This is a genomic window from Paenibacillus sp. FSL P2-0121, assembly GCF_037975345.1.
Taxonomy (GTDB): domain Bacteria; phylum Bacillota; class Bacilli; order Paenibacillales; family Paenibacillaceae; genus Paenibacillus_AQ; species Paenibacillus_AQ odorifer.
Map to the genome: position 1 here is coordinate 1,672,476 of NZ_CP150245.1, position 115,343 is coordinate 1,787,818.

A 115,343-nucleotide genomic window follows, 5' to 3' on the forward strand; every position below is an offset into this window, starting at 1 on the left:
CCTCCGTCTATGATGCATTGAACCAGCGCACACGCTATACGTACGATGGGAATGGTCAGCTAGCGAAAGTTACGGTGCAAGCTAAAGGTGGAACAGAGCAAATACTGAATACCAAGTACTATAACGAAGTTGGGTTATTGACGAGCAAGCTAGACGGGGCTTCTCAAAGTGAAAGCTTATCCTATAATGCATTAGGGCAATTAACTAGCAAAACCGATCGTAATGGCAGTCTGTTTGGATACAGCTATGACGAAATTGGCGCGCTCAAGTCAAGCACAGTCAGCGGGATGATCAATAACGTATCGCAGACACAGAAAACCGAAGTGATCTATAACGACGGTTCGCCCTCTAATCAGACCACTAAAAACTATCTGAACGGAACGATTCAGGCGATGCAGCGAAATACTGTAAACAGTTTGAATCAAGTGCGAAGCACGAACACGGTTGCGTATTCCGCTGGAGCGGTTGCACATTCCGCGTACATCTTTAATCAGCGGGATGCACTAGGCCGAATTACGCAATTGAATGATTATTACTTAAACTTTTACGTGAATTATCAATTCAATAAGTTGAGACTGGACAAAGTACAGACAAATGGCAGCGCTACGGTGAACAGTGCAGCCACGGCCAATGTACAATATAGCTACACCGGGGATAACCTGGTGAAGTCGATTAGTTATCCGACGCTGACAGACGGAAGCACACTTATGATAGTATACACTTATAACAAAGCCCTGAATTGGGTGGAGAGCGTAACGAACCAAAGGGGAGGCCGTGTGCTCTCCAAATATGTGTATGGGTATGACAACAACGGAAATATTACCTCGGTTACGGAAACGAAAAACAACAATGTGACACAAGATACACAAACGACAACCTATGGGTACGATGCATTGAATCGCTTAATTTCAACGGTACATCCGGGAGGAAGCAGAGACGCATACACCTATGATGTACGTGGGAATCGCTTGACGATGGAACAAAGTGTGAGTAGTCCAGCAGATTTTCAAGATACAAGTTACAACTACAATTTGTGGAACACGCTGACCTCTATAACCAAGAATGGAAGCACAACGAGCTTCCAGTATTATGCTGACGGCCTACGCTATCTAAAGAGTACCGGTAGCAGCCATACCCAGGTGAACTATGATAATAACGCTCAGGTTCTGACTGAAGAAAAGCTGAGTGGCAATAACATTGTTGAGCAATCCACGTTTGTACGCGGGGACCGGGTACTTGTGAAAAAGGACAAGAAAGCAAATAAAGACTACTATTACCTATACAATGGTCATGGTGATGTGGTACAGATAGTGGATACTAGCGGAAAAACAGTAAATGAGTATAGCTATGATGAATGGGGAAACATCACTAGCCAGACAGAAGGAATCTTTAACTCCTTTAAATACGCAGGTGAAGTGTATGATGCTGAAACGGGATTATACTATCTTCGGGCACGGTATTACGATCCGAGTATGGGGCGTTTTTTAAATGAGGATACGTATGAAGGGCAGATTGATAATCCGCTGAGTTTGAATTTGTATACGTATGTAGAGAATAATCCATTAACTCATGTCGATCCAACAGGACACTATACTGAGAGTCAAGTAGATTTGATGCTTACAACAGCTCGAATTGCTGGGAGTAAATCACAACTCTATTGGGATATTCGTAGCGATCTTGGTTCATTAAAACCTATTCAATATTTAGGGGAAAAGGGCAGAAACCAATGGCTACATCTCTTTAATATGGCTACATCAGCTGAAAGTAGCAAGGAACAGGTTACATCGGCAAAGAATCAATTAATGGGAGATTATGGAAGAGTCCAAGCTATGGACGATGCTATGCTTGGCGCTGTTTTAAGTGTATTTACCGGTGGAAGTAAAGATAAAGCTCTAAAAACTCAAATCGAAGGTAAAACCTTAAGATTAATAAATAAACAAACAGATATGTTAGCGGAATATTTGGGTTTTACAAAGACGAAAATAGAAATTAAGAATCAACCAGTGTATAAAAATGGCAAACTATATATTGTCCAAGATCTTGATTCGCATAACGGAGGTGTATGGAAAATGGCTACAAAACCAGAATATTTAGCTAGTAAAAAGACTCGTTTGGGTACTTATGATGCATTATTAACTAAGATTGGAGATTAAAATGTACAATTTCTTTTGGAGGATTACAAAATATGACCCAACCAATCGTATTAATGGGGTGTACGAAAAGAATGAATGGACTTCAATAAGTGAAGTGGGAAAAGTATTTTCAGCTGAAAAATTTCTGTTAGGACATTATTTAGAAACGGAATCATTATATATAACAGCTATAAATTTAATAATGAATGAGAATAAGTTAAATACAATTCAAGTAATGGATCTGGAGAAATATAATTTTGATGAGGAGAAAGTTGAATTCAATTCCATCTACACTGACGAGATGAAAAGTGTCTATAACAATGTGAGAAATGGCGACTATATCTCTGTGTATGAGTTGGAATTACTTTCTCAATTAATTCTAAGAGAAAAGATTTGGTGTAAATTTCAAAGTAGTGAGATGTTTGTTCACTTTGGTTTTGATTATTACATGTATATCGGGAGTATTAAGGAATGTAATGATTCTTTAATAAAGATCAGGAGTTCAGGTTTATTTGTTGAGAATTTTGAATCACCTTATTTGGAAGAATAGTTGTGCTTTAGCCACATACGAGTGTAATAACTCTATGTGGCTTATTTTTTTATTTAGTATTTGACATTCCGAGTATGTCAATGTATTATTAATTCAGCAAGGCATACTAAGTATGGCGGTGGATTAAATGATAGGATTACAATTTGTAGCGGACACGTTTCACATGGAGTACAAAACGGTAGCAGAAGCAATAGGTGTTTCTAAGCAAACGTTTCAAGACTGGATTAAAGAAAGACGGAAGATTCCACAACCACGTCTTGAACAACTGTCCAAGTTGTTTGGTATCGAGGATCAAACGTTGTAAGGCAGCTTTATACATCGTCTACGTATGCTAATCGAAAGAACTTGGCAAAAAAAATAGCAATCCCCAATGGGAACTGCCTAAATAGACTTGCAATAAATAGCTAATACACACATCCTCAGCGATGGACACGTTATTTTGCCGATAACGATAAAAAGTCCAACATGCTGGATGAAATAAAAATAACATAGCCTCAATTGTACGTGAAAATAAAGAGATTTCAACCCCTACCATCCAAAAAATGTTTTCCATCCCGATAGGGAAAGACTGGGGGGGAGTTTACATCAAAAACCATGATTCTTGTTGAGGAATGGGGTGTAGCACATCCAGCGACCGACTCGACTAATATTTTTACACCTTATGCTTCCGTATCTTCAACAATCAATTCATGTATGGAGATTTCTAGCGCATCACATATCGCTTCCAGCGTTCGGATATACACTCTGTCCACTGAATCGGAACAGAGATGATTAATTGTTGCATAGCGTATGTTCATTTGTGTAGAGAGTTGGCGTTGAGAGATTCCTTTCTCAGCAAGTATTTCTTTTAAGCGAATCTTTAATTTCATAGATAAATAATCCTCCACCGTAAAAACGTACTATTAACGTACTATATCATATTGTGTCCAATCTAGCATTGCTATATACGCTTAAAGGTACTATAATTGCTATATACTCTTAAGAGTATATATGTGTAGTGTTACAGCAATTTTAATTCGTGTAACGCTAGGGTAACGGGGAGGTAAACCTATGAATGTCATAGGTTATATACGAGTTAGTACGCAAGGACAAGCAAGGGATGGTTATAGTCTCTCCTACCAGCAAGACGAGATTCAGTCGTATTGTGAGCAGCATGGATAGCATCTGATTCACGTCTTTGCAGACGAGGGAATCAGTGGGGCGAAAGTGGACGAGGACGCCTTAGAGGTCGAACGTGAAGGCTTCCAAGATATGCTGACTTATGTATCAAATCAAAAAGTGGATTACGTTGTTGTACTGAACACAAGCAGGTTATGGAGAAGTGATATTGTCAAAGTCCTTGTGCATCGAGAACTAAGAAAACGTAGTATGGACATTCAAAGCATTGAACAACCGACATATAGCATATTTAAGAAAGACCCGTCTGACTTTCTAATCAACGGATTAATGGAGTTGTTGGATGCTTACCAACGGTTAGAAATTGCCATGAAGCTGGGTCGAGGACGGAATAAAAAAGCATCAGAAGGTAAGTTTGCAGGTGGAGGTATCCCTTTTGGTTACAAGGGAAAACGAGGATCAAAGCAAATCGTCATTGACGAGCCGAAAGCATATATTGTACAGCAATTATTCAACTTTAAAGATCAATACCCAGCATGGTCATTGTCGGCTTTAGCTGAGAAGTTAAATGAAGAAGGATTCACCACGGAACAAGGAATGAGGTTTACCAAAGTACAGGAAAAACGAATCCTAGACCATAAGGCATTCTATCAGGGAACATATCGTTACGGACAGATTGAAGCAGATGGGTTGCATCAAGCGATTCTTTAGTCAAGGATGCAAGGAAGGTAAATAAGATATTGCTAACGTATCTTTGCGGCATAGATCGCACGAACTGAGGATGCAAACTTATTACACCATTGTTGTTCTATCCACTCGTTTGAGTGGTTACTAATGGGGCTGGATACATACGAAAGCAAGCGTCTACAGTAGCACTGATTCTTGAGTGAAATGAATCAAACTCATTAGTAATTATTCAAATCGAATATAAGGAGCGGAGAAGAATGATTGACCAGCAGAATCTTATCTATGTAGGAGTTGACCTGCATAAGCAGCATCATACAGCCGTCATTATTGACTGCTGGAGTAAGAAGCTAGGAGAACTAAAATTCGATAACAAGCCGTCTGCCTTTCCTTTACTGCTCAAGGAGTTGAAGAAGTACACCAAGAAGGGCTTGTCTGTTGTCTATGGACTGGAGGATGTCGGAGGGTATGGCAGAGGACTTGCCGTCTATCTAAAGGACAATCGTTGCTGGGTGAAGGTAGTAAACGCAAAGCTCGCTAACGCCAGAAGAAAGAGCCATGTCACCGTTCAGAAGTCGGATAGCTGGGATGCGGAATGCGTTGCTAAGGTACTCAGAGACGAGTTGGAGCGACTTCCAGATGCGAAGCCTGTCGACCTGTTCTGGGCGATTAGCCAGCTTGTGACGCAGCGGAAATGGTTGGCTAAGAGTTTGACGGAAATGGTAAAAAAGATGCACCAGCAGATTAGCTATTCCTATCCCAGTTACAAAAAGTTTTTCTCCGAAGTGGAGGGGAAGACGGCGCTTGCTTTCTGGGAGACCTACCCTTCACCGTATACTTTGAAGGACGTGTCAGAGGAAACCCTTGCTGCCTTCTTGCGAAAGCACAGCAACAATGGATTATCTCATAAGAAGGCAAATCAGATTCTTACTCTGGTCGAAGCAGACGGAGAAACGTATCGGAATTTTCAGGATTCAAGAGATTCAGTTGTGGTGAGTCAGGTGGAATCCGCTCGGTTTTTTCAAGAACAATTGGTCAGTATCGAGGGCAAGATTGAGCATTTGATGCAGCAGCTTGGCTTTCAGCTTGAATCCATGACAGGGATCAATGTGGTGACAGCAGCGCAGCTTGTGGCAGAGATTGGCGACATTCACCGATTTTCTTCCTCCGACAAACTTGCCCGATTCGCTGGCATTGCACCAGTCATCGTAGGTTCAGGTAATAAGTTTCGAAATTGTAAGAGTAAGCAAGGCAATCGGGTATTGCATGAGATTATTAAGAGCCTTGCGATTCGTCAGATTGGTGTCACCCGTACCAAGAGAGAACCAAAGAATGCCTATTTTCATGCTTATTATGAGCGAAAAATAGCAGAGGGGAAGACGAAACAGCAAGCAATTGTATGCTTAATGAGGAAGCTGGTAAATATCATCTACGTCATGATGAAGAAAAAGTCAGCCTACGTGATGCCGAATACACCTGTACGACAAGCAGGATGATAGAATGGTGGTGATTGGGAGTGCTTTCTCAGTTGCCACCTTCTTTATTCAAAGCTCCGCTTTATAAACTAGGATACGTATGAAGGGCAGATTGATAATCCGTTGAGTTTGAATTTGTATACGTATGTAGAGAACAACCCATTAATGTATACTGATCCAAGTGGATATGCGCCAATCGTGGGGGATAGTCCATATGATACAGCCCCTACAAATACTGTTAAGGGTTATATAGTATATGTTACAGAAAATCAGTTAACCCAACTTGGATTCCAAAATGTAACTAATGATATGTTGAAAGACCTAAATATTACATTGGGCATGTTTGATATAACAACTAGCGATAGGATTAGTCATTTTCTAGCACAGGTAATGCAGGAATCTGAATTGGGTAGGTGGACTACTGAATTAGGTGGTAAAAAATATTTTTCAAAATATGAGCCTGGAACTAAATTAGGTAAACAACTTGGCAACAAGGATAAGGGTGATGGATATAAATTTAGAGGTGCAGGATATATACAAATGACTGGTAGGTATAACTATCAGCGTTTTGCTGACGCAATGGGTGACCAGAAAATTATGGAGTTAGGTGCTGAATATGTTGCTGAAAATTATGCATGGCGTGCAGCTGGATTCTGGTGGGATGATAACAATATGAATGAATTGGTTGATTCAGGTGCTTCAGTTGAAAAAGTAACAAGGCGAGTTAATGGGGGGACAAATCATCTTGCTAATAGACAGAAATACTACGCACTTACTAAGAAAGTTATACGTTAAAGAAAGACTTACTACTTGGAATGGAGATGAAGAGATGTGAAGCAACGGTTAATAATTATAATACCAATTTTATTAATATTAATTTCTTGTAGTGCGAAAGCTGAGCTAAACTCTGATAAAGCAAAAAATAGTAGTGAATCAAGTATAGGAGAAAGTTACGAAGTTGAAAGTAACAAGTATTCTAAAAACAAGATTAACATAACGTATCCAAAATTGGTTAATTTAGCTAATGATACAAATGAAGTGAAAATAAATGAATTGATTCAAGAAGAAGCAATAAGAATAGTTAAATCGTATTCATTAGAGAAGGATAGTCTTGAAATCGGATATCGAATTACATTTAAGAGTAATGAGTTACTGAGCATTCAATACTCTGGATCAGCATTTGCTGAAGGAGCAGCCTATCCGTTAAATGTCTTTTATACCTCAAATATTGATTTGGAAAAGGGGGTTAAGGTTAAATTAACTGATTTATTAGAGATAAACGAAGCATTCGTTGAAGCATTTAAACAGGGTAACTATAAAAGTTATGATAAAGATTTAAATTTGCAAGAGGAAGGAGTTATAGAAGATATCTGGAGTGGATATGATGCTCAAGATTTACTTAATTATTTTAAACAATCAGATGAAGTAAGTCAGATAAATGAATCAGGCACATTCAGCTATATCACCCAAGATTCAATTGGAGTAAGTATTTCAGTTCCACATGCGTTAGGCGACCATCTAGAAATGGAGATAAGTTTTGCAGAATTAAGTGAAAATATAAAGAAAGAAAATAAGTTGCTAGATAGCATAGTAGTAAATAAGTAATATATTAGTTGACCACATGGATGGAGAATCCGTGTGGTTTTTTATGTTGACATTCTGAGTATGGCGAAGTATAATCATCACAGCAAGACATACTAAGTATGGCGGTGAATAAGATGATAGGATTACAATTTATAGCTGACACGTTTCACATGGAGTACAAATCTGTAGCAGAAGCCATCGGGGTTTCCAAGCAAACATTTCAGGACTGGATCAAAGAAAGACGGAAGATACCTGAACCACGTCTGGAGCAATTGTCTGAGTTATTTGGGATTGAGGATCAAACCTTGTTCCAGAAGGAGTTGCTTCCATCCGAAAAGTCGGAAATTCTGATGGTTTACTTAACTAAAACAGATGAACATGAGGAAATTGAGATAACAGGTGTTGATGACGAAGGATATGAATATACAACAACAGAGCATTACTCGCATAATAGGCAGCTCGTTGACTATATCTATGAAGAGCAGAAAAAAGAACGATTGATTGAACAGTTGGAAGTACTGGTCAATGACGAAGAAAATGAGAATTTTAAACGGCTTGAAGATGTAGTTACAGTATTTCAAGAACAGAATCGCAATAAAAAGACAGCATTGGAATTGGTCTTATATTATCTCGTTCATCGGGATAACGAATGGGGAGTCCACCCAGATTACGCAAAATACGAACAGAAACAGTTCTTTGAGAAACTTGACAAGCTGTTTGAAGAAATAGGAATAAAACCTTAATGAGGTGGTGAGCACGATGAACAAGATAAATACGAGTTGAACAATAGCCCGACTCCAGCCGTGGATTCTCGTTCTTATAACATCTCCAATCTTATCCAATATTTTAGACTACTAGAAATGAAAGAAGGTTTCATATGTTTGACACTATCATACTGAAAGCAAGACCTATTCCTATTGATCCAGATATATTGAATCAATACAACGGACATTCAACTACATTCTTTAGCAAAGAAACAGGTGCATTAAACACAAGCTATACATTAAAAGATGAAAAGTTGCCATATATGAAGTATATCGAGAATAGCCAAACACTCACAATACAAGTATCCATGCCAAAGTTTCTATACGGAGACAACGTTACGATGCTCACAGAAGCAGACATTCCCTTGTTCTTTGAACAGTTGCAAGAGAGGCTGTTCCAACTCTTTAATGTGCATATCCCACACTCTGAATGGATAATAAGCCGATGTGATGTCTGTTGTAATTTTCAGGTAGGTAAGAAGGTCAGTGAGTATGTGAGGATGCTAAGTAGGCAGCAGCTTGCTTACAAGAATACAATAGCGTACAACCAAGACCAGACCGTTGAATACCGGAACAAGAGCAGCAGAATTATGCTTTATGATAAGCACAAGCAGACTCGGAAGGAAGAAGAATCAAACGAGATTATTGAACGTTCTAAAGGTATACTGCGACTAGAAGTCCGACCTAGTGACAATGATCTGAGAAGATTCTCGCCAACGAGGAAGGCAGTAGAATTACTCCAAAAACCATTCTTTGACTATACGATGAAGAGGACACTTGCACAGATTGAGTATCCAGAGGAAGTCAGCGATATGGATTTGTCTTGGCTAATGGAGAACAGAGAGAACATCTCCAAGATTGAAACTGTTCTTGGTTTCCAGCTATTGCAAAGCAAATTTGATGAATCCGTATTAAGGCAGCTTTATACATCATCTACGTATGCCAATCGCAAAAACTTGGCAAAAAAAATAGCAATCCCCAAAGGGAACTGCCTAGATCGTCTTGCTATAAATAGCTAGAAGACACATCCTCACCGATGGACACGTTATTTTGCCGATAACGATAAAAAGTCCAACATGCTGGATGAAATAAAAATAACATAGTCTCTATTGTACTTGAAAATAAAGAGATTACAACCCCTACCTTCCGGGAAATGTTCACCATTACGATAGGAAAACACCCGGGAGTGGTTTACATCAAAAAGCATGATTCTTGTTGAGGAATAGGGTGTAGCACATCCAGCGCCCGACCCGACTTGCATTTAGACACCTTAAGCTTCCGAATCTTCAACAATCAGTTCATGGATGGAGATGTCTAGGGCATCACATATCGCTTCCAGCGTTCGGATATAGACTCTGTCTACTGAATCGGAACAGAGATGATTGATGGTTGCGTAGCGAATGTTCATTTGCATGGAGAGTTGACGTTGAGAAATTCCTTTCTCAGCAAGTATTTCTTTTAAGCGAATCTTTAATTTCATAGGGACGGTTTGCATCCGTTTTGGTTGGACGGCAAAGGATGGACGTTCGTTAAAGACTTGAAAGTTGGTGACTTGCTTGTTTCAAGTGACAGTACTAAACTGGCAATAGACAAGATTGAAAAAGAGCCACGAGAAGCAACGGTTTACAACTTTGAGGTTAAAGACTTTAATTCATACTTTGTTTCTAATCTTGGGGTATGGGTTCATAACTGTGCATTGCAAAATGTATACAAATCAATTAAAGATTCACCTCTATATCCACAAGGATTCTCAGGTGCTAAAAACGGAACTGTAAAAAATAAAGTGAACAATGGAGAATTGCTAGAGGAATTACGAGCAATAGAATCTGGGACAGGGAACAAGATTTACAAGGATGGTGTGGATGCAAACGGTAAAAAAATCTCTATCCATTACTTCCAAAGTCAATCTGGACAGGTGTTCAATGTTAAGACGAAAAATGGATGGAGTAACTCATCTAGTCAAATGCCTTGATAAAGGAGTGATATATTGAATTTACAAATTAACTTGGAGCAATCAGAAGAAATTCAAAAGTTTTTATGTATATTAAATCTCGGAATGCTTGATTCGTTGCTTGAAGGGGCTTTAACATTTGAAGATGCATATGCCTATCTATACCGTCCGTATGTAGCACAACTTCTAGAGCAAAATGAAGCGAACAAGGCAATAATCGAGTTGTTTGAAGAATGTTGCATGTTAGAAGATATACGAGATATAGCCCCTGAAAAGATAAATGATGCAATTAAATTGAAAAAGAAAGAAACATTAGATTTACTCAAAACCATCTCTAGTACAGAGAAATCAATGTACTGGCTCAATAGTTTTGATGAATGATACTGAGACCTTGAGGGCGGCAATCCTCAAGGTCTTTCTTTTACCCCTACCCATTAACTAATGAATCGGGAGACACGTTCAGAACGAACTTAACTCTAATCATCCCCGTACTAAAATTCCATCAAAATTATGTACGCACAGCCACATGCTCGAATGTTATAACCTACTTGTAGTAACGCTCTCCTTCTCAGTTGTCCTGAAATCCACAGTTACCTCCATGTTTTATGCCGAAAACCTTATCTTCGTTTTCTTGCGGTTTTCTCAGATAAAATGCCTTCCGCAACTATTGTCAGACATACATCGACTACGAATAGTAAGAAGAATTTTAAAATAGTTCGCAACAATCTGACAATATACTCCGATGGTTATAGCAGAAAGATAGTCTGGTGACGACCAGTTGACATAGAGAGTAGGTCATATGATAAGGCTAGCCACCCACTCCCTCATTTCTATAATACAAGCGGCAAATCCGTCAAAAGTTTTGTCAGTGGGGGGACACATGAATAACGCACAACTTTCTATTGACAAAGTTTCTATTGAATATCACGTAGTGACAGTGAACTTCTACAATCAACTCGCACTGTCTTTTCGGGACTGGTTTGATATTAAGCCTTACCTTCGTCATAAAGGGTATGTCTACCATTGGAATTTAGGATTGGACGGTGCATACCTGTACTTGCGGTATCAACCATGGTGGCAGAAGAAATCAAGGAAGTACACACTTCAAATTGAAACTCATCCTGAATATCTGGTGAAGTTTCGCACGTTGCTTGATGCACTATACGGACATTCTCAGGAGGTTTATTTCAACCGGTGCGAATTGGCTTATGATTTCCCATACCCGATGTTACGATGCATGGGGAAGGCAGAATCGTGCAACAGATGCCAATAACAATATATATGTAACGGATCATAACCTTAAGCAGCGCAAGACAGAAAGTTACATGATTGCTGCTGACACTCAAGAACGATTGAATTATCTGGAAACTATCTATGATCCATGGGGCCAGCCAGTTACCATGAAAACCTATAAAGACTGGCCGAGTCATGCTCGGAAATCCCAAGCTTGCTTAAGTGGTTAATCGTGCTTTTGAATCTTATAACAACCTTAAGTTGTCGGGTTCAATGCCCCTTGATACTCATCCATTAAATTGTCGATAATCTGCTGTACGGACAAAATCTCTTTAATCTCATGAACTCTGGACCCAGCAAAAACCAATCCGTTCTTAACATCTCCTCTAAGGGAAGTGAGCAGGGATTCCATTGTACAGAAGCGATGTGAACAAACCTTTAGACAATTATAGCATTTGACTATCTTTAATTTGGCATCATCACTGATCCGGTCCGTAAATTCATTCCGAATCGCTCTACCTTCTAGACCCACAGTAGACTTGATTAGGACAGTATCTCCTTGCTGAGCATCTACATACTTTTGCTTGAAGGCTAAGGGAGCATCACACTCAAGGCTAGCCACAAAACGGGTACCCATTTGAACACCAGATGCGCCGATCCGAAGGGCTTTTGCGATATCATCCCCTGTTAGAATTCCACCCGCAGCAATAACAGGAATCGAAACGGCCTCTAAGACTTCAGGAAGGATATCAAACATGGATCTGTCTGTACCTAAATGGCCTCCAGCTTCGAACCCTTCTACAACGACTGCGGAGGCACCAAGTCTTTCGGAAATTCGGGCTAATTTGGCGGATGAAACAATAGTTACGACAGGAGTACCATATTCTTTACCCCAAGCATAAATATCTCTAGAGATTCCGGCTCCGGAAATAATAAAGTCAACCTTTTCCTCCAAAGCAATCTTCATTTTTTCGGCAAAGTCCTTCACTGCGAATAGTACATTCACACCGATGTAGCCATTCCCTTTAGAGAGTTCTCTTGTTTTGCGAATATGCATTCTCAGCTCATCAGGAGTAATCCCTGTACCAGAGATGGTGCCCATCCCGCCTGCATTGGCTACAGCAGCGGCTAGTCCACTTAAGGATATGCCTACACCCATTCCACCTTGAATAACAGGAACTCTCGATTTAATATGTCCGAATTGGATTGTTGGAAGTTTCAATTACACACCTCTTTTGCAAGTTGTTGACATTATTAATACTCCTCTAGAGTAATAAGATATATCGTAACACAGCTAATTCTTTCCCGGATGTGACTGTAAACATGCTCAAACTATGTTAAATATCATGTCTTTCAACTGTTAAGTTGTTGATATCAAGTGAAAATTTAAGAAAACGAAGTGACTATTAAAAAAAGGACAATGAATAACAAAAAAAGAGCCATCCATCCGGTAAAACCTTCATACTTCTATCAACGCTTTTCTATCAAGAAAGTGGATTTTGACATCGTATCGTGTCCACAACCTCAAGAAATTCGATAACACTGGGGATGACATGGAGGATCTGATCTCCATCGGCACCATCGGCCTGATAAAAGCTATTGAGAGCTATCGTCCAAACAAAGGAACCAAACTAGCCACATTTGCTGCTCGTTGTATTGAAAACGAAATCCTGTTGCACCTGCGTTCGCTCAAGAAAACACGTAAAGACGTATCTCTGCACGATCCGATTGGGACGGACAAAGAAGGTATGAAATTACACTTATCGATATCCTTGGCTCTGAAGCTGTATCATGAGTTTTATAAGGCGAAGCGGTGAGGATAGTAGATAATAACTTAAGATTCACTATAGAGTGTTTTAAAAGCGACTTGCAAAAAGGGAGTTGCTTTTTTATGTGCGCCCAGCATTGGCGATCTATAGGGTTGAAGTTCCGCATACATCGTACAAAAATGGCAGACCTTGCGGCAAGCGATAGAAGAAAGAACCTATGAACCGAGCCCTTCCCCTACATAGAATTAGAAGGAATAACGGAATCGTGCAAAAAGTAACTTTCTTTGCTAAATAAAAATATCCATCATTCTTATATAATAAAGGTGACAAGGTATCATAACAAGGAGCTTGGATCAACATAAAATAACCTCCGCGAGTGAGAAGGATAGGATGGATGCATCATGAAAAGGTACGGGGCGGTCGTGATAGGCTGCGGTTATATGGGCTCTCTCCACTTGGACGCGATATCACGACAGGTGCGGGTCCGGTTGATCGGCGTGGCGGATTGGAACCGGGACAGGGCCTCCTTAGTGGCAAGCCAATACGGAGCTGAGTGTTGGAGCACGGATTACCGGGTCTTGATAGAGCGTGATGATGTGGATCTGGTCATTATCGCCACGTACCCGTCCTCCCATCTGGGGATCGCAAAAGATTGTCTCGCTGCAGGGAAACATATCCTATGCGAGAAGCCGATGGCGGGCAATGCACGGGAAACACAGGAATTCATGAAGCTGGCCCGTGGAGCTAAAACCAAGGTGCTGATCGGTCACATCCTTCGCCATAACACTACGTACCAGGCGGTTATGAAGATGATCCGGGAGGGCGCCATCGGCTTCCCTTTGGTCATCCGGCTATCCCAATTGAAGCCCTCCAAAAATTGGGCTTCCCACTTATCCCTGCTCCGGGACGTCTCGCCGATCGTGGATTGCGGCGTCCATTATATCGATGTGATGCGTTGGGCTACAGGGGCGGACGTAGTAAGCGTCAATGGGATCGGGCAGCGTCTCTACGAAGAAGTCCCGCCGTATACTTACAATTACGGACTCATGACCCTCCGTCTGTCGGACGGCTCCATCGGCTACTTTGAGACAGGGTGGGGCAAGGGGCTTCCGACTGATAACCGGAAGGAATTTATCGGACCGGCAGGCCGGATTCGCATCATATACAAGAACGAACGACCGCGAGAGGATCAGCATCTGGGGAATCTGATCGAGGTCGAAGACTACCAGAAAGGAGCGGTCCGGCAGATCAATATGGACTTCTCCGTAAAGCCTACGGGTGCCCAGCTGGACTATTTCCTGTCCATGCTGGAGAACAACTTGCCCCCTATACCGGCAATGGAGGAAGCTTGCCGGGCGATGGAGATCGCTCTCTTAGCCGACCGGGCGATACATGAAGGAATTACGTTACCTTGCGCGAAATAAGGGTTGACCAACATGGTGATGGTAACAGGGGATGAACCGGTGCATGGTGTACACCTGCTGAGGAATAAATTGACCCATGCAAAGTACGGCAGCCGACATCAGTCAGTCGAACTGAGGGATGTATACGGTGCCGTCGGGTACCACCCGCTGGATCATCAACGGATTGCAGGGCTAGTAAGCTCCGGAGCCATATTCCGGGAGGTTCCATTCGGCGAGGTGAAGGTAGATTTCGACGCATTGCAGGAGAACGGATACGGGGGGATCTGACCATCGATCGGGAAGTGGGGGATGCGCCCGAGGGGATATAGAGTGTGCAGTTCCATCATCCGCCAATACAGGTAACGGCAGACGGCCGTGCGAAATTTCGGGGATCGAGACTGCGTATTGGAAAACCGGTAAGTCGCGGGTCTAAATAATCAAGTTAATTAATAGGGTTGTTTTGCTGTGTTAGCCTAGTGGGATTTCCAACCGAAGGGAATGAACCATGGAAAGAAAATTAGAAACCTTAGTGATTTCCCGCCTGATAAATCAGACGGATGTTTCAGTTACAGAAGATTTCCAGATCATTAAACAGTATCAATGGCTTAAAGGATATAACCCGGTCGTTACAGCAAGATTAAATTACAGTCAGGAGGATCTGAAGCTTCAGTTTAAGGTTTACGAACAGAATCCAATACGAACATATAGAAACATGAATGATCCTGTGTATAAGGATAGCTGCATCGAGTTCTTTTTTCAGCCTTCTCCGGATTCGGACCAGCGCTATATGAATTTCGAATTTAATGCGAATGGCGCAATTCTCTTGCAGATAGGGGCGGATCGGTATGATCGCTTCCCAATCACTATCAATCCAGCACTTTTCCAAGTCCTATCCACCACGGATCAGATTAATGATAAAGGGGAAGCGTATTGGGAATTAAGCTTTTCGATCTCATGGGCATGGGTACAATCTTATTTTTCGGATTTTCGGGCAGTGCCGGGAAAAAGGATAAGAGGAAACTTTTACAAGTGCGGCGATGAAACGGTTTATCCGCACTTTGGAACATGGAGCAAAGTTCATTCGAACAAACCAGAATTTCATAGAAGCTGTGATTTTGGGATTCTGTACTTAGAGTAACTGCGAAATGCAGGTTAATGAATAACTTCCGAAGCCGCATATACGGGGTTGGAGGTTTTTTTGTCGTAGTAGACACATCGAACAAATGTCATATTGGCAGCGCAAGGATACTATTATTTTAAAAAATCACCTGTTTTTTAAACTTTTAGAAGGGAGTGTCGTTATACTGTTCGACAATCTACTCGTGCGCACGGTAGTTGGCCAAGTACGAATGGAGGCAGGTAATGATGCATGTAGTTATCCAGCAATTGTGCAAAAAATATGGCAGTAAACAAGTACTGAACGGAATTAACCTGACATTGGGTACGGGTATGTTCGGCTTACTCGGTCCCAATGGGGCGGGAAAATCAACATTGATGCAAATATTGGCAACAGTAATACCGAAAACATCAGGGGATGTACAAATTGGACATTGCAAGCTTGGGCGGGATGAACGTGAAATTCGTGGCTTGCTTGGCTACCTGCCACAAGAGTTTGGCGTATATCGCAAGTTGACAGGCGCAGAATATCTCGATTATGTCGCGTCCATGAAGGGCATTACAAATGGAAAAGTCCGGAGGAAAGCAGTAGCCGAAATGTTGCGCCGAGTCAATCTGGAGGAGAAGCGCCATGTGCGTATAGGCAAATATTCTGGCGGGATGCGGCAGCGCATCGGTATTGCCCAGGCGCTGCTAGGTGATCCGCAGTTCATTATTGTGGACGAGCCTACGGCAGGGCTTGATCCCGAAGAACGCATGCGATTTCGTGATATGCTGACTGAGCTGGGTAAAGATCGTACTGTGCTACTGTCTACACATGTCGTCGCCGATATTGATAATAACTGTAAGAGTATGGCGATTATGAGCGGAGGGCGCATCGTATTTCACGGTACGCAAGAACAATTGCTCCAGCGTGTGCAGGGACAAGTGTGGACGGTCCAAGTGGGTGATGAGAAGCTTGCAGAGCTCAAAGAAACTGCAGCCATCGTGACTGCAAAGCGTTCAGGAGCCGGCTATGAGGCGCGTGTTCTTGCCAGTTCTGTCCCATTACCTGGAGCAGTCCAGGCAAAGGCAGGACTTGAGGACGGATATATCGGGGTCATGAGAGCGGGGAATAGCCAATGAGCCTGATTCGCTATTACAAAACAGAGTGCAAGCTACTGCTGCGTGGCCCAGGCTTGTATCTAATGCTGGCAACTGTGGTCGGCATCCTGTATTTGATGTTTCAGAACGCCGATGCCAAATTGGATCGTGCAGTATACGTGATGGATATTTCTGAGGTGTATTGCCTTGTAGCCCTCATTATTTTGCCTTTGCTGGCAACAGCGATAGCACGGCGGGATGAAGAATGGAAGACAGCAACCATGATGGCTACCTTTCCGTATCGAACATGGGAAATGGAGGCTGCACGCTTGCTCTGTGCTGTAACCCTTCCGTTAGCAGCTGCGCTCGTGCCGATGGGGGCTTATGTATGGTTGGTCGTAAATGATGGCATCTCATGGGGAATGCGTGAATGGTATACCTCTGCTGTATTGGCTTCCTTTGCCATCCCGATGTTATTTGCAACTGTAATTGCCTACTTAGTAGGTATCCTTATCCGCAAGCGATACAGTTACTTGATCAGCTTCGTCCTGTTGCTTAGCTTGGCAATTATTTTACCGGAATTTTTTAAGACCGATCGCCCTTCTTTTTCATTACCCCCTCATACGCAGATTTGGTTCGATTATTCACTAGTTAAATATATTGGTAAGTCTTACTCACGTATGTGGGGATTTATATATGATCCGGCATTTTGGCTGCATCGCGGCATCGTTGCAGCTTTAGCAGCAGGAATGGTCATGACTGTTCTACTTGTAGTATGTAGACGCAGGCGGGAACGGGTCAAGGCATGGCTTGTCTATCCCACGATGCTGATTCTAGGTGCAGCATTGTTATGGGCAGGTAGTGCGATGTACGGATACCTGCAGGAACGGGCAGATATTGCGGATGCCAATGAACGTTTCTATCGCGAACGTCTTACTTCAGCCAATGATATCACGCAACAGCGTGAATTGGAGCAACTGCTCGTTGCTGGAATTGCAGCGGGTAAATATTCGGAGGCGGATATTGAGGAAATGTCTCGGATCACCCTTAACACAAACGGGAATACCAGCAATCCGCTCTCGGTATCGCATATTAAAGATCTGCTTGTCGGAATGAAGTTCCAGGATCTACACATTAACAGCTACAAGCTGAAGTTGGAATTACTGCCGCGGCATGGGTTAGAAATACAGGCGACGATGCAAGCAAGCAATGGACAAGCGGCAACACTAGAGCGATTCCCAATCATGCTGCGACATATCTTTGATGTACAGGAACTGAAGGTGAACGGTGCTGCTGCTGCCTATGAGTGGGAAGAGGCTACAGATGTACTTTGGATCAAGCCTGCAACGGATGTTATGCCAGGGGAGCATATGGAGATCGAGATGACATATAGAGGTACCCTAAATGATTGGCGGCATTATTATTCCGTCGCTCCTAGCAGGGATAGATGGGAGCAGATCGCTGTTGTCGACGATAACAGGATTTTCCTGCCAGCTTTCTATGGCTGGTACCCTGTTATCGGCAATAGCCGGCTATCGGAATTGCTTACCGATCACTACGAATGGGGGCGTCACGCTACAGATATTCTGGACACACAACTGCCGCGCCCTATGGCGGGCTTTGAAGTTGCTATCACAGGGCCAAGTGGCTTGAAACTGTTCTCCAACGCCTCTGTCATTACTAGTAAGATGGCTGGAGAGAAGGGAGCGACCATCACGCGCCTGGAGCTGGATGAAGCAAGCGGACTTACATTATTTGGGGGCGATCTGCAACTTGCAGAAGCGACGGCAGACGGCAAGACGTTGCGTCTGTTGGCATCTGGTCAATTGCCTGCCCGTTCTGTCGAAGAAGCAGCACAGTTCGCAGCCAGGCATTACGCCCAAGCGGCGCGTACTTTGAAAAAGTTGGATGGAGAAGCTGCAACGAGTTTTCCCCAGACGGTTACTATGGCACTTGCCGATTATCCGTATTATAGTTTGAATATGGTGAGTATGAGCACCCTTGGCATGGTAGATGCATCAGTTGGAGGTCCGGAAGCTCGCGATGTCCACTTTTTGTCTAAGGTGTCTGTGTCAAGTTATTTTGGGGCGGAAATTGATCGAGGGAAAAATGGGAATATCCAACTGAGAACGGGGCAGTACTGGCTTGATTACAGTGCCAAACGTAGAGAGATTAGAAATGCGAGAATGTTAAATTTAAACGCCCAATATACACTGAATAACTTTTTTCAGGCTTATAACGAGCTCAAGCTGGTCGGAGGGAAACTGCCAGATCGACTGTTCGAACCTGTTAGCAGCTATTTTTTGAACGGTACACCGAATCAGGTTTATGACCTTATGAATACCATATACAGCCAGTACGGTATTGAAAGTGTCTACGATGTCATCAAGCTTGTCTATGACAGTATTGGCACAGAGCAGCTAATCGAGGACAGTGATGAACAAATGGAAGCGCTTCTGCGAGGCTATTTGCAAAGGAAAATGGAGGGAGGACAATGAAGGTTGCCCTCATTCTTTTGTCCCGTGCAAAATATGCTTGGCGCATCCTATGGGGCGGCTACTTGCTAGCTATAGCTATTATTGCGGCGCTGATAGCAGCTGGTTGCCTCATGCTGCCAATGATGATGCCCTCTCCTGGTTTTTATCATGTCAAAGTGGCTTTTATATTTGTGCTGCCTTTACTTGCGATTGCCTTGAGTGCTGCCTTGTTCGCCGATGATTTCAGTGAGGGTACTTTTGCCCATCATTTCAGCTATCCATATTCACAATTACTCGTGTTCGCCGAGCGAGGAGCGGTCGCTGCGCTATTGCTAGTTATCTATGAAGCAGCGTTGCTCTGGGCAATTGACCGCTGGGCGATCGTTTTAAGTACGGCACAACTAGCTTACATAATTAAACATAGCCTCAGTGTGAATATGTTCCTTGGCGGTCTGGCGGCATTGGGCACTCTGCTAGGGCGCAATATGGCTGTCGGGCTAGGAGTGGGGGCAACGGTGTGGCTGCTGGAGTATTTTATGTCCAGTATGCCGCTCAATCGGTACTATTTATTTCAAGCCGTCTGGCCGGTGAGCCGGTTCACAGATAAATCGCATAACGCTATCGCATTATTTGCAGCAGCTGGAATACTGCTTTTCTGCTGTATGCTTCTATTGGGGAAAGGCAGAGGTTGGCTCGTGTGCAGGCAATAGTGCTGAGCGAGAAAGGAGAGAGTCAAGTGAACAGCAGGGCTGTTGTTACGGATGAGCAACTGCTCGAGCAATACAAGCAAGGGAATACAGCCGTGCTGGAGTTGTTCGTCTATCGGTATCATCAGACCATCTATGCGTATTTATACCGACTGACCAGCAAGCGTCAGCTCGCAGAAGATTTGGTGCAAGAGTGTTTTGTCAGAGTATTCACGGCTTTGCAAGCTGGTCGGTTGCCTGAACGGTTTCGACCATGGATTTATCGAATTGCGACGAACCTGTGCCGTGATGTATGGAAGTCCGGAGCTTATCGTTATGAAGTAGCGGCTAAGGATACCGGAGTGTATGATGCGGCAGATGGCGGTAAGGATACGGTAGCGTCTTTTTTAGACAAGCAATATGAGCGTGAAGCAGTCATTGCTGCCCTTGGCGCTTTGCCTGAGGAGGAGCGGCAAATTGTTATTTTGCGTTTTTATGAGGAGCTCAAGCTGGATGAAATAGCCGAGTTGCTGGAACTGCCGCTTGGAACGGTCAAGTCCAAGCTGTATCGGGCGTTCAGGCGACTGGCCCATACATTGCAGAAAGGGGAGGATCAGGATGAGTTACATATCCGGAGCCGGTAGCGCCGATAAGGCTAGTCGCGACAGTCAACTGCACAGGGAATTGCAAGAGCAGCGGCAACTAGAGGAAAAGGGTGAAGCAGCAGCGGATCGATGGGAGCATGACCAGATCGGAGCCGTATTCAGCCAACTGGATCGCTATACCGTCGATGGTCCCAGCGGCCAGCAGACGGAATCTCTGCTGGCGCTTGCCGCCACATATGCCACACAGCCTGAGTGGGCGGTTGCTGTACCCTCTTCCAAGCGAGTGGCAAGACATGACAGGCCTGGGCGGCAAGCAACTGTCGCTATATCTTTACCAGTAAGGCTTATGCAACGCATGGCAGCTCAGGTAAGGACGATGCATTGGCTGTTTTGGCTTACATCAGCGCTTATGATTGGCATAGGAGCAGTCGTTGAGGGGCTGGTAGCAAGTGAATGGTTCAGTAGCTCTGCCAAGCCGGATGTATTTTTATTTACGATTCTGTTGCTTCCTGTAGCCAGTGTGGCCTATTCACTCCGATCCATGCATAAGCCAATGAGTGAGCTTGAGGCGACCTTTCCTGTTACACCCGTACAGCTTATGGTAGCCAGAATAGGAACCATACTGCTATATGACCTCCTTCTAGCGCTGTTGTTTTATGGAATACTCGTTATGACGGGTACCAGCGGTGAATTCGGATCTAACACTACTTTACTGATCACAGATCTATTACTGCCGATCTGCCTGAGCGCTTTTGCAGCGCTGGCTGCAATGCTTCGTTTCGGGACATGGCCTGGTACCGCGGTTGTGCTCGCAGTGGGCGTCATCCAGTTTTCCACTGGCGAGAGGCTTGGCGTATTTCAATTGTTCAGCGAATACGGGTCCGAACACTGGCTTGCAAGCAAGCTTGTTGCTGTTAGTCTGGCAATAGCGCTGGGTGTTATAACAAGTATTTTGCTGCGCCATCGGCATTATTACAAGCAATATGGATAGGAGGGAAGAGTGGTGCGAGGAGCTGAGCTAAAACTTACCGCGGTTGAACTTCTTGCAGATAATGGTCACCTGCTGCTAGGGGATGTGAATCTGGCTTTGCCGCCAGGCTGGTATGGTCTGGAGGGCGCCAATGGCAGTGGAAAAACAGCATTGCTCAAAGCGATAGCTGGTCTATACCAGCCTGTACGCGGCCTGATTACCTATCAGCTTCATGGCGTGACGTTGTCAGGCAATGCTTTCAAGCCTTATCTGGGCTACAAGCCACAGCAGGCAGCGTACTATGACAATATGAATGTCGAGGCATACTTGCGTTATGTGGGTGAGATGAAGCTGATGCCACGGGCAACCATTGAGGAACGATCTCGTGAGCTAAGTGAACGGCTCGGGCTTACTGCCGAGTGGAAAACGCCCATTCAGCGGTTGTCAGGCGGCAACAAGCAACGGCTTATGATTGCTCAGGCGATGCTTGCTGATCCATGGTTTCTGCTGCTGGATGAGCCTCTCTATGGCATGGATATCGAGATTCGTTTCCTGCTGCTAGACACGTTGTACGAAATGACACCTGGCACAGTCGCAATCTTTTCAGGCGCTTTGGAGGGCCTACAGGGAGGTTGGTTGGATGCTGTGATCAAACTTGAAAATGGTACAGCGGCGCTGCACTGATGCAGCGCCGTTTTCTATATTAAATCATCCTGCTGCGGCTGCGAAACTTGCCTGGCGGATAGCCAGACATTTGTTTGAACCATTTGCTGAAGGGGTGGATAGAGTCGGCCTCTAGATGGCTGGCAATGGAGACTCTTCTACTCTTATCATTGGCAAAGAACGGGGAGTTTTGAACACAAATAAAATAATGAGAAGTGACAGATTGCTTGGGTAGTGTTGGGATAATATCAATAATTGGCGAACCAGCCGATGGAATAAATGGCGTGATTTTCTCTTTGAATGGAGATTTTTTGGTACCTTATTGTCAGTACAATCATACAGAGAAAAAAAGGAGGAGAACCCAGAATCATGCACACCAAGAATAAGGGGAAGTACAATGATTTTTCGAGATATTTACGGATAGCCAATTGTTGCGGAAGAAGACGAAACACTTCCCTTGGCTCATCCTGATTTGATGTTGTTTTTGCTTAACACCACAAATGTAATTGATAGTGTTGATTATAGACTGTTCAAAATAAAGGAAACAGCTATCGTTCAATTTTTTGTAACGGACGCATTTAAACAACTAGTGGAACTCCATGACCTTAAGGGCTTAGATTTCTCAGAGGTATACGATTCAGCTTTTACTGCAGAAAAAGAAGAAGAGCAAGAACGTAATTACCAAGCTGCCCTTGATTTCATAGAGCGCAATAAAGGAATTGAAGTTTCATATGATGAGGCTCGTTTCCTTATGGAGCAGGAAAAAGTTGTTGCCAGCGGAAAGTGGAGAATGCAACTAGATGAGAATGGGGAGCTATGGCTTGCGAATTTGACACCTGATTTGATTTATTGCTGGGGCCAGCCAATTTATATTCCTCCTGTGTTAATGCTTTTTCAATGGCATGAAGTAGAGAAGTCTGAAATTAACTTATAGAACCCGGTGGAATGAAATATACTCTTATGAAGCTTTATCATCATTTTTAAAAGGCTAAGCGCTGAGCTTAAAGTCATAAGTTAGATCCGTTAACACTAAAGTTTTACAAAGGCGACTTATCTGCGGACGGGTTGCTTTTGTTTTTTTCAGTTCCCATCAAAACAATATAGTCCTGACCGATCTGCTTATCCAAATCATTGAATACTATCAATAAAGATAACCGTCAAACAATAGAATATATGATATAATGACGTGGTTGTTGTAAGGTGCAATTTTAATATGAAAAATAGGATGGGCAATATGAAGGGTTATCTTTATAACGTGGATAAAAAACGATTGATTATTATGGTTATCGGCAATGTATTTCTGGGCATGGGAATTAGTATTTTTAAGCTGTCCGGCATGGGGAATGATCCCTTTAGCGGCATGGTAATGGCACTTGCAGAGTGCGTGGGTATAACATATGCAAATTTTCTGATCTTGCTGAACCTGGTATTGTTTGTAATCGAATTCATCACCGGACGAAGGTATATTGGAGCCGGGACTTTTGTAAACGCAATCTTTTTGGGGTATATCGCTACGTTCTTTCATAGTACTTGGCTATCTCTGTTAGGCGAACCTCAGCTGTTATGGCAGCGGGTGGTCGTCGTAGCGATTGGCGTGGTGGTATGCAGTTTTGGGGTATCCCTGTATCAGACATCGGCTGTGGGAGTCGCTCCTTACGACAGCCTGTCCCTGATTATGAGGGATAACGTCCCGAAAATATCTTATTTTTGGCACCGGATGTTTACGGATGCTCTTTGTGCTTTGATTTGCTTCCTGGCAGGAGGCGTTATAGGCTTAGGTACTCTAGTGTCCGCACTTGGTTTGGGACCCATTATTCATTTTTTTGATGTGAATTTTACGGAGAAGCTGCTGGCAAAAAAGCGTCCAAATTAAGAAAGGCGGGGCAGACCAATCTGCCCCGCCTTTACTGTAATTTGAAGGTCCATTTTTAATGAGTAAATGCACTCTTAATGTTATTTTTTTTATGAACATCTTCCGTGCCGCTATCCAAGGCGGTCTTGTAGTAGAAGCATTTATGGTCTATGACTTCCATCGTTTTTCTCAATTCTTCCATCTGTGCTTCTACAGAAGCTTTCCGCTCCAGGAACATATCATATCTCTGCTGCAAGGTGGAGTCCCCCTCAGAGCACCACTCAATGAAATGTTTTATTTCCTTAATTGGCATCCCGGATGACTTCAGGCATTCAATTACTTTTAAAGCATCCATATCCGTTTCTTTGAAAACGCGTTTCCCGCTGGGGGTTCTTTCTATAAAAGGCAAAAGTCCCTCCTTGTCATAGTAACGCAGGGTATGTGATGTCATATTAAAATATTCTGCAACTTCACTTATGGAGTATGTTTTCATCATCTATCTCCAGTCTTAATTATATTTTATGCTTGACTTAGAGTTAACTTTAAGTAATAACATAGGTTTTGTAAAGTCGACGTTACAGCTTTTTATATTAACTAGAAGAGAGGTTTCACTATGATAAAAGTAAATGCACGTGCTACATTCAGTCAGGAAGGCCCGTTCAAGCTAACTACAATTGAACGCCGGAATCTGCAGCCGCACGATGTTCTTATTGAGATTAAATACGCTGGCATTTGCCACTCGGATATTCATACAGCCCGCGGGGAGTGGGGACCGGTTAAGTATCCACTTGTTCCAGGGCATGAGATCGCCGGTATTGTCAGCCAGGTCGGTTCCAAAGTTACAAAGTACACAGTCGGCGATCGTGTAGGGGTAGGTTGTATGGTTGACTCCTGTGGAGAGTGCAGTAATTGCCAAAAAGGTGAGGAGCAGTATTGCCTGAGTGGAAATACGGGCACTTATGGAGCTATCGACCGGCACGGTCACTATACACAGGGCGGGTATTCCACGCACATCGTTGTAACAGAAGACTTCGTGGTCCGGATTCCTGACACTATTCCGCTTGACGCGGCTGCACCGCTTTTATGCGCAGGAATCACCACCTATTCACCGCTGCGCCATTGGGGAGCCGCTCCCGGCAAAAAAGTAGCTGTAGTGGGTCTTGGCGGGCTTGGGCACATGGCTGTGAAGATTGCTCATGCCATGGGAGCTGAGGTTACTGTGTTATCACAGTCACTGAAGAAGAAGGAAGACGGATTGCAATTAGGAGCGGATCATTATTATGCGACCAGCGATTCGGAGACATTTAAGCAGCTTGCCGGTTCATTCGATCTTATTGTGAATACAGTAAGCGCACAAATTAATATTGATGCCTATCTTTCACTTCTGGCATTGGATGGTACATTAGTCAATGTCGGTGCGCCCGCTGATCCATTGGCAGTTAACGTATTCTCGCTGATCGGCCACCGCCGTTCGTTTGCCGGATCGATGATTGGCGGAATCCGTGAAACGCAGGAAATGCTTAATTTCTGCGCTGAACATAATATTGCTTCTGAAATCGAGGTCATTTCTGCTGACCGGATTGATGAAGCTTGGGAGCGTGTGCTTGCTTCAGATGTCCGTTACCGGTTTGTCATCGACATCAGCACGATGGGGAACGAATAAGAGACGCCTTCATTCTTGACCTCGGTTCGTGGCCACAACCTCAAGAAATTCGATAACATAGCGGGAATTTGCTAAGGAGCTGGAAATCTCACGCAGTTATGTTTCGAGAAGAGAAAAAAGGCGTTGTTGCATACAGCAGCATATGTGTATAAATGCTAAATAGGCAGAGCAGTGCTTCTACCATTGGGGTAGGAGGACGGCTCTGCTTATTGTCGTTACTGCAATTGAATATTTTGGTTCAGCTGATTCTGCCGTTTTTATGAAAAAGCTGATTCTTTAAAGGTTGGAATTTTTAAAAATCAGGTTGAAAAATGCTATTTTCCCTAATAGAAAATCATGACACAATAACAATAAAGCGCTTACTTCATTAAAACATCCCAAGTTCATGAAGACTCTATACCACTTTTTGAAAATATTCACGATATTAAAAGTCGTATCTGCTGGCCGAAATTTCGGATTCCAAGCAAAGGTTGAAATTATTAAAAAAGTTGGTACTAAACGTTTAACTCAATAACTTAAGGGGTCAAACGGTTAGACATATCTATGTAATTATGAAGGGGGAGAGGGAAATGAAAGTAGGTAAAGCATTCGGGGCAGGTATTCTTTCAACTGCAATAGCGTTAAGTGTCATTGGCTGCGCGAAAGACGAGACAAACACAGTAACCAAGGCATCTGATGCACCCAAAGCATCTGAGAACGCAACCTCCAAGCCTGAGGAGAAGGTCAAAATTATCTATTCGATGTGGGGAAGTGCGGAAGAGGGAAATGTAACCCAGGGAGTGGCGGATAAGTTTAATGCTTCTCAAGACAGAATTGAAGTAGAAGTACAAGCAATTCCTTGGGAAAACTACATGACTAAGCTGAATACAATGGCTACGGCAGAGCAATTGCCTGACACAGGGATGCTCAGAGAAGATGGGGTCGTTCAGTGGTCTACCCAAGGCATGCTGAATGATGTAAATACAATGTACGAAGGAAGCGACAGCAAACCACTCGATAGCTTAGCCTACAAATATCAAGGGAAAACCGTAGCCTACGCGGCTGCCAATGAAATCTTACTCCTCTATTACAACAAAGATATGTTTGACAAAGCCAATGTACCCTATCCCCCAGCCGCTTTAGACCAAGCGTGGACATGGGACGAATTTGTAACAACAGCAAAGAAGCTGACCCTTGATAAAAATGGTAAACATCCTGATGAGAGTGGCTTTAATGAGCAGAGTATCGTACAGTTTGGCGCATCCGTTGAAAACTTACCATGGCAGCTTGAGACCTGGGCGCTTGGTAATGGTGGAGGGTTCTATTCGGGTGATGGGACTGAGGTGAGAATTGGAGAAGACGCCAGTATAGAGGGAATTCAGAAGGTTGCAGATCTTTACTTGAAGGATCATGTTGCTCCGTTGTCTGTCGGACAGACTGATGATGGCATTCAACGAACCATCATCGCGGGAACTGTTGCCATGGCTACTAACGGTGCGTGGAACGTGGGAACTAGTCTGAATACGGCCAAGAATGAAGGCTTGAACTATGGCGTTGCAGTATTGCCTTACATGAAGGAAAAGGTTACCCTCAACACGGGTGGCGCCAATGTCGTCTTCTCCCAGACTAAGCATCCAAAAGAAGCGATGGAATGGCTGAAATGGTACAACTCAGAAGAAAATAACTGGGGCCTCATTAGCTCGGGGATCTGGATGCCGACGCTGGAGAAGTGGTACACGGATGAGACCCTTACCCGTAAATGGGTCGAAAATCCTAACTTCCCTGTTTATGACGAATATAAATCTGCAGTAGTCGATTATGCGCAATCACCTGCTGTGAAGCCTGCAGCGTGGTTCTATACGAATCATACGACGGAGTTTAACACCTTGCTCGGGTCGGTTCTAGGGGATGTATGGACTGGAAAGACGACCGCTAAGGATGCTATTTCTAAAAATCTCGATGCGTTGAAAGCAGCCCATTCAGGCAATTAGTAAAGTTCGTAAAAGACTGGCCGCTGCCAAGCTCACACACGCGGCGGCCATATTATGATCTTCAGGTGGGGAGATAGAGATGGAAATGATTAATAAATCTCCGAAACGTCGTTCACGTATTCATGCAGGTGAGGCACGAGCCGCGTATATATTATTGATCCCTGCCTTCCTTGGGCTGATCTTTCTAACGTATCTACCTCTTATTGGGGTGCTCGGGATCAGCTTAACGAATTGGACGGGACTTTCAGACCCCAAATTTGTTGGCTTCGAGAATTATATTAATCTATTTACCACTGATCCTTATATTAAAGATTCTATTATCGCTACGGTCTACTTTGCCGTCTTATCGGTAGTTGGAGGCATGATTTATTCACTTTTTATTGCGATGCTACTGAATCGTAAAATTCCGGCTAGAGGGTTTTTCCGGGCTGTGTTCTATGTACCGTACGTTTTGCCGGCAGCCGCAATATATGTAGGATGGTCCTGGTTATACGAAGCTAATTTTGGATTTTTTAACTTTATTCTCTCTGAGATGGGTTTGAACAAAGTTTCTTTTATCGCGGATTCCAGCTATGTCATTCCATCCCTATCCTTGATTTCGGTTTGGCTGTCAGGTAACTTAATTGTTATTTTCTTAGCTGGGCTGCAAAATGTTCCGGTCGTCTACCATGAAGCGGCTGAAATGGATGGTGCGAATGGATGGAAACGATTCTTGCATATCACTTTACCGTGCATGTCGCCCATTATCTTTTACAATTTGCTAATGAGCTTGATTGCCAATCTCCAAATTGTTACGCCGGCTCTTTCATTAACGAATGGGGGCCCGGGTAATTCTTCACGCTTTTTAACTTATCTGATGTATGATCAAGCTTTTGTAAATTATAAATTGGGGTATGCTTGTGCGACAACAGCCGTTATTTTTGTTATTCTTGCAGGCTTTACTGGTGTATTATTCAAAACCTCCAACCTATGGATCTTTAATGAAGGGGGCGATGACAAATGAGTGTAGCCTCATACGGAAGATTAAAGAGCAAAAAACGTAATAATCAATGGATGAACCTGATCTCGTTTGTCGTTGTTATTTTTTTTACTATACTCGTGCTCTTTCCAATCTGGTGGATATTTCGCACGTCGCTCATGTCGAATGCCGAGATATACCAATATCCGCCTTCACTGCTGCCAGGAAATTGGTTGTTTTCAAACTATGCAGAAACGCTAGAGATCTTTAAGTTTTGGAAATATTTATGGAACACTATGATTATTATTGTACCCGCCTGTCTGGCAGGAACCTTTACAGCGACTTTATGCGGTTATGCCTTTGCAAGACTGCGTTTTCGGGGCAAAAAATTGATTTGGGCTCTTTGTGTCGGTTCGATGCTTCTACCTGCCATGGTTACACTTATTCCGCTATATATTGGGTGGACGAGAGGCTTAGGAATTCATGACAGCTATCTGCCGTTGATTTTGCCTTATTTCTGTGGTGGCGGGGCTTTTAATATCTTTTTGATCAGGCAGTTTATCATGTCTATACCGAGAGAGCTTGATCAAGCAGCAACGATCGATGGCGCTGGATATTACCGCATTTTGTTCAGCATTATTATGCCGGCCATTAAATCTGCGATGATCGTCGTCGCATTATTTATCTTTATCGGTTTATGGAATGATCTACTTCAACAGATGATTTACATAAACTCAAGCGATAAGTATACGATAGCCTTGGGACTAACCGCCTTTAGAGGCCAACTAAAGCAGGACTGGTCGCTGACGATGGCGGCTACGTGTATGTCCTTTGCGCCGGGTGTCATTTTTTATCTGATTGGTCAAAAATATTTCGTAGAAGGAATCACGTTGACAGGACTGAAAAATTAGCTTCAATGGCTAAAGATAGCGCACTGTAATCTGCTCTGAAGTATTAATGGGGGCACCTTTCTGCTAAGGCTTAAGTTCCGAGCCCGGCGGTATAAGGTGCCCTTTATTTGTGCTGTAAAAGCTTCTACAGATTATGAATAAAGTTATATAGGTTTGCTGGGACGAGTCCTCTCTTTGAATTGGAACGTCCATACAAATTCCTCGAAGATTAGTTTTATTTATGTACTTCGTATTTTAAGTTCAGAAAATGAAATGTCAATTGCAGTTTGAGACGAATATCACCGTTGCTTAAGTCTAATTGGAAAAGCTCCCGGATCCTGTTGATACGATAGAACAAAGTGTTTCTATGGATAAAAAGTGCTTTTGCCGCAAGAGCTGGAGTGTCCACATACTGAAGATAGGCTTCAAGGGTAGGCAGCAAACTTGTTTTGTGGGTATGGTCATAAGCAATAAGCTTCTGAATAACCGGATGACAGAAATCAGCAAGATCATGATGTTCAGATATGATTTTTCCAATATGCTCACAGAGATAGTCCTCATACACATAGATTGACTTGTTAAAGTCAAGTTGGAGTCCTAAGTCGATGGCAGCCAGACATTGTTTGTAATATTTTCGCAAAAAATTTAATTGACTGAAGGAATCACTCATTGAAGCAGTCAGACTATTTACTTGCAGAAACTCCAGAATCCGTTCTTCTTTAGTAATTATTTCGTGGGATGAATCGGTGAGAGAGATTAGAAATACAATGCGCCCTTGAAAAACGATCCAACGGTTGTTTGGCAGGAATTGACTTAGATGCTGCGCGACCAGTTGAACTTTTCCCTCAAAAAAACCGTTGTTTTGGTCAATTAAGGTCAACACACGCAAGTTAGAGGACAGCGGCCACTCCATATGAGCCAAGCGCATTGCAATGACATTAGCATCATAGAGATCACCAGTAAGGAGTTCGGTAAGCAGAAAGCTATGAACCATTCCTTGATTGGATTTATAGAAATCACTCTTCTGCAATTCTACCGAAACCAGTTCGCAAAGAAATTTTACTAGTTCAAAATCAATATCAGTAAATTCACGATCAAGCTCCATAACACTAACCTGTGCAAATTCTATACCGTGGACGTACACAAAAGCTGTAATCCAACCGTTCTTGGTCTCGGGATCACGAGAGTAATAAGGAAAAAGAGCCATCCGGGTCCGCTCGTATAAATTGGATTTCTTCATGCTTTGAATATTTCGGTCAAGGACATAACCTAAGTGTCTCTGTTGTTCAATATCAGGTCGGCTGGGAATAGGTGCTTGACACATAGCAAGTAATTTATAGCCAGCATCAACAATGATAACCGGATTACCAAAGATGCGGGTGGCTTCATTCGTCATGTGCTGCAATCCTTTGTTGGAGTTAAGTGCAGAGATAAGCGTGTGCATATGCTCAATAAGCCGATTCTCATGAGCAAGGATAGTAGAGATTTTCTCTGAAAGATCCAGCAAATCCAGTTCATTTGGCAGAAGGGTAAGGCAAGTATAAGAATCAACAGATGCGTCACAATCCTGAATACAGAAAAGTGGGGTGTCTGTTGGAAAGTCCCTTGGTATATCTGAAAGCTTGCCTAAATAGGCAGTGTCAGTCTTGAATACGGAGTAGGGTCGCAGGATAGCAAATTCGTTAATCTCTTTGGTTTGTAATGCCTCTTCCGGCCAGGCAAGACAACAGTCGCTAAGTTTTCTGATGATCTTTTGAAGATTCACGAGAACAGCCTCCAATAGCACTAGGAACCTTTGTGCAATTTTACAAAACTTTGTTGAAATAACCGATCACGATTAAGTTGCAGTACATGGGAGATAACGCTCTCATTATATATACTGAAATTATCACATGCAGCAATAAATGACACTTTAGCTTGAAAATGTGTGATGAGCTGTATTCAACAAGGAGGGATTGTATTGGAATTACGTGAAGAAATTTATGCGAAGCTGGTGGAAAGAGCTTCGCCTTTATTCGGGAAGAAGCCGGAGGATTTGTCGGAAAGTCTTTCATTTACGAGTGATTTACAGGCAAAATCTGTGCATTTTTCGCAGATCACTACTTTCTTGGAGGACGCTTTTAATGTTGAAATTCCATATATGAAATTTCGCCGGAAACAAACCATCGCTGAGGCTGTTGATTATGTGCTGGAAATTTGCGAGAACGGATAAGGAGAAGGACAATGAACAAATTTTTTACAAAGAAAGAAATGTTTCAGGGCGAAGAGCTTGAGAGTATTTACCGTGTGGCCCGTCGGCCTGTTAATAAAGAGCAGGATATTGATCTTTCTGCAAGTGAAAATCCAATGGATGCAATGGGACAAGGTTTCTGTCCTCCCTTCAACCAACGAACATACATTGCGGGTGAAGGCGTGATCTGTCAGCAAGACGTACCCGTTAAAATGCGTGACGGGGTGACTATCTACTGTGATATATATATGCCGGAAAACCGAATAGACAAGATTCCTGCACTAGTTTCCTGGAGTTTTTTCGGGAAAAGGCCAGGAGAAGGAATGAGTGAGTGGCAGATTATGGGCGTTCCTCCGCAGACCGTATCCAAACTCGCAAAGTTCGAGTCTCCGGACCCTATGTATTGGTGCCGAATGGGTTACGCCGTTGCCAACGTTGATACTCGCGGTGCAGGTCATTCCGAAGGTGATGTAAGCATGTTCAGTCGTCAGGATTGTGAGGATGGCTATGATTTTATCGAATGGCTGGGTGTTCAATACTGGTGTAACGGTCGAGTGGGTATGGGAGGAAACTCTGGTGTAGCCATGACCCAGTATCGTGTAGCAGCTTATCAACCTCCCCATCTCGCCTGTATAGCCCCGTGGGAAGGCACGACTGATGTGTACCGGGAAGCAATTTATGAAGGGGGCATCCCAGCACTTAGCTTCAATGAATTCATCGCAGCTTCGGTTACGGGGAATGGCGGTGTCGATGATCAAGTGGCTATGGCACGGAAATATCCTTTAATGAACGGTTACTGGCGTGACAAAATTCCTGATTTCAGCAAGATTACGATTCCGTGTTACTGTACCGCCGGCTGGAGTCATTTTCATCTGCGTGGTTCAATTCAGGGCTATCGTAAAATTAAGACGAAGCAGAAATGGCTGCGCGTACATCGCGATTTTGAATGGGCAGATGCTTATGATCCTTACAATCTTGAGGACCTGAAGCGCTTCTATGACCGCTACCTGAAAGACATTCATAATGGCTGGGAATTAACCCCCCGTGTCCGGCTTGATGTTATGGATGCTTTCGATTGTGATTACCAGGTACAGCGCAAGGAAAAAGGATTTCCTCTGGAGCGAACTCAATATACACGTTACTACCTGGATGCGGCCAGCATGAGCATGCAAGAAGGTCCTGTTTCTGCCGCATCCGAAGCAACTTACGACTCGGACAGTGGAGAAGCAATCTTTGATATGGAAATTAAAGAGGATACTGAGCTGACCGGTTATATGTTTTTACGGCTTTATGTTGAAGCAGCCGGGCATGACGACATGGATCTTTTCATTAATATTCAGAAGGCTGATGGAGAGGGCAATTGGATTCCCTGGCATGTACTGGATGAGCCGCATCCCGGAGCATGGGGTAAGATTCGTGTTTCGCACAGAGAGCTTGATTCAAAGCTTAGTACCCACTATCAGCCTGTGCTTTCTCACGAACGTGAGCTGAAGCTCACTGGGGGAGAGGTAGTTCCGGTGGATATCGAAATTGTACCTTCCAGCCGGATCTGGCATAAAGGTGAGAAACTGCGGGTGCAGGTGGCAGGCCGCTATATCCGGGAGGGTTGGTTCGAGCCTCTAGCGTGGGACACAGACAATAAGGGCAGACACATCATTCGCACTGGCGGGGAATATCAATCCTTCCTTCAGGTACCGGTAATTCCGCCACGTTATCAATCTGGTGAATATATCTACCGTTAGATATGGAGGAAAGTCCGATGATCGGTGTGGGGACAGATATCGTGAATTTTTCTCATCTGCGAGCCATTACGCTGGTGCAGGAAGATCCATTTATACAAAAAACATATACTCCGAATGAGATCGCGCAAGCTATAAGCCGTCCGGAGCCTTTTTATTACTATGTAACGCGGTTTGCCGGCAAGGAAGCGGTGTTCAAGTCTCTAGCTATCAGTGGCGAGGGAGTTAGTCTCAAAGAGATTGAAATCCTTAATGATGCCGAAGGGCGGCCTAATGTGATACTGCATGGGGAAATCGCCAAACGGGCGCTGCAAAGCTCATGTGCGCAAGTGAAAATTTCCCTTTCTTATGATACAGACTACGCGGTGGCCTTTGCCATAGCTGCAGATGGAAGGAGTATATAAATGAGCCTGCTGGAAACGCTCGAGCAAAAAGCACGTCTTCATCCCAAAAGGGTGGTTTTCCCGGAATGTGATAATGAAATGATTTTGAAAGCCGCCGCGGAGGTGGTCGCACGCAAGATAGGCCAACCTGTGCTAATTGGCAATTCAGAGAGTATCAGTGCGCGTGCGGTGGAACTTGGAATTTCGACTGAGGCATTCAGTTTCTTCAATAATTCGAATGAGCAGCAGTTAGAAGAACTCGCTGACGAATATACAGCACGTTTTGATGAGTTGAGCAGAAAAGCGGTCCTGCGCAAGGCAAAAGATCCAGTAAACTGTGCGATGCTGCTGGTTAAGACCGGCAGGGCTGATTGTGCAGCTGCTGGACGCGAGTATACTACGGCTGAGGTTATAGTGGCGGCTCAAAGCATTATCGGGATGCAGGAAAGCTTTAGCAGCATTTCAAGTCTTGGTATTGTGAATGTGCCGGGCTTTGAGGGTCCTGAAGGTCAGCTGCTTGCTATAGCTGATTGTGCGGTGAATGCCGCTCCCGATGCTGACGAACTTGCTGACATCGCCATATCCTCTGGATATACTGTCAAAACGCTGCTCGGCTGGGAGCCTCGTATTGCTATGCTTTCCTTTTCTACATGTGGCAGCACGGAGCATGAGAGTATTGATGTTATCCGCAAGGCAATCGATATTGTACATGGCAGAGTGCCGGACTTGAAGATCGATGGTGAATTTCAACTTGATGCAGCTATATCCCCAGGGGTGGCTGCAAACAAAGTGAAGCGTGAAAGTGATGTCGCTGGCAAGGCAAATGTGCTTATATTTCCAAATCTGCATGCCGGGAATATAGGTGTCAAGCTGATACAGCTTTTTGGTAAAGCCGATGCATATGGGCCTGTACTTCAAGGCTTTGCACAGCCGATCTGCGATTTTTCCCGCAGTGCTCCGCTTTCCGAAATGATGGGCAATATTATTATGCTAATTGTACGCGCACAGCATGGAAAGGAACTGTGAAGACATGGAAAGGATATATAAAATTTTTACGCTCAGCCCAGGCTCTACTTCAACAAAATTGGCGGTTTTTGAGAACAACACACAAGTATTCAAAGCGAATGTTGCCCATGACCCGGCAGTTCTAAAGACCTTTGCAACTATTGGCGACCAACTTCCTTACCGGCGCGAGACGATTCTATCGGAGTTATATAAGGCTAAAATCAGCCTTACTGCTATGGATGCTTACGCTGCGTACAGTGGAGGTTTGGAAAGCATGGTTGGTGGCATTTATCCGATTAATGAAGCCATTCTTAAGCATTCCCGGGAGGGAAGAACGGTCAAGCATCCGGCAATTCTCGGCGCACAGCTTATTCAAGCATTCTCGGATGAATTTGGCGGAGCACCTGCATATTTGGTCAACCCGCCTGATGTTGACGAATATGAGGAGCTGGCCCGTTTTACAGGGATAAGGGGCATTTATCGAGAGAGTAGAGTACATGTGCTCAATCAGAAAGAAGTCGCCATGCGGTATGCCAAAGAACTACGCAGACCGTATGAGGAATGCAACTTTATTGTGGCGCATGTGGGCGGGGGACTATCTGTTACTGCCCATAAGAAGGGAAGAATGGTAGACGGCAATGATGTACTAAATGGAGAAGGTCCTATGGCGCCGAATCGTTCTGGCTCAGTCCCTGCCGTCCCCATTATTGATATGTGCTTCTCCGGTGAATACACCCATCAGGAAATGATCCAGAAGATCAGCAAGACAGGAGGACTAGTCAGTCATCTCGGTACAGATAACACCATGGAGATCAAAAAAATAATTGCTAGCGGAAATACTTATGCGAAGCTTGTTTATGATGCTATGGCTTATCAGTTATGCAAAGCTGTCGGTGCTTGCGCAGCAGTTCTTCAAGGCCAAGTGGACGGGATCATTCTCACAGGCGGCGTCAGCAATGACCTCTATTTTACAGGTTTTGTGGAGCTATACTGTGGCTGGATCGCACCTGTTAAGGTGTACGGGGGTGATTTTGAAATGGAGGCACTTGCGGCAGGCACTGTGCGTGCTCTGAACGGTGAAGAAGAAACCAAAGTGTATACGGGTTATCCCGTATGGGAAGGTTTCAACAGAACAGAAACAGGAAAATCAAATGGATGATTTCTTGCAAAGCTTCATTAAAATCATACCCTCCATTCGTGCATCTGAAAGAATGGTCCTGTTGTCACAGCATATTCATGGAGAGCGGCTGGAAATACCTTGCGGTGAAAGCCACAGTGTTGAAGTTTGGTTGCATCGTGCCCAGCGGCAAAACTCGCCAGTACTTTTTGAGCTGCATGGCGGGGGGCTAGTGCTTGGCGATGCTGCCAAGGATGATAACCTGTGCGAGGAAGTCAGAACTCTTATTGGCTGTCACGTAGTAGGGATAAATTACCGCAAAGCTCCTGAGAATCCTTACCCTGCAGCGCTAGATGACGTCTGTGGAGTAATGAAGTGGTTTGCCGAAAATGCTGAAAGCTTCAGTATGGACCCTTCACGGTTTGCAGTTATGGGATTCAGTGGAGGGGCGACTCTTGCTACAGCCGCATCAATGAAGGCAAGGGAACAGGATCGCTACTCTATTTGCTGCCAGATTTTGCATTACCCCTATCTTGATGCCGTAACTGATCCGGCAGCGAAGGAGCGCTGTTTGTCCGATATGGCCCCAGAGTTGATGAAAGCGTTTACTTTTCTATATTCAAGTGAGGAGCAACGGAAGGAACCCTATGTATCACCGCTCCATGCGCCTGAACGGTTCATTACTAATATGCCGCCGGTCATTATAGTACTTGCCGAGTGTGATGCGTTGTGCTATGAAGGCGAACAATATGCAATTCGTTTGTCCAGGGCAGGCGTTCCAGTCTTTATACGGCAGATGCAAGCTGCGCACCATGGCTATATAGAAGATGCTTTTAATAGTGCCTGTTATAACGAACTTCCCATAGATACAAAAGAAACCCATGCAATCAACTTCCGTGAGCTGGCAAATGAGGCGGTGGAATGGAGTGCGCAATGGTTAAGGATGTATTTAAATTAATGTTTCTAGGAAAGGAACTTTATATGAGACGGATCGAGACAGAAATAGTTGTAATTGCCGCAGGACCTTCCGGATTGGCAGCCGCTGCGCAAGCTGCTGAGAACGGAGCGAGGGTAGTAGTGCTGGAGAAAAACAGTACGGTAGGTGGCGCAGCAAATATGGGGATGGGACCTCTGGGGATAGGTACGCGGCAGCAAAAATCCATGATGGTAGATATCAGTGTAGAACGGGCCTTCAAAATGTTTATGGAATATACGCATTGGCGCGTAGATGCCACTCTTGTGAAAAGGTATTTTGAAAATTCCGCCAATACCATTACCTGGCTAGAAGAGATGGGCGTCCAGTTTGCTGGCGCATACAAATATTTTCCGAAATCTGAGCAGACCTGGCATATCGTAGCAGTGAACGGTGGCATTGGCCGCAATGGCGGTGCCATCATGAATAAAGCAATCATGGAATACGCACGTGAGCATGGGGTTGAGTTTTATCTTGAATCCCCTGCTCAGCGTATTCTTACAGATGGACAGGGCAAGGTCTGCGCAGTTATTGGCAGAGGGCCTGATGGTGAAGAAACTGAGTTCCGATGCAAGGCTGTTGTTGTAGCTACGGGAGGTGCAGGTGATAATCCAGAGATGATTAAGGAGCGCACCGGCTATAGCTACAAGGAGGATATGTTCAATTTTGCAATACCCGGACTCAAGGGTGACGGAATTCGTATGGCCTGCGAGGCAGGGGCTGCGACAACCGATATGACTGTTGAAATGATCTACATTCTGCCACATTCGGATACCGGTCCGGATAGTGTGCCTGCCGTACTGATGCAACCTAACCTGATGGTGAATCAACTCGGCAAACGTTTTATTAATGAGGAAGAAATGCAGAACAATACCTTCACCGGCAACGCCATCGCTATTCAAAAAGGGCGTGTAGGTTATTCCATTATTGATTCCACTATTCTAAAGGGGTATAAGCGCAATGGTCTTGATGTCATAAACTTTGTGCATGACCCGGATGATGTCAGTGATTTTGATGAGGTCGTAGAGGATTACATCCTTCAGGGCAATCCGGACATTATCAAAGCAGACAGCATTGAGGAGCTAGCTGAAAAACTTGGGATCGTTCCAGAGGCTTTGCTCGATACAGTTGATGAATACAACGATATGTGTGATAGAAGTGATGAGCTCTTCTTCAAAAACAAGACTTATATGAAGCCTGTTGTGAAGGCACCCTTCTATGCCGGATGCTTTCGTCCCAGCGCGTATGGCACACTTGGCGGTATAAAAATAAACGATAGAGCAGAAGTGCTGGATAAGGAATGGTTGCCTGTACCCGGTCTGTACGCTGCCGGTACAGATACCTGTACCATTTACGGGGACAGCTATATGTTTCTTTTACCCGGAAACACGATGGGTTATTGCTTGAATACGGGACGTTTTGCTGGTGAAAGTGCCGCTGAATATGTGAGAGCAGAGGAATAAACGATGAAGGACGAACAAGTGACACTGGTGATTGACGGAAAGACCGTATCTGTGCGTACAGGTGGAACGATTCTAGAAGCTGCACTATCAAACGGTATCTATATCCCGAACCTCTGTTACCATGAGAATCTTCGTCACACTGCCTCCTGCCGACTCTGCATGGTGCGTCAGGAAGGGAAAAAGGGTGTCGTGGCTGCCTGTGCTGTAAAGGCGGAAGAAGGAATGGTCATTGACAGTAAGGATGCTCTCGCTGAAAACGTACGAAAGCTTTCTGTTGATTTAATGTTCAAAACACATCCAAGTGAGTGTACAGGCTGTCCAAAATTCGGACACTGCCAGTTCCAATCCATTTCCCAATTTGTCGGAGATACGGGGCGCCGCCTCCGGGCCAACCCGATCCGTATTGCTGAGGATGTCAGGAACCCGATTATTCTTCATGAAATGACCCGCTGTATTCTATGTGGAAGATGTGTGCGTGCATGTGAAGAGATGCGGGGTGTGGGAGCTATCCGCTTTGAGAAGGTTCAGGGCCGGTTGCAGGTTGTAGTAGATGGTAATTCCCTGCAGGATGCAGATTGCCGCTTTTGCAGTGCTTGTGTAGAGGTATGCCCCACAGGAGCTATTCGTGAACACGAGGCCATTACGCAGAAGATGACTGGAAAGTCCCGTACAGATGCCCTGGTTCCATGCCGGGCGGCTTGTCCTGCCCATATTGATATACCCAAATATCTGCGGTTCATACGGGAAAAAAATTATCCGGCTGCGGCTGCCGTCATGCGCGAAAAAGTACCGTTTCCCCACGCGCTCGGGTACATATGCACCCATCGCTGCGAATTGGAGTGTAAACGTAATTTTCTCAATGAACCGGTGGCCATACGTGACCTGAAACGCCATGCCTGCGAGCATGATGACGGTAGTTGGAAAACTCGTTCTTTCCAAAAATCGGCCACTGGCAAAAAGGTCGCTATTATTGGTGCAGGTCCTGCTGGTCTGACGGCTGCCATGTACCTTGCAAAGCTAGGTCATGAGATAACTATTTATGAAGAACGCCAAAAGGCTGGCGGTATGATGCAATACGGGATTCCACAGTATCGTCTTCCCCGGGAGATCGTTGACCGAGAAATCGGCATGATCCTGGAGTTGGGTGTGAAATTACAGACCGGTGTTCGGATTGAATTTCCGGCCTCCCTGATCTCAGAAGGATTTGATGCTGTTTTGGTAGCCGTAGGGGCTCATAAGGGAGCGCGTCTGCCACTGAAGGGCGCCGGGCTGGAAGGCGTATATACGAATATTGAATTTCTGCGCCAGACGGCAGAGGGGGAGGCTCCGACTGTCGGTAAGAACGTAATTATTCTGGGTGGGGGAAACGTTGCCTTGGACTGTGCAGGAATCGCAAAACGGTTTGGCGCGGAAACCGTTCATCTGGCTTGCCTTGAAAGCCGAAATAAGATGACCGCATCTCCTGAAGAGCTTCGCTGGGCTGAAGAAGAGGGAGTGCTGGTGCATAACAGCCGAACGTTTCTCGCCATTAACGGCAGCGGCGACGGTAAAGTGAACGGGCTGCGGATGGCAGAAGTGAAAGGCTTCCAGTTTGATGAGAATGGCAGGAGTGTCATTGATCTTATACCTGGCAGCGAAACGATACTCCCGGTTGATACAGTGATTTTTGCAGTAGGTCAAGGACCTGATTTGGTAGAGGGCTGTGGGTTAGCCCTTGGTCGTGGCAGCCGCATTGTTGTCGAAGCGAATAGCTGTGCTTCAAGCATTCCCGGTATTTTCGCAGCCGGAGACTGTGTAACAGGCACAGATTCAGTTATTCGTGCCATAGCAGGGGCGCGCCTGGCTGCTTCAGAGATGGACCGGTTTCTCGGCGGGGACGGCAATATTGAGGAAAATCTTTCACCGGAGCAGGCGGTTTGCCCGAGAATTGGTGCAATTAAAGGCATGAGTGATAGAAAGCGAAAGAAAACACAGATTGTTGCGCCAGAGGAGCGTTGCCAATGCTTTGATCCGATGGATCTGGGTTATTCTGAGGCGCAAGTACCGGATGAGGCGCAACGTTGTCTGCAGTGTGATCTGCGACTAGAAATAGCTGCGCAAAAATTTTGGAATGATTATTCGAGTGTTGCCAGAGGTGAATAAAGATGCCACATGAAGTCAGCCGAACTCCCCATTTTCTGTCGCCTTTCCCGAATGCTGAAGAGCCTGCTATTCAGGAGCTTTTGGAGAATAGGCTAGCAATTTCAGCTTCGGACGCGGCAGTAAGAATTAGAGCACTTGCATTGACGGATAAACAAGGAGTGCTTCTCGATGAACGTTTATCCGCAATCAATCCAGATGACGGGAGACCCGTATTAATCTGCTCTCTCGCACAGGAGTTAGATGGATTCACGGACTTTATTCTTGCGCATGTCGCGAGTCGAATAGCAGCAGGGCTGGCAATGGCTGCGAAGATTTGCATGGATTGTGAGATTCTGATCTATGCCGAGACAGAGGCGCAAGCTGAGATGTTGGCGGCACCGCTGCGTGAGATAGCTCCGGCCTCGCTTATATCAGTGAAGTACGGACCGGCTTCTCCTGTCCTGCGGGAAGAAACAGCATTATACAATGCCATAGACAATGGTGTAATACGTTGTGACTTATGGGTGAAAAGCTTCAGTGCCGAAGGCTGGCAAGGGAGACCTACCTTCCTGCTGGATGTGGAGACTGCGTACTGGATTTACGAAGGTGTAAGCAGTTCCCGCCGTCAGGAGAAATTAATAATGATTACAACAGATGAGAGAACCAGGGTTGTGGCAGTTGCACTTGGCACCCCTGTGTCTGCTCTGTTAGAGGAGCTTGAACTTGCGCCAGCCAAGCCCCTGCTGCTGGGTGGCATGCTCGGGCACTTCGCATCGGCTCCGGCCTTAACTTCGGAATTCATAAGCTATGATTCTGTTTATGACAGTATCCGAATCTTTACCGACAAGCACTGTATGGCAACTATCGCCAAAGGGTTACTTAGCGCTGCAGCGGAGACATCCTGTGGAAAATGTGTGATTTGCCGTGAGGGGAGCTGGCAACTCAAAGCAGTCTTCACTGATGTTACCGAAGGGCGAGCAAAAAAAGAGGATCTTGATTTAGTAACAGATATTGGCGAATTAATCGGAGCAGGATCTTTTTGCGCATTTGGAAGAAATATGGTGGGGCCGGCGTTATCTGCTGTTGCCTGCTCCCGTCTTGATCTTGAAGCCCATATTGTACGCAAGACCTGTCCGGCTTCGGTGTGTACCCATTTTCTTGCCTATGTCATTGATCCGAAATTATGCAGCGGCTGCGGGGAATGTCTTGATGTCTGCCCGGAAAATGCAATCCAAGGGAAATCAGGCTATATCCATATGATCGATCCGGCGATTTGTGAAAAATGCGGAAGGTGTACGGAAGTCTGTGAAGAGAATGCGATTGTCACTGCATCTGGTCGCATCCGTGTCCCCAAACAGCTGACCAGGGTGGGCAGATTCAAGTAAGTAACAGAAAAATGGAAAGAGCATGCCATATCGGCTGCGGGTGCAGGAAAATGAGTAAGACATATTCTTTGTATTTTAAGCTTGTGTTGAATCTTCCCTCTGCGGCGGCGATGTCGCTTGCAGCTTCCCTGATGAATGAGGGGATTAATGGACGAACATGGGTGTTCACCCTGGTTGGTTTCTCGCTGGCTTGTCTTATTAACGATTTTATTCCCTTGATGAGGATTAGCGACTGGTTTACGGGGCTTTTTGCTCTAAAGAAGGATTTACTGGCGGGTCAATGTGTCGGCTGTCTGCTAATAAACTTCATTCCTGTAACTGTAATCAGCGGAGTGATGGCTCTGCTTGGCACATCAAACCTGTCAGGCTTTCTCACCTCATTTACTGGGAATTATCCGGTGCTTTATTTGGTTTCCTATCTAATGACCATGATCATGACACCTCTAGCCAAAGCTGCCGGGAATAAAGCATGCGCAAGAGTAACAGTCAGATAGAGGAAGGACACGATTACTTGGAAGAAGGGAATCGCCGTACATGAAAATATTAGAGAGAATACAGGGAATATCAGGCGGAATGATGCTGCTTCCTATGGGAATCGCTGCAATAATGCATACTTTTTATCCGAGAACCTTGATGGTTGGCAATCCGTCCACTGCTGTATTTTCGAATGCGGGAACGATGACGATCGTGGGAATTCTGCTAGTATTCTGTGGTATTCAGTTCAAACCTCAACAGCTTGTGACAACTCTGCGGCGGGGCGGCATACTAGTTGCGGTAAAACTTGTTCTTAGTGTTGTTTTTGGGATCGTTGTTATGAAGCTTTTCGGTTTGGCGGGTTTTGGAGGAATCTCTACCCTGGCACTTGTGGCTTGCATCACTAGTTGCAATCCCGGCATGTACCTCGCGCTGATGGAGAATTATGGTGATGACACTGACATTTCTGCGTTTGCTCTGCTGAACCTTATCGGGCTACCGTTCATACCCGTCTGTATTCTTGGTTTCTCTTCCGGAAATGGGATTGACGCTCGAAGCATCATGGCTACTTTAATTCCGTTTGTAGTCGGATTTCTTCTGGGTATGTTTGATCCTGCTGTTCGTAATTTTTCCAAATCAGGGACCTCACTTATGGTGCCTTTTCTGGGGTTTTGCCTTGGGGCGAATATCGATCTCAAGAGCGCACTCAGCTCATGTGGGCTGGGGCTGATTTTGTTCTTGATCTTTACCTTGATTAATAACATCCCCATGTTGTTAGTTGACCGATTCTGTCTGAAACAAGACGGGCATGCTTCTGCGGCGATTTGTTGTGTAGCCGGGTTATCCATAACGGTACCTCAACTTATGGCAGAGGTCGATCAGGCATATCTGCCTTATGTTGAGAGTGCCCGCGCACAAATTGCATTCGCAGTTGTTGCCAGTGCAATTGTCACTCCAGTTCTTGTGAAAAAGCTGAAACGATCTCGTGGATCAGTTTCTGAAAATATGCTTAACAAATTCGAATTGTAGGAGGCTACTAATGAAAATTTTAGGGATCAGTTGCGGAAGAAGAATGAGCAATTCAGAAATCCTTGTTAAAGAAGCTTTAATGGGTGCTGAGGAGCTTGGTGCCGAAGTAGAACTTGTGCGTCTTAATGATTTACATATTAAACCTTGCACCGGTTGTAATGCTTGTGTAGTGAGTCTGCTTGAAAAGTGTGGCTCAGGAGACTGTGTGATAAAGAATGATGACTATGGATTTATTGATGAAAAATTAATGGAATGCGACGGATTAATCTTGAGCTCAGCCATTTATGAAAAGAGTCCTAACGGATTATTGAAGATTCTGAATGACCGGATGGGGCCTTCTCATGACATTGCTTTCCGGATGATTGCCAAGAAGCAACGCGAGGAAAGAGGGATTACTACCGGCAAAGGCCCGGATGAAAGAAGCTTTAAAACAAGAGTAGCTTCTCTTATTGCTGTAGGAGGAAGTGAGTGGGACACACTCGCATTGCCGATGCTCCACCTTTTTACGTTGCCGATGCAAATTAATGTAATAGATAAAATGCTGGTCAATTGGGTTGGCTTACCTGGAGCAGTTGTGTTCAGGGAGGAAGAACTTAAGAGAGCAAGACAATCCGGTCGTCATGTGGCTGAAACACTCATGAATCCAGATACGGAAGCGAAGTATATTGGCGAACCTGGTTTATGTCCAATCTGTCATTCCAAACTCATAGAAATCAGAAATCATGATGATAATTACCCAGCAATATGTGGAATTTGCGGGGTCAGGGGGACTCTGGAGGTGGAAGACGGTAAAGTAAGATTTGATATCGCCGAGGAAGATAGAGCACATTCCCATGTTCTAATCTCCGGAAAGCTTGGCCACGCAGATGAATTATATCAAGTTTCTTTAAAACGTAATCCAAAGGCTGACGAATTGCCTGAACGGTTGAAGAAGTACAAAAATTATTTAGCTTATTCCAGACCTGAACGGGATTAATGCTCGCAAGAGTATTACTAGTCTTCTAGTGAAAGGAGTTCATTTATGATTGAATTACCACGAATTAACGATCTCGGATTTTTTGAAATTCGACTGGAGTCTATTGGAGGCTTGGGAGCTAACCTGGCGGGTAAAATGCTCGCAGAAGCGGGAGTCGTCGGAGCGGGGCTGAACGGCGTAAGCTTCTCGTCTTATGGATCAGAGAAAAAGGGCTCTGCTGTAAAGGCCCACATCCGCTTCTGTGATTTAAACACGCATATCCGTGATACTTCGCCGGTAGAGCGTCCCCATGTGGTTGGGGTGTTCCACGAAGCGCTTGTCAAGACCGTTAATGTCACCAGCGGGATTAATGAAGACAGCACTGTTCTTGTGAACTCGGCCAAGACGCCGGAAGAACTCAAAGAGCTGCTGAAGATGAAAGCCGGAACCATTGCTGTGATCGACGCGACAAGCATCGCACTGAAAGAGAAAAACCGTGTAAACATGGCGATGCTGGGTGCCCTGTTCCGGCTCTGCCCATTCCTGGTTGCTGAAACGATGAAGGGCGTTATTGAGAAATCGCTCGGCAAAAAATATCCGCAGGCTGTACAATCGGCTATTACGACTTTTGAGCGCGGCTACAATGAAGTGAAGTTTATGCACTTCGAGCTGGAGGCAGGGGACAGCATGCCTGAATATGTGCGTTCCGACATTTCGCCGTTTGGCTATGAAACTCAGCCTATAGGCGGTACGATCATCAATCCGGGAAGTAGCTTCCTCAAGAACCTGAGCATTTCCCGTTCCGGAATGATTCCGGCTTATGAAAATGAGTCCTGCATTAACTGTGCACAGTGTGACACCGTCTGCCCTGACCAGTGTTTTGTGTGGGAAGAACGGCTTGACCGCAAGGGGCGCTCACAGATGTTCCTGCGGGGCATCGATTATCAATATTGCAAGGGTTGCCTGAAATGCGTAGGCGCCTGCCCGACCTCGGCACTCTCAAGCATGCGCGAGAAGGAAGGCTATGCCGACAGCCATACAGTGCATCATCCATTCGATCTCATCACGCAAGCGTAAATCTGGTTAGAAAGGCGGAATGAACAATGGCTATTGATTATGAAAAAGAAATAGGTTCTGCCAAAGTAGAACAGAAATTCCTATATGAATCAGGCAATGAGATGGCGGCCTATGCTGCGCATCAGATCAACTATCATGTCATGGGGTATTTCCCGATCTCGCCATCGACAGAGGTTGCCCAATTCCTCGATACGATGAAAGCCAGCGGCCAGCATGACATTATGCTCGTGCCCTCAGATGGTGAGCACAGCTCGGCAGGTATCTGTTATGGCGCTTCTACAGCCGGCGGACGCGTATTTAACGCCACCAGTGCGCAAGGCTACATGTACATGCTTGAGCAGCTGCCTGTACAAGCCGGTACGCGGATGCCCATGGTTATGAACCTGATTTGCCGCTCCATCTCCGGACCGCTGAACATTCACGGGGACCACTCCGATTTGTATTTTGCACTCAATACCGGCTGGCCGATTCTGATGTGCCGTGACCCGCAGTCGGTCTACGACATGAATCTGATGGCACTGAAGCTGGCTGAGCATGTCAAAGTCCGCCTGCCGGTTATGGTAGCTTCGGACGGATATTTCACTTCTCACCAGAAGCGCCGCGTACAGGCTTTTGCGCACCGCGCAGATGTGCATAAATTCGTAGGCGAACAGCCGCCAGCCGGCTCAACCGATACCCTTGACCGCAACAATCCGGTTACTGTTGGTCCTTACATGAATGAACCGGATTATATCAATAATCGCTATCAGCAGTCTGTGGCCATGTACAATGCCGGTGAAGTGTTCGAAGAGATCGCTCAGGAATTTGCTGATCTGACCGGACGCCATTATGAGGTGATTGAGCAGTACCGGATGGGGGATGCCGATGTGGCTGTCTTCCTGATGAATTCCGCGTCCGAGATCATTAAGGATGTTGTGGATCAGTTGCGACTGCAGGGAGTCAAAGCCGGAGCGATTTCACCGAACATGATCCGTCCGTTCCCGCAGAAGCAGATCGCGGAAGCACTGAAGAATGTCAAAGCCATTACTGTTGGTGACCGTGCGGATTCCTTCGGCGGACACGGCGGCAACATGGTTAACGAAATCAAAGCAGCGCTGTTCACTTACGGGAATACAACGACTAAAGTCATCAGCCGGATTTACGGATTAGGCGGAAAGGACTTCTATGCTGAAGATGGCCATCATTTCTTCCAGCTGGCGTTGGATGCTGTTGTTGCTGACCGTGTTGAAGTACCGTTTGATTACTACGGCCACAATCCTGGTGAACCGGAAAAGGCACCGCAGCGCCTGCTTAAGCCGATGAATTTCGATTTGTTGAAGACGGGCCTCATTACTGTTACTAAAAATGAAGAAACCGGAAAGCTGGCCGTGAAGATTCCCCCGATCCGCAGTTTGATGAAGAAACCAAGACGCCTGGCTCCGGGTCACGGCACATGCCCGGGCTGCGGGATTTTCTCGGGTCTTGAGCTGTTCTTCAGGGGAATTGAAGGAGATATCGTTGCGCTGTACCATACAGGATGCGCAATGGTTACAACAACCGGCTATCCTTATTCGTCGCACAAGTCAACGTTCATCCATAACCTTTTCCAGAACGGTGCGGCTACGTTGTCCGGGGTGGTAGAAATGTTCTGGGAACGCAAACGCCGCGGAGAGCTGGATGGACTGGGCCTGAGGAATGACTTTACTTTCGTTATGGTAACAGGCGACGGAGGTATGGATATCGGGATGGGACCAGCCATTGGTGCTGCACTGCGCGGACATAAAATGATTATCATCGAGTATGATAATGAAGGTTATATGAACACTGGTGCACAGCAGTCTTATTCAACACCGCTCGGTCACCGGACTTCTACTTCAAGCATCGGCAAGACCCAGCAGGGTAAAGTTACCCAGCATAAAGATACTGCCCAGATCATGGCAGCCACTAATATTCCTTATGTATTCACCGGCTGTGAAGCCTACCCGCAGGATCTGCTCAAAAAAGCAGCTAAGGCCCAATGGTACGCGCAGAATGAAGGTCTGGTCTACGGCAAGATTCTGATTGCCTGCCCGTTGAATTGGATGACCGAAGACAAGGATGGGACGGATATTGTATCCTTGGCGGTGGAATCCTGCTTCTTCCCGCTGTATGAAGTGGAACAAGGCACAACGACCATTACGTACAATCCGGAGAACAAGGACAAACGTATTGAAGTCTCTGCCTGGCTGAAGACGATGGGTAAGACCCGCCATCTGCTCAAGCCTGAGAACGAACCGGCTCTGCGCAGCTTTGAGAGCGAAGTTCAGCGCCGCTGGAGTCGTCTCAAAGCGAAACACGAGCATTCTGAATTGTAAATATAGTTTTTTAAACATTACACTTATCGATATTTTGATTCGGAAGTGGATGATTTGCTCAAGGGAGTATATCTGAAGATCGAGAAGAGCGGATACAGCGGGAGATAGCGAAGGAGCTGGGGATCTCACGGAGTTATGTTTCGAGAGTGAATTTAAGAAACAAAGTCTGGGAATAGATTAATACCTGTGAGGACAGGGGATTCGTCGGTTTACGTTACTTTATTTATATAGTGTAGAAGTTAAAAATCATGATAAAAAAGCAACTTATCTGCGGATAAGTTGCTTTTTGACGATACGTCATTCTTTAGCTAATTCGGCTCTTTTATTATTCAGAGCGGTTCTGCTCAATCATTAGGTTGTACCTCTTCAAAAGCAGCTTGTTGAAAAAATAAAAACATAACCCGTTAAGGAATCCTATTACGGTTGAACTGAATGCCGAGATTAGATATCCTTCATTTTCTACATTTGAAACAAGGTTAATGACAATAATTGAAAGAATGAGACTGAAAGCAAAACCTCCCAAGGAGAAATATAACAAATTGAGTAGAAAAACTCCTCTTCGCTTTTTAATCAAGCTTTCAATAAAATCATTTAAATAGATAATAAGTAAAATACCATAAACTAATAATAGGGCAATAAGCCCATAGAAACCAGCAGGTGGTGGCTTATCCGCAAGAGCAAAAAAGATGACAGTCCAAAAAAAGAAGAATGTGAAGAAATTTATCGTTTTAATTTTTTTTAACAGCTTCAGGTCCATAACATTGGTAAACCTCGCTTTTTAGTTTTTTAACAAGGGAACTGTTTATTCTATTATTACCTGTCTATTTTATCAAAACAACATAATTATTTCTGAAATAGATTCATTTTTTTAAAAACATTTTCATGAATTTGCAAAATTAAGCGATGAATTAATTTCAGTTTATTTAAAACTTGTGTAAATATTGTAATTTTTTTCTGAAAATTTTGTAAATGTTTCAGAAAAAAATGGGGGTATAGTGTGATAGTACAAAAAACAGCTGACTGTATTTCTATTCTCCGCATCATTGGTTTTAGTATTCAGAGAGTATAGCTTTTCATTATTTTCAGGAAGGATTTGATTAATGATGAGTAAAAGTAATTTTTTTAGATTTGAGCGTAAAAATGATGATTTTCCGTTCTACAGTGAACTGCAATCCCCTACTCTAAATTTGAAAACCAGCCTAATATTTCTGATAGCTGTTGCTGCAGGTTTTGCATTGTTTCTTATTGGGTTTGGAGGTACTTATGGACATCCTTTTATAAATGTGATTTTCCCATTAGCAGCAGTTATCTTTGTTGCACGGAGTCAGTGGACATTACTTTTCAGAAAATTAGTTGCTAAAGATATTATATTAATTCTTGGGACGTACATTGTAAATCTTATTGTGACCTATGGTGTTGGTTTTATTATTACGAAATTATTTAATTTTAGTGCAAATCCAGTGAGTGAAGGATTCAATGGTAATTTTTCCGATACAATTACGACGTTCCTGACAATGCTCCCGATGCTGTTTGGAGAAGAATTAATAACGATCCTTCCATTCTTAGTCATTTTGTACTTAGGAGTAAAAAAACTTAAAATGAACAGAAAGTCTGCGATTATCTTAGCGTGGATTGTAGTATCCATTATTTTTGGCGCATACCATTTACCAACTTATAATTGGAATATTGCACAAGCCATTCTCGGTATCGGCATTGTACGGATTGTCCTGCTCTATCCATACATTAAGACTAAAAACATTTGGACATCGTTTATAGTGCATGTGCTAAATGACTGGACACTTTTTGGATTTGCCTTTATGGTTTCAATGCATCATTGATTAGAGAATTCCATGTAAAAATTGTAATCTTTTTCTGAAAATACTGTAAACCATCCGGGAAATGACGGGATTATAGTGTGATAGTAAGAAAATGACTAAAAGGAGATCTTCAAAAATGGAAACTCAAGTTAAAAAATTCACAACTAAAAAGCGGATGTCCGTACTTCTATTGTCAGCAGCACTGGCTGCAGTTGGCACAGCGGCGGCTTTACCCGTGTCTGTCGGATCAGTTCATGCTGCAGCCATTACTGCAACAATAACCTCCAGGGTGAATGTCCAGGTTAAAGGTAAAGCAATCGGGACTCAGGCTTTCCTAAGCCCATTAGGTAATACACTCATTCCGCTTAAAGACGCAGCGCAAGCATTAGGCGCAGCTGTTAAATACGATAACAAAAATCATAGTGTAGAGCTTACCCTGGGAGAGAATACTGTAAATTATTCATTGGATATCGACAGTGCACTTGTAAAGTTAAATGGAAGCGGTCTGGGACAAAGATATGAAGCTCAGGTAATCGGAGGAACTTCTTTTGTTGCAGTGCAAGCCTTGGTTGAACCTTTCGGATATTTGGCCCAATGGAACGGACAAACCCGTACTGTCAATATCACGAATGCAGGAATGAATGAACTGACTATAACTGCCGGTAAACTCCAGTCTTCTAATTCCCATAAGGATGTAACCATCAATATCGTATATCCAGTTGTATCGCAGCTTGCGAATCAAAATGCCGAAGCGGCAATTAATAAAGCGGTGAAAGCTCAGGCACAGAAGTTTCTAGATGCCTCGGAAAAACAACTGGCTAAGTCTGGTGCTCCAGCGGAAGGAGCGACATACGATTTCGAACTGGCCTACAAGGTGACTTACAATCAAAATGGAGTGATTAGCTTCCTGCTTACCAATTATCAATACCTCGGCGGAGCTCATGGAGGCGGCTCACAAACAGGTCTTACTTACTCTCTGCAGGATGGTACGACAATGAAGCTGGGAGATTTGCTGAAATCCAACAGCAATTACAGTCAGGTTATTAAGAAATCACTTCAAGAACAAGTCCAAAAAGGTACTGAGTCTTCTATCTACTCTATTGACCTGTTCAATAAGTTAACTAAAGATTCTAATGCATACCTGGATAACTTCTACTTGACTAATGCAGGATTCACTGTGTTTTTTGTTCCAGGTGATATAGCAGAAAGTGTTGTAGGCAGTCCTGAATTCAAATTCACATGGGCTCAGTTCCTTTCGAATAATGCGGATCCGTTCGCTGCTTATTAGGTCGGTTTTTGACTTCAATCGTTTTTTTTCATCGTTACTTTATCACAAAAGAGTTTTTTTTAAAGCAACTTGCCAACTGGGAAGTTGCTTTTTTTGTTGAGTTAAGTAGGGGGGACTAAATGATTGCCTAGCATTCAAAATTGACCATGTACCGGAAACTTGCGGAGCCGCGACCACTCCTGCTGCAGTTTTTTAATAGAATGGAAATGAGAGGGGGCTATTCCGGGGAGATTTATATAAATTCAAAGATAAAATCCTATATGAGATAGAAACAATCCTTTTTGCGGTAGTTGCTAGCCAACATGTCTTATAGACTAGTTAATGCAAGGAGTCCCGTATAATTTTGAACGACGACTTTGCATATTCAGTCAAAAGAAGGAGAGAAAATTCATATTATGAACACAGTAACACAGATAAACAACAGCAAAGACAAGCAGACGCATTTTATTCTCAACGGTAATCTTTGGAATATTATGGTCCAGTTATCATGGCCCGCTATCATCGCAATGGTCCTCTATGGCTTAAATGCGGTTATTGCCGCTGTATTTGTGGGAAGATTTGTCGGAGAGGAAGCACTGGCTGGGGTATCGGTAGCTTATCCTTTAACCCAGATCAGCTTGGGACTGGGCTCCTTGATTGGGGTGGGTGCCGGTTCTGCTTTAAGTTTAGCCCTCGGCAGGCAGGACAAAGAAATGCAGAAGCGTTTGATGGGGAATGTTAATTATCTGTCCATCCTTGTAACGCTTGTCTATATGGTATTGGGTTTGCTTTTCTCTACACAGCTGGTGCGAATCATGGGAGGAGAAGGGGAAACTCTGGCTCTTGGAGACAGCTATTTTAGAATTACGGTGATTGGTTCATTTTTCTGGATTTATGGACTGGCTGCCAACATGATTGTACGTGCCGAAGGGAAAATGAAATCGGCAGCCGTGGTAATGGGCATTGGACTGGCAGTTGATGTATTGTCCAATTATATTCTGGTAGCCTGGCTGGATTTTGGAGTAGAGGGTGCTGCCTGGGCTACAAATATCGGGATGCTGGTCTACACCTTGCTGGGATGGATTTATTTTGGCAAAGGATTTGCCTCATTCCGAACGAATGTCTTCGCAATCTATCGGGATGCTGCCACAATCAAATCCATAATTGGTCTGGGAATGTCCTCTTTCATTATGAACTTTATGAATCTGGTACAGGCTGTTGTAGTATTTAATGCACTGTCGAGATACGGGACTACAGCAGATATTGCATTTTATGGTGTGGTTTTTCGTGTATTCACCTTCCTGTTGACGCCGATATTCGGATTAATGCGCGCCTTGCAGCCAGTCATCGGCATAAATTTTGGAGCAGAACAGTATGAGCGCGCCATCAAAGCTTATAAAATATTCACCCTTGTCTCCATGCTGCTGACTTTGCCTTTCTGGATAATTTCAATGATCTCGCCGGCTTCCATTCTGGGGCTAATGCTGCCGGATCAAATCTTTAAGACCAGCGAAATGTTATATTTCCGATTGAACATGGCGGTTCTGCCATTATTGTCGCTCATTTTTATGGCCATGACCTTTTTCCCTGCGATTAATAAAGGGAAACCGGCGGCCGTTATCGGCATCACCAGACAACTTGTTTTTTATGTGCCAGTGATGCTTGTTTTGCCAAGATGGTTAGGCGTCTCCGGAGTATATTGGGGTTCGCTTGTAATTGATTCTGTGGTTGTAGTGTGGACGGTAATCCTGGTAACTAAGGAATTCACCCGGCTCAGAGCTAAGTCCAAGCTAGCCAGGACTTACAATATGTGAAGGCAAGATGCTGGAACTTCTGCTTTGCCTGGATGGGCGATTTAATAGATATACCCTAAAAGAGCCTTGGAATTATAAAGGCTCTTTTTTGTGCTACTGGTTGACATTATAAACAAAAAGAAAGTATGATATTTTAAATCGTAATATTTACGAATAAATACAATGTGGAAGATGAATTGATTTGTGGATAACGAATGGTCACAAGCGGACTCTATCGTTCCTCACGAGGACTTCGAACGGCAATTAGAGCAGGTTGAACTGGATTCAGAAAGGATCTTTTGGATTTCTTGAAAATAACCATTTTAAAGGAGCTTCAATAAATAATGAATAAAAGCAGCACCAATCAACGTCTACCCAGAGCAAAAGGGATTGATATGGGTACCTATTATACAGCCAAAGAATGTGCCAAAAAGGTTAGACATCTGATCCTACCCGATATGAATCGAAAGATTGTCGAAGAATTCATCACAATCTTAGGTATGAGGGAAAGATTTGAAGAGCATCGAGTTCCAATTCCCAATAAAGTGGTTATGTATGGTCCACCGGGCACAGGGAAAACACTGACGGCATTTTATATGGCTCAAATGCTGGAGCTTCCACTTATCCTAGTTCGACTTGATGCAATTATTCACAGTCATTTGGGCGAGACTGGAAGTAATATCCGTAAAATATTTGAGTATGCCAAAGCATCTCCTTGTGTTCTTTTCCTGGATGAGTTTGATGCCATTGCAAGAACACGGGAGAGTAATGACGAGGTTAAAGAAATGGCTCGTGCGGTGAATACACTGCTGCAATGTCTCGATGATTTTGGTGACAATAGCATTTTTGTAGCAGCGACGAACCTAGAAAATGAACTGGATAGAGCTATTTGGCGAAGGTTTGATACAAAAATGATTTATGCTAACCCGGATGAATCAAGTAGGCGTCAATATGTCGAACTGTTAATTAATGACTTTGAAAGTGAAGCTGGGTTGATGGAGGAGGCATGCGAACGTCTTTCCGGTTGCAGTTTTGCTGATATTGAACAAATTGTCCTGAAAGCGAAACGTAAGGCGATTATTGAGCATTGTCTGCTAAAACGAGAGCATATTGTTCTATCTTATGAAGAATACAATCCTTCCTTGAACTAATTGTGGGATTATAAATACAGGAAATTGTAATTGGAACAATTCAACGAAAAAAAAGAACCCCAGCGACGGAATTTTTAATCGCTTGGGTTCTTTTTAAATTCATCAACTGATATTAGGTGTAGATTCTCTTAGGATGAGTTTGGTATAAATATGAGAAACCTGATAGGGTTGCTTCGGATCATGAATTCGGGAAAGTAGCATTTCAGCTGCTTTGACACCCATCTGATTACTATAAATATGAACAGTGGTGAGATGGGGTTCTACAATGCTTGATTCAGGACCATTATCAAAACCACAAATGACGAGGTCATTAGGAATGGAAAGCATATTTTTGAGTGACTTCATAAAGGTAACCGCAATATAATCGTTAGCACACACGAAAGCAGAAGGAAGCTGATTGATTTGGCTTAGCTTAGCATCTGCCCACTCCGGACTCGAAAAAAATAGTCGATCGTCATCGAGAATACATTGTGAGAGATCGAGATGAATCCCAGATTCTATCAATGCGCGATTAAAGCCCACCCATCTTTCATTAAAACTCCTACAGTGATTATAGTCCCCGATGAACCCCAGTGATGTGTAACCGCCATCAATTAACTTTTTTGTAAGTTGATATGTGCTGTGTTCGTTTTCCATGAGAAGTACATCTGCTTGGAATTCAGGGTAGCAGATATCGGCAGAGCAGTCGATGAAAATAGTTGGAATGCCTAGACTTGTAATCAGCTTACTATATTCGGAATTGAACAACTCAATACAAATAATTCCGTCTACATTGGCGACATCAAAATTATTTGGAAGAGACAAGGACTCCTGATCAATGTCTCTTATAATGTGCATGGATAAATTATATCCTTCTGCACTGATTCGTTTCTCCATGCCACTGATCAGTTTCGATCCAAAGTGGGAAGTGTTAGGTAAGTTTTCTGTTAATAAAGCGATATTTCCAGAGTTTCTTGGTTGAACACTCTCGGTGTCCATAAAAGCAAATTGTTTATATTTTAACTCTATCGCTTTCTTTATAACCTTGTTTCTAGTTTCATCAGGTATACCATTCGTTCCATTTAAGGCTTTGGAAGCTGTATTTCTAGAGATTCCTAAAGCATCCGCGATGTCTTGTATGGTTACTTTTTCCCTGGCCATCTATGTAATTCACCTCTATATTCTTGTTCTTAACCTTCGCCACAAATAGTGTACTGTTTGGCATGATTCCAACTCTCTTTAATGTATATTAGTTTACTCAAAATAGCAATATGATATTTACAAATGAACAATTTAGTTTACGTTTTATCAGCGGATAAATGTGCAAAAAAGGTATTATTATTTTCATCTTCATGAGAATATGTTGACTTTAAAGTATATAATCCTATTTAAATTGGCTGTATTTGTAATTATGTAAAATTACATGCATCATTTATGAACATAATTCTTTGTCATATGCACATAAATATTTTTACAAAATGTATTGACGAACGATTAAGTGTTTGGTAAATTGTAAAAGCAGCAGGACATAAGCCAATTGAAAGCCCTTACTGCATCAAGATATAAACATTGATAAGAACGGAGGTAAAGGCATTGCAAAACCTAATAGAAGCTGAACACAGAACAATGGTGACCAAACATAAGAGCTCCTTACTAGACTATCTAAAGAAATACTACTTTCTTTATATTTTGCTCGCACCAGCTGTGATCCTGACCCTGATTTTTAAATACGGTCCTATGTATGGTGCGATTATCGCCTTTAAAGATTTCAGCCCAATCAAAGGGATTATGGGGAGTGAATGGGTAGGCTTGTACAACTTCGAGAAATTCCTGTCATCCCCCAACTTCGAAGTTATCTTTATGAATACGCTTAAATTAAGTTTTTTTGGATTAATTCTGAGTTTTCCAATTCCAATCCTGCTTGCGTTGATGTTAAATCAAATTCGCCGTGCAGGCGTCAAAAAGAACATTCAGTTGTTCTTGTATGCACCTAACTTTATTTCTGTTGTCGTTGTGGTCGGGATGTTGTTTATCTTCTTGTCCCCAACGGGACCGATTAACCAGTTTTTTACGTGGCTTACAGGTGAACCAATCATGTTCATGTCTCGTCCGGAGTACTTCCGTTCGATCTACATTCTTTCTGATATTTGGACCGGAGCCGGTTGGGCATCCATTATTTATGTAGCAGCACTTGCTAATGTCGATCCTGAGTTACATAATGCAGCCAATCTTGACGGCGCTAATCTTCTACAAAGAATACGCCATATCGATTTGCCAACCATTCGTCCAATTATGGCTATCGTATTTATCCTTGCAGCTGGTGGGATTATGTCCATTGGTTTCGAAAAAGCCTATCTCATGCAAACGGCGATGAACTTGCCAACCTCAGAAATCATTCCGACTTACGTTTATAAAATTGGTTTGCAGTCGGGCGATTATGCCTATTCAGCCGCAGTAGGGTTGTTTAACTCTATCATCAACATCGTCTTGCTCGTCACCGTTAACTTCACCGTGAAGAAACTGAATGAGGGCGAAGGTCTTTACTAAGAAAGGAGCAACAAGCTATGCCCATTAAACATTCCGGATTAGATCGCTTTATCGTCGTGCTGAACGCGATCTTCCTGACACTGGCCGTACTTATCATTGTACTTCCTTTGATTTATGTAGTGATTGCATCTTTTATGGATCCATCAGTTCTGCTCAGTAAAGGATTATCATTCAACCTTTCGGACTGGTCATTAGAAGGGTATATAAAAATTCTTTCTAATCCGGCCATGATCCGAGGTTTTGGAAACTCTGTTTTATACTCTGTTTCATTTGCCATGCTTACCGTTCTCGTCTCTATCTGTGCAGGGTACGCACTGTCTGATGACAGGCTCAAAGGAAAAGGATTCTTCATGACCTTGTTTATTATCACCATGTTCTTTGGGGGTGGGCTTATACCTACATACCTGCTCGTTAAGAATCTTGGTCTGCTTGATACAGTATGGGCGGTGATCATTCCAGGAGCAGTCAATGTATGGAACATCATTCTCTCTAGAACTTTCTTCAAAGGAGTACCGAATGAAATGAAGGAAGCCGCTAATGTAGACGGAGCTTCGGAGATGCGGATTTTCTTCAGTGTCGTATTACCGCTCTCCAAACCGATTGTTTTCGTGCTCGCTCTTTATGCTTTTGTGGGCCAGTGGAATTCCTACTTTGACGCCATGATCTATTTAGATAATCCGAATCTTCATCCACTGCAGCTCGTGTTGCGGTCCATCTTGATCCAGAATCAGGTAGATCCGGGCATGATCAGCGATCAACTCGCCATGGCGGAAATGAAACGATTGTCTGAAATCATCAAGTACGCTGCCATTGTTGTTTCCAGTTTGCCACTTATTGTTATGTATCCGTTCTTCCAGAAGTACTTTGAAAAAGGTGTTATGGTCGGTTCCCTTAAGTAGGAAACAGGCTGCACATAGATAAAGATTAATTCATTCATATCTAATTTGGAGGTCATACCCTATGAAAAGAATTAAGAAATCAAGAGTATCAACGAAAGTAGCTTCTGCATCTGTACTTGCTTCGTTTATGTTCCTTACTGCATGCGGTGGCGGAGGAGGAGGGGGAAGTGCAGCTAGTAAAGAACAGGACGCCAGCGGTAAAGTAACTTTGAACTTTATTACGCAAAGCTCTCCACTTGCACCCGTTGATCCAAATGAAAAACTGATTAATAAGCGTCTTGAAGAAAAGACGAATGTTCATATTAATTGGAAGAATTTCACGAAAGACGTATTTGTTGAAAAAAGAAACCTGGCTGTGGCAAGCGGCGATCTTCCTGATGCAATTTTTAATGCGGACTATAGCGACTATGAGCTGCTCAAGCTTGCTAAAGATGGTGCCATTATTCCGCTGAATGAGCTTATCGAGAACAATATGCCCAACTTCAAAAAGGTGCTGGAAGAAGCACCGGAATACAAGAGTATGATTACGGCACCAGACGGTAATATTTATGCCTTTCCGTGGATCGAAGAGCTGGGCAATGGCAAAGAAAGAATCCAGGCTGTAGACAGTATGCCTTGGATCAATGTGGAATGGCTTGAGAAGCTGGGCCTTGATATGCCTACAACAACAGAAGAATTAAAAGAAGTATTAATTGCCTTCAAAACAAAAGATCCAAATGGCAATGGTAAGGCTGACGAAATTCCTTTGTCCTTTATTAACAAGCCTGGAGCAGAAGATCTGGTTTTCCTATTTGCTTCATTCGGATTGGGGGAGAACCCCGACCACGCGGTTGTAAGCAATGATGGGAAGGTAATATTTACGGCGGCACAAGATGATTACAAAGAAGCCGTTTCTTTTATTAACGAGCTGTATAAAGAAGGACTCATTGATATTGAAGCCTATACTCAGGACTGGAGTACTTACCTTGCAAAAGGAAAGGATCAGAGATACGGACTTTACTTCTCATGGGATAAAGCTAACATCACTGGAGCAAATGACATTTACGAGGTTATGCCTCCACTTGCTGGACCAGATGGTGAAGTTAACGTAACAAGAACGAACGCGCTTGGTTTGGGCAGAGGTAAGATGGTTGTTACTAGCGCCAATAAGAACTTAGAAACGACAGCGAAATGGGTTGATCAACTCTACGATCCGATTCAATCTGTACAGAACAACTGGGGAACGTATGGAGACGATAAACAGCAAAATATCTTCGAATTTGATAAAGAAAAAGAAATGCTGAAGCATTTGCCGCTGGAGGGTGCAGCTCCTGTAGAACTACGTGAGAAAACAAGTGTCGGTGGACCCTTAGCTATCCTTGATTCCTATTATGGCAAATACACAACCATGCCGGATGATGCCAAAGGCAGAATGGATATTATCAAGAACATCATGGCGCCTAAAATGAAAGCAGAAAACGTAATGCCGAGTGTATTCCATTCCATTCAAGAACTTGATCGCCTTACGACAATTGAGACGGATCTGTTTGCCTACGTGCTTAGAATGCGTACTGAATGGTACCAAAATGGTAAAGTCGAAGCGCAGTGGGATGAATATTTGAAAGAATTGGACCGTCTGGGCCTGCAAGAATGGCTTGAAATTAAACAAGGCGGCTATGACAGAGCAAGCAAATAATAAACTATAAATAATATGCGGTAAATGCCGTGTTCGGGAGTAAAGGAGAAAACAATAATGTCTACGATTGCGAAACAAAATTACCGCGGAGTGTATCATTTTTCCCCTAAGGAAAAGTGGATGAACGATCCAAACGGAATGGTTTATTTTGAGGGTGAATATCATTTGTTCTTTCAGCACCATCCGGGTGGAATGACCATGGGAGCTATGCACTGGGGCCATGCGGTCAGCAAGGATCTTGTTACATGGGAGGAACTGCCTATCGCTCTCGCTCCAGATGAATTAGGTATGATTTTTTCCGGCAGTGCTGTAGTTGACTGGAATAATACGACTGGATTTTTTGAAGGTAAACCAGGTTTAGTAGCAATTTTTACGCATCATTTGGATATGCCAGAAGGCAAGCCAGCCATTCAGCGTCAAAGCTTGGCCTACAGTAAAGATAACGGAAGAACCTGGACGAAATATGAAGGAAACCCGGTACTTGAACATGATACATTCATTGATTTCCGTGACCCCAAAGTATTTTGGAATCAAGATACGAATCAATGGGTGATGATTGTAGCTTGTGGTCAAACGGTGTGTTTATATCATTCTCCTGATCTAATTAACTGGACATATGCCAGCGAATTTGGTAACGGAATCGGTTCTCATGACGGGGTATGGGAATGCCCAGACTTGTTCCCACTTGCTATTGATGGCGATCCTTCGAACACGAAATGGGTGATGCTTGTGAGCATCGGTGCGGATCCCGCTTTTGTGGAAGGGTCAAGAACTCAGTATTTCACAGGGGATTTTGATGGAGAAGTGTTCACGCCAGATGAAGATACGATAAAAGTTCGCTGGATTGATTATGGAAGAGATAATTATGCAGGTGTAAGCTGGTCTGATATACCGGCTGAAGATGGAAGACGACTATTTATCGGCTGGATGAGCAACTGGATGTATGCTAACAAGACGCCGGCAAAAGAATTCCGCGGCGCGATGACGATTGCAAGGGAACTTCAACTCGAATCAAGACAAGGGGAGATCTTTCTTGTGCAGAAGCCGGTACAAGAGTTGGAATCTGCTCGTGTACAGGTCCTTTCTGTGAAAGAGGCAACGGTGCAAGAAATCAATACTCTTCTTAAGGAGATTCACTTGGAATCTTATGAGATTATAGCTGAGTTCACTCGAGGTAAATCTGTAGGCTTCAAAGTAAGAGTAGGTGCGGATAGTCAAACAATAATCGGTATTAACGGTGAGACAGAGGAGCTTTATGTAGATCGGATGGCTTCAGGTCAGCATGATTTCCACGAACATTTCGTAGGACATCATTCAGCCAAGCTCGAAGCGCTTGATGAGTCAAATGATCTCCGTATTTTTGTGGATCGCTCTTCAGTTGAGGCGTTCAGTAATGGTGGTCAGGCAGTGATTACGGATCTTATATTCCCTGGACTAGAATCTAAAGGTATAGCTATGTTTGCAGAAAATGAGAATGACTTGCTGATTTCCCTGGATATCTATGAGCTTACTCCCTCTGCTGAGCAAGACAAGAATTAGTCATCGAGAGGAGTCATGTATATGCGTATAGGAGCGATTGAAGCTGGCGGGACGAAGTTTATATGTGGCATTGGGAATGAAAATGGGGAAATTGAAGATCAGATTAGTTTCCCAACAGAACATCCTGAGGTGACGTTGCCCAAAGTTATTCAATATTTTCAAGGCAAGCAAGTAGAAGCTATCGGAATTGGATCGTTTGGTCCGATTGATATTCACACAGATAGCAGGGCGTATGGTTACGTTACAACAACACCAAAGCCAGGGTGGGGAAATTACGATATGCTGGGCACTTTGAAAAGTAACTTTTCGGTTCCTTTTGGATGGGACACGGATGTCAATGCAGCGGCATTTGGTGAAGCCAAATGGGGCGCTGCTCAAGGATTATCCAGCTGTTTGTACTATACAGTTGGCACGGGTGTTGGTGTGGGAGTGTATTCAGAAGGTAAACTCATTCATGGTCTTGTACATCCTGAAGGGGGTCATGTTCTTACGAGACGCCATCCTGACGATGTATTCCCAGGGGGATGTCCCTATCATGGGGACTGCCTAGAAGGGATGGCGGCAGGTCCTGCTATTGAAGCAAGGTGGGGGAAGAAGGGCCATGAACTTCCTATGGATCATCTTGCATGGGAAATGGAAGCATTTTATATTGCACAGTCGATTACGGGTGCTATATTGCTTAACTCTCCTCAGAAAATCATTCTGGGTGGTGGTGTTATGCAGCAGTCACAATTGTTTCCACTGATCCGTCAGGCTGTGCTTCAGAACCTGAACGGCTATGTCAGCTCAAGTACTATTTTGGAACACATAGATGAGTATATCGTTCCACCAGGACTAGGCCAACAGGCGGGATTATGCGGTGCTCTGGCTCTTGGACTCACAGCACTGGAAAGTAAGATTTCTGCTCAATTGTAAAAGAATATATAGAGGAGGTCAGTGCAATGAATTGGCCTCCTTCTTATTTTACAATAAAAGAAATGATTGATGATAGAAAAAGAGGGTGAAGAGGATGGTTAATAAGGGAAAAGTAGTTTTATCCTTTCTCATGGCAACAGGATTTGTTATGACTTCCGCAGGCATATATGTAGCCAATCCCGGTATGGGTTGGGCTGCGCCCGCTGATCAGGAGGTAAGTAAACAAGCTAAGGAGGGGCTTTCTATTTTTGAAAGCGTAACCAAAACAAACACAAACTTGATAGGTTGGCAAATAAAAGGAAAAGGTAAGTTGGCGGATACTGTGGAAGGGATTTTACTGACTTCCGATCCACAAGAAAATGTAATGGCAATCTCCGAAACGGTGTCAGAGGATTTTATCTATGAAGCTGATGTCATGATCAAGGATATGCAAGCGGACGCGACCTTATTGTTCCGTTCTAATGAAGATGGCTGGGGTTCCTACATGCTCCAAATTGTTCCGAATGCAGGTATGATCCGCTTACGAGACGCAAGTGATGGTGAAGGGAAATTAAAAGAGGAGCGGAAGGTTACTGTTAAGGCAGGAGAGATCTATCATCTCAAGGTGAAAGCAGAGGGTTCATCACTGAAAGTATATTGGGACAATGAATATAAACCTGTGATTGAGGTTCAGGATGATGCGTATCGTACTGGTAAGTTGGGACTCAATGTATGGAATGGTTCTGTTTTGTTCCAAAATATTATCGTAAGCGACCTGAAAGGAAATTTGGGTGCTGTGGTTACAAATAAAGGACAATGGCAGCCTAATATCAACGGCAAGAAAGGAATGGCAGTAAACCAGATGAAGTCACAGCAAATTTATAATAAACAAGCTGCTGATTTTGTATATGAAGGAAATCTATCTCTTCGTCCTGATTCTGTTGCAGCGCTCGCCTTTCGTTCATCGGCTGATGGAACAAAGGGATATGAAGCAGCCCTGACAAAGGAAGGAAATCAGGTTCGTGTAAGTCTGACGAAAGCTAACGGAACAAGGATTGCAAGTTCACAGCATACCTATCCAAGTCAGGCCGGAGCAAAACATCATGTAGAGATAAAGGCGAAGGGAAACAGAATTCAGGTCTTTCTAGACGGATACACCCCGGCCGCAATCGATCTAACAGATAAAACCTATACCGATGGATATGCAGGAATCGTTGTTAAACAGGGAACAGCTTACTTCCAGGATACCTATGTGACGGATGCCAGCAATTATTATAGTGAAAAATATCGTCCTCAATACCACTATACGCCAATTCGTGGTTCTGCCAGTGATCCGAACGGACTTGTCTACTTCGAAGGTGAATATCATCTATTCCATCAGGACGGAGGCACTTGGGCACATTCTGTCAGTAAGGATATGCTGAACTGGAAGCGGCTTCCGATTGCGCTGCCGTGGAATGATCATGGGCATGTCTGGTCTGGATCAGCTGTGGCAGATTTGACGAATGCATCAGGTTTGTTCGGGGATTCAGGAGGTAAAGGTCTAATTGCCTACTACACTTCCTATAATCCCGATGGCCCGAATGGGAATCAGCGTATCGGTCTTGCATACAGCAAGGACCAAGGTCGTACTTGGGAATATTCCAAGACGCGTCCAATGGTTATCGGAAATCCAGGCGATAATGGAGGGGAGCCGGGAGGCTGGGATTTCCGTGATCCGAAAGTGATTCGTGATAATGACAATAACAGGTGGGTAATGGTTGTATCCGGTGGAGACCATATTCGTTTCTTTGCTTCAACGAATCTACTTGATTGGAACCTGACAGATAGTTGGGGATACGGGGACTATGTTCGCGGCGGTGTATGGGAATGTCCGGATCTGCTTCAGCTTTCGGTAGACGGAACATCACAGAAGAAATGGGTTCTGATGATTAGTACAGGAGCGAATTCAAAAACAGGCGGATCAGATGCTGAATATTTTGTGGGTCATTTAACAGCGGATGGTAAATTCGTTAATGATAATCCGGCAGGGAAAGTATTGCGAACAGATTTTGGAAAAGAATTCTACGCTTCAATGTCTTTTTCAAACATGCCAGATCATCGCAGCGTAATGATGGCGTGGATGACAAACTGGGACTATCCGTTTGCTTTTCCAACAAGCCATTGGAAAGGCGTACTGTCAATCCCAAGAGAAGTCTCATTAGTAACGACAAAAGATGGGATTCAGCTCGCTCAAAGCCCGATCAAGGAGTTGGGATCGCTGCGTAGTCAGCTGTATTCTACTGCTAACAAAGAGGTGAGTCCTTCTTCTCAGAATCTATTGAAAGGAGTTACCTCTGGTGCATACGAAATTGAAGCTGAAGTAGAAATTCCAGCAGGTAGTCAGGTTAGTGAATTTGGCTTTAACGTTCGTGTAGGGGGAAGTCAAAAAACGGTTGTTGGATATAAACCTGGTGAGGGTCGGATTTTCGTGGATCGGTCTGCATCTGGTTTGACGGATTTTTCGAGTCTATTTAATACAAGACATGAAGCGGCAATGCAAACGGAGAACAAGCGAGTTAAGATGCGTATCCTTGTAGATGAGTCTTCTATTGAGGTTTTTGGCAACAACGGTAAAGTTGTTTTCTCTGACGTCATTTTTCCGGATCCAGCCAGCAGAGCTTTGAGTTTTTACACCAAAGGAGGCAACGTAAAAGTCGTATCTCTGAAGGTGAATCAGTTAGGCTCTGTATGGAATCAGGAGACGGGCTCAGCTACCAAGATAATGATGGATACAAGTGATCGCGAACTGAGCAAGGGGCAAAGCGACATACTTTTGGCGATGGTAGAGAATGGTACCGGTAATGGGGCACAGCCGCTTAAATGGAATTCCAGTAACAAGGATGTTGTTGAACTAAACGTGGTGGATAAATCCCAGGCAACCCTTGTAGCTAAAAAAGAAGGCGAGTCTATCATTACCGTCTCTACTCCAAATGGGAAGACATCCGCTAGCTTATTAGTTAAGGTATCTGGGGGTGAATTTCATACGAACTTAAGTGGGTGGACTAAAGATCTATCTGCAGCCTCCTGGGTCATTGGTGAAAATGGGATTCGTGGAAATTACTGGAGTGACGCGAATTATATCGCAGAGAAGCAGGCAGGAGATTTTACTTATGAAGCAGAGATGATGTTAGGGAAATCCGGAGGAGCAGGCTCTATGTTGTTCCGTGCCAGCGAAGATGGACGCAGCGGATACTACTTAAATCTGGATCCGAATATGAAGTCCATCCGTCTGTTTTATAAAATCGACGGCCGTTTTGAAGAGCGTCAGATTCTAGCAAAAGTTCCGACGTTCATTCAGCCGGGTCAAACCTACAAAGTGAAAATCGAAGCGAAGGGCCCGCATATCGTGGTTTATGTGGATGGGCAGAAAGTGATCGACCTCCAGGACGGCACATTTGCAGAAGGCCGCTTTGGACTACATGTATTTGGTGGATATGCTTCATATCAAAACGTTAACGTGAGCGGAGAAACACCTGCCGATCTATACACTTCCAGTCTAGTAAATGCAGAACTACAGAAATCCCTTTATACAGCAAATCTCGCAAATGGTGAAGCTGTTACACTGAAGGCTGCGAATGATTTTACGGATCAGAAGTGGGTATTCGTGCCGACGGGGGACGATGCAGGCTCCTATTCTATTCGTACAACAGCCGGTCAGGCGCTTGATCTAGACACAGGGCAAAATAAAATCCAGTTATACCCTTATCTCGGATATAACAATCAGCGTTGGATTTTTCACAAAAATGATGATGGTACCGTAAGTATTATTTCTGCTCATCATAAGAAAGCGATGGAAGTATCAGCGGATGGGTCGACACTGTCCCTTAGCGAGCTTGATCCTACTCTTGATCGACAAAAATGGGTAATTACCAATTAACCTGAGGATGATAGAAGCAATGGAAGGGGGAATAGCGTGTCTAAAAAGCAACTTGTCTGCGGATGAGTTGCTTTTTGTTTTGGCTGCATTTTATGTATTGACGGATATTGGAAATGTAAGTAGAATGTAAATTAGTTAAAACCTTAAAACTTTTGTAAAGAATTTTGGTGTTCTTGATAAAGGAAAAACTGACATTCAGTGTGCAATTTTCAATCAGAACATAGAAATATCACGAAAGGTTAGGTTTTTTTATTTACCTAAAAAGTTTAATCGTTTAAACTTTCGGGTGACGGAGGTATGGAAGCTAAGATGAATATACATGATGTAGCCAAAAAGTCGGGACTCTCTGTAGTGACCGTATCCAGGGTGCTTAACAATTTACCCTCTGTACGGGAAGCTAATAGACAGAAAGTACTGAAAGCTATGGAGGAATTAAATTATCAGCCCAATTCAGCAGCGCGGAGTCTTGTGAGAGGCAAAACGGGAGTCATCGGGATGTCGATTACCAACTTTAACGACTCTTTCTATGACCGGGTTATTCGCGTGGTGAACCGGAAGCTGGCGGCGCAAGGGTATTTTTTAGCCCTATCGATCGCCGAGAATGAGGATGAAGGCGATAATTTCCTGTTTCAGAAGGATCGCGTTGATGGAATTATCCTGTTGTCCCCACTTGAAGAAAAGGCATATGTAGAGGAACTGAAAAGAAAAAATATTCCGTTTGTATTGCTGGATAACCAGTTTCAGCATGAGGATGTGCCTAGCGTCGTGGTCGATAACTATCAAGGCGGGTATGAGGCTACAAAGCACTTGCTCGATCTTGGGCACACTCAAATCGCCTATATTGGCGGCCCTTCGGTATTTCTAAGTGTAGCGGAGCGTAAGCGCGGTTATGTCCAAGCGCTCGAGGATGCCGGGTTAACGCCATTCGGAACGGAATACTGCAGTTTTACAGTAAGCGGCGGCTATGAGGTGGCCAAGAGATGGATCCGCGAAGATAAGCTGCCGACAGCTTTTTTTTCCGGGGACGATTTTATTGCTCTTGGAATGGTTCAGGCTCTCCGGGAAGAGGGAATTCGAGTACCCCACGATATCTCAATTGTTGGATTTGATGATCAGCAGTTCGTAGGTGAATTTTACCCGCGGTTAACGACGGTCAGACAACCTGAGGCACAAATGGGCAATATAGGCGTTGATTTACTACTAAAAATGATCAACGGGGAGGTGATGCCGCCCGCTGTAACGAAGCTTGCTCCGCAGCTACTCATTCGTGAATCCACCGCATCTGTTAGATTACCTTGAATTTTAGGAGTGAAATCATCCGTGAAGTATTTTTTGGGAGTTGATGCAGGAGGCAGTAAAACCCATGCAATGATTGCAGATGAACAAGGGAAGGTCATCGGAGTTGGCAAGGGTGGGATCGGAAATCATCAAATAAACCGTGAGCAGGCGGTGAACAGTTTGCAGCAGGCCATATCGGAAGCAATTATGGCGTCAGGGCTGACCAAGGATCAGCTGGATTACTCCTGGTTCGGCTTAGCGGGAGCGGACAGAGAGGCTGATTTCCGGATTTTGCGACCGATCATCAGCAGCTTTGATCTTCCCCAAACTGAGATTTCCTGCGACACCTGGATTGCCTTGCGGTCAGGTACAGAGAAGAACTATGGGATCGTGCTGATTTGCGGATCAGGCGTGAACTGTAGTGGTAAAAATCCGTTGGGTGCTACATACCAATGTGGTGGATTCGGCTACCGGTTCGGGGATTATGGCGGTGGCTATGATTTAAGTATTGAGGTATTCCGTAGCGTCCTTCGGGCGGATGAGGGAAGAGAGAAGGAGACGGTCCTAACCGAACGCTTAACGGAATTGTTGGGCTATTCCAATGTTTCGGAGCTAAGAGAGGATTACCTGGATCATTTCAGAGACCTGCCTCCCCATATTGCTGAACTATTGTTTCAAGCGGCAGAGGAAGGGGACCAGGTTGCCACCGAGCTGCTGGTCAAGCAAGGGGATGAGCTGGGTTTGGCCGCGGCATCGGCCATCCATCGCTTGGGCATGGAGGAGGACTTCTTCGACATCGTACTTGCAGGCAGCCTGCTGACAAAGGGAGACCGCTCAGGCATCATCCGGCGGGCCATTGAGAGAAGAGTGAAGTTGTCGGCTCCGAATGGCACTTTAAGGATTTTGACCCGGGAGCCGGTTGTAGGATCGGTCGTTCTGGCTATGGAAAGCAGCGGTATGCGTGTAGATCAGAAGGTTCTAGATAATCTATCACAGGGGAAAGTACTGAACACAATAGGCTAGTTTTTATAAGACCAAAATGAAAAAGATGAAGGAAGGGTCTATCATGGAGGAAACATTGAAGCTGGTTGTCATCGGAGCGGGATCATCGTATACGCCTGAGCTTATTGAAGGCATCATCCTGCATCACCAAGAGCTTCCCATTCGCGAAGTATGGCTGGTGGATATTGAGGAGGGAAGGGAGAAGCTGCATACGATTGCAGAACTGAGCAAACGCATGATTGCTGAGTCCGGACTGCCGATTACCGTGGTCCAGACGCTTGAGCGCAGGGAAGCCATTGCCGGAGCGGACTTTGTATGTACGCAAATCCGGGTAGGCATGCTGGAAGCGCGCAAATGGGATGAATTAATTCCGCTTCAATACAATGTCATCGGCCAGGAGACGACAGGTCCCGGAGGGATGATGAAAGGCCTACGGACTATCCCGGTCATTCTGGATATTTGCAAAGACATTGAGGAGCTGGCTCCGGATGCCTGGTTGCTGAATTTTACGAATCCGGCCGGTATGGTGACTGAAGCTGTTCACAAATACTCATCGGTAAAAAGTGTAGGCCTGTGCAACTCGCCGATCGGTTTTCAAAAGTGGCTCTCCGAGTTCTTCGGACTTCCTATGGAGAAAATCTACGCGGAGTTTGTCGGCATCAACCATCTGCACTGGGTATCCGATATCGTGATTGACGGTAAAAGCAAGCTGCAGGAGCTCATTGATTACCCGCAGAGTTACAAGGCGAGCAATGTGCCGTTTGATTCCTGGGACTACCGGTTTCTGAATGCTTTGAAAGCGATTCCCTCTTATTACCTGAGCTATTACTATATGACGGACGCGATGCTTGCGGAACAGAAGGAAGCAGCAGCAACGACTGGATCGCGCGCTGAGGTAGTGAAGAAGGTGGAGGAAGAGCTGTTTGAACTGTACCGGAACGTAGCGCTGAAGGAAAAGCCCAAGCAGTTGGAACAGCGCGGCGGAGCCTACTACTCGGAGGCGGCAGTGCTGCTGATGCGCTCCATTTATAATGATTCCCGCGATATCCAGACGTTGAATGTAAGGAATAACGGAATGATTGACTTCTTGCCGGACGATGCCTCTATTGAGGTGAACTGTATGGTAACCAAGCAAGGCCCGCTGCCGATTCCGCTGCGTATAATTCCTCAGCCCATCAAAGGCTTGCTGGCCGCGGTCAAGCAATACGAGAGCCTCACCATCGAGGCGGCTGTGCACGGAGACCGGGATATAGCCCTACAGGCTATGGTTCATCATCCGCTCGTGCCTTCGGTCACCGTAGCTGAACAACTGCTGGATGAAATGCTGGAGAAGAACAAATCGTTGTTGCCGTTGTTTCACTAGAATCGTCCAGAGGGGGAAAAGCGGATGAACACGGCCGAGAAACCGCGTAGATGGAAGAAATTTATCAGTCAATTGGATTTGCAGTCCATGGTTTGGCCGGGAATTATCTTTGTATTCATTTTTAGCTACATTCCGATGTATGGCGTGGTTATGGCATTCCAGCAATACGATATTTTTGGCGGCATTATGAAGAGCCCCTGGGTTGGATTTATGCATTTCAGAATGTTCTTCGAGGCGCCGGAGTTCTGGAATGTGATGCGAAATACCCTTGTGATTAGCTTGCTTAAATTGATTATCTCTTTTCCTGCCCCGATTCTTCTTGCGCTGATGCTGAATGAAATCGGGAATATGGGCTTTAAACGCATTATCCAGACCGTCAGCTATTTACCTTATTTCCTGTCCTGGGTTATAGTATCCGGTTTTGTATTTTCGCTGTTATCCGTTGACAACGGGACGGTGAACTATGTGCTGGAGCGATTCAATCTGGTAGGGGAGCCAGTTAACTTCCTGGCGTTACCCAAATACTTCTGGTCGATTCTAGTAAGCGTAAATGTGTGGAAAGAGGTCGGATTCGGGAGCATTGTCTACCTGGCCGCGATTGCAGGCATTGATCCAACCCTATATGAGGCCGCTTCTATAGATGGAGCAAGCCGGTTTAAGCAAATTCACTTGATTACACTCCCCAGCATTACCCCCATTATCATTATCTTTATGATTCTTGCCATCGGCAGTCTGCTCAGTGCGGGCTTCGAGGACATTTTGCTGCTGGCAACCAATCCAATTCTGCGACCCTACTCCGATGTTATCGACACCTATGTGTACCGTGTTGGGATTTTAAATGCCAGATTCTCTTATGCGACAGCGGTAGGGCTATTCAAGGCGGTGATCAGTGTCATTCTGCTAGTGACGGCCAACAAAATCGCTCGCCGGGCAGATGTTAGTCTCTGGTAGTACTACTACTCATAGCGAATGCTTCCGATGCTCCATAAACCTTTTAGGAGGAGTGAACAATGAGACTAAGCCTAGGCGACAAAATCATGCAGCGGAGTATTTATATCCTTTTGACGCTGCTGGCGTTACTCATGCTATACCCGTTTTGGAATGCGTTGGTCATTTCCTTTAATCTAGGGAGCGATACGGCGCTCGGCGGTGTAACCTTGTTACCGAGAGCATTTACCCTGGAAAATTATTATATTGTGTTTCAGGATCAACGCCTGCTGAATTCTTTTCTGATCACCATTCTTAGAACGTTAAGCGGCACGGCATTGTCTGTCTTTTTCACGGCACTGTTAGCCTACGGAATGTCCAAGAAGACATTGCTTTTTCGAAAACAATATATGGTGTTCTTCATGATTACGATGTTCTTCAGTGGAGGGCTCATCCCTAGTTATTTACTAGTTCGCTCTTTGGGTATGCTGGACACCTTTTGGGTGCTGATTATCCCCGGCATCATCAGTGTCTGGAACATGATTGTCATCCGCACCTTCTTCCATGCTCTGCCGGAGGGGTTGGAGGAATCTGCCAAAATCGACGGCAGCAGCAACTACGGCATTTTTTTCCGAATCGTCATTCCCGTCTCCGGCCCGGTGCTGGCCACGATTGCCTTATTCACCGCAGTAGGTTATTGGAATGACTGGTTTACGGGAGCGATCTATATTACAAAGGATCACTTGCTCCCTATACAGACCCTGCTGCGCCAGATTATGAACTCCAACATCATGACCCAAATTGGCTCATCGAATGCTATCGCGCTGGATCATATGAACCGGAATCGGACGATTACCACGAAGTCACTGACTATGGCTACGATGATGATCGCTACCATTCCAATTATCCTGACGTATCCTTTTCTCCAAAAGTACTTTGTTAAGGGCGTAATGATTGGTTCGATGAAAGAATAGCAGTCTCCATATTATGTAGAAAGAAGGGAAAAGATGCGCAATCGTATGAAATGGGTATCTCTTTTGCTGACTTCACTGGTGCTTCTTCTCGCTGCCTGTAGCGGAGGAGGAAATTCTAACACTTCACCAAACACAAGCGAGAAAAATCTGAATACTGAGGCCGCCACAGATGACGGCAGCGGGATCAAGCCCGTCACCTTCAGCTTCTATGGAAACTATGACTGGCTTACGACATCACCCTGGGGGGATAATGAGGCGACAAAATGGATTCAGGAGAACCGTAAGGTTACTGTTGAACCCATACAATCCGGAGGAGCGGCCGGAGAAAAGCTCAACACGATGATCGTCGGCGGTGATTTACCGGATGTCATTTTTACTGACCGGGGATCCTCAGTGGAGCGGCTGGTGCAGGCAGGACAACTCGTTGCGCTGGATGATTACTATGAGAAGTATCCGAACTTCAAGAAATATGTGAAGGAATCCACCCTGAATTTGCTCCGTTCAGAAGACGGGAAAATCTATCAAATCCCGAACTGGTATACATCCGGGCAATTCGGCAACGGCGGATGGATGGTGAATAAAGATATTTATAACGAACTCGGCAGACCGGCGCTGGAGACCTTTGATGATTTGTATCAATATTTGCTTAAGGTGCAAGAAAAGTATCCGGATGTAGTACCTCTGGAGGTTGGGGAGAAGGGGGCAGGTCTGGAAATTATGTATGGTGGTTTTAAGGAGAACTCCACCAGTAAGTTTATTTCACTCATGGGATATCCGGATGGCGACAAGCTGTCATCTATCTTGGATGATCCTGCTTACGAAGAGATGGTGCTGTATATTAATAAGCTGTATCGTGAACGGCTGATTACGCAGGATGCACTGCAGCAAACCCAGGATGCGGTCAAAGAAAAGGTCAATACCAACCGGGTAGCAGTCATGGTCGAATCCAATATCACTACGTATGGAGCCGAGGGACACCGGGCACTGACAGCGAATAATCCGGACAGCGGTTATGAGATTATATGGCCGATTCATAAATCCGGACTAGACAAAACACGAGTGTTTGTAAGCGGCTTTGAGACGCTGGGTTGGAACGTTAATGTCATTACGAAAAAGGCCAAGGATCCAGAGGCCATCTTCGCTTATTTTGACTGGATTACGGGTCCGGAGGGGCAGAAGGTGCTTTTCTTCGGTCCTAAAGGCTTGTACTGGGATGAAGAGGATGCGGACGGAGCTCCAATCCCGAACGAGAAATACAAGACGACTCCTGCTAACGAGCGTACGGAAACGATGCGGAAATTCGAGGACTTTAACTGGGCGGGAAATACGACCTTTATTGATACGGCGAAAATGAGCCTCGAGGCGTTGCTTTCCGCGAACCAGAAATCCTGGGAGACCGTGGCGCAGTCCACGGTGACCTGGAAAACCGCGTTGGATATCACAGAGTTTGTAAATACCGATCCGATTCCGGATACGGAGATCGGCATCATCGCACAGAATATCGGGGATATTTATACCCTTGCTTACGCCCAGATGGTTCAGGCGAAGTCGGATGAAGCGGTGTTGTCGGCGCTAAAGACAGCTAAAAAGAACACCGAAAAAGCGGGGCTTGCTAAGCTGCTTGAATTCAGAACCGAAAAATGGCAGGAAAATGTTAAGAAAATCAACGCGACGAAATAAGACTATTTATAAAATCTTATAATTGTGGAGGCGAGATTATGGCATTTGCGTTGAGATCGAGGTTCATAGCACTGTTAAGCATCGTGTTGGTTTCTTCGATAGCCGGTGGTTCCGTTCCTGTTATGGCCGAAGAGGAGAGTAACCCCCCTTTCGAAACGGAAGTTATTGTACGGACCGTAAACCAGTTTAAGAACATGGCGGATGTCCAGAATTTCATCGCGCTGTCTACAAGCTATGGCGTCGATGTTATTAGCATGAACGTGAAGCAGGATGAAGATGATGAGGTTCCGTCTGGAAGTGTATTTTATCAGAGTGATATCGCACCAATTGCCCAAGGCTACCAGAATTTCGATGCCCTGCAGGCTGTCATTACGGCAGCCCATGCTGTAGGAATCAAGGTTCATGCCTGGATTCCGCAGTTCCATGATCAGCAGGCTTTCCTGGAGCACGATGAATGGCAGATGCAGGCGCTGGTTGACGGGGTTCAGACACCGTTTACAGGTTCTAACGGCAACGAATACTTCGTCAATCCGATTCACCATGAAGTGCAGGAGTATGAGCGTTCCATTATTCAGGAAGTAATCGAGAATTATGATGTGGATGGCGTTGTGCTGGATTGGATCCGCTTCGACAATTACAACATGGACGTCAGTGATTACACGGCCCTGAAGTATCAGGCGCAGTTCGGGTATTCACCGCTCAGCATTGACTTCGAGACAGATTCGCCTCAGCGTGAGCAGTGGAATGAATGGAGAACCGAACAAATCGGACAGTATGTGGGCGATATCCGTCAGGATATCACACAGTCCTCAAAGCCGGATGTGCAGCTCGGCGTGTATATTTTGCCGCCAGAATTCATTGAAGTTGGGCAGAATGTAGCCAAATTCAAGGATGATATCGACTTTGTTGCACCAATGGCGTACTTTGATGACTGGGAGTTCAACAGTGATTGGGTATACAGCACTTCCTACGGAATCCTGAAGGATACGAGCGACCGGATTAGCGGCAGTGACGTGGAAATTGTTGCGACGCTGGATAATGATTGGACAGATGATCAATATCAGGAGATTTACAAGGGAATCCGCGAGAATTATCCAGGTGTGAAGCGTCTGTCGTTCTTTGCTTACGGGGCCTGGCCAGAAGATGAGCTAGCCAATATCAAAGAACGTGAAACCTGGCCTACGCCAGGCTGGACGCCTGCGGTAGAACAAGACTATCCGGCTCAATTACCAGCAGGGTGGAAGGCGCGAAATATTGGTTCCATGCCGGGGAACGTTACCTACAATTCTTCCAATAAGCAATTTACACTCAGCAGCAGCTCTACGGATATCTGGGGAAATGGAGATCAACTGAATTATATATACCAATCCGTGCGGGGCGATGCGGAGATTATTGTTAAAGTGCATTCCACTAGCCGATTGGACGGCTGGGCCAAGGCCGGCATTATGATTCGGGAGTCGCTGGGTCATAATTCGAAGCACGCAGATATGATGCTTACCCCGGAAAATGGGGCCACCTTCCAGTATCGTGCAGAGACTGCGGGCAATATGGTTGATCAGACTGCGGCTGCCTCGGCTCCAAGATGGCTAAAGCTGACCCGAAGTGGAAATACCTTCAAAGGGGCTATTTCGACGAACGGGAATAACTGGCAAACGGTCGGAACTGTTCAGATTCCGATGAACCGCAAGGTGTATATTGGCATAGCACTTAGCAATCCCGGGGATGACTCGAGGAATAAGGCTGTGTTTGGAAATGTGAAGATTACGGATTAAGCCTAATACAAGGGCACCGGTTCTTCTTTATCCGGGGGAGTTTTCGTTTATCAGGTTAACCAGAAATATTTGGTTGACCTTTTTTTGTTTCCGTTTAAGGTGATGGTGGGGGATATATCCAATTGAAATCTGAAATGAATTTAAAGCTGCTAAATCCGGTGGTATATTTAATGCAGCTAATTCTATAATATAGCTAATTCTATAATGCAGTTTAGCTTATTAATAATAGTCTTTGAGAATAACTTATACAGAATAGGAGAGATACGATGAGCGAGCGTATACCCTGCCAAACCTCAGGCTGCAAGGGAAGCATACTTCCTGCAACTGCTTTAAAGACGGGGGGAATCTGCATGCCCTGTCATCAAAGGAAGCTTGCGCTGGAGCAAAAGGCTTATATTGAACAAAATCGAAAAGACATTGATTTGTACGCAGGTGTGAATGATCCGGTTGAAATTCTTAAAATCATGCACAAACCGCGGAGATGGAGCCCGCTTGAACACGAAATCTCCTATCACAAAACCGCGCAAGAGTTGTATCGTCAACTGACTGAAAGCGAAAGGGAGCGATTGGAATCCTACGCCATTGAATTGATGGAAGAAGATGATTTTGACCAGGCTGAGGCTATTTTACTGTCGCTTATATGTTTTTCAAGTGCGTTCATTGAACGGGGGCTGGAGGTTTTTTTTCACAAAGGGAAGTATTATCCCGGTATTCTCTATAAAGAAGCTGGTCAGGAGATCCGCGATATGATCATTCATCAGTTAGAGCATGACTCGGAAAACCGTAATCATTTGCTGCTTGCATTGGCCTGGATTGGCGATAAAGAGGTTGTACGGCAGTTCGAGACATGGCGGCAGCATCCGCCTCGATGGACATCGGAGTTAAATGTGGCTCCGGAAACCTATGCTCACGAAGCAGGATGGGAATTAGATCCCGACGGTGGGAAAAGGCTGCTCTTTTACCCCGAGAGTTATCATTTTGAAGTAAACAGGGACGGAAAAAATGGGCTGGATCGGGATCATACGGCGGTAGCGGCGCTGCAGGAGGGTGAGCATTCCTGCCCTTGGTGTGGCGGTAAATTGACAGTGCTGTTTGATTACGATTTGCAGAATCCACTGGTTCAATTTATGAAGCTTTCCGGCCAGCGGTTAAGGATTGCAGCTTGCATGCATTGTAATTGTTATGGCACCGTGTTTATGAAAGCGGAGCTGGATGGCCAATATTCGTGGAGTGAATATAATACCGTTCCTGATTTTTTGCCTGCAAATGAAGACAGGGAAGAAATAGCATGGCATGCCATGCAGCTATCGGAACGGCAGATGGGAACCTATGAAAATTCGTATTGGATGCTTGAGGCGCCTGCGTCGCAGATTGGAGGACATCCGGCTTGGATTCAGGATGCGGAATATCCTGTGTGCCCTTGCTGTTCGACGACGATGAAGTTTATTGCCCAAATGGACATGGAACAGGCCGAGGACAGCGAGGGGATTTATTATGCATTTTTGTGTGAGGGTTGCCGGCAGGTAGCTGTGAATTACCAGCAGACATAAATCAACTTATTTCTGGTTAGCGTAAATTGGAACTTCAGACTTAAAAGAGAAAAATGCTGCCTTAGACAACTAAGGACGGCATTTTTTTATTTTGTATAAACATGATGATCAAAGTACATTGACTGTCACAGTAGTATGATATACAATGCGATTATGAGGTGATGAAATGAGTGAGAACAAAATCACATCCGATCTGCTGCGAGGGCATACCGATACGATGGTATTACGGCTCTTGTCCGAAGCCGATCGTTATGGATATGAAATCGTCAAATTGATTGCTGAGCGTTCCGGAGGCGAGTATGAATTAAAAGAAGCTACGATGTACTCCAGCGTCCGGCGGCTTGAGGCAGACGGTGACATTGAATGGTATTGGGGGGATGAGTCTCAGGGGGGACGACGGAAGTATTTTCGGATTACCGAGAAGGGGAAAGCTGTTTACGCCAATAACAAGACTAATTGGGAGTACGCAAAGCGTGTGCTTGAAAACTTATTATAAGGAGACTTGATAATATGAATGAGAAATTAAACATGTATTTAAATGGCGTATTCGCACCCTATGACGGGATAAAAAGCGTTGCTGAATTAAAGAGTGACCTCCTTTCCGATTTGCAGGAGCGGTTCAGTGAACTCAAGGCTGAAGGCAAGGATGATGAAACGGCGTTTAAGATGACGATAGACAGCATCGGCGACATTGAACAGACGGTGCAGGAGGTTGCCAATCTCTCCCGTTCACTTGAGCGGCAGGTGGTGACGAGCTTTAGGGCGAGCAACTTATCGAAGAGTGATTTTGCAGGCGTTACCGCCCATAAAGGGGATTTTAAAGTGAGCGCGTTGCGGGGTTCCGATTTTACAGGCGCAGACTTGACCGGCAGTTCTTTCGCGGGCAGTGACGTTGGCGAGGCCAAGTTCGACAGCGCTAATCTGACCGACTGCAATCTGTCCGGCATTGAACTGGCAAATGCGAGCTTTCACAAATCTATTCTTGTTCGCACCAACTTTAGCTCATCAGGACTTACAGGGGCGAAATTTATCAGTGCAAGACTGACCGACGTCAAGCTGTGTACGACTGATCTCACGAAAACAATCTTTGAGAACTGTATCTTTGACGGTGTGGAATTTAAAACCTCTGATCTGCGGGGATTATGTTTTGACGGCCAGACCTTTATCGGGGTTAAGTTTGAAAAGTCGGCGCTGAACGATATTTCGTTTAGAGGTGCGACGTTAAAAAATGTGTCATTCCTCTCCGGGTTTTCGTTATCCAAGAAGTTTTATCGTGCAATCAAAACGATCAACTTTGATGGTGCAATGATGGATAAGTTGACCTTTGCTGCGCTCAAAGGCATGGAAGCTGATTTGACAAAGGTTACAGTTCTATAAGCCTGAGCTTCCGAAGTGAGTTTTGCGGGGAGAATTCCATAAAGATATGCTAACAAAACCTTGAGGAGGGAATGCAATGAACAAGTCCATTAAAGTGGTTGGGTTAGAAAAGTCCTACAGACAGCTTCAAGTTTTAAAGGGGGTGGATTTTGAAGTGGAGCAGGGCAGCGTTTTTGCTCTGCTGGGCTCCAATGGTGCAGGCAAGACCACCATTGTCAAAATCCTCACCACTTTGCTGAATCAAGATGGCGGGACTGCTGCAGTGAACGGATTTGATGTCGCCACAAAGCCTGATTATGTACGCCAGTCCATCAGCCTGACGGGTCAATTTGCTGCCGTGGATGAGATTCTGACCGGCCGGGAAAATCTGATCATGATTGCGAGGCTCCGCCATGAGAAGCATCCGCGTCAAGTTGCGGACGATCTGCTGGAACGCTTCACTTTGACCGCTGCCGCGGATCGCAAGGTATCCACTTATTCAGGCGGGATGCGCCGGAGATTAGATCTCGCGATGAGTCTTGTTGGAAAACCGCAGATTATTTTCCTCGACGAACCAACCACTGGACTTGATCCTGAGGCAAGGATGGATGTATGGAAGATGGTTAAGGAGCTTGCCGACGGCGGTACGACTGTCTTTTTGACGACGCAGTATTTGGAAGAGGCAGAGCAGCTTGCTGATCAAATCGCCATTCTACATGAAGGTAAAATTATTGCGAGCGGTACACTCGAAGAACTAAAAAAGCGTTTTCCGCCCGCAAAAGTTGAGTACATTGAAAAGCAGCCGACGCTGGAGGAAATATTCCTCGCAATCATCGGCAAAAAGGAGGGAAAGTAAATGGAAATGATTAAGAAGCACTTTTTCAGTGACATGAGTGTAATGCTCGGACGCTCTATGCGCCATATTCTCCGCAGTATGGATACCATCATCACGGTAACTATCATGCCAATTGCATTTATGCTGTTGTTTGTTTACGTGTTCGGTGGGGCCATCCAGGCGGGTACGGAAAACTATGTAAATTATTTATTGCCCGGGATCATACTGATCGCTATTGCAAGTGGTGTAACTTATACGGCTTACCGCCTGTTTAACGATGTGCAAAAAGGGATTTTTCAGAGATTCCATTCTATGCCGATTGCACGTTCTACCATGCTGTGGGGACATGTGCTGACCTCCCTGATATCCAATGCGATTTCAGTTAGCGTCATCATTCTTGTTGCATTGATTATGGGGTTTCGTTCATCGGCAGGAGTGCTCTCATGGCTGGCGGTTGCCGGCATCCTGATATTGTTTACGCTGGCTCTAACTTGGGTCGCAGCAATTGCTGGACTATCCGCAAAATCGGTGGACGGCGCGACTGCTTTTTCCTACCCGATTATTTTCCTTCCTTTCATCAGCTCGGCCTTTGTGCCTACCGAATCGATGCCGCCAGTCGTTCGCGCCTTTGCTGAAAACCAACCCGTTACATCTATAGTAGAGGCGGTTCGCTCCCTCCTGATGGGGCAGCCTGTCGGCAATGATATTTGGGGAGCCATCATATGGTGCATAGCCATTCTAGTAGTTGCTTATTTAATAGCGATGCGGGTATACAAACATAAAGTAGTTTAATTGCAGATAACGTTATAGGGTTTAGAAGCGACTTGTCTGCGGATGGGTTGCTTTTTTTCATCTCTCTACGTATCGCTAAGCTGTATCCCTTTTTCTTTCACAAACTTCTCCAGAACCTTGAAATCCTCAGTAACCTTTTTAAAAGGTAAGGCTTCCAGTACCTGATCCCGGTAATCCTTTTTGGCGGCAATGGACAGGCGGGAATCGAGTATGCTGAGTACACCCAGATCAGTTTCACTGCGGATCAGGCGCCCGGTTCCTTGTCTTAACCGAAGCAGCATGTCCGGTACAAAAACCTCTTTCAAGGGATTCTTTGCCATCGAAGTCTTATATTCATAGACAGGATCGGCAGGAACAGGGAAAGGCAGACGGAAAATGATTAACTGCGACAAATCGGAACCTTCGATATTCACACCTTCCCAGAATACACCGGTACTAAGTAGAACGCCTTTACTGCCCCGAAAGTCAGCGATCACCCCGTCCTGGGACGAACCTTCCCTTTGAACATGTAATGCCCATGCCAGCTTCTCAGAGTTTAATTTCTTATGAATATACTTCATATCCTCTTTAGCTGAAAAAAGAACCAATGTCCGCCCGTCTGTTAAATTACAGAGCCTCATCATTTCCTTGTATGCCGCTTCAAGATAATCTTCCCGCCGCTGATGGTTATAGTAGGGGATGTCCTTGGCAATATACAGCATGGTGTGGTTGTCATAATCAAACGGTGAAGCTTGGCGCTCCATATAATCTCCCCTGTAACCGAGGGACTCAGTGAGATAAGCGTATTGTTCCTCCAGCGTTTCTCCGCTTTGACACATCGTTGCTGACGTTAAAATAACAGAGGTTTTCCCGTTAAATAAGGTATATTTCAGAAACTGGCTTATCCCTTTAGGGCAGATACTAAGGGTACTCTCCCGCTGGGTATTGCTTGCCCAGATCAGATAGTTATCCTCTACTCCGGCGAGTACATCAAAGAGGTCGATAAGTCCGTTCATGGCTTCGAAAATATTGTCAATCTCCCGCTCATGCCGTGAAGTTAAGACGGAAAGGCTGAGATTAAAATCTTTTAAAACCTGTGCCGCTCGTCTTAAGGGGATTCCTGTGATCTGCGATATTTTTATACGGTCATTATCCTGCTTGGCTGTTTGCAGTAAGTCTGCCTCAACTTGTTTAAAAATATGGCCAACGCATCTTTTTATAAATTTAAATTGCGGCATAAGCTCCGTATCGGCAGATTGTTTGAAGAGAATCTGTAAGGCGTCATCCAGAATACGGCAGGTTCCCCGGTATGTAAATTCGACCGTTCTTGCATCTCTAACCTTTGCTTCCAGATTATGAGCTTCATCAATTACGATCAGAGCCGGCCGTTCAGTGATTAACCCCTTCGTTCCTTCCTTTTTCTTGATTAAATCACGGATGAGCAGATCCTGGTTTACGATAATAAAATCCATATCGCTCGCGTTGGCATTAATTTTAGCTCTCATCTCATAAAACGTACATGTACTTTTATAATGGCAACGTTCAAATTTGCAATCATTCACACAAACGTTAGACCATACTGCATCACTAACCCCGCCCTTAATATCTGCCCGCTCATCAATTTCATAATTGACAATCTGTTGAGCAAGCGCAGACAGAGAGGCGTTTGAATCATCCGCTTGGAACAGATCTGCTGCCCTATACCGGCAAGCATACTGCCCCATGCCTTTTCCAACTACCGAACGTACCCTTGTAAATCCGAGCCGACTTCCGATGAATCTCAGATCTTTATGTATTTGTTCTGAAAGTTGTATGGAGGATGTCGCAATAATAACCGGTTGCCTTGAGATTTGGTTAATAAGCAGGCTGGGAATGAGGTAGGCAAAGGACTTGCCGATGCCGACTCCAGCTTCAATCATCGCGTTACGACCATTAATATAGGCATCAGCGATATCTAGAGACATATCCTGCTGGCCGATCCGCTCTTTAAGTCCAATCCTGGGAAATTTATCATACATGCGAAAGATAGCATTGACTAAAGAGGGCTCGATGTCCTTCTTTAGCTCCTGCTTCTGTAATTTGTAGAGATCACTTAACCAGCTAATGACGACCGCCCCTTTTCAAAATCAATGATCTTCCTAATTATAGTTTTTTTGGTTTTTTGGTGAGGTTGTAATTATCTTCGATGCCACTCTAACAGTCAAGTCCAGAATATAATATGATGATTAAAACAAAGTGAATTACTGTGTTTTTGAAGCAGGAAAATATACACATATCTTGAATACAAACTACAAAGAAGGAGGATGACAATGTCATACAAAGAAAATGAATTGCGTTCGTCATTAATCTTAGCAGTTCCAATCATTTTAAACAGGCATTATCATTCCATGACTATGAAAAACATCGAATTCTCCTGGTTTGTAGAGACGCATAAGGAATTGTTAGATTCATCATTCAGTACGATATTAATGAGTATGGTAGAAGCCTTGTTTTTTGATTCTTTTGGTTACGATCAATACTTAAACCTGCTAGAAAAAGAGGGGGCTGAGCAAGGGGTTTATACTGCAGAAATATTCGGTGATCATTTTGATATTTTACTTGATATGAGCAAGGATTTAAATTTAACCGCTCAGAATATTATGTTTAAGATCATTGAAGAGTTTGTAGATGATTCCGCGATCCGATTGTTTTTTTATAATCGTTTAATGGAATGCAACTGGACCCGTTTTACTGGCTTTGCACAAGGTTATTTGTCTAATAAAAATCAACAGATTGACAATTTACATGAACAAAAAATTGCTGTTATGGGACAAATGGCAGCAGGAATGGCGCATGAAATAAGAAATCCGCTAGCTTCGATTAAAGGTTTTGCTCAGCTTGTAAATATCAGGCTAAATGAGCCGGAGATCAAAGCGGATGAATTGCGTGCATATCTGGATATCACCATCAAAGAGATTGATGCTCTGAATGGATTAGTAACGGATTTTCTAATACTGGCTCGAAAAGGTGACAGTACGAAAAATAACGGCGTAGTATTTAACGTTATGGAGGTTATACATAGAGTTAATAACATTGTGAATCAACTCATACTTAGTGATGATATTATACTTTCAGTAGAGTGCTCTTTAGAAAAAGTACTAACGTTTGGAAGCGCCTCTCAGCTAGAGCAGGTAATTCTTAATATTTTGAAAAATAGTATCGATTCCTTCACAGCTTTTAGAGGCAGAATAGATATTTCTGTTACCATAGCTGCTGAGACAAACGAAATTATTCTACTCTTTAAAGACAACGGAGAAGGAATTCCACAGGATAAATTAAAACGGATATTTGACCCTTTCTTTACTACCAAGCAAAAAGGGACAGGGATTGGATTATCGATTTGTAAACAATTAATTGAAATGTATGGGGGGCATATTAAGGTAGATTCAGAGGTTCAGGTTGGAACTAGCGTGAGGGTTATTTTGCCTTGGGTTTATGATTATCATATTTGAGATGCAGCTGCAGCTAATGAATGAAGGAGCGACTTGCCAATAGGGAAGTTGCTTTTTTTGTTATGGTTCTACAAAAAATCAGGATGTGCGTAAGATCACAAAGCAATTATTGGATACGTTTATACTCAATATATCAATTAAATTTGAAATATATATTACATAAGCAATTGGAGGCTACTGGCATGGATCAATTTACTTTTACAGATATGAAAAAAATAAAGAGAAAAAATTTAGGTAATGTCGTACCTTTAGAGCTTTTCAGAACGATTAGACTTATTGGTTTATATCAAGCGTTACCCATGAATGGTAAGGGTACAACGTTGACTATAGGAAGAAAAATTGGGGAAGAGTTTGGTGTTACCTCGGTTAATGAACTATTCGAGTTATTCGAACAATTGAAGATAGGGATTCCTATAATAACCCATGAAGATGACAAGGGGATGACGATAGCAGTACACGATTGTTTCTGCGAAGGGTTACCTATTATGGAAGGGAAAATGGTTTGTGACCTGGAGGGAGCCATTATCGAAGGAGCACTTACTAAAATTCGTGGAAAGCGGGTTTCCGTCCGGGAAATAAAATGTAATGTTAATGGGGATGAATATTGCGAATATATCGTCAAATATTAAATTCATATATAAAAGCGAGTAAGCGGCCTTTCGATTTTAAAAGGTCGTTTTTTTATGAATAAGTTGTGATGGAATTAACATTCATTTAACATGGCTCTTATGCTGAAATGATATAACAGTTACAAATAGGTGAAAAGGTGGCTGTTAGATGAAACTTAGCAAAGAGGAAAAATCATGGATTTTATATGACTGCGGGAATTCAGCCTATTCGATGGCGGTTACAACTGCATTATTGCCTATTGTATTTGGCATGTTTTCAAATGTTAACAGCAGCATGGATTTAGGGTACTTTAACTCCATTGCTAGTATTCTTGTGGCTATCCTTAGTCCGATTTTAGGCACGATCGCAGATTACAAAGATAAGAAAAAGCGCTTTTTCTTATTTTTCTCTTTGATCGGTGTGCTGGCTACGGCTTCGTTGGCATTCGTTGCACCTGCGAGCGGGCAGTGGCAGTTATTGATTGTGTTTTACATCCTGTCCGTCATAGGTTTTGCTGGGGCCAATATTTTTTATGACTCTTTTCTTGTGGATATAACCACTGATGAAAGGATGGATAAGGTATCCACAAAAGGTTTTGCTTATGGATATATCGCCAGCGTCATTCCATTTGGCATCAGCCTGCTATTGATTCTGTTTATGGGGATGGATAAGTCGATCGGTTATCAGATTGGGTTTATCATTACTGCTCTTTGGTGGGGGCTGTTGACCATACCCATGATCAGAGATGTGAAGCAGAGATATTATATTGAGCCTGAACCAAGACCTGTAATCAACAGTTTTAAAAGACTGGGGGACACCTTTAGGAATGTTAGACAGCATAAAGTTGTATTTGTTTTCTTAATTGCGTACTTTCTTTATATTGATGGGGTAGATACGATTATTAAAATGGTGGTGCCCTATGCCACATCGGTTCTGGGTGCGGATGCTTTTGACACCTTTACCTTACTGGGGATATTATTAGTTATCCAGATCATCGCTTTTCCTTGTGCAATCCTGTATGGTAATCTCGCCAAAAAATACTCCGCCAGGACTTTGATCATCGTGGGGATTGTTACATATATCCTTTCCTGCATCGCAGCTTTTTTTATCACTTCAGTGTGGCATATATTTATTCTAGGTGCGCTAATTGGTTCCGCTCAGGGAGGCATTCAGGCGCTCAGCAGGTCTTATTATGCGAAGATCATTCCAAAGGAGAATTCCAATGAATTCTTTGGTTTTTACAATATTTTTGGCAAGTTCGCGGCCATTGTTGGTCCTGCTGTAATGTCTTTAACAACAACCTTAACAGGTAATGCTAAATTTAGTATTTTAGCGATTATCCCCCTTTTTATTATTGGATTATTCGTATTTATAACTTTACCTAAAGAGCAGCCTGAACATGACGAACCTAAGGGGCTTATTCTATGAAGTCAATTAAAGCACAAACGGCTATGGCCAAGCATTTGATCGTCATCTCTTACGATGCCTTTTCAGAAGACCACTGGGCATTGGCCAGCCGGCTTCCAAACTTAGCGGAATTAATTAAAAACGGAGCCCATAGCCATAAATTGAAAAGTGTGTATCCCACGCTCACATATGTAGTGCACACCACCATAGCAACCGGTGTATATCCGGATAAGCATGGCATCCATCACAACAATCCGTTTCAGCCCTTTATTAAGGAAGAGGAGCAGAATTGGTTCTGGTTTAGAAATGCGATCAAGGTGCCAACGATTTACGATGTTGCGCGCGAGCATAAGATGAGCACCGCCGGAATCCTATGGCCAGTATCGGGTAAATCCTCCATCCAATACAATATACCTGAAATCAGAGCCATCAAAAACGAAAATCAGGCACTGAAGATATTAAAAAGCGGAAGCCCCTTATACTGCGTGGATATGGAGCTGAAATATGGCCGGATCCGCAAAGGGATTGAGCAGCCCTATCTGGATGACTTCACGACCAAATGTGCTATAGACACGATTAAGCGCAAAAAACCTAATCTTCTAATGATGCATCTGATCGATCTGGATGATGCCAAACATGCTTATGGAACTGACAGTGACGAAGTGAAGCAGGTAATCACACGTATGGATAAAAGGGTAGGCGATATTATGCAGGCAGTGGATGAAGCGGGGATAAAGGATGATACGATTTTTTTAATTTTGGGGGACCATGGCCAGTTTAATGTTAAGTACAAGGTGCATTTAAACAACCTTTTGCAGGAAAAGGGCCTGATCTATGAAGAGAACGGCGAAATGAAGTGGAGAGCTTACTTTCAGTGTGGGGGTGGAGCGGCTTACTTGCATATCCGGCAGGGCGATGAAGAAGCTGAGCAAATAGCATTAGCTGTTATTGGAGATAATATGAGAGATGAATCTTCAGGTATAGAGAAATTGTATGCTAGAGATGAACTGGATTATTTTCATGTGGGCCAAACCACAAAGTATATGCTTGAGGCTAAGAGAGGTTATTGTTTCGACGAAAGTATGGATGAACCAACGATTGTTGATTTGGACAAACAAGGCGTTAAATTTGCCACGCATGGCTATTCTCCTGATAAAGACGGCTATAGATGCAACTTGGTTGTCTCCGGGGAAAAGATTAGAAATGGGCATCATATAGGGGACATCGAAATGGTAGATATAGCCCCCACGATGGCAAAGATTTTAGGGATTGATTTTAATCCAGGTGACGGAAGACCTTTAGAGGAAATTTTTATGGACTAAATTAAGCAATGTGAAACGGAGAAATTCAATGATTGAAACGCGAAAACAGAAATCAAATAAACTCAAGATATTCTCAAAAGTATTCATGATTATTATTGGGGCGCTAATAGCTGCCTATGGTCTAGAATCCGTATTGATACCCAACAACGTCTCAGATGGAGGTGTCACAGGTCTAAGCATCGTTGGCTCTGAACTGTTTGGCTTACCGCTAGGGCTGCTGATTGGCATAATTAATATCCCTTTTGTATGGCTAGGATATAAGCAAATTGGTAAAAGCTTTGCTCTTTACTCCGTTATCGGTATTGCTTCACTGGCTATTGGCACTAGTCTTATGCATCATGTACCGACGATTATAGAAGGTGATACCTTATTAATTACCGTTGTTGGCGGGATTATTATCGGTTTTGGTATGGGTTTAGCCTTACGTAATGGTGGAGCATTAGATGGGATAGATATGTTAGCTGTCTTACTTTCACGAAAATTACCTTTTGGGACCAGTGATTTAATCTTATTTCTAAACATGTTTGTCTTTATTGTTGTTTCAACAGTATTTGGCCTACAAGGGGCTATTCTATCAGCGCTTGCTTATTTTATTGCTTCTAAGGTCATTCATATTATTGAAGAAGGTTTGAGTGGCTCTAAAACGTTTAAAATCATCACCATTCAACCGGAAATCATGGTCGAGACTATTCGTGACCGATTGGGTCGTGGAGCAACTTATACAGATGCTTATGGCGGCTACTCCAATGAACAATTCAAAGAAATTACTTGTGTAATTAACCGTCTGGAAGAAAGTAAAATAAAAGATATTATTCGTGAAATTGACCCGAATGCCTTTGTAGTAGTCTACGATGTTGCAGAAGTTAAGGGCGGCAGTTTCAAAAAGAAAAATATTCACTAACGACTATAAAACGTGTTGGAGAGAAGCTAATTATGCTCTTGCCAGCGCGTTTTTTTGTTTTCTTTGAAGGAGAGGAAAGGCTTGGTATAGATTTAATATAATTAAAGTTGGAATACCTACTCTAACAACATGCTTATACAATAGAATTAATAAGGTTGGAGAGGGGACATGGATATGGATGCTGTTCATAAAGAAAAGATCTTAATCAAAAATGAAAAGCTTATTAGCATGGTCATTGAACGGGCTAAGAGAGATTTTTCTGATGATATTGCAATTATTGGGCTTACAGGTTCTTTTAGTACTGGGGATTATCATGAAAAAAGCGATCTTGATCTAATCATAATTAATAACACAGAGCAAGGCTGGGGAATATCTTCGTGTTTTATTTTGGATGATATTGGATACGATCTATATTGTACGCCATGGGAAACAAGGATAGAAGATCAAGCCAATCTCGAGAGTCCAATGATTTCATGTCTGGTGGATTTACAGGTGTTATACTGTGCAAAACCCGAATATTTGGAAAAGCTAAATTTATATAAACAGAGAGCACTCGATGCTCTGGCAATGCCTATAGGGAAAGAATGTATCAGTAGAGCGAAAAAGTGTATAGACATAGCAAAACAGGAATATGCGAATACATTACTTTCTGAAGATATAGGAGCAGTAAGGTATGCTTCAAGCGAAGTTTTATACAATTTGTTAAATGCGCTAACTCATTTGAACAATACTTATTTCAAACGGGGAATGAAAAGATATTTGGAGGAAATAGCTACGTACCGTTATGTTCCTGATGATTTTGAAAAGACATATATGGCTGTGATAGAGGCGAAGACTATCGATGAAATCAGAAGTGCAGCATATAAGTCCCTTAGAAACATCAACGATCTATATAATAAAATGTATAAGGATTTTGTAGTGCAGCCAGTCCCAAACTATGATAATCTTGGCGGAACTTATGAGGAGTTATGGTGCAATTACCGCAATAAGATTATAGCAAGTGTGGAATCGGGTGATAGATCGTATGCGTATCTAGCAGCAATGGGCATACAAGGTTTTCTTGATGAAATGACAGAATGGAAGGGAACCAAAAAGTTTGATATCATGCAGTATTTTGATTCTGACCATCTTCAAGTCTTTAAAAATGAGTTTCTGAAGGTCATGGATGAATATCTGGAGGAATACAACAAGGTAGGCAGGAAAGTCGAACGATACAATACTTTCGAGCAATTATATAACGAATATATGAAGGTATAGAAAATAGCTCACTACCAATCTTTGGATTGGAGTGGGCTATTTTTTTATTTGACAAGAAAACTTGTCATCATCTTTTCAATTTGAAAGGAGAAATTTTTATGAAAAAGGAAGAAATATTAGAAAAAAGCCGAAATGAAAAAGGAGACGAAGGAAAAGAATTTGTATTTGCTAAAGGCAGAAAAAGCGGATTCATTGGAATGTTGATTGTATTTTGCATTCTGAGTGTCTTCAATTTATATAATCATAGTCAGGAAACAAATTTTGCATTAAAAGCTATGATAGCTATGTTTTTTGGATATTTGGGCTGTGAAGGTCTTGGAATGTATTCTGTAACTAAGAAAAAGATGGATTTACTCAAATTCATTTTAGGATTAATTATAAGTGTTTATTTTTTGTTTATTTACTTTTATGGAATGAGTGATTAGTATGAGTGAACATTTGGTTTTAAAAAATAAACTGCGCGAAGCAAGAACAGAACAAAAATTATCGCAAGCACAATTGGCAGAAATGGTGGGTGTCTCAAGAAATACTATAAGCTCGATTGAAACCGGACAGTTTAACCCTACTGCAAAATTGGCTTTGATTTTATGTATTGCGTTGGATAAAAGATTCGAAGAATTATTTTATTTTGATTAAAATCAACAGAAGCTTTTCTAGGTTTAACTCTAGATGTCAGAAAAACAGCGATACTCCATCATTGGAGAATCGCTGTTTTGTCTTTTCGGTCGATTATAGCTTACTCAGGAATTTACAGGGTTCTGTTCAACAGATTTAGGTGTAAAAGCTCTTCGAACAACCTTCGTTAATTCCATTAGGATGAGGGAGCCGAGGGCTAAGCCTGCTGCAATCAGCCACTCTGACATTCCAAATGAAGCCGGAATCGAGAAGATTTCTCTAACCCCTGGCAGAACTGCAATGCCGTAAAAGGCAAAGCAGACCAGAACGGCTCCGATGACGTATTTGTTGCTGAAAAGGCCAGCTTCAATAGCAGTTTGACTGTTCGAACGAGCGGCAAATGTCTGCAACGTACGAGACAAGATCAGGGTTGTGAATGCCATAGCCACGCCCATATCAGGCGAATCCTGAAGTCCGATATACAGGGATATGATTACAGCTATACCTATGAGTAGACCACGAGTGACAATCGCCTGCATCATTCCTCCTGCGAATATTCCTTCCTTGAGCTCTCTTGGTTTTCTGTTCATCACATTAGGTTCAGGTTTTTCCATCCCGAGAGCAATGGCGGGCAGAGAATCATTCGCCAGATTGATGAATAGAAGCTGAATCGCTGTGAAAGGATTAATCCAGTTGAAAATAAGGGCAAAGAGGATGGCGATAATTGCACCCAGGTTACCTGAAAACAAATAGGCGATCGCTTTTTTGATATTGTCAAATACCGTTCTGCCCACAGATACAGCATTGACAATAGATACAAAATTATCATCGGTCAAAATCATGGCAGCCGCATCTTTGGCAACATCGGTTCCACTGCCCATGGCAACTCCGATATCTGCTTGTTTCAAAGCAGGCGCGTCATTTACACCATCACCGGTCATGGCTGTTATTTTGCCTTTCCGCTGCCACGCGCGGACAATTCTGATCTTGTTCTCCGGGGAGACACGGGCGTACACACCGATCTGTTCGAGTTTTTGATCAAGTTCCTTGTCAGACATGGCATCGAGTTCTTGGCCGGTTACGGCAATTTCATTTTCAGTCATCAGACCGATATCGCGGCCGATCGCTTGTGCGGTTGTCTTATGATCACCGGTAATCATGATGGTTCGGATGCCAGCCTTCTGAGACTCTGCGATCGCGCCGTAGACAGCTTCCCGAGGTGGATCAATCATAGCTGTCAAACCTACGAGCACCAGATTTTGTTCATCCTCTAATCCTACTTCAGTAACCGTATTTGGTACGGTTTTGTAGGCATAGGCAAGTACACGTAGTGCTCTGCTGGAGAACTCCTCATTGGCTTCGAAGAAGCGTTCAAGAACTTCTGGTGTCATCGGTACTTCTTTTCCACTTAACAGTACATGCGAGCATAGACCAAAGAGCACATCGGGCCCGCCTTTAGTAATCATTGCTTTTTGCCCGTTAAAAGTATGCAAGGTCGTCATCAGCTTGCGATCCGAGTCAAAAGGTAGCTCGGCTTCGCGCGGGAAATTATCGCGTATTTCCTTATAATCTTTATTCTTGCTGTTGCTGAAGGCAATAAGCGCTACCTCTGTAGGATCACCCAGCTCTTTACCATCCTCATTAATGTTAGAGTCGTTGCAGAGCACAGCAATATGCAGGAGCCGCCGGGCTTCTTCAGACCATTCTTCAGGCGCTTGATTGAATTGATCACGGTCCCCTTCTGGCAAAAAGTAATCTACAACAGTCATTTTATTCTGGGTGAGGGTACCGGTTTTATCTGTACAGATGACACTGGTTGATCCAAGGGCTTCGACAGCGGGCAGCTTACGAATAATCGCATGTTGCTTAGCCATCTTATTAGTACCTACGGATAGGACAATGGTTACTATTGAGGAAAGAGCTTCGGGAATCGCAGCAACCGCCACAGCGACTGCAAACATTAACGCATTCAGGATAGCTTCTGTTGTATCCACAGTATCATTCGACAACCAAACACGTCCGGCCTGGATGGCAAAGATTACAATGGACAGGAGTATAATTGCTACCCCCAGCTGCTTGCTGAATGTTTCGAGCTTGCGCTGCAGCGGCGTTTGCTTGGCTTCGGCGCTTTCAATGAGTTCAGCAATTTTTCCGATCTCGGTAGTGAGTGCAGTTCCCGTTACTACCAGGGTTCCGCGGCCATATACAACTAGTGAACCGCTGAACGCCATATTACGCCGGTCTCCAAGCGGAGATTCTTTCGCGATGATATTCGTATGCTTTTCCACAGCTTCGGATTCTCCGGTTAGCATACCCTCATTTATTTTTAAGCTTTCCGATTCTATAATCCGGCCATCGGCGGGTACGAAATCGCCGGCTTCCAGCCATACGATATCACCGCGTACAAGTTCCCTTGCCGGGACGGTTTTTAATTCTCCATCACGCAGCACTTTGGCCTCGGGTGCTGACATCTGCTGCAAGGCATCAAGTGAACTCTCCGCTTTACGGGTCTGGATGACACTTATAACTGCATTGAGAATCAACACGAGGAAAATAATAAGCGACTCCATAACTTGTCCCATAACAATCTGGACAATGGCCGCTATAAGCAGTACGACTACCATAGGGTCTTTGAAGTTTTCAAGAAAAAGCTTCCAAACAGGATCTTTTTTCTTTCCTTTTAATTCGTTAAAACCATAGTCTTTCAGACGTTTGTCGACTTCTGCCGAAGTAAGCCCGTTAGCTGAACTCTGAACATCCTGTAAACTGTCGGCTACATTGTTGCGGTAATATTCCACTAATGATAGCTCCTCTCTGCTGTGCTGTGTCTTTGTTCTTAAAAATTACGGTTCAACCCGGGACAAGTTTCAAAATATCGAGCTGCCGAAACTGTTTTCACATTACAAATGTGTCTTTTGAGCTTGAAATTGGACGGAAAAATATATGTAAATCTGGTTTCTTCATTATGTTTTTGGCTCACCGAGCACAAGTTTACTATGGGCGCTTTATTTATTATCCTATTTATGAATCGAGTTTATCCCCACCTTGAAGAGTTAAATAAAACTCATAAAGAGCTGAGGCTACGCATTAAAATAACAAAATAAGACCCGTCTGATGACAGGTCTTATTTGTCTGCACTTTCCTATTTGTTAGCGCCCGAATTAGCCGATTCCTGCAATTGCCCTGACTCACGGTGCTTCCGACTCATGAATACCAAAGACAATGCAATTACCGTGAGGATAACCCCAAGGACTTGAAATCCCTCGAAGCTAAACTTACCTCCCATTATGATACCTATTAACAATGAAGAGAGGATGGTTCCCAGGTATCTCGATGTATTAAATAATCCGGAGGCTACACCGATTATTTCTTTTGGAGAACTTTGGAACAAGGCTGCTTGCAGGCCGACATTGTTCAATCCGTTGCTAATACCGAATGCAGCTAAAGCCACACATACACTGATAACTGGTGAAGTCTGATTTAAGGTCACAAGCCACACTGATCCCAATGTCATCAGGACCCCGGACACTAGCAATGCTGGCCGGGGTCCTGATCTATCGATCCAGCGTCCTGCTATTGGAGCAGTAATCAGTGAGCATAATCCCAGCGTTAGCATGAGAATTCCTGTTTGGAATTCACTGACATGACGTACCATTTGCAAGTAGGATGGGATCCCGAAAAAGAGTGAGTAAAAAAGTACATTAACGAGCATGAATTCAACATTAACCCAAGTCATTGCCGGGTATTTGGCAAATGTACGTAAAGGAATAAAGGGTGATGCCGCTGTTAGCTCATGCCTGACGAATACTCCTAGCAGAACGAGTCCTGTTAGCAAGGTAATGACATGTATTAATGAGATATGTCCGGATGATTTTGCTGAAAGCAATCCAAGGAGCACGGCAATCAGCCCCACAGTGAAGAGCAGGATTCCTGACGCATCAATCAAATCAAACCATTTGCGCAGGGACATTCCCCGGGTAACGGTTGTTGACGGTTCGTCCTTGGGGATATGCTTCCAAGATAATAAAAAGCTAGCGACCACGAATGGAATATTGACGAAAAAGATAGCTGGCCAGTCCCACCAGTGAATAATAACCCCTCCAATAAAGGGACCAATTGCTGCCGCGCCGGATAGGAAGATGGATAAAACAGATAGTGCGGTCGCTTGTTTCTCCGTAATATGAATCCGCACAATGGCCATTCCAACGGCAACCATCATGCTAGTTCCAATGGCTTGCACAATACGGAACACGATGAGACAGCCAAAGTTTGGGGAGAAAGGAGCTAATAAACCTGCAATGAAGGATACGACAAGCCCGGTAAGAAATATTTTCCTCCGGCCGAATAAATCGCTGGCCTTTCCCATGACAGGTTGAGCGATGCTACTTGCAATGTAAAAAGAAAAAATAATCCAGGAAACACCTGTATAGTCAAGCTGGAATACATTTTGCAGCCTCGGAATAGCCACAGACACCATCGAAGAATTTAAAGGGTTCAATAAAATCCCCAGACCTACTGAAATCATTAACCACCTGTTGCGAACACTCATTTTAAATCCCCCTAAAACTTATTAATGTCATCGTACTTGAAATCGATTATTCATTCCAACGCATTTTATGTTATGATCTCATTGACTTGAGGGAATGAACGGAGGTGCGAATTGGAACTTTTGCAACTGCAATATTTTCTCGCGGTAGCTCGGTTGGAACATATGACTGAAGCTGCACGAAATCTACACGTTACTCAATCTTCACTAAGCAAAACGATTCAGCGTTTGGAGGAGGATCTGGGGGTACCTTTATTCGATCGGGTAGGAAGAAAGCTGCGACTGAATGAGTCCGGAAGCCGGTTCCTTCGCCGAGCTGAAAGGGCATTGTTTGAATTGGAGCAGGGAAAACAGGAGCTTAGCGATTTATCCAGTCCTGAACATGGCACACTCGAATTAGCGGTGACGACCGCAAGCACATTACCCAATATCCTGCGAGAGTTTCGGAAAAAGCGGCCTGATATTCAATACCATGTGCAAATGCTAACCACGCAGGAAATGGTTACACTTCTTAATAGAGGAGAGGTTGATTATTGCTTATCCTCACCTCCAATAAAAGGGGATGACATCGAATGTCAAATCGTCTTTATCGATCCAATTCTTGTGGCTGTTCCAAAGGGGCATCGGCTGGCCAATCGAAGCAGCGTATCCTTGATAGAGCTAAGGGATGAGTGGTTTGTTGGGGTAAAGAGTGGCTATGGTACTCGCGATTTAATAGACTCTGTATGCAAATCAGTTGGATTTGTACCTAAATATGTGTATGAGGGGGATGAACCTGCAAGGCTTAGCACTCTTGTGGAAGCTGAAATTGGCTTAGCTTTCATACCAAGCACAGCACGGAATTCACGGGAAGATATCCAATACCTCCAAGTAGAGAATCACGAATTGGAAAGGGAGATAGCTTTATTGTGGCACAGGAGCCGGTACATTTCGCAGGCCGCTTTGGAATTTCGGGAGGTAGTTGTAGAATATTTTGGAGCGTTATCCAAACAGACCATTTAATTATGCGGCAGAACAACTAACAAACCAATTCCCCGTTACCTTCCGTTACGTTCAACGGTCCGTAAGTGGGGTTTTCTTTTTGGGTTAAATTTGTAGAATTTTTAATCATACCTATGTTTTCCTATAATTATGGGGGGTAACACCTTTAATATTAGCGTAGTAGTGCGTAGCAGCGAGGCTGTAAAATAGTGTGAGTAGACATGAAAGCGTTTACATATAAGGAGGGGATCTGTAAGTAAAAAGATTCATTTGTGATGATGTTCTACTGCTCTTCGGGATGATTGTACCACTGTTGAAATTAAGGATTTAGCAGGTAAGGAAATTAGCGTGGGAATATAGGGCTGGTGCTAATAAGGTAGGTCATTAACTGATTTTTATGAAAATCACTAGAGGAGGAATGCATTAAATGAGTAGAATGCTTAAACAAGTAATCTCGATCTTACTCGCAGCTGCCTTGCTTATTCCGACAAGCTGGATCGCTCCGGTTACTGAAGCTGCGGCGCAGGATACGACAGTATCATCAGATAGGGTAACGGTATATCATGAAACTTTTGCGAGTGGCAAGGGGATTGCAGCTCAAGCAGGCAGTGCTAGCCTTACACCTGTGAATGATAAAGTTTTTACTGGCAATGCTGACGGCGCAGCTTTATATGTAAGCAACAGAGCGAATAACTGGGACGCGGCTGATTTTAAATTCAGCGATATGGGCCTAGAGAACGGCAAAACCTACACGGTGACTGCATCAGTCTATGTGGATGCTAATGCGACTATACCTAGCGGTGCCCAAGCTTATCTTCAAGCGATAGGCAGCTATGCTCTTTTGGCAAATGTGAATTATGAAGCAGGTCAAGCGGTCACCTTGACGAAAGAATTTACCGTGGATACGGACAAAGATACGACACTGCGCGTTCAATCCAACGATGACGGGAAAACGGTTCCGTTCTACATTGGTGAGCTTCTCATTACAGCAAAAAAAGCAGTGACGGAAACGGATAAAGAAATCTATCACGAAACTTTTGTGAGTGGCAAAGGTTTAGCCTCACAATCAGGCAGCGCTAACCTAACCCCTGTCACCGGAAAGGTTTTTGCGGGCAATGCTGACGGGGCAGCTTTATATGTAAGCAATAGAGCGAATAACTGGGACGCGGCTGATTTTAAATTCAGCGACATGGGCCTAGAGAACGGCAAAACCTACACGGTAACTGCATCCGTTTATGTAGACGCTGATGTGATTGTACCCAGCGGTGCCCAAGCTTATCTTCAAGCGATAGGCAGCTACGCTCTTTTGGCAAATGCGAATTATGAAGCAGGCCAAGCGGTCATATTGACGAAAGAATTTACCGTGGATACGGACAAAGATACGACACTGCGCGTTCAATCCAATGATGACGGGAAAACGGTTCCGTTCTACATTGGGGATGTACTGGTCACAGAAAAGGTGGCTACCGTAGAGCCAACTCCAACACCAGAAACACCTAGAGACCCAGCTTTACCTTTTGCCACTGTTACTTTTGAGGATCAAACGGCAGGTGGTTTTGAAGGCAGAGCAGGTACAGAAACGCTTACGGTTACTAATGAAGCGAATCATACGGATGATGGTTCATACGCTTTGAAGGTTGAGGGAAGAACCAGTACATGGCATGGGCCGACATTACGTGTGGAGAAGTATGTGGACAAAGGCTACGAATATAAAATTTCGTTATGGGTCAAGCTGATCCAGCCTGCAAGCTCGCAGCTCCAGCTGTCCACGCAGGTTGGCAATGGCAGCAGCGCCAATTATGTGCAGCTCGCACCTAAAACCATCAGTGCAAGCGATGGCTGGATTCAGTTTGAGGGATCCTACCGTTATAACAATGTAAGCAGTGAGTATTTGACCATTTATGTGGAAAGCTCCAGTAATAGCACGGCCTCTTTTTATATTGATGATATTAATTTTGAAAAGGTAGGCTCTGGCCCGGTAGATATCGAAAAAGATCTTATACCGATTAAGGATGCTTATCAGAATGATTTTCTGATCGGAAATGCGATAACCGCTGAGGATCTGGAAGGTGTCAGACTTGAGCTTTTGAAAATGCATCACAATGTTGCTACGGCAGGTAATGCCATGAAGCCGGACGCGTTGCAGCCTACTAAGGACAACTTCACGTTTACCGCGGCAGATACAATTGTAGATAAAGTACTGGCTGAGGGCATGCAGATGCATGGACATGTGTTGGTATGGCATCAACAATCGCCTGCATGGCTGAATACAACAACAGACGCAGCTAACAACACAATCCCCTTGGGACGGGATGAAGCTCTTGTGAATTTGCAGACCCATATCCAAACCGTTATGGAGCATTTTGGTGACAAGGTGATCTCTTGGGATGTTGTAAACGAGGCGATGAGCGATAATCCATCCAACCCAACAGATTGGAAAACAGCGCTGCGATCCGCCCCATGGAAAAGTGCCATTGGAGCAGATTACGTAGAGCAAGCCTTCCTGGCGGCAAGAGAAGTATTGGACGCGCATCCAGATTGGGATATTAAGCTCTATTACAACGATTATAACGAAGATAATCAGAATAAAGCGCAAGCCATCTACAGTATGGTCAAAGAAATCAATGATAGGTACGCGCTGACTCACCCTGGCAAATTGCTTATCGACGGTGTTGGTATGCAGGGGCACTACAGCATTAATACGAACCCAGAGAATGTGAAGCTTTCCTTGGAAAAGTTCATTTCCTTGGGTGTCGAAGTAAGCATAACTGAGCTGGACATTCAGGCCGGAACCAACTATCAGCTCTCTGAAAAGCTTGCTAATGCGCAGGGCTATCTATATGCGCAGTTGTTAAATATCTTCAGGGATCACGCTGATTCTATCAAACGTGTTACCTTCTGGGGAATGGATGATAACACAAGCTGGAGAGCTTCATCCAATCCGTTGTTATTCGATAAAAATCTGCAAGCCAAGCCAGCTTACTATGGCGTTATCGATCCTGATACCTTCATTGAAGAGCATGAGCCTGAAACAGTAGAAGCCAATCAATCTACCGCTAAATTTGCTGCACCTGTTATAGACGGAACAGTCGACGAGATCTGGAGCCAGACCGCTGAGATTCCGGTCAATCGGTATCAAACCGCTTGGCAAGGAGCGAGTGGAGTGGCAAAAGCACTCTGGGATGATCAAAATTTATATGTCCTGATCCAGGTGAGTGATACACAGCTTGATAAGAGCAGTGTGAATGCACATGAACAGGATTCGGTCGAAATCTTCGTGGACCAAAATAATGGGAAAACGACGTTCTATCAAGATGATGACGGCCAGTACAGAATCAATTTTGACAACGAAACTTCATTTAATCCTTTAAGTATCGCAGCCGGCTTTGAATCGGCAACCCGGATTTCCGGAACCAACTATACGGTTGAAGTGAAGATTCCACTTCAAGGGATCACTCCGGACAACGATAAAAAGCTTGGTTTCGATGTACAGATCAACGACGCTAAAGAGGGCTCACGTCAAAGTGTCGCGGCGTGGAACGATACGAGCGGAACTGGATATATGGACACATCCGTTTATGGTGTGCTTACTCTAAAGGGTAAATCTACGGGGCCGGAACCCACTCCAACGCCGACAACAGCACCGACACCGACACCAACGAGCCCAACCGATCCAACTGACCCAACCGATCCAACCGATCCAACAAACCCAACGGAACCATCGGCAACCCCGACACCTGTTCCAACAGCGACGCCAGCACCAACAAATGCGCCAACGGGTAGCAGTAACTCGGGTAATGTAGTATCAACTCCACAGCCTGGAGCCATTACAAACAAAGATGGTGTTGTTACGATTAAACTGGAGGTAAAGTCCGATAACGGGCGGGTTATAGGTACCATCTCCAGCGACAACATGAAAAAAGCGCTTGAGCAGGCTACTGTAGCGGCAAACGGCAAGAAACAAATTATCATTGAAGTGCCAAAGCAAACGGACGCGAAAGGGTATGATATACAATTACCGAACCAAAGCCTAACGGGGAAAGAAAACTTTGAACTATGGCTTAAGACGGAAAATGCCACAATTCAAATTCCAAGCAATATGCTGTCTAACGTAACAGACAATGCTGAGCAAGTATCTATACGAATAAGTAAAGTCACCACGGACAGCTTGGAAGCAGCTACCCGCAATATGATTGGCAACCGTCCAATTATCGGTCTAAGCGTAGTAGCAGGTGACAAAGTTATTCCTTGGAATAACCCTAAAGCACCTGTAACGGTAGCCATTCCTTACGTGCCGACAGCGGAGGAGCTAAGCCATCCAGAGCTTATAGTCGTTTGGTACATCGATGGCAAAGGCAACGTACTGCCGGTTCCGAGCAGCCGATATGATGCTGCAACCCAAACGGTTGTCTTTCAAACAACCCACTTCAGCACTTATGCAGTAACCTTCGTAAAGAAAAACTTCGGAGATCTGCAGAATCTGTCTTGGGCCAAACAAGCTATAGACGTTATGGCGGCTCGCGATATCATCAAAGGAACGTCCACGAACAGCTTTTCACCTGCAGATTCAATCAAACGAGCGGATTTCATTACTCTCCTCGTAAGAGCGCTTGAACTGAAGAGAACGGGCAAAAGTTCAATAATGTTCAATGATGTCCAAAAGACAGACTACTATTATGATGAACTGGTCATCGCGAAGGAATTGGGAATTGCTACAGGTTTTAAAGAGGATACGTTTAGACCCAATAACAATATCTCCAGACAAGATATGATGGTGCTGACAGCACGAGCGCTAGCGGCAGCCGGTAAGCAAGTTAAGGCGAGCGGCGTTGTAGCTGCTGCTTATCTTGATGAAGCAAGTATTTCCAGCTACGCAAAAGACAGCGCATCATTGTTGATCCAATCTGGAGTCGTAAACGGAAAGAATAATAGAATTGCGCCGAACGATACGCTTACCCGTGCTGAAGCGGCAGTCATTCTGTACCGTATCTGGAAGCTGTAGTCCCGGCATCACAGAAAAAAAGTCTGAATTGTCTCAAGGTCATATTTAGTCTGAAGAGTGGAAATACGTGTGCAACCATCCCTTGCATTCTTCTGTATTAAGCATCGCTGCTCACCTCCTTGCGGAGAGGGGCAGCGATTTTTTTGTGTATGTTCCGTTGAGTTGGAGCTGAAAAGGAAAAAAATGTCACGAAACAGACCGCTCAAGTGTTATAACTGTACTGATAGTAGAAAGGAGAAAGTCGTGGACTCTATTGAAGAAAAGATAAAGCGGGTACAAGCGGGGGAAGTCTACCTTTTTTCAGATATTATCAGACTCTACCAACAACGGATCTATCTCTACTGCTTTCGCTTGTTAAACAATAAGGAAGAAGCCGAGGATGCGGTTCAGGACATATTTATTAAGGCTTACCAGAACATCGGCCATTTTGAGTCTCAGGTGAGTTTTAACTCATGGCTCTACAGGGTTTCCTATAATCATTGCCTGAATCAATTGCGCCGGAAGAAATTTCAAAATCAGCTGCGAAAATTACTCAGACAGGATGTAACCACTAAAAGCGCTGAACAAATGGTGGAAAATCAGTTGTTCAGTGAATCCGTGGCCTCTGCCCTGGCAAAGCTTAGCGTGGAGGAACGTAATCTGTTGATTTTACGCATTTTTGAAGATAAATCATTTGCAGAAATTGGTGAAATTCTGGGTAAAAGTACGGTCACAGTTAGGAAACGGTACGAGCGGACAAGGTGCAAGCTCAGAGAAGTCATTGAAAGAAAGGAGAAACAACTATGCGCAAGGACGAATTGACTTCCGAAGAGTTGTTTCTGAAGGAGGGGGATAATTCTGCCAAACTTCCGCTGGTTGATGTTCATGATTCTGTAATGCAAGCCATCGGGCTAGGTAATGGTCGCCTTGCTGTTAAGCCTGTACCTCACCAGCAGGAGGGGGACATCCCAGATATTATGCATAGAGTGGAGCCAGCAATCTATGCCAAACGATGCCGTAAGCGCATGTGGAGCAGGCCTGTAAGGAGATGGGCAGCGGTGCTGATCCTGGTTGTCTTGGTAGGAGGCAGCTATTCCTTGTTTAAGGAGAGTCCCTGGCAAGCTGCCAAATTTCAATATGAAGTGCTGCCATACGAGCCGCTTCTTGCAACGAAGGAAGGGGGGACGATTGAAGTATCTAAGAATCCGTTAGTTCCCTCAAAGGTAAAAATTCCTCAGAGAGTGGCGACCAAAGAAGAAGAGCTGCTGAGTGAAAAAAATTTAGAGGCATATAGAGTTGTAGAGAAATTATTACTACCGGGAGAGGGCGCTTCTTACGTGTTAAAAAAGGAAGGTGCTGGAGATGAACGTCCTCAGCTTGGCAGAGTTATTCCTGCGATGCTATTTAATGATTATTCTAGTTATTTAGCCAAAGCAGAGGAGTATAAGGCGCCATATTTGCCACGCCCGGAGTATTTGCCAGAAGGGTATGTTTTTGATCAAGCATGGATACAACCTGATTTTGAGGTCAACGAGAATGAACTGCTTGCCCTGACTGATGGTATAAAGCTGGAAGGCGGTTACCGGGTTATGTGGAAAAAAGAACCTACGGCCAGAATTAATTATGAATATTCGTCGATGAGATACAAAAAAGGAGAGAGTATGGTAAGAATTAATGCCAAACACATCAAGGCAAAGACCGGAACGGTGGAAAGCTTATTAAGGACTAACACTACAAACGTAGAGAATATTCTTGTTAACGGAACCCAACTGATCTATACGGAAACTACAAACATTGAAATAAAGTTGGGGTATAGATACAGACTTGTCTGGACGGATCCAGAACAAAATGTAGTATACGATATGACTGCTGCACCGGAGTCTTCTTCTTTAACCAAAGAGGAGGTTATCCGAATTGCTGCCGACATGATGAAATAAGTATAGAAATTTGATGTCACAAATCCGGTAACGTAAGTGTTATGTAAGAGTACTACATATACAGGAAGGTGAGGTATTTTAATGAATAATAGAAAAACACTCATTGCCATGACCAGTATGACCCTAATGTTCGGTTTAGGTTATGGCTTCAAAGGAGAAGCTTACGCCGAGAAGTCTGTTGCTCAGTCTGTGGAAGAAACCGCCATTAAGGCGGAAGTCAAATATATAGCTCAGGGCATCGATGAAGCTGCCAAAGCGAAAACAGATCAGGAACAAAAAAAATTCAAAAATCTCAAAGATCTGCAGCAGAAAGCATTAAGTGAAGAGCTTAAACCTGGAGAAATCAGATATGTGTATATTAATGACAAGGAATATCAAGCCTATGCTAAGGGATCACCCACTGCGGGTGCATATTATTCCCTTTCGTTTAATACGTATAATGAATATGTGGAAAGGTATGCTGTCGGCAATACCTCCATACCACTGCAATTGCAAGAGCCTCCGGAAGGCTACAATTTTTTCAGGGCAATTGTTTCTCCATATATGACGAAAAAAGAACAGGATAAGATATACTATCAAGTGATCGCCGAGGGTAAGGCGTCCGATAAGAAAATCTATGTAAAGAAATTGCAGGAGAAGCGTACGGCTATCAACATCATCTATAATATGACCACAGAGAAAAATGGTAAAAGAGGAGTTCTTGCCATCGCTGCCGAACCTGCAGGACCTAAGGATACGACTGTTGAATCCGAACCAGCAAATGCACAGTCGCAGAAGCTAAAAGTGAGTGGCCAAGAGGTGGTATACACACCTATTGATAAGATGGAGTACAAGTCAGTTGCATGGATGAATCCAAAGACCCGTGTCAATTATATTATTCGGGAAACCGGTGGACATCTGACCAAGGAGGATTTGATTGCTTTGGCAGGACAGATCATTGAAGCCTCCGGCGTAGAATGATTCTAAGAGACTTACTAATACATTTGATCAAGGCAGCCCCCAGGGCTGCTTTTTGATTTGAGTATAAAGATTTATAGTATTCATGCTATTTAGGAGATTAGAAGTGAAATGTGGCGTTGGGCAATGGAAATGTGTCTTTTTTAAGTATTCACAAATAAAGAACGAATATCCTATCATTCCAATATTTACAAAATTCGATATAAAGTGATATAATTTTCGAGATTCATATACATAAACATGAAAGAAGAGTGTAAGATGCTAAAGGTAACAAGCAAAAAAGTCATGTCAATTATTACAGTTAGCTCAATGCTGTTGGCTGTGGGTGCAGTCGCTTATGCAGACACGACATTGAAGAAGATTTCTGCATATCAGAATGCGGCTATCAGCATTGAAGTGGATAATCAGAAAGTGAACCTGTCAAGTAGTGAAGGAACAATGTACCCAATTATCTATGAGGGACATAGCTATGTATCCGCCAAGGCTGTATCTGAAGCACTGGGGGCAACCGTGAAATGGGATAACAGTCGTCAAGCTGTTGTGATCACATCGGCGAACGGCGGAACATCTACATCCGTTGTCCCGGATAAGGACAATACTGTTGCACAAGCTACTGCGAAGCCTGCAACCGTATCTACTCCGCCTGCAACCGAGTCCACTCCGCAAGCAACACCAAAGCCTGCTGCATCATCTTCCGCTACGACTTCCAGTAACAGCGGCGCTTCGTTTGCAGATGCAGTGAAGTTGGGTACTTCTTTTACTTATACGGACCTTGATAACAATTATAGCCCTAAGGGTGATTCAACATCTGCTCAATATACTTTCACTATCAATAAGGTTACGTCGACTACTCTCGGACAATTACATGCTCTTGGGTTTGAGGAACATGTCACTGATCCCGATGTAGCTGTAGATTATGTCCTGCTTGATGTAACGCTTAAGGTGAAAAACGCCACTCTTGTAAAAGGTAGTGAGGACCAAGGGCGGAAGTTCCTTTCAAGTTTTACACCTACCATTTGGGGGGTAGAAACATCCAGTGGACAATACTATATTGGTGGCTCTAGTGATTATTTTGAGGGATCCCTCGGAGAAAATATCGAAAAGCTGTTGGCTGATTTTCCTGAAGTCACCCCAAGTAAACCGGGTTCTTTTGAAGCTTCGGGTAAAGTTGTTCTGCCAATAATCAAAGGCAAGGAGAACACCCTTATTCTTTATAGAAACGATAGTAAGCTTGAGTCCGACAAAAGATCCATCTATTTTAAACTGAAATAGTTATGCAAGTTAGCAGAAAAAGAGATCAACGATGTTATTCATCGTTGATCTCTTTTTTTATGAGGCTTACACAGTGCTGATAACTTCTATATATCAAGCTTCTTTGGCAATGATTTTTTTGAGCTTCACCTTGGGTTCTTGCTCAGGGTCAGGCGCTTGCCCAACACGTTTAATAAAGAAAGATAGCAGCAGACCGAGGATACCAATTCCCACAATCACTAGATAGGAATCATTGATCCCTTGAATGGATGCTTCCATAATCATATGTTCCTGTGTTCCGTTCTGTGTAATGCCAGAGGCCAGCATATCCTTCATATGCGTTGTAGTACGGCTTGTCATTACGGTGACGAGCAGGGAAGTCCCAACGGCGCCAGCTACTTGTCGAATGGTATTCGAAATCGCTGTACCATGCGCACTAAGCTTGGCGGGGAGTTGATTTAGACCCAGAGTTTGTATAGGCATGAGGAGCAAAGCCATCCCGATCCGGCGGCCTGTTGACATGTATACCAGATACATGTAACTGGTTGAGTCTGTTAAATTTACAAAGCTTAGAGTCGTTGCAATTGTAATCAGTAGACCGATAATAGCGAGCCATTTTGCCCCGAACCGGTCGAACAGCTTGCCGGTTACCGGCATCAACAATCCCATTACGAGTGCACCAGGAAGTAGCAACAAGCCGGACTCCATCGCTGTAAAACCGCGGGCATTCTGCAGGTACAAAGGTAGCAGCATCATATCCGCATACATCACGATTGTAACTGCGATACTGATGACAGTTGTTAAGGAGAACATATTGTATTTAAAGGCCCGGAGATCAAGTAGTGGATTTTGGGAAGCCAACTGTCTCCAAGTAAACAAGCCAAGGGAAAGCACACCTGCTGCTAAAGACAATAACACTTCTGCGCTCGACCAACCCGCACTGGCAGCGCGGCTGAAGCCATACAGCAAGGTTCCAAAACCGATGGTAGAAAGAGTTACGCTAACAATGTCCAACTTGGGAAAGATGCGTTCCGATACATTTTTTAAATAAATAAATCCGCATATGATTACAATGACGGTCAAAGGAATCATGCCATAAAACATTGTCTCCCAAGAATAATGTTCCAAAATATATCCAGCCAGAGTAGGTCCAATCGCAGGTGCGAAAATGATGGCTAACCCTACCATCCCCATGGCAGCCCCTCTCTTTTCAGGAGGGAACAGGGTCAAGATGACATTCGTGAGCAGTGGCATAATAATCCCGGCACCAGCTGCCTGAATCATACGCCCGGTCAACAGAACAGGGAAGTTTGTCGCGACGGCCGATACGATCGTTCCAGCCAAAAATATAAACATAGAAGCTTGAAAAAGCTCCCGCGTCGTAAACCGTTGCATTAGATAAGCTGTAATTGGAATTAGAACACCATTAACCAGCATATACCCCGTTGTCAGCCACTGAGCTGTAGCCGCCGAGATATTAAAATCATGCATTAACTCCGGAACGGCAACGCTCATTACCGTTTGATTCAGTGTCGCAAGAAAGGCGCCCAAAATCATAATGAATAAGATGGGGCCCTTTTTCACGGAACTGCTTGTTACTTCTCTCTTTGTACTCACTCCACTCCATCCTTTCAACTCGTCGATCATGGACTAAATTTACAGTGTGTTGTATAGTTTACAATGCATGAATTAGATTATAAATGAAATTTTCATGTAATCAAGCAACAATTTGCGAAAAAATGTAAAGTAGTTTACATTCTTTGTGAAAATGTAGTTTTTTCTTTTTAAAAAACAACAATTATTTAAAATATGTAGCTTACAATATGAAAGTAAAAGATTGGAGAGTAGAAGATGAATAACACAACGCAGCGTACAGATCCCCGGGTACTTCGGACGCGCCAATTGCTTAGAGATGCTGTAATTGAATTGCTTGAGGAAATGGATATTGAGAAAATATCCGTAAACCGTATTGCAGAGCGGGCTAAAATCAATCGTGTTACTTTTTATCTGCACTACCGGGATCTCCCGGATATGTTAGAAAAGATGGCGGATGAGATGGTGGAGGACATTCTACAAGTGGTGAACAACGATGGCAACCATGATGAATCGGTTGATGAAGAGAATCTGAGAATATTAGAGAGTCTGCTTAAGCATATTGCGGAAAATGCAAAATTCTACAAAGTCATACTCACATCGAAACGAAGCCCGATTTTTACAGATCGCCTGTTTAATTTGATGGCGGAAATCATTTCTGCACACCAGAAGAAAAAGGAGGGGGCCGTTGATCATTCAAAGATCCCGATACAAAAGGACATTGCCGTTTGGTACGGTTCAGCAGCTCTAATTGGCACGGTTATTTCTTGGCTCCGAGATGACATGCCCTATACGCCTGTGTATCTTGCCAGACAAATTAGCATGCTGCGTGCGAACTAGCAACGGGTTCCGACTAATGAACGGAATGGAATTAAATGAACACGGGCAAACAGCCACGCATCGTTACGCGGCTGTTTGCCCGTGTTTAGAGCAGGTAAATCACTGCACACTGAGATTATCCCAGTTGATTTGGAATTCCTTCAACATCCCTTCTTTGGTCAGCTTACCGCCGAGATACCCTTGAATGCTGCTGGATAATTCCTGTGGCATCCCGTTCGGCAGGCGGGTCCAGTTCCAAGTCAGCGCTTGATCTTTATCGGTATAAGCCAGCACCTCAGCACCTAGTGCTCCAAGATCTTCTTCGGTTCCCTTAATGTTGTCGAGCGCAGGGATGAATTGGAATTCCTTAGTGATATATTTTTTCCCGGTCTCGGAGGTGACGAGCCAATTCAGGAAGACCTTGGCCTCCTCCTTAACGGGAGAGTTTTTATTGATAACCCAATTGCTGGGTACGCCTACATAAAGCTTGTCGTTGTCTTCGGGAGTGTCGTCAATGGGCATGGGCAGGATGCCAAGGTTTAGATTGGGATCGATGCCGTCGATCTGCCCTTGTGTCCAGTTACCCTGCTGCATCATCGCAGCTTCGCCGCTCGCTAGCATAGTGACTTGTGTATTATAGTCGGTTGAGAGCGGGTTCTTATTGCCGTACTCAACAGTAAGGTCAAGTAGATCGATCCACTTGGAGAAAATAGGGTCTCCGGCGAAGGTTTTGGAACCGTCTGTAAGTCCGGCGATGAATGCCTCTGGATCAGGCTGCTGGGCGAAAGGCACGTTTACATTATGATTGCCAAGCACGAACCATTCTTGGTAACCATTCGCAAAAGGTGTGATGCCTGCCGCTTTTAACTTCTCGGAGGCTTCGCGTAGAGCGGTTAGCGTCAATGGCTTCTCAGTGATTCCGGCTTTTTTAAATAGATCCTTATTATAGATAAAGCCGTATCCTTCCAGATTCATCGGCATCCCATACAGCTTGCCATCTATAGTCATTTGTTCTGCTGCGAGTGGCTTTACATCCTTGGCCCAAGCTTCGCCGCTCAGATCCTCCAGATATTCCAGCCACATATCACGTTCATTGTTGCCGCCGATGGTAAAGATATCCGGTTCATCTCCGGAAGAGAATTTGGCACGCAGCGAGGCGCCATAATCGGTCCCGCCACCCACGCTTTGCACCTCAAGCTTAATATCGGGATGTTCTTTCTCGAATTCGGTCTTGAGCGAAGCCAGCGCTTCAGATATTTCAACCTTGAACTGGTAGATGTGTACGGTTTTGACTCCATCTGCATTGTCGCTGCTGCGTCCGCAACCGGCTGTCAGGGCAGCCAGCAGCAGGGAGCATGCGAGGAGAATTCCACGTTTTGTTCTCATATTCATTCATCCTCTCTGGCTGAAAGCAACATGTATCATTAGCCCTTCACGGAGCCCTGGGCAATGCCTTCAATAATATATTTTTGCATCACTAGGAAAAAGATGACCACCGGCGTAATCCCGAGCACAAGTCCTGGAAGCGCCAAATCCCACTGCTTCGTATATTGTCCGAAAAAGCTATAAGTGGCGATGGGAATGGTGCGAAGCACCGGATCCTGCAGAATAAGCGATGGCATCAAGTAATCATTCCAGATCCACAGGGTATTCAGTATGATGACGGTGACGATAATCGGCTGCATAAGCGGAAGTACAATCCGGAAAAAGGTACCATAAGGACTGCTGCCATCTACTCTTGAGGCCTCCTCGATATCGAGAGGTACCGATTTAACGAAGCCGTGGAATAGAAAAACAGTCATCGGGGCGCCAAACCCAAGATATGCTAAAATCAAACCGGCGGTTGAATCCATGACGCCCAAACCGCTGACGACCTGCACCAGCGGAATCATAATAGATTGAAATGGAATAACCATGGCGGCTACTAATGCAATATAGAGCACACGGTTATACAAGCTGTTGTTGCGGACCATTTTGTAAGCGCACATAGAGCAGAGGAACGCTAGCAGAATATTACTAATCACCGTGATGATAAAAGAGTTCAGGAAGGCGCGAGGGAAATTGGTAGCTTTCCAAGCTTCCGCGTAGTTGCTCCACTGGAGTGCTGAAGGCAGCGCAGCAGAGTCAGAAAGTATTTCACTATAGCTTTTCACTGAGTTAGCCAGTAAAAAGTAAAAGGGCACTAAAAATAGAAGTCCCAGCAGGATTACAATCACTTCGATGAGAAGCAGGGGGACATTAAATTTCTTGGCGGTAGTCTCCATTACAGCTCCACCTCTCTTTTCTTGGTTGCTCTAACCTGTAGTAGGGAGATCACGGCCACGATGACGAAGAAAACCATCGCTTTAGCCGAGCCCATTCCGAACCGGCTGATGGTATAGGCTTCATTGTAAATATTCAAGGCTACAGATTCGGTAGCTTTAAAGGGTCCACCTTTGGTCAGCGACAGGTTGAGGTCAAACAGCTTAAAGGACCAGGAGATAGATAGAAATAGACAAACAGTTACAGCGGGCATGACCAGTGGAAGAGTGACATGGCGCAAGGCCTGAAAACGTCCGGCTCCATCCACTTTGGACGCTTCAATTAGGCTTTGGGGAACATTGTTGATAGCAGAGATGTAGATCACCATCAGATATCCCGCATTTTGCCAGACAAATACGATAACAATCGCCCAGAATGCTGTTCCTCCGGTGCCTAGCCAGGGAAGATTAAAGAAGGACCAGCCGGTGGCCTGCCCGATAGAGGAGAATCCTCTGACAAAAATAAACTGCCAAATAAACCCGAGCAAAAGTCCGCCAATCACATGCGGTACAAAAAATACAGTTCTCAGGACATTACGCGTGAACAGTTTGCGCGTCAACACATAAGCGAGTGCGAAGCCAAGCAGATTGGTCAGCACTAGACCGAAGAAAGTGAACTTCGCCGTGAACCAGAATGAATTAAGAAAGGAAGGATCCTTGGTGAAAATATGTAGATAGTTCCGTAGTCCGGTCCACTCGACATGCCGCGAGATTCCGTTCCAGCTGGTAAATGAATAATAGAGTCCCAAAAAGAAAGGAATCAGCACAATAATAAAGAAAAACAAGGAAGTTGGCCCGACAAAAATAAACTGCTGCATCAGGCGTGATCTTTTTCTATGGTCCATCGTTCCTCACCCCTTTTGTTAATTTAAACTTTTCATTCTATAACCGAATTGGTGATTAACCGAAACAAAAAGTAATATTACTAACCGAGTATTCTTAACCAGTTGCGGCATCGGGAGAGGCCACAAAGCCTTTGATAACGCCGAAAGTGTGCGATTTGGAGAAAAGAGAGGCCACAAAGCCTTTGATAGCGCCGAAAGTGTGCGATTTGGAGAAAAGAGAGATAAAAATGCCTTTGATAGCGCCGAAAGTGTGCGATTTGGAGAAAAGAGAGGCAAAAATGCCTTTGATAGCGCCGAAAGTGTGCGATTTGGAGAAAAGAGAGGTAAAAATGCCTTTGATAGCGCCGAAGTCGGCTGAGCTTTCTCTGGATAATTTTCATTGGCCCGGAGCGATTTCTTTTCGGGCTTGACAGCCTTTTCAAAGAATCGGTATGGTGGACTTGTCAGACAAATGGGAGGTAGGGTACATGTCAGGATGGCTGGGAAATCATTTTGTTACGCAGATTGGAATTTTGGTGAATGATGTTGAAAAGGTAAGCACGGCTTATGCGGAGTTTTTTGGACTGGAAAAGCCGCAAATTATCGTTACAGATACAGAAGATCAGGCGCAGACTCGGTATAATGGCGAGGGGACGGTGGCGCGGGCTAAGTTGGCTTTTTTTGATATGGGCTCCCTGCAGCTTGAACTGATTGAGCCAGACCAGCAGCCCAGTACATGGCGTGATTATTTGAATGAACATGGTGAGGGACCTCATCATATTGCTTTTGTGGTTGAAGGAATGAAGGAGAAGATTATGCTGCTCGAAGGCAAAGGGTTCCCACTCCAGCAAAAGGGCGAGTATACCGGGGGGCGTTATGCTTATATGGACACGTTCAAGGAGTTAAAGGTGATTGTGGAGCTGCTGGAGAACGATAAAGATAAAGGAGAGGATGTATAGTGAATATTCTAATTACTGGTGCCGGACGTGGACTAGGTTATGAGCTGGCGGCTGAGGCATTGAAGCGGGGGCATGGAGTCATTGCCGGGGTTCGCCGTCCCGATCAGGAACAAACAGCACTGTCTCAGCTCGCTGCGACCTACGGGGAGAAGCTGACTGTGGCCCAGCTGGACGTGACGGATGAAGAAGGAATCGCGGCACTTGCTGCAAATCTGCAAGGACAAGGCCGGACGCTTGGTGCCATTATCAATAATGCGGCAGTACTGACTGCAAGGGACACACAGATTGAAGAGCTGGATTTCCAAGATATGCTTACCACGATGGATATTAATCTTTATGGACCGATGCGAGTGGTTAAGCATTTCTTGCCGCTACTCATTGAACCCGAGCTTTCGATCATCAACATATCGTCGGAAGCAGGCAGCATTACTAATGCTTATTCCGGAGACTATCCTTATTCCATCTCCAAAACGGCACTTAATATGTTCTCACAGCAGCTGCATGTATATTTAAAAGAACGCGGGGTACAAGTACTCGGCGTACATCCCGGCTGGATGCATACGGATATGGGCGGGGCAGAGGCGCCAACGAATCCGACCCAAAGTGCTGAGGGCATCATGGACTTGATCGAGAAGCGGACTACACCGGAAGGTCAATTCATGTTTGTAGACTATACGGGTAAGGATATGAAGATTTAATAATGAGTGTTCTAACTAAAAGAGGTAACTCAATAGCCATTCATGGCTTCTGAGTTACCTCTTTTTGATTTTCTATATGCTTATTTATTTCTTAATCAATAAATAAGCGAAATAAGGTACGCCGATTAACGCTACCATGATCCCAGCCGGGATGCCATCAGGGGAGACGAGATTGCGGCCAACGGTGTCCGCGATCAGAAGCAACCAGCCACCCAGCAATACTGCGACGGGAATAAACATCTGATTGCGCGGACCGACCAACGATTTCGCAATATGTGGTGCCATCAATCCGATAAAAGCGATTCCACCTGTTACGGATACCGCGGAGGCGGCAGCTGCGACGGCGACAAGAATCAGGACGATACGTTCGCGCTCCAGATTCAGACCGACACCAATGGCTGATACCTCACTTAGACTGAGCAGATTGAGTCGCAGCGATTTGTACAGGGTAAAGGGAACTAGCAGCAATAACCAAGGCAGTAAAGCCCAGATGAAGGGCCAATCTGTACCCCAAATATTCCCGGCAATCCATTTTGCGATAAAATCAACTTTGGCACGATCTGCGGATGAAATGATTACGATCATAACTCCCGACAGCGCTAGGGAAAATCCGACCCCGACCAAAACTAGCCGAATAGGATCAAGCCCTCTAGTCCGACTATATGAAAAAAGATAAATTAATGCTGCCGTAATGATAGCCCCTATAAAAGCAACCAGCGGCAACGCATAAATGAAGGTTCCAACGCTAACCGGGAAATAGAGAAAAAATACAGCGACAGCCACACCTGCCCCGGAGTTAATCCCAATAATACCGGGGTCTGCTAGATCGTTTCGGGTAACACTTTGCAGAATCGACCCAGATAAGGCCAAGGCCATTCCTGCCAGTAGCGTAATTAGAATACGTGGCAGTCTTACAGAAAATAATACAAAGTCCTCTTTAAAGGTTCCATGACCGAAGAGAACGGGAAGCAGCCTGTCAAAAGACAGGGAAGAGTAGCCGATTCCCATACTGGCAATAGCCGTAAGCAGGATCAGTCCGGTGCATACCCACAGGATAAGACGTTGTTTTCGTACTGGAGCAGAGGAAATCATGAGAGTGTTTGACCTCCTTTACGAACAACGAACAAAAAGAAAGGCAGTCCTAGCATAGCCACGACAGCAACTATCGGCGTTTCATAAGGGGCATGGATTGTACGTCCAATGGTATCTGCAAGTAGCATGAAGGATGCCCCAGTGAATACTGAAATCGGCAGAATATAGCGGTAGTCGGTGCCGACTATTTTGCGGACAATATGCGGAATCATTAGCCCTACAAAAGCCATGTCCCCAATTAGAGCGACCGATGCGCCAGTCAGCAGAATAATGAGCGTGAACAGAATCCCTTTAACCAAAACAAGGTTTTGTCCTAATCCGATCGCTACCTCGTCACTCAAGCTAAGAATAGTCAGCTGGTTAGAAAATATTAATGCCACCACGATCCCGATGAGGATCACAGGTGCAATGGCCTGAAGCTGGCCCCAAGTTGTGCCGATAAGCCCACCGGCAGTCCACATGGATACATCTTTGGATATCTTGAAGGCAATGCTGACACCACTTGCGATAGCGTATAGGAATGCAGATACCGCAGCACCAGCGAGTACGATACGGATCGGAGACAAGCCACCTTGGCGCACGGAGCCGAGAATAAGAACCAGAACGGCTCCCAGAGCAGCGCCGAAGAAGCAAGCAATCATGGTACCAAAATAGTTCAGCCCCGGCATAAATACGAAGGTAAGCGCCAGTGCCATATTAGCTCCTGAAGTTAACCCCAGCAGGCCGGGATCGGCTAACGGATTGCGCGTAACTCCTTGCATAATAGCCCCGGATACGGCAAAGGCGGCGCCGATCAGCATGGCGACCAGTTCACGCGGCAGCCTGATCTCACGAAGAATGAGGACATTGTCTGCCGTTGAACTTGAAGTGATGGCAAGCCACAGATCATGGAGGGTGGTTTCTTTAGCCCCGAATAACATCGCGATCACGAGGCAAATAACCATTACCAGCACGCTACCAAGCAGCTTATAAAAGAATGGAATGGAAGTTTGCTTCGTAGTCATCTTTATTATTTTCCTAGAAATTTTTTTTCAAAGAATTCCAGTTGATATTCTAAGCTAAGCGGATCATTAAAATAGAATGCTTTGGCATCAGCTTCGTAAACATGATTATTTTTGACAGCTGGGATGCTCTTGTAGATTTCTGTATCCTGGAAGGAATTATCTTCATCCGCATTTTTACTGAAAATAACGTAATCGCCTAGATAATCCTTCAGCACTTCTGTTGAGAGGGCCACGTAACCATCTGTTTTGGTGCCTTCCTTTACTGTATCCGGCATACCGAGCTTGAAGTCCCCATAGAGGAGTTCAGTTCCGCGGCCAAAGTTATACCCGTATACATACAATTGCTTATTGAAGGTTTCAATGACAGAGACAGTTGCATCCTCGCCGATCTTCGCTCTGATTTCCTCACCCGCTTTTTTGGTGCGGGCACTAAAGTCATCTACCCAAGCTTGGGCTTCTTTTTCTTTGTTCACTAATTTGCCGACTTCCAGCTGTTGGGTTAAGTAATCAACTTTATTATAAGTATAAGTAACCGTTGGTGCGATTTGCTTGAATTTATCGATGTTCTTAATATCGGAGAGACCGATAATCAGATCAGGCTGCAGCTCAATAATCTTCTCCAGACTTTCATCACTTACAGCTTCTACATCTTTCAATTGCTCTTCAAAGCGCGGATTGGTTTTGGACATTTCATCTACGCCTACAACAGGTACACCTAGAGCCATAACATTACCTGTTAAAAATCGAGTGAGGACAACGACACGCTGAGGATGTGTCGGAACTTCAACAGGTCCATTTTCCGATTCATAAGTAAAAGTCGCACTTTCTGACTCCGCAGCAGGAGCCGAGGATGGGCTATTTGTAGGACTAACCTCATTCTTCGCCTGATTTCCCCCACAAGCACTAAGGGCAAGCCCTAAAATAAGTACAAACGGAATAAATATCTTTCTCATTTAAATAATTCTCCCCTTTTAATGACTATGTTTCCGTGAATAATTCCATTATTTAATGAATCCCAGGCTGTGCCATAGATTGATTATGAGAATCATTCGCATTTGTAATCATTATAGGGATCACTTATGTGCCTAACCATGCCTTTTTGTTGGAAAAAAGACTTGGACTATTATTGGCCTTCGAATAATGCAACCGCACGTCCAAGCTGCAAACGAATGGAAACTGGATTATAAGGCACCCATTCATCCAGATTAAGCAGATGGATCTTCTTGTTCTGCACAGCAGAAAGCTGGTTCCAATAAGAGGAGTGGAAGATTTCTTCACTGTGTGCAGTGGAGCCTTTTGCGTCTGGAAATACAGTGACTAACAATCGGTCACCGGCATAAGCCTCCAGCTCAGAGACGTCAATCACAAGGGAATGAAACTGGTCGCCGAGTTTATTTATTTGATCCTCAATCAAGGCAGGAGCCTTGAGACCTAGCGATTGATAGATCACATACCCAACATTTCTTGCCCCGTATACGAGTAGTCCATCTGGTTTAATGACCAGAAGGGTTACAATCTCGTTAGCCACCGCGCTTTGCTGCACCACGGCCCGAGCTTCCAGCTCCTCTTGTTCAAAATCGTCCAGCCACTGCTCAGCACGTTCGCTACGGTGAATGGCACGGCCGATCAAGCGCAAGTGGTCTTTCCATCCTAGTTCCTGCCAAGAGATTTCAACAATAGGAGCGACCGCCCGCAGCTGCTCAGCGTTCAAGCCGAATTCTTCCAGATGTTGTGTGGCTGCAATAAGCAATTCAATGTTTGCTTCCAGTAATAACACTTTTATCTGCTCAGCCGAGCTGTTCGTATGGATGAATTTCATAGACTGTGGTGGTTCCTGGTCAGAAAGATTTAAATACTCGCTGCTCTCTGAAATGGTAACTGCAGGTTCCAGGCCAAGCAGCAGCAAATGACTGGCATAGGGAGTGAGCATCACCGCTACACGTTGGAAAGGGATAAGATTATAGCCTGAAGGAGATGCGCCGGTCTGCTGCTTAAAGCGCCGACTAAGATAGAACTCATCCTTGTAGCCCACCTTTAAAGCAATTTCTCTTAGTGTGCTTGAACTATTAAGCAGTAGTTCCTTCGCTCTGTGAACTCTCAACCTGGACAGATATTCATTAGGGGTAAAGCCCGTAAATTGTTTAAATAGCGTTGAATAATGTGAACCGCTCACACCCGCAATTGCAGCTAATTGCTCACGTGATATTTTTTCGCTGAAGTGATTCTCTAAGTATGTGATACTGCGTTCCATTGAGGGCTGCTCACTCACTTCAAATCTTGTTTCCTGCTGCTCCAGCAATTGAAGAAGCATCTGATGGAACAGGATCTGGTTCTGTACATGACGTATTTCACGATCTGGCAACCGGTGAAGATACAATTCCTTCATATTAGATACAATGGCTGGTTCATGAGGAAATAACAGCATATTTGAATTGGATGTCAGTTGGCTTGTCCGCGTCATAGCACTGGAGGGCAGTGCTCGTGTCTGTTCTTGAATCCGGATTGAAAGCTTATAAGCATGAAGCGGCTGCTGGCGATTTGTAATTAGAGAGGCGTAAGTATTCTCGGGGAGAAGGACGACAATGCCTTCCATTAGCTCATAAGTCTGATGATTGACCTCAAGCATACCCTTGCCAGCAGCAATAGCTAGTAGGACGGTTGAATGCTCATGAATCTGAAGTCTTGGCAGATTTGAGGTTCCATACATCGACTGAATACTATCAGCGGTATATAAAGGGAAATGGGACTCCGCCCATTCTGGGACTACGTTATTCAAATCTTAAGCCTCCGTTACCTATAATTCTATGAATGGTATTATATTCTTCACTTCTATGGGACTAATTATAACATCTCTCGTTTGGGACAAGCCGCATAAATGACCACAAAGTAGAAGAGAAACTAATCTCCTAGATGAATCCATTGGTCCAAGAGTC

At 44.3% G+C, this 115,343-nt stretch carries 100 protein-coding genes and 2 pseudogenes (1 of these 102 only partly in view); 83 read left to right on the top strand and 19 right to left on the bottom strand.

Going from position 1 to position 115,343, the window contains the following annotated elements; genetic code table 11:
* The 3 genes from MKY54_RS07395 to MKY54_RS07405 all read left to right on the top strand — a co-directional run.
* Window positions 1-2,153: the 3' end of an RHS repeat-associated core domain-containing protein gene (locus tag MKY54_RS07395; protein WP_339190052.1), read on the top strand. Its footprint begins 3,340 nt before the window's first position; only the last 2,153 of its 5,493 coding nucleotides appear in the window; its start codon lies beyond the left edge, outside the window; it ends in the stop codon at window positions 2,151-2,153.
* Between the two features lie 58 nt (window positions 2,154-2,211).
* Complete coding sequence (locus MKY54_RS07400) at window positions 2,212-2,682, top strand: hypothetical protein (RefSeq protein WP_339190054.1); 471 nt, start codon at window positions 2,212-2,214, stop codon at window positions 2,680-2,682.
* Between the two features lie 127 nt (window positions 2,683-2,809).
* Window positions 2,810-2,986, top strand: a complete 177-nt coding sequence (locus tag MKY54_RS07405; protein ID WP_339190056.1) for a helix-turn-helix transcriptional regulator — start codon at window positions 2,810-2,812, stop codon at window positions 2,984-2,986.
* 355 nt (window positions 2,987-3,341) lie between these two features.
* Here the strand turns inward: MKY54_RS07405 and MKY54_RS07410 are convergent, their stop codons facing one another.
* On the bottom strand, window positions 3,342-3,551 hold the full coding sequence (locus MKY54_RS07410) for a helix-turn-helix transcriptional regulator (RefSeq protein WP_339190057.1): 210 nt from the start codon (window positions 3,549-3,551) through the stop codon (window positions 3,342-3,344).
* 181 nt (window positions 3,552-3,732) lie between these two features.
* On the opposite strand from MKY54_RS07410, the pseudogene MKY54_RS07415 reads away from it, so the two are divergent.
* The 6 genes and pseudogenes from MKY54_RS07415 to MKY54_RS07440 all read left to right on the top strand — a co-directional run bounded on the left by MKY54_RS07415 (window position 3,733) and on the right by MKY54_RS07440 (window position 9,324).
* Window positions 3,733-4,509, top strand: a pseudogene (locus tag MKY54_RS07415) (recombinase family protein).
* Between the two features lie 233 nt (window positions 4,510-4,742).
* Window positions 4,743-5,978 carry an IS110 family transposase gene (locus tag MKY54_RS07420; protein WP_339190058.1) on the top strand — a complete coding sequence of 412 codons (1,236 nt, stop codon included), beginning with the start codon at window positions 4,743-4,745 and terminating at the stop codon, window positions 5,976-5,978.
* Between the two features lie 144 nt (window positions 5,979-6,122).
* Window positions 6,123-6,752 carry an endopeptidase gene (locus MKY54_RS07425; protein WP_339190060.1) on the top strand — a complete coding sequence of 210 codons (630 nt, stop codon included), beginning with the start codon at window positions 6,123-6,125 and terminating at the stop codon, window positions 6,750-6,752.
* Window positions 6,753-6,788: 36 nt separating this feature from the next.
* Window positions 6,789-7,562, top strand: coding sequence for a hypothetical protein (locus tag MKY54_RS07430; RefSeq protein ID WP_076305689.1), 774 nt, complete (start codon window positions 6,789-6,791; stop codon window positions 7,560-7,562).
* Between the two features lie 113 nt (window positions 7,563-7,675).
* The gene (locus MKY54_RS07435) at window positions 7,676-8,284 is read left to right on the top strand and encodes a helix-turn-helix transcriptional regulator (RefSeq protein WP_076305688.1); all 609 of its coding nucleotides are present in this window, start codon (window positions 7,676-7,678) and stop codon (window positions 8,282-8,284) included.
* A 134-nt stretch (window positions 8,285-8,418) separates the two neighbouring features.
* Window positions 8,419-9,324, top strand: coding sequence for a phage/plasmid replication protein (locus tag MKY54_RS07440; RefSeq protein WP_339190063.1), 906 nt, complete (start codon window positions 8,419-8,421; stop codon window positions 9,322-9,324).
* A 251-nt stretch (window positions 9,325-9,575) separates the two neighbouring features.
* On the opposite strand, the gene MKY54_RS07445 is transcribed toward MKY54_RS07440, so the two are convergent.
* A complete protein-coding gene (locus MKY54_RS07445; protein WP_076305686.1) occupies window positions 9,576-9,785 on the bottom strand; it encodes a helix-turn-helix transcriptional regulator in 210 nt (69 codons plus the stop codon).
* Window positions 9,786-9,794: 9 nt separating this feature from the next.
* On the opposite strand from MKY54_RS07445, the gene MKY54_RS07450 reads away from it, so the two are divergent.
* Entirely contained in the window at window positions 9,795-10,277 is a 483-nt protein-coding gene (locus MKY54_RS07450) for a polymorphic toxin-type HINT domain-containing protein (RefSeq protein ID WP_339190065.1), read from the top strand.
* Between the two features lie 15 nt (window positions 10,278-10,292).
* Window positions 10,293-10,637: a DUF3969 family protein gene (locus MKY54_RS07455; RefSeq protein ID WP_339190067.1), complete on the top strand. Its 345-nt coding sequence runs from the start codon at window positions 10,293-10,295 to the stop codon at window positions 10,635-10,637.
* A gap of 605 nt (window positions 10,638-11,242) precedes the next feature.
* Here the strand turns inward: MKY54_RS07455 and MKY54_RS07460 are convergent.
* Complete coding sequence (locus MKY54_RS07460; protein ID WP_339190069.1) at window positions 11,243-11,416, bottom strand: hypothetical protein; 174 nt, start codon at window positions 11,414-11,416, stop codon at window positions 11,243-11,245.
* Between the two features lie 48 nt (window positions 11,417-11,464).
* Between MKY54_RS07460 and MKY54_RS07465 the strand changes: the two genes are divergently transcribed.
* Entirely contained in the window at window positions 11,465-11,719 is a 255-nt protein-coding gene (locus MKY54_RS07465; protein WP_339190070.1) for a hypothetical protein, read from the top strand.
* A gap of 26 nt (window positions 11,720-11,745) precedes the next feature.
* Here MKY54_RS07465 and MKY54_RS07470 read toward each other — a convergent pair whose 3' ends face one another.
* On the bottom strand, window positions 11,746-12,711 hold the full coding sequence (locus MKY54_RS07470) for a nitronate monooxygenase (protein WP_339190071.1): 966 nt from the start codon (window positions 12,709-12,711) through the stop codon (window positions 11,746-11,748).
* A gap of 247 nt (window positions 12,712-12,958) precedes the next feature.
* Here MKY54_RS07470 and MKY54_RS07475 point away from each other — a divergent pair.
* The 13 genes and pseudogenes from MKY54_RS07475 to MKY54_RS07535 all read left to right on the top strand — a co-directional run.
* Window positions 12,959-13,275, top strand: a pseudogene (locus MKY54_RS07475) (sigma factor); the annotation flags it as partial.
* 377 nt (window positions 13,276-13,652) lie between these two features.
* Window positions 13,653-13,811, top strand: coding sequence for a hypothetical protein (locus tag MKY54_RS07480; RefSeq protein ID WP_248547758.1), 159 nt, complete (start codon window positions 13,653-13,655; stop codon window positions 13,809-13,811).
* Window positions 13,735-14,682, top strand: coding sequence for a Gfo/Idh/MocA family oxidoreductase (locus MKY54_RS07485; RefSeq protein ID WP_256719255.1), 948 nt, complete (start codon window positions 13,735-13,737; stop codon window positions 14,680-14,682). The genes MKY54_RS07480 and MKY54_RS07485 overlap by 77 nt, the downstream gene beginning before the upstream one ends.
* Before the next feature lie 39 nt (window positions 14,683-14,721).
* On the top strand, window positions 14,722-14,949 hold the full coding sequence (locus tag MKY54_RS07490; protein WP_143766440.1) for a hypothetical protein: 228 nt from the start codon (window positions 14,722-14,724) through the stop codon (window positions 14,947-14,949).
* A 217-nt stretch (window positions 14,950-15,166) separates the two neighbouring features.
* On the top strand, window positions 15,167-15,799 hold the full coding sequence (locus tag MKY54_RS07495) for a carbohydrate-binding family 9-like protein (RefSeq protein ID WP_076125364.1): 633 nt from the start codon (window positions 15,167-15,169) through the stop codon (window positions 15,797-15,799).
* 224 nt (window positions 15,800-16,023) lie between these two features.
* Window positions 16,024-16,902, top strand: coding sequence for an ABC transporter ATP-binding protein (locus MKY54_RS07500; RefSeq protein WP_256715762.1), 879 nt, complete (start codon window positions 16,024-16,026; stop codon window positions 16,900-16,902).
* On the top strand, window positions 16,899-19,358 hold the full coding sequence (locus MKY54_RS07505; RefSeq protein WP_339190074.1) for a hypothetical protein: 2,460 nt from the start codon (window positions 16,899-16,901) through the stop codon (window positions 19,356-19,358). The genes MKY54_RS07500 and MKY54_RS07505 overlap by 4 nt, the downstream gene beginning before the upstream one ends.
* On the top strand, window positions 19,355-20,047 hold the full coding sequence (locus MKY54_RS07510) for a hypothetical protein (RefSeq protein ID WP_076125360.1): 693 nt from the start codon (window positions 19,355-19,357) through the stop codon (window positions 20,045-20,047). Before MKY54_RS07505 ends, MKY54_RS07510 begins: the two co-directional genes overlap by 4 nt.
* 26 nt (window positions 20,048-20,073) lie before the next feature.
* The gene (locus MKY54_RS07515) at window positions 20,074-20,667 is read left to right on the top strand and encodes an RNA polymerase sigma factor (RefSeq protein WP_076125358.1); all 594 of its coding nucleotides are present in this window, start codon (window positions 20,074-20,076) and stop codon (window positions 20,665-20,667) included.
* Window positions 20,642-21,619, top strand: coding sequence for a hypothetical protein (locus tag MKY54_RS07520; protein ID WP_076125356.1), 978 nt, complete (start codon window positions 20,642-20,644; stop codon window positions 21,617-21,619). The genes MKY54_RS07515 and MKY54_RS07520 overlap by 26 nt, the downstream gene beginning before the upstream one ends.
* Before the next feature lie 12 nt (window positions 21,620-21,631).
* Entirely contained in the window at window positions 21,632-22,282 is a 651-nt protein-coding gene (locus MKY54_RS07525; RefSeq protein WP_076125354.1) for an ATP-binding cassette domain-containing protein, read from the top strand.
* A gap of 451 nt (window positions 22,283-22,733) precedes the next feature.
* Complete coding sequence (locus MKY54_RS07530) at window positions 22,734-23,195, top strand: hypothetical protein (RefSeq protein WP_339190076.1); 462 nt, start codon at window positions 22,734-22,736, stop codon at window positions 23,193-23,195.
* Window positions 23,196-23,474: 279 nt separating this feature from the next.
* On the top strand, window positions 23,475-24,134 hold the full coding sequence (locus tag MKY54_RS07535; protein WP_248547753.1) for a hypothetical protein: 660 nt from the start codon (window positions 23,475-23,477) through the stop codon (window positions 24,132-24,134).
* 55 nt (window positions 24,135-24,189) lie between these two features.
* Here the strand turns inward: MKY54_RS07535 and MKY54_RS07540 are convergent, their stop codons facing one another.
* Window positions 24,190-24,606, bottom strand: coding sequence for a MerR family transcriptional regulator (locus MKY54_RS07540; protein ID WP_312148712.1), 417 nt, complete (start codon window positions 24,604-24,606; stop codon window positions 24,190-24,192).
* Between the two features lie 120 nt (window positions 24,607-24,726).
* Between MKY54_RS07540 and MKY54_RS07545 the strand changes: the two genes are divergently transcribed.
* From MKY54_RS07545 to MKY54_RS07560, 4 genes are all read left to right on the top strand, one after another.
* Complete coding sequence (locus MKY54_RS07545; RefSeq protein ID WP_076125346.1) at window positions 24,727-25,776, top strand: NAD(P)-dependent alcohol dehydrogenase; 1,050 nt, start codon at window positions 24,727-24,729, stop codon at window positions 25,774-25,776.
* Between the two features lie 569 nt (window positions 25,777-26,345).
* Window positions 26,346-27,746: a sugar ABC transporter substrate-binding protein gene (locus MKY54_RS07550; RefSeq protein ID WP_339190077.1), complete on the top strand. Its 1,401-nt coding sequence runs from the start codon at window positions 26,346-26,348 to the stop codon at window positions 27,744-27,746.
* Between the two features lie 79 nt (window positions 27,747-27,825).
* The gene (locus MKY54_RS07555) at window positions 27,826-28,749 is read left to right on the top strand and encodes a sugar ABC transporter permease (RefSeq protein WP_076193532.1); all 924 of its coding nucleotides are present in this window, start codon (window positions 27,826-27,828) and stop codon (window positions 28,747-28,749) included.
* Entirely contained in the window at window positions 28,746-29,615 is an 870-nt protein-coding gene (locus MKY54_RS07560) for a carbohydrate ABC transporter permease (protein ID WP_076125340.1), read from the top strand. Before MKY54_RS07555 ends, MKY54_RS07560 begins: the two co-directional genes overlap by 4 nt.
* A gap of 214 nt (window positions 29,616-29,829) precedes the next feature.
* Here the strand turns inward: MKY54_RS07560 and MKY54_RS07565 are convergent, their stop codons facing one another.
* Complete coding sequence (locus tag MKY54_RS07565) at window positions 29,830-31,359, bottom strand: helix-turn-helix domain-containing protein (RefSeq protein WP_076193529.1); 1,530 nt, start codon at window positions 31,357-31,359, stop codon at window positions 29,830-29,832.
* 195 nt (window positions 31,360-31,554) lie between these two features.
* Here MKY54_RS07565 and MKY54_RS07570 point away from each other — a divergent pair, with 195 nt between their 5' ends.
* Genes MKY54_RS07570 through MKY54_RS07635 form a run of 14 tightly spaced genes read left to right on the top strand, consistent with a single transcriptional unit; the run spans window position 31,555 to window position 47,878 of the window.
* A complete protein-coding gene (locus MKY54_RS07570) occupies window positions 31,555-31,806 on the top strand; it encodes a hypothetical protein (protein WP_081386479.1) in 252 nt (83 codons plus the stop codon).
* 11 nt (window positions 31,807-31,817) lie between these two features.
* Entirely contained in the window at window positions 31,818-33,566 is a 1,749-nt protein-coding gene (locus tag MKY54_RS07575) for a CocE/NonD family hydrolase (protein WP_076193524.1), read from the top strand.
* A gap of 17 nt (window positions 33,567-33,583) precedes the next feature.
* Complete coding sequence (locus MKY54_RS07580; RefSeq protein ID WP_076125332.1) at window positions 33,584-33,967, top strand: holo-ACP synthase; 384 nt, start codon at window positions 33,584-33,586, stop codon at window positions 33,965-33,967.
* Entirely contained in the window at window positions 33,968-34,972 is a 1,005-nt protein-coding gene (locus MKY54_RS07585) for a phosphate acyltransferase (protein WP_076125330.1), read from the top strand.
* A 4-nt stretch (window positions 34,973-34,976) separates the two neighbouring features.
* Window positions 34,977-36,110 (top strand): butyrate kinase, encoded by a 1,134-nt coding sequence (gene buk / locus MKY54_RS07590; RefSeq protein ID WP_076193519.1) that lies wholly within the window; start codon window positions 34,977-34,979, stop codon window positions 36,108-36,110.
* Complete coding sequence (locus MKY54_RS07595; protein WP_076125327.1) at window positions 36,103-37,026, top strand: alpha/beta hydrolase; 924 nt, start codon at window positions 36,103-36,105, stop codon at window positions 37,024-37,026. Before buk ends, MKY54_RS07595 begins: the two co-directional genes overlap by 8 nt.
* Entirely contained in the window at window positions 37,026-38,504 is a 1,479-nt protein-coding gene (locus MKY54_RS07600; RefSeq protein WP_218642812.1) for an FAD-dependent oxidoreductase, read from the top strand. The genes MKY54_RS07595 and MKY54_RS07600 overlap by 1 nt, the downstream gene beginning before the upstream one ends.
* A 3-nt stretch (window positions 38,505-38,507) precedes the next feature.
* A complete protein-coding gene (locus MKY54_RS07605; RefSeq protein ID WP_081386478.1) occupies window positions 38,508-40,646 on the top strand; it encodes an FAD-dependent oxidoreductase in 2,139 nt (712 codons plus the stop codon).
* A gap of 2 nt (window positions 40,647-40,648) precedes the next feature.
* Window positions 40,649-42,010, top strand: coding sequence for an NADH-ubiquinone oxidoreductase-F iron-sulfur binding region domain-containing protein (locus tag MKY54_RS07610; protein ID WP_076125325.1), 1,362 nt, complete (start codon window positions 40,649-40,651; stop codon window positions 42,008-42,010).
* Window positions 42,011-42,060: 50 nt separating this feature from the next.
* Window positions 42,061-42,504 (top strand): hypothetical protein, encoded by a 444-nt coding sequence (locus MKY54_RS07615; protein ID WP_076125323.1) that lies wholly within the window; start codon window positions 42,061-42,063, stop codon window positions 42,502-42,504.
* A 40-nt stretch (window positions 42,505-42,544) separates the two neighbouring features.
* Window positions 42,545-43,513, top strand: coding sequence for a 2-keto-3-deoxygluconate permease (locus tag MKY54_RS07620; protein ID WP_076125321.1), 969 nt, complete (start codon window positions 42,545-42,547; stop codon window positions 43,511-43,513).
* Between the two features lie 10 nt (window positions 43,514-43,523).
* The gene (locus MKY54_RS07625) at window positions 43,524-44,489 is read left to right on the top strand and encodes a flavodoxin family protein (protein ID WP_076125319.1); all 966 of its coding nucleotides are present in this window, start codon (window positions 43,524-43,526) and stop codon (window positions 44,487-44,489) included.
* A gap of 45 nt (window positions 44,490-44,534) precedes the next feature.
* Window positions 44,535-45,545 carry a 2-oxoacid:acceptor oxidoreductase family protein gene (locus MKY54_RS07630; protein WP_076125317.1) on the top strand — a complete coding sequence of 337 codons (1,011 nt, stop codon included), beginning with the start codon at window positions 44,535-44,537 and terminating at the stop codon, window positions 45,543-45,545.
* Window positions 45,546-45,571: 26 nt separating this feature from the next.
* Complete coding sequence (locus MKY54_RS07635; protein ID WP_076125316.1) at window positions 45,572-47,878, top strand: thiamine pyrophosphate-dependent enzyme; 2,307 nt, start codon at window positions 45,572-45,574, stop codon at window positions 47,876-47,878.
* A gap of 325 nt (window positions 47,879-48,203) precedes the next feature.
* Here the strand turns inward: MKY54_RS07635 and MKY54_RS07640 are convergent, their stop codons facing one another.
* The gene (locus MKY54_RS07640; RefSeq protein ID WP_339190086.1) at window positions 48,204-48,635 is read right to left on the bottom strand and encodes a hypothetical protein; all 432 of its coding nucleotides are present in this window, start codon (window positions 48,633-48,635) and stop codon (window positions 48,204-48,206) included.
* Window positions 48,636-48,978: 343 nt separating this feature from the next.
* Between MKY54_RS07640 and MKY54_RS07645 the strand changes: the two genes are divergently transcribed.
* From MKY54_RS07645 to MKY54_RS07660, 4 genes are all read left to right on the top strand, one after another.
* Window positions 48,979-49,716: a CPBP family intramembrane glutamic endopeptidase gene (locus MKY54_RS07645; RefSeq protein ID WP_076305013.1), complete on the top strand. Its 738-nt coding sequence runs from the start codon at window positions 48,979-48,981 to the stop codon at window positions 49,714-49,716.
* 115 nt (window positions 49,717-49,831) lie between these two features.
* Complete coding sequence (locus tag MKY54_RS07650; protein WP_076307099.1) at window positions 49,832-50,983, top strand: DUF4163 domain-containing protein; 1,152 nt, start codon at window positions 49,832-49,834, stop codon at window positions 50,981-50,983.
* 395 nt (window positions 50,984-51,378) lie between these two features.
* Window positions 51,379-52,776: an MATE family efflux transporter gene (locus MKY54_RS07655; RefSeq protein ID WP_076218361.1), complete on the top strand. Its 1,398-nt coding sequence runs from the start codon at window positions 51,379-51,381 to the stop codon at window positions 52,774-52,776.
* A 323-nt stretch (window positions 52,777-53,099) separates the two neighbouring features.
* Window positions 53,100-53,906, top strand: coding sequence for an ATP-binding protein (locus MKY54_RS07660; RefSeq protein ID WP_339190089.1), 807 nt, complete (start codon window positions 53,100-53,102; stop codon window positions 53,904-53,906).
* 102 nt (window positions 53,907-54,008) lie between these two features.
* On the opposite strand, the gene MKY54_RS07665 is transcribed toward MKY54_RS07660, so the two are convergent.
* A complete protein-coding gene (locus MKY54_RS07665; RefSeq protein ID WP_076279555.1) occupies window positions 54,009-55,046 on the bottom strand; it encodes a LacI family DNA-binding transcriptional regulator in 1,038 nt (345 codons plus the stop codon).
* 465 nt (window positions 55,047-55,511) lie between these two features.
* Between MKY54_RS07665 and MKY54_RS07670 the strand changes: the two genes are divergently transcribed.
* The 18 genes from MKY54_RS07670 to MKY54_RS07755 all read left to right on the top strand — a co-directional run bounded on the left by MKY54_RS07670 (window position 55,512) and on the right by MKY54_RS07755 (window position 78,887).
* The gene (locus MKY54_RS07670) at window positions 55,512-56,432 is read left to right on the top strand and encodes an ABC transporter permease subunit (protein ID WP_076185370.1); all 921 of its coding nucleotides are present in this window, start codon (window positions 55,512-55,514) and stop codon (window positions 56,430-56,432) included.
* Window positions 56,433-56,449: 17 nt separating this feature from the next.
* Entirely contained in the window at window positions 56,450-57,331 is an 882-nt protein-coding gene (locus tag MKY54_RS07675) for a carbohydrate ABC transporter permease (RefSeq protein WP_036675818.1), read from the top strand.
* Between the two features lie 61 nt (window positions 57,332-57,392).
* Entirely contained in the window at window positions 57,393-59,006 is a 1,614-nt protein-coding gene (locus MKY54_RS07680) for an ABC transporter substrate-binding protein (protein ID WP_076193509.1), read from the top strand.
* A gap of 57 nt (window positions 59,007-59,063) precedes the next feature.
* A complete protein-coding gene (locus MKY54_RS07685) occupies window positions 59,064-60,545 on the top strand; it encodes a glycoside hydrolase family 32 protein (RefSeq protein WP_076305017.1) in 1,482 nt (493 codons plus the stop codon).
* Between the two features lie 21 nt (window positions 60,546-60,566).
* Window positions 60,567-61,460 (top strand): ROK family protein, encoded by an 894-nt coding sequence (locus MKY54_RS07690; protein ID WP_076305018.1) that lies wholly within the window; start codon window positions 60,567-60,569, stop codon window positions 61,458-61,460.
* Window positions 61,461-61,554: 94 nt separating this feature from the next.
* Window positions 61,555-65,358, top strand: a complete 3,804-nt coding sequence (locus MKY54_RS07695) for a GH32 C-terminal domain-containing protein (protein WP_339190092.1) — start codon at window positions 61,555-61,557, stop codon at window positions 65,356-65,358.
* Window positions 65,359-65,655: 297 nt separating this feature from the next.
* Window positions 65,656-66,657: a LacI family DNA-binding transcriptional regulator gene (locus MKY54_RS07700; protein ID WP_076125296.1), complete on the top strand. Its 1,002-nt coding sequence runs from the start codon at window positions 65,656-65,658 to the stop codon at window positions 66,655-66,657.
* 21 nt (window positions 66,658-66,678) lie between these two features.
* Window positions 66,679-67,659, top strand: a complete 981-nt coding sequence (locus MKY54_RS07705) for a BadF/BadG/BcrA/BcrD ATPase family protein (protein WP_076125294.1) — start codon at window positions 66,679-66,681, stop codon at window positions 67,657-67,659.
* A 43-nt stretch (window positions 67,660-67,702) separates the two neighbouring features.
* Window positions 67,703-69,001, top strand: a complete 1,299-nt coding sequence (locus MKY54_RS07710) for a 6-phospho-beta-glucosidase (protein WP_076307094.1) — start codon at window positions 67,703-67,705, stop codon at window positions 68,999-69,001.
* A gap of 24 nt (window positions 69,002-69,025) precedes the next feature.
* Window positions 69,026-69,952 (top strand): ABC transporter permease subunit, encoded by a 927-nt coding sequence (locus tag MKY54_RS07715; protein WP_036675807.1) that lies wholly within the window; start codon window positions 69,026-69,028, stop codon window positions 69,950-69,952.
* Window positions 69,953-70,011: 59 nt separating this feature from the next.
* Complete coding sequence (locus tag MKY54_RS07720) at window positions 70,012-70,902, top strand: carbohydrate ABC transporter permease (RefSeq protein WP_076125288.1); 891 nt, start codon at window positions 70,012-70,014, stop codon at window positions 70,900-70,902.
* A gap of 33 nt (window positions 70,903-70,935) precedes the next feature.
* Window positions 70,936-72,582 (top strand): extracellular solute-binding protein, encoded by a 1,647-nt coding sequence (locus tag MKY54_RS07725; RefSeq protein WP_076219658.1) that lies wholly within the window; start codon window positions 70,936-70,938, stop codon window positions 72,580-72,582.
* Between the two features lie 38 nt (window positions 72,583-72,620).
* Window positions 72,621-74,354, top strand: a complete 1,734-nt coding sequence (locus MKY54_RS07730; RefSeq protein WP_339190093.1) for a family 10 glycosylhydrolase — start codon at window positions 72,621-72,623, stop codon at window positions 74,352-74,354.
* Between the two features lie 266 nt (window positions 74,355-74,620).
* Window positions 74,621-75,904 (top strand): DUF1963 domain-containing protein, encoded by a 1,284-nt coding sequence (locus tag MKY54_RS07735; RefSeq protein ID WP_339190094.1) that lies wholly within the window; start codon window positions 74,621-74,623, stop codon window positions 75,902-75,904.
* A gap of 166 nt (window positions 75,905-76,070) precedes the next feature.
* The gene (locus MKY54_RS07740) at window positions 76,071-76,400 is read left to right on the top strand and encodes a PadR family transcriptional regulator (RefSeq protein ID WP_036675798.1); all 330 of its coding nucleotides are present in this window, start codon (window positions 76,071-76,073) and stop codon (window positions 76,398-76,400) included.
* A 14-nt stretch (window positions 76,401-76,414) separates the two neighbouring features.
* Window positions 76,415-77,281, top strand: a complete 867-nt coding sequence (locus tag MKY54_RS07745) for a pentapeptide repeat-containing protein (protein ID WP_076125280.1) — start codon at window positions 76,415-76,417, stop codon at window positions 77,279-77,281.
* A 76-nt stretch (window positions 77,282-77,357) separates the two neighbouring features.
* Entirely contained in the window at window positions 77,358-78,116 is a 759-nt protein-coding gene (locus MKY54_RS07750; protein WP_076185338.1) for an ATP-binding cassette domain-containing protein, read from the top strand.
* A complete protein-coding gene (locus MKY54_RS07755; RefSeq protein ID WP_339190097.1) occupies window positions 78,117-78,887 on the top strand; it encodes an ABC transporter permease in 771 nt (256 codons plus the stop codon).
* A gap of 65 nt (window positions 78,888-78,952) precedes the next feature.
* On the opposite strand, the gene MKY54_RS07760 is transcribed toward MKY54_RS07755, so the two are convergent.
* Window positions 78,953-80,884 carry an ATP-dependent DNA helicase gene (locus tag MKY54_RS07760; RefSeq protein ID WP_254857092.1) on the bottom strand — a complete coding sequence of 644 codons (1,932 nt, stop codon included), beginning with the start codon at window positions 80,882-80,884 and terminating at the stop codon, window positions 78,953-78,955.
* A gap of 291 nt (window positions 80,885-81,175) precedes the next feature.
* On the opposite strand from MKY54_RS07760, the gene MKY54_RS07765 reads away from it, so the two are divergent.
* The 8 genes from MKY54_RS07765 to MKY54_RS07800 all read left to right on the top strand — a co-directional run bounded on the left by MKY54_RS07765 (window position 81,176) and on the right by MKY54_RS07800 (window position 88,489).
* Complete coding sequence (locus tag MKY54_RS07765) at window positions 81,176-82,357, top strand: ATP-binding protein (RefSeq protein ID WP_076185336.1); 1,182 nt, start codon at window positions 81,176-81,178, stop codon at window positions 82,355-82,357.
* Between the two features lie 182 nt (window positions 82,358-82,539).
* Entirely contained in the window at window positions 82,540-82,986 is a 447-nt protein-coding gene (locus MKY54_RS07770; protein WP_076185335.1) for a V4R domain-containing protein, read from the top strand.
* 148 nt (window positions 82,987-83,134) lie between these two features.
* Window positions 83,135-84,394 (top strand): MFS transporter, encoded by a 1,260-nt coding sequence (locus MKY54_RS07775; RefSeq protein WP_076185334.1) that lies wholly within the window; start codon window positions 83,135-83,137, stop codon window positions 84,392-84,394.
* Entirely contained in the window at window positions 84,391-85,695 is a 1,305-nt protein-coding gene (locus MKY54_RS07780; protein WP_339190099.1) for an ectonucleotide pyrophosphatase/phosphodiesterase, read from the top strand. The genes MKY54_RS07775 and MKY54_RS07780 overlap by 4 nt, the downstream gene beginning before the upstream one ends.
* A 28-nt stretch (window positions 85,696-85,723) precedes the next feature.
* The gene (locus MKY54_RS07785) at window positions 85,724-86,596 is read left to right on the top strand and encodes a YitT family protein (protein ID WP_036675789.1); all 873 of its coding nucleotides are present in this window, start codon (window positions 85,724-85,726) and stop codon (window positions 86,594-86,596) included.
* A 168-nt stretch (window positions 86,597-86,764) separates the two neighbouring features.
* Window positions 86,765-87,853, top strand: coding sequence for a nucleotidyltransferase domain-containing protein (locus MKY54_RS07790; protein WP_339190101.1), 1,089 nt, complete (start codon window positions 86,765-86,767; stop codon window positions 87,851-87,853).
* 98 nt (window positions 87,854-87,951) lie between these two features.
* Complete coding sequence (locus tag MKY54_RS07795; protein WP_076219426.1) at window positions 87,952-88,278, top strand: DUF6442 family protein; 327 nt, start codon at window positions 87,952-87,954, stop codon at window positions 88,276-88,278.
* Window position 88,279: 1 nt separating this feature from the next.
* On the top strand, window positions 88,280-88,489 hold the full coding sequence (locus MKY54_RS07800) for a helix-turn-helix transcriptional regulator (RefSeq protein WP_076279566.1): 210 nt from the start codon (window positions 88,280-88,282) through the stop codon (window positions 88,487-88,489).
* A gap of 104 nt (window positions 88,490-88,593) precedes the next feature.
* Here the strand turns inward: MKY54_RS07800 and MKY54_RS07805 are convergent, their stop codons facing one another.
* Window positions 88,594-91,266, bottom strand: coding sequence for a cation-translocating P-type ATPase (locus MKY54_RS07805; RefSeq protein ID WP_076308009.1), 2,673 nt, complete (start codon window positions 91,264-91,266; stop codon window positions 88,594-88,596).
* 344 nt (window positions 91,267-91,610) lie between these two features.
* On the bottom strand, window positions 91,611-93,017 hold the full coding sequence (locus MKY54_RS07810; RefSeq protein ID WP_076279568.1) for an MFS transporter: 1,407 nt from the start codon (window positions 93,015-93,017) through the stop codon (window positions 91,611-91,613).
* A gap of 111 nt (window positions 93,018-93,128) precedes the next feature.
* Here MKY54_RS07810 and MKY54_RS07815 point away from each other — a divergent pair, with 111 nt between their 5' ends.
* The 6 genes from MKY54_RS07815 (at window position 93,129) to MKY54_RS07840 (ending at window position 103,142) form a co-directional block, all read left to right on the top strand.
* On the top strand, window positions 93,129-94,016 hold the full coding sequence (locus MKY54_RS07815; protein ID WP_248547733.1) for a LysR family transcriptional regulator: 888 nt from the start codon (window positions 93,129-93,131) through the stop codon (window positions 94,014-94,016).
* A 406-nt stretch (window positions 94,017-94,422) separates the two neighbouring features.
* The gene (locus MKY54_RS07820; RefSeq protein ID WP_339190105.1) at window positions 94,423-98,997 is read left to right on the top strand and encodes an endo-1,4-beta-xylanase; all 4,575 of its coding nucleotides are present in this window, start codon (window positions 94,423-94,425) and stop codon (window positions 98,995-98,997) included.
* A gap of 183 nt (window positions 98,998-99,180) precedes the next feature.
* On the top strand, window positions 99,181-99,798 hold the full coding sequence (locus MKY54_RS07825; protein WP_081387909.1) for an RNA polymerase sigma factor: 618 nt from the start codon (window positions 99,181-99,183) through the stop codon (window positions 99,796-99,798).
* Window positions 99,780-100,913, top strand: coding sequence for a DUF4367 domain-containing protein (locus tag MKY54_RS07830; protein WP_076185329.1), 1,134 nt, complete (start codon window positions 99,780-99,782; stop codon window positions 100,911-100,913). The genes MKY54_RS07825 and MKY54_RS07830 overlap by 19 nt, the downstream gene beginning before the upstream one ends.
* Window positions 100,914-100,994: 81 nt before the next feature.
* Window positions 100,995-101,873 carry a hypothetical protein gene (locus MKY54_RS07835; RefSeq protein WP_339190108.1) on the top strand — a complete coding sequence of 293 codons (879 nt, stop codon included), beginning with the start codon at window positions 100,995-100,997 and terminating at the stop codon, window positions 101,871-101,873.
* Window positions 101,874-102,128: 255 nt separating this feature from the next.
* Complete coding sequence (locus tag MKY54_RS07840) at window positions 102,129-103,142, top strand: stalk domain-containing protein (protein ID WP_076301950.1); 1,014 nt, start codon at window positions 102,129-102,131, stop codon at window positions 103,140-103,142.
* Window positions 103,143-103,235: 93 nt separating this feature from the next.
* Here the strand turns inward: MKY54_RS07840 and MKY54_RS07845 are convergent, their stop codons facing one another.
* Entirely contained in the window at window positions 103,236-104,678 is a 1,443-nt protein-coding gene (locus MKY54_RS07845) for a DHA2 family efflux MFS transporter permease subunit (protein ID WP_339191135.1), read from the bottom strand.
* 294 nt (window positions 104,679-104,972) lie between these two features.
* Between MKY54_RS07845 and MKY54_RS07850 the strand changes: the two genes are divergently transcribed.
* Entirely contained in the window at window positions 104,973-105,554 is a 582-nt protein-coding gene (locus MKY54_RS07850; protein ID WP_339190110.1) for a TetR/AcrR family transcriptional regulator C-terminal domain-containing protein, read from the top strand.
* Between the two features lie 99 nt (window positions 105,555-105,653).
* On the opposite strand, the gene MKY54_RS07855 is transcribed toward MKY54_RS07850, so the two are convergent.
* The 3 genes from MKY54_RS07855 to MKY54_RS07865 are packed head-to-tail and all read right to left on the bottom strand — an operon-like array spanning window position 105,654 to window position 108,678.
* Window positions 105,654-106,919, bottom strand: a complete 1,266-nt coding sequence (locus MKY54_RS07855) for an ABC transporter substrate-binding protein (RefSeq protein ID WP_076301948.1) — start codon at window positions 106,917-106,919, stop codon at window positions 105,654-105,656.
* A gap of 38 nt (window positions 106,920-106,957) precedes the next feature.
* Window positions 106,958-107,797: a carbohydrate ABC transporter permease gene (locus tag MKY54_RS07860; protein ID WP_036675762.1), complete on the bottom strand. Its 840-nt coding sequence runs from the start codon at window positions 107,795-107,797 to the stop codon at window positions 106,958-106,960.
* Window positions 107,797-108,678 (bottom strand): sugar ABC transporter permease, encoded by an 882-nt coding sequence (locus MKY54_RS07865; protein ID WP_076125253.1) that lies wholly within the window; start codon window positions 108,676-108,678, stop codon window positions 107,797-107,799. Before MKY54_RS07865 ends, MKY54_RS07860 begins: the two co-directional genes overlap by 1 nt.
* A 148-nt stretch (window positions 108,679-108,826) precedes the next feature.
* On the opposite strand from MKY54_RS07865, the gene MKY54_RS07870 reads away from it, so the two are divergent.
* The 3 genes from MKY54_RS07870 (at window position 108,827) to MKY54_RS07880 (ending at window position 110,314) form a co-directional block, all read left to right on the top strand.
* Entirely contained in the window at window positions 108,827-109,036 is a 210-nt protein-coding gene (locus MKY54_RS07870; RefSeq protein ID WP_339190111.1) for a hypothetical protein, read from the top strand.
* A 109-nt stretch (window positions 109,037-109,145) separates the two neighbouring features.
* A complete protein-coding gene (locus MKY54_RS07875; protein WP_076125247.1) occupies window positions 109,146-109,616 on the top strand; it encodes a VOC family protein in 471 nt (156 codons plus the stop codon).
* Window positions 109,616-110,314 carry an SDR family oxidoreductase gene (locus MKY54_RS07880; RefSeq protein ID WP_076125244.1) on the top strand — a complete coding sequence of 233 codons (699 nt, stop codon included), beginning with the start codon at window positions 109,616-109,618 and terminating at the stop codon, window positions 110,312-110,314. The genes MKY54_RS07875 and MKY54_RS07880 overlap by 1 nt, the downstream gene beginning before the upstream one ends.
* Before the next feature lie 84 nt (window positions 110,315-110,398).
* Here the strand turns inward: MKY54_RS07880 and MKY54_RS07885 are convergent, their stop codons facing one another.
* The 4 genes from MKY54_RS07885 to MKY54_RS07900 all read right to left on the bottom strand — a co-directional run bounded on the left by MKY54_RS07885 (window position 110,399) and on the right by MKY54_RS07900 (window position 115,186).
* Window positions 110,399-111,406 carry an iron ABC transporter permease gene (locus MKY54_RS07885; protein WP_076125241.1) on the bottom strand — a complete coding sequence of 336 codons (1,008 nt, stop codon included), beginning with the start codon at window positions 111,404-111,406 and terminating at the stop codon, window positions 110,399-110,401.
* Window positions 111,403-112,410, bottom strand: coding sequence for an iron ABC transporter permease (locus MKY54_RS07890; RefSeq protein ID WP_339190116.1), 1,008 nt, complete (start codon window positions 112,408-112,410; stop codon window positions 111,403-111,405). Before MKY54_RS07890 ends, MKY54_RS07885 begins: the two co-directional genes overlap by 4 nt.
* A gap of 5 nt (window positions 112,411-112,415) precedes the next feature.
* A complete protein-coding gene (locus tag MKY54_RS07895; RefSeq protein ID WP_076125235.1) occupies window positions 112,416-113,363 on the bottom strand; it encodes an iron-hydroxamate ABC transporter substrate-binding protein in 948 nt (315 codons plus the stop codon).
* A 170-nt stretch (window positions 113,364-113,533) separates the two neighbouring features.
* Entirely contained in the window at window positions 113,534-115,186 is a 1,653-nt protein-coding gene (locus tag MKY54_RS07900; protein ID WP_076125233.1) for an AraC family transcriptional regulator, read from the bottom strand.
* Window positions 115,187-115,343 lie beyond the last annotated feature (157 nt).

Bases quoted from the DNA above. Each gene is read 5' to 3' on its own strand.
- MKY54_RS07710 (WP_076307094.1), top strand. From the start codon at position 67,703: ATGGAGGAAACATTGAAGCTGGTTGTCATCGGAGCGGGATCATCGTAT.
- MKY54_RS07895 (WP_076125235.1), bottom strand. From the start codon at position 113,363: ATGAGAAAGATATTTATTCCGTTTGTACTTATTTTAGGGCTTGCCCTT.
- MKY54_RS07615 (WP_076125323.1), top strand. From the start codon at position 42,061: ATGAGTAAGACATATTCTTTGTATTTTAAGCTTGTGTTGAATCTTCCC.
- MKY54_RS07545 (WP_076125346.1), top strand. From the start codon at position 24,727: ATGATAAAAGTAAATGCACGTGCTACATTCAGTCAGGAAGGCCCGTTC.
- MKY54_RS07645 (WP_076305013.1), top strand. From the start codon at position 48,979: ATGATGAGTAAAAGTAATTTTTTTAGATTTGAGCGTAAAAATGATGAT.
- MKY54_RS07795 (WP_076219426.1), top strand. From the start codon at position 87,952: ATGAAAAAGGAAGAAATATTAGAAAAAAGCCGAAATGAAAAAGGAGAC.
- MKY54_RS07875 (WP_076125247.1), top strand. From the start codon at position 109,146: ATGTCAGGATGGCTGGGAAATCATTTTGTTACGCAGATTGGAATTTTG.
- MKY54_RS07425 (WP_339190060.1), top strand. From the start codon at position 6,123: ATGTATACTGATCCAAGTGGATATGCGCCAATCGTGGGGGATAGTCCA.
- MKY54_RS07520 (WP_076125356.1), top strand. From the start codon at position 20,642: ATGAGTTACATATCCGGAGCCGGTAGCGCCGATAAGGCTAGTCGCGAC.
- MKY54_RS07720 (WP_076125288.1), top strand. From the start codon at position 70,012: ATGAGACTAAGCCTAGGCGACAAAATCATGCAGCGGAGTATTTATATC.
- MKY54_RS07725 (WP_076219658.1), top strand. From the start codon at position 70,936: ATGCGCAATCGTATGAAATGGGTATCTCTTTTGCTGACTTCACTGGTG.
- MKY54_RS07740 (WP_036675798.1), top strand. From the start codon at position 76,071: ATGAGTGAGAACAAAATCACATCCGATCTGCTGCGAGGGCATACCGAT.
- MKY54_RS07600 (WP_218642812.1), top strand. From the start codon at position 37,026: ATGTTTCTAGGAAAGGAACTTTATATGAGACGGATCGAGACAGAAATA.
- MKY54_RS07750 (WP_076185338.1), top strand. From the start codon at position 77,358: ATGAACAAGTCCATTAAAGTGGTTGGGTTAGAAAAGTCCTACAGACAG.
- MKY54_RS07800 (WP_076279566.1), top strand. From the start codon at position 88,280: ATGAGTGAACATTTGGTTTTAAAAAATAAACTGCGCGAAGCAAGAACA.
- MKY54_RS07850 (WP_339190110.1), top strand. From the start codon at position 104,973: ATGAATAACACAACGCAGCGTACAGATCCCCGGGTACTTCGGACGCGC.
- MKY54_RS07655 (WP_076218361.1), top strand. From the start codon at position 51,379: ATGAACACAGTAACACAGATAAACAACAGCAAAGACAAGCAGACGCAT.
- MKY54_RS07670 (WP_076185370.1), top strand. From the start codon at position 55,512: ATGGTGACCAAACATAAGAGCTCCTTACTAGACTATCTAAAGAAATAC.
- MKY54_RS07735 (WP_339190094.1), top strand. From the start codon at position 74,621: ATGAGCGAGCGTATACCCTGCCAAACCTCAGGCTGCAAGGGAAGCATA.
- MKY54_RS07820 (WP_339190105.1), top strand. From the start codon at position 94,423: ATGAGTAGAATGCTTAAACAAGTAATCTCGATCTTACTCGCAGCTGCC.
- MKY54_RS07585 (WP_076125330.1), top strand. From the start codon at position 33,968: ATGAGCCTGCTGGAAACGCTCGAGCAAAAAGCACGTCTTCATCCCAAA.
- MKY54_RS07500 (WP_256715762.1), top strand. From the start codon at position 16,024: ATGATGCATGTAGTTATCCAGCAATTGTGCAAAAAATATGGCAGTAAA.
- MKY54_RS07825 (WP_081387909.1), top strand. From the start codon at position 99,181: ATGTCACGAAACAGACCGCTCAAGTGTTATAACTGTACTGATAGTAGA.
- MKY54_RS07605 (WP_081386478.1), top strand. From the start codon at position 38,508: ATGAAGGACGAACAAGTGACACTGGTGATTGACGGAAAGACCGTATCT.
- MKY54_RS07580 (WP_076125332.1), top strand. From the start codon at position 33,584: ATGATCGGTGTGGGGACAGATATCGTGAATTTTTCTCATCTGCGAGCC.
- MKY54_RS07860 (WP_036675762.1), bottom strand. From the start codon at position 107,797: ATGGAGACTACCGCCAAGAAATTTAATGTCCCCCTGCTTCTCATCGAA.
- MKY54_RS07890 (WP_339190116.1), bottom strand. From the start codon at position 112,410: ATGACTACGAAGCAAACTTCCATTCCATTCTTTTATAAGCTGCTTGGT.
- MKY54_RS07435 (WP_076305688.1), top strand. From the start codon at position 7,676: ATGATAGGATTACAATTTATAGCTGACACGTTTCACATGGAGTACAAA.
- MKY54_RS07700 (WP_076125296.1), top strand. From the start codon at position 65,656: ATGGAAGCTAAGATGAATATACATGATGTAGCCAAAAAGTCGGGACTC.
- MKY54_RS07495 (WP_076125364.1), top strand. From the start codon at position 15,167: ATGGAAAGAAAATTAGAAACCTTAGTGATTTCCCGCCTGATAAATCAG.
- MKY54_RS07540 (WP_312148712.1), bottom strand. From the start codon at position 24,606: ATGAAAACATACTCCATAAGTGAAGTTGCAGAATATTTTAATATGACA.
- MKY54_RS07830 (WP_076185329.1), top strand. From the start codon at position 99,780: ATGCGCAAGGACGAATTGACTTCCGAAGAGTTGTTTCTGAAGGAGGGG.
- MKY54_RS07505 (WP_339190074.1), top strand. From the start codon at position 16,899: ATGAGCCTGATTCGCTATTACAAAACAGAGTGCAAGCTACTGCTGCGT.
- MKY54_RS07510 (WP_076125360.1), top strand. From the start codon at position 19,355: ATGAAGGTTGCCCTCATTCTTTTGTCCCGTGCAAAATATGCTTGGCGC.
- MKY54_RS07595 (WP_076125327.1), top strand. From the start codon at position 36,103: ATGGATGATTTCTTGCAAAGCTTCATTAAAATCATACCCTCCATTCGT.
- MKY54_RS07465 (WP_339190070.1), top strand. From the start codon at position 11,465: ATGATTTCCCATACCCGATGTTACGATGCATGGGGAAGGCAGAATCGT.
- MKY54_RS07555 (WP_076193532.1), top strand. From the start codon at position 27,826: ATGGAAATGATTAATAAATCTCCGAAACGTCGTTCACGTATTCATGCA.
- MKY54_RS07865 (WP_076125253.1), bottom strand. From the start codon at position 108,678: ATGGACCATAGAAAAAGATCACGCCTGATGCAGCAGTTTATTTTTGTC.
- MKY54_RS07550 (WP_339190077.1), top strand. From the start codon at position 26,346: ATGAAAGTAGGTAAAGCATTCGGGGCAGGTATTCTTTCAACTGCAATA.
- MKY54_RS07770 (WP_076185335.1), top strand. From the start codon at position 82,540: ATGGATCAATTTACTTTTACAGATATGAAAAAAATAAAGAGAAAAAAT.
- MKY54_RS07410 (WP_339190057.1), bottom strand. From the start codon at position 3,551: ATGAAATTAAAGATTCGCTTAAAAGAAATACTTGCTGAGAAAGGAATC.
- MKY54_RS07765 (WP_076185336.1), top strand. From the start codon at position 81,176: ATGTCATACAAAGAAAATGAATTGCGTTCGTCATTAATCTTAGCAGTT.
- MKY54_RS07755 (WP_339190097.1), top strand. From the start codon at position 78,117: ATGGAAATGATTAAGAAGCACTTTTTCAGTGACATGAGTGTAATGCTC.
- MKY54_RS07785 (WP_036675789.1), top strand. From the start codon at position 85,724: ATGATTGAAACGCGAAAACAGAAATCAAATAAACTCAAGATATTCTCA.
- MKY54_RS07855 (WP_076301948.1), bottom strand. From the start codon at position 106,919: ATGAGAACAAAACGTGGAATTCTCCTCGCATGCTCCCTGCTGCTGGCT.
- MKY54_RS07630 (WP_076125317.1), top strand. From the start codon at position 44,535: ATGATTGAATTACCACGAATTAACGATCTCGGATTTTTTGAAATTCGA.
- MKY54_RS07625 (WP_076125319.1), top strand. From the start codon at position 43,524: ATGAAAATTTTAGGGATCAGTTGCGGAAGAAGAATGAGCAATTCAGAA.
- MKY54_RS07560 (WP_076125340.1), top strand. From the start codon at position 28,746: ATGAGTGTAGCCTCATACGGAAGATTAAAGAGCAAAAAACGTAATAAT.
- MKY54_RS07835 (WP_339190108.1), top strand. From the start codon at position 100,995: ATGAATAATAGAAAAACACTCATTGCCATGACCAGTATGACCCTAATG.
- MKY54_RS07675 (WP_036675818.1), top strand. From the start codon at position 56,450: ATGCCCATTAAACATTCCGGATTAGATCGCTTTATCGTCGTGCTGAAC.
- buk (WP_076193519.1), top strand. From the start codon at position 34,977: ATGGAAAGGATATATAAAATTTTTACGCTCAGCCCAGGCTCTACTTCA.
- MKY54_RS07760 (WP_254857092.1), bottom strand. From the start codon at position 80,884: ATGTATGATAAATTTCCCAGGATTGGACTTAAAGAGCGGATCGGCCAG.
- MKY54_RS07620 (WP_076125321.1), top strand. From the start codon at position 42,545: ATGAAAATATTAGAGAGAATACAGGGAATATCAGGCGGAATGATGCTG.
- MKY54_RS07845 (WP_339191135.1), bottom strand. From the start codon at position 104,678: ATGATTTTGGGCGCCTTTCTTGCGACACTGAATCAAACGGTAATGAGC.
- MKY54_RS07695 (WP_339190092.1), top strand. From the start codon at position 61,555: ATGGTTAATAAGGGAAAAGTAGTTTTATCCTTTCTCATGGCAACAGGA.
- MKY54_RS07745 (WP_076125280.1), top strand. From the start codon at position 76,415: ATGAATGAGAAATTAAACATGTATTTAAATGGCGTATTCGCACCCTAT.
- MKY54_RS07685 (WP_076305017.1), top strand. From the start codon at position 59,064: ATGTCTACGATTGCGAAACAAAATTACCGCGGAGTGTATCATTTTTCC.
- MKY54_RS07640 (WP_339190086.1), bottom strand. From the start codon at position 48,635: ATGGACCTGAAGCTGTTAAAAAAAATTAAAACGATAAATTTCTTCACA.
- MKY54_RS07445 (WP_076305686.1), bottom strand. From the start codon at position 9,785: ATGAAATTAAAGATTCGCTTAAAAGAAATACTTGCTGAGAAAGGAATT.
- MKY54_RS07810 (WP_076279568.1), bottom strand. From the start codon at position 93,017: ATGAGTGTTCGCAACAGGTGGTTAATGATTTCAGTAGGTCTGGGGATT.
- MKY54_RS07840 (WP_076301950.1), top strand. From the start codon at position 102,129: ATGCTAAAGGTAACAAGCAAAAAAGTCATGTCAATTATTACAGTTAGC.
- MKY54_RS07405 (WP_339190056.1), top strand. From the start codon at position 2,810: ATGATAGGATTACAATTTGTAGCGGACACGTTTCACATGGAGTACAAA.
- MKY54_RS07660 (WP_339190089.1), top strand. From the start codon at position 53,100: ATGAATAAAAGCAGCACCAATCAACGTCTACCCAGAGCAAAAGGGATT.
- MKY54_RS07535 (WP_248547753.1), top strand. From the start codon at position 23,475: ATGAAAAATAGGATGGGCAATATGAAGGGTTATCTTTATAACGTGGAT.
- MKY54_RS07715 (WP_036675807.1), top strand. From the start codon at position 69,026: ATGAACACGGCCGAGAAACCGCGTAGATGGAAGAAATTTATCAGTCAA.
- MKY54_RS07635 (WP_076125316.1), top strand. From the start codon at position 45,572: ATGGCTATTGATTATGAAAAAGAAATAGGTTCTGCCAAAGTAGAACAG.
- MKY54_RS07730 (WP_339190093.1), top strand. From the start codon at position 72,621: ATGGCATTTGCGTTGAGATCGAGGTTCATAGCACTGTTAAGCATCGTG.
- MKY54_RS07790 (WP_339190101.1), top strand. From the start codon at position 86,765: ATGGATATGGATGCTGTTCATAAAGAAAAGATCTTAATCAAAAATGAA.
- MKY54_RS07775 (WP_076185334.1), top strand. From the start codon at position 83,135: ATGAAACTTAGCAAAGAGGAAAAATCATGGATTTTATATGACTGCGGG.
- MKY54_RS07650 (WP_076307099.1), top strand. From the start codon at position 49,832: ATGGAAACTCAAGTTAAAAAATTCACAACTAAAAAGCGGATGTCCGTA.
- MKY54_RS07665 (WP_076279555.1), bottom strand. From the start codon at position 55,046: ATGGCCAGGGAAAAAGTAACCATACAAGACATCGCGGATGCTTTAGGA.
- MKY54_RS07610 (WP_076125325.1), top strand. From the start codon at position 40,649: ATGCCACATGAAGTCAGCCGAACTCCCCATTTTCTGTCGCCTTTCCCG.
- MKY54_RS07885 (WP_076125241.1), bottom strand. From the start codon at position 111,406: ATGATTTCCTCTGCTCCAGTACGAAAACAACGTCTTATCCTGTGGGTA.
- MKY54_RS07480 (WP_248547758.1), top strand. From the start codon at position 13,653: ATGCATCATGAAAAGGTACGGGGCGGTCGTGATAGGCTGCGGTTATAT.
- MKY54_RS07440 (WP_339190063.1), top strand. From the start codon at position 8,419: ATGTTTGACACTATCATACTGAAAGCAAGACCTATTCCTATTGATCCA.
- MKY54_RS07575 (WP_076193524.1), top strand. From the start codon at position 31,818: ATGAACAAATTTTTTACAAAGAAAGAAATGTTTCAGGGCGAAGAGCTT.
- MKY54_RS07780 (WP_339190099.1), top strand. From the start codon at position 84,391: ATGAAGTCAATTAAAGCACAAACGGCTATGGCCAAGCATTTGATCGTC.
- MKY54_RS07680 (WP_076193509.1), top strand. From the start codon at position 57,393: ATGAAAAGAATTAAGAAATCAAGAGTATCAACGAAAGTAGCTTCTGCA.
- MKY54_RS07690 (WP_076305018.1), top strand. From the start codon at position 60,567: ATGCGTATAGGAGCGATTGAAGCTGGCGGGACGAAGTTTATATGTGGC.
- MKY54_RS07420 (WP_339190058.1), top strand. From the start codon at position 4,743: ATGATTGACCAGCAGAATCTTATCTATGTAGGAGTTGACCTGCATAAG.